The organism is Rhodovarius lipocyclicus (assembly GCF_009900765.1).
Classification (GTDB): domain Bacteria; phylum Pseudomonadota; class Alphaproteobacteria; order Acetobacterales; family Acetobacteraceae; genus Rhodovarius; species Rhodovarius lipocyclicus.
In genome coordinates, this window is record NZ_JAAABL010000001.1 from 1 (window position 1) to 112,614 (window position 112,614).

102 protein-coding genes, 2 tRNA genes and 1 pseudogene (1 of these 105 only partly in view) are annotated in these 112,614 nt (G+C 69.9%); 50 read left to right on the forward strand and 55 right to left on the reverse strand.

The genetic code is table 11. From position 1 onward, the window contains the following. From glyA to GT007_RS00015, 3 genes and pseudogenes are all read right to left on the reverse strand, one after another. Positions 1-346, reverse strand: a pseudogene (glyA, locus tag GT007_RS00005) (serine hydroxymethyltransferase); the annotation flags it as partial. Beyond that, a complete protein-coding gene (gene rpiB, locus GT007_RS00010) occupies positions 343-789 on the reverse strand; it encodes a ribose 5-phosphate isomerase B (protein ID WP_160119516.1) in 447 nt (148 codons plus the stop codon). The gene rpiB and the pseudogene glyA, both read right to left, overlap by 4 nt. Positions 790-1,027: 238 nt before the next feature. Beyond that, entirely contained in the window at positions 1,028-1,684 is a 657-nt protein-coding gene (locus GT007_RS00015; protein ID WP_236571414.1) for a GntR family transcriptional regulator, read from the reverse strand. 68 nt (positions 1,685-1,752) lie between these two features. On the opposite strand from GT007_RS00015, the gene GT007_RS00020 reads away from it, so the two are divergent. Beyond that, positions 1,753-2,232 carry a GlcG/HbpS family heme-binding protein gene (locus GT007_RS00020; protein ID WP_160119517.1) on the forward strand — a complete coding sequence of 160 codons (480 nt, stop codon included), beginning with the start codon at positions 1,753-1,755 and terminating at the stop codon, positions 2,230-2,232. A 31-nt stretch (positions 2,233-2,263) separates the two neighbouring features. After that, positions 2,264-3,766: a hypothetical protein gene (locus GT007_RS00025; RefSeq protein ID WP_160119518.1), complete on the forward strand. Its 1,503-nt coding sequence runs from the start codon at positions 2,264-2,266 to the stop codon at positions 3,764-3,766. A gap of 103 nt (positions 3,767-3,869) precedes the next feature. Here GT007_RS00025 and rpmB read toward each other — a convergent pair whose 3' ends face one another. Beyond that, positions 3,870-4,172 carry a 50S ribosomal protein L28 gene (gene rpmB, locus GT007_RS00030; RefSeq protein ID WP_160119519.1) on the reverse strand — a complete coding sequence of 101 codons (303 nt, stop codon included), beginning with the start codon at positions 4,170-4,172 and terminating at the stop codon, positions 3,870-3,872. Between the two features lie 141 nt (positions 4,173-4,313). After that, positions 4,314-5,624, reverse strand: coding sequence for a hemolysin family protein (locus GT007_RS00035; protein WP_160119520.1), 1,311 nt, complete (start codon positions 5,622-5,624; stop codon positions 4,314-4,316). 154 nt (positions 5,625-5,778) lie between these two features. On the opposite strand from GT007_RS00035, the gene GT007_RS00040 reads away from it, so the two are divergent. Then, a complete protein-coding gene (locus tag GT007_RS00040; protein WP_160119521.1) occupies positions 5,779-6,057 on the forward strand; it encodes a hypothetical protein in 279 nt (92 codons plus the stop codon). Positions 6,058-6,152: 95 nt separating this feature from the next. Further along, a complete protein-coding gene (locus tag GT007_RS00045) occupies positions 6,153-6,599 on the forward strand; it encodes a hypothetical protein (protein WP_160119522.1) in 447 nt (148 codons plus the stop codon). 3 nt (positions 6,600-6,602) lie between these two features. On the opposite strand, the gene GT007_RS00050 is transcribed toward GT007_RS00045, so the two are convergent. Then, the gene (locus tag GT007_RS00050; RefSeq protein WP_160119523.1) at positions 6,603-9,773 is read right to left on the reverse strand and encodes an efflux RND transporter permease subunit; all 3,171 of its coding nucleotides are present in this window, start codon (positions 9,771-9,773) and stop codon (positions 6,603-6,605) included. A 19-nt stretch (positions 9,774-9,792) separates the two neighbouring features. After that, entirely contained in the window at positions 9,793-10,959 is a 1,167-nt protein-coding gene (locus tag GT007_RS00055) for an efflux RND transporter periplasmic adaptor subunit (RefSeq protein ID WP_160119524.1), read from the reverse strand. A 132-nt stretch (positions 10,960-11,091) separates the two neighbouring features. On the opposite strand from GT007_RS00055, the gene GT007_RS00060 reads away from it, so the two are divergent. After that, complete coding sequence (locus GT007_RS00060) at positions 11,092-11,697, forward strand: TetR/AcrR family transcriptional regulator (RefSeq protein WP_160119525.1); 606 nt, start codon at positions 11,092-11,094, stop codon at positions 11,695-11,697. On the opposite strand, the gene GT007_RS00065 is transcribed toward GT007_RS00060, so the two are convergent. The 10 genes from GT007_RS00065 to GT007_RS00110 all read right to left on the reverse strand — a co-directional run bounded on the left by GT007_RS00065 (position 11,682) and on the right by GT007_RS00110 (position 21,409). Beyond that, a complete protein-coding gene (locus GT007_RS00065) occupies positions 11,682-12,458 on the reverse strand; it encodes an ABC transporter ATP-binding protein (protein ID WP_160119526.1) in 777 nt (258 codons plus the stop codon). The genes GT007_RS00060 and GT007_RS00065 overlap by 16 nt on opposite strands. A 3-nt stretch (positions 12,459-12,461) precedes the next feature. Next, the gene (locus tag GT007_RS00070; protein ID WP_160119527.1) at positions 12,462-13,295 is read right to left on the reverse strand and encodes an ABC transporter permease; all 834 of its coding nucleotides are present in this window, start codon (positions 13,293-13,295) and stop codon (positions 12,462-12,464) included. Positions 13,296-13,369: 74 nt separating this feature from the next. Continuing rightward, a complete protein-coding gene (locus GT007_RS00075) occupies positions 13,370-14,554 on the reverse strand; it encodes an LLM class flavin-dependent oxidoreductase (protein WP_160119528.1) in 1,185 nt (394 codons plus the stop codon). Between the two features lie 54 nt (positions 14,555-14,608). Further along, positions 14,609-15,598, reverse strand: coding sequence for a branched-chain amino acid ABC transporter permease (locus GT007_RS00080; protein ID WP_160119529.1), 990 nt, complete (start codon positions 15,596-15,598; stop codon positions 14,609-14,611). Between the two features lie 3 nt (positions 15,599-15,601). Further along, positions 15,602-16,486 carry a branched-chain amino acid ABC transporter permease gene (locus GT007_RS00085; protein ID WP_160119530.1) on the reverse strand — a complete coding sequence of 295 codons (885 nt, stop codon included), beginning with the start codon at positions 16,484-16,486 and terminating at the stop codon, positions 15,602-15,604. Between the two features lie 23 nt (positions 16,487-16,509). After that, complete coding sequence (locus GT007_RS00090) at positions 16,510-17,721, reverse strand: ABC transporter substrate-binding protein (protein WP_160119531.1); 1,212 nt, start codon at positions 17,719-17,721, stop codon at positions 16,510-16,512. 202 nt (positions 17,722-17,923) lie between these two features. Then, a complete protein-coding gene (locus GT007_RS00095; protein WP_160119532.1) occupies positions 17,924-19,165 on the reverse strand; it encodes an ABC transporter substrate-binding protein in 1,242 nt (413 codons plus the stop codon). Positions 19,166-19,196: 31 nt separating this feature from the next. Beyond that, positions 19,197-19,901: an ABC transporter ATP-binding protein gene (locus GT007_RS00100; protein ID WP_160119533.1), complete on the reverse strand. Its 705-nt coding sequence runs from the start codon at positions 19,899-19,901 to the stop codon at positions 19,197-19,199. Beyond that, on the reverse strand, positions 19,894-20,646 hold the full coding sequence (locus GT007_RS00105) for an ABC transporter ATP-binding protein (protein ID WP_160119534.1): 753 nt from the start codon (positions 20,644-20,646) through the stop codon (positions 19,894-19,896). Before GT007_RS00105 ends, GT007_RS00100 begins: the two co-directional genes overlap by 8 nt. A 187-nt stretch (positions 20,647-20,833) precedes the next feature. Next, positions 20,834-21,409, reverse strand: a complete 576-nt coding sequence (locus tag GT007_RS00110) for an amino acid synthesis family protein (RefSeq protein ID WP_160119535.1) — start codon at positions 21,407-21,409, stop codon at positions 20,834-20,836. A 129-nt stretch (positions 21,410-21,538) separates the two neighbouring features. Here GT007_RS00110 and GT007_RS00115 point away from each other — a divergent pair, with 129 nt between their 5' ends. The 3 genes from GT007_RS00115 (at position 21,539) to GT007_RS00125 (ending at position 24,542) form a co-directional block, all read left to right on the forward strand. Next, the gene (locus tag GT007_RS00115) at positions 21,539-23,026 is read left to right on the forward strand and encodes a 6-hydroxynicotinate reductase (RefSeq protein WP_160119536.1); all 1,488 of its coding nucleotides are present in this window, start codon (positions 21,539-21,541) and stop codon (positions 23,024-23,026) included. Further along, positions 23,005-23,871 carry a UPF0280 family protein gene (locus GT007_RS00120; RefSeq protein ID WP_160119537.1) on the forward strand — a complete coding sequence of 289 codons (867 nt, stop codon included), beginning with the start codon at positions 23,005-23,007 and terminating at the stop codon, positions 23,869-23,871. Before GT007_RS00115 ends, GT007_RS00120 begins: the two co-directional genes overlap by 22 nt. Positions 23,872-23,936: 65 nt before the next feature. Continuing rightward, positions 23,937-24,542: a hypothetical protein gene (locus GT007_RS00125; protein ID WP_160119538.1), complete on the forward strand. Its 606-nt coding sequence runs from the start codon at positions 23,937-23,939 to the stop codon at positions 24,540-24,542. A 3-nt stretch (positions 24,543-24,545) separates the two neighbouring features. Here GT007_RS00125 and GT007_RS00130 read toward each other — a convergent pair whose 3' ends face one another. The 3 genes from GT007_RS00130 to GT007_RS00140 all read right to left on the reverse strand — a co-directional run bounded on the left by GT007_RS00130 (position 24,546) and on the right by GT007_RS00140 (position 28,165). Continuing rightward, positions 24,546-26,186: a thiamine pyrophosphate-binding protein gene (locus GT007_RS00130; RefSeq protein ID WP_160119539.1), complete on the reverse strand. Its 1,641-nt coding sequence runs from the start codon at positions 26,184-26,186 to the stop codon at positions 24,546-24,548. Positions 26,187-26,252: 66 nt separating this feature from the next. Continuing rightward, positions 26,253-27,215, reverse strand: a complete 963-nt coding sequence (locus tag GT007_RS00135) for a Bug family tripartite tricarboxylate transporter substrate binding protein (RefSeq protein WP_160119540.1) — start codon at positions 27,213-27,215, stop codon at positions 26,253-26,255. Further along, positions 27,215-28,165: a Bug family tripartite tricarboxylate transporter substrate binding protein gene (locus tag GT007_RS00140; RefSeq protein ID WP_160119541.1), complete on the reverse strand. Its 951-nt coding sequence runs from the start codon at positions 28,163-28,165 to the stop codon at positions 27,215-27,217. The genes GT007_RS00135 and GT007_RS00140 overlap by 1 nt, the downstream gene beginning before the upstream one ends. 132 nt (positions 28,166-28,297) lie before the next feature. Here GT007_RS00140 and folK point away from each other — a divergent pair, with 132 nt between their 5' ends. The 5 genes from folK to GT007_RS00165 all read left to right on the forward strand — a co-directional run bounded on the left by folK (position 28,298) and on the right by GT007_RS00165 (position 34,054). Beyond that, on the forward strand, positions 28,298-28,792 hold the full coding sequence (folK, locus tag GT007_RS00145) for a 2-amino-4-hydroxy-6-hydroxymethyldihydropteridine diphosphokinase (RefSeq protein WP_160119542.1): 495 nt from the start codon (positions 28,298-28,300) through the stop codon (positions 28,790-28,792). Positions 28,793-28,868: 76 nt separating this feature from the next. Next, the gene (gene rpoZ, locus GT007_RS00150) at positions 28,869-29,258 is read left to right on the forward strand and encodes a DNA-directed RNA polymerase subunit omega (RefSeq protein WP_160119543.1); all 390 of its coding nucleotides are present in this window, start codon (positions 28,869-28,871) and stop codon (positions 29,256-29,258) included. 73 nt (positions 29,259-29,331) lie between these two features. Beyond that, positions 29,332-31,560 (forward strand): RelA/SpoT family protein, encoded by a 2,229-nt coding sequence (locus GT007_RS00155; protein ID WP_236571415.1) that lies wholly within the window; start codon positions 29,332-29,334, stop codon positions 31,558-31,560. Between the two features lie 46 nt (positions 31,561-31,606). Further along, on the forward strand, positions 31,607-32,560 hold the full coding sequence (locus tag GT007_RS00160) for a tripartite tricarboxylate transporter substrate binding protein (protein WP_160119545.1): 954 nt from the start codon (positions 31,607-31,609) through the stop codon (positions 32,558-32,560). A 54-nt stretch (positions 32,561-32,614) separates the two neighbouring features. Continuing rightward, positions 32,615-34,054: an NAD-dependent succinate-semialdehyde dehydrogenase gene (locus tag GT007_RS00165; protein WP_160119546.1), complete on the forward strand. Its 1,440-nt coding sequence runs from the start codon at positions 32,615-32,617 to the stop codon at positions 34,052-34,054. Positions 34,055-34,099: 45 nt separating this feature from the next. Here the strand turns inward: GT007_RS00165 and GT007_RS00170 are convergent, their stop codons facing one another. The 3 genes from GT007_RS00170 to GT007_RS00180 are packed head-to-tail and all read right to left on the reverse strand — an operon-like array spanning position 34,100 to position 37,492. Next, positions 34,100-35,182: an aminotransferase class V-fold PLP-dependent enzyme gene (locus GT007_RS00170; RefSeq protein ID WP_160119547.1), complete on the reverse strand. Its 1,083-nt coding sequence runs from the start codon at positions 35,180-35,182 to the stop codon at positions 34,100-34,102. Continuing rightward, positions 35,179-36,234 carry a malate/lactate/ureidoglycolate dehydrogenase gene (locus tag GT007_RS00175; protein ID WP_160119548.1) on the reverse strand — a complete coding sequence of 352 codons (1,056 nt, stop codon included), beginning with the start codon at positions 36,232-36,234 and terminating at the stop codon, positions 35,179-35,181. Before GT007_RS00175 ends, GT007_RS00170 begins: the two co-directional genes overlap by 4 nt. 4 nt (positions 36,235-36,238) lie before the next feature. Then, a complete protein-coding gene (locus tag GT007_RS00180; protein ID WP_160119549.1) occupies positions 36,239-37,492 on the reverse strand; it encodes a phytanoyl-CoA dioxygenase family protein in 1,254 nt (417 codons plus the stop codon). 198 nt (positions 37,493-37,690) lie between these two features. Here GT007_RS00180 and GT007_RS00185 point away from each other — a divergent pair, with 198 nt between their 5' ends. The 3 genes from GT007_RS00185 to GT007_RS00195 all read left to right on the forward strand — a co-directional run bounded on the left by GT007_RS00185 (position 37,691) and on the right by GT007_RS00195 (position 44,627). Beyond that, positions 37,691-41,104, forward strand: a complete 3,414-nt coding sequence (locus GT007_RS00185; RefSeq protein WP_160119550.1) for a transglutaminase family protein — start codon at positions 37,691-37,693, stop codon at positions 41,102-41,104. A 185-nt stretch (positions 41,105-41,289) separates the two neighbouring features. Continuing rightward, a complete protein-coding gene (locus tag GT007_RS00190) occupies positions 41,290-43,749 on the forward strand; it encodes a circularly permuted type 2 ATP-grasp protein (RefSeq protein ID WP_160119551.1) in 2,460 nt (819 codons plus the stop codon). Next, positions 43,746-44,627, forward strand: coding sequence for a transglutaminase family protein (locus GT007_RS00195; RefSeq protein ID WP_160119552.1), 882 nt, complete (start codon positions 43,746-43,748; stop codon positions 44,625-44,627). The genes GT007_RS00190 and GT007_RS00195 overlap by 4 nt, the downstream gene beginning before the upstream one ends. Here the strand turns inward: GT007_RS00195 and GT007_RS00200 are convergent. Then, positions 44,624-46,150: a DUF6311 domain-containing protein gene (locus GT007_RS00200; protein WP_160119553.1), complete on the reverse strand. Its 1,527-nt coding sequence runs from the start codon at positions 46,148-46,150 to the stop codon at positions 44,624-44,626. The two genes, GT007_RS00195 and GT007_RS00200, sit on opposite strands and share 4 nt — an antisense overlap. Before the next feature lie 186 nt (positions 46,151-46,336). Here GT007_RS00200 and GT007_RS00205 point away from each other — a divergent pair, with 186 nt between their 5' ends. The 6 genes from GT007_RS00205 (at position 46,337) to GT007_RS00230 (ending at position 52,465) form a co-directional block, all read left to right on the forward strand. Beyond that, positions 46,337-47,047 carry a sugar transferase gene (locus GT007_RS00205; RefSeq protein ID WP_160119554.1) on the forward strand — a complete coding sequence of 237 codons (711 nt, stop codon included), beginning with the start codon at positions 46,337-46,339 and terminating at the stop codon, positions 47,045-47,047. A gap of 73 nt (positions 47,048-47,120) precedes the next feature. After that, a complete protein-coding gene (locus GT007_RS00210; RefSeq protein WP_160119555.1) occupies positions 47,121-48,629 on the forward strand; it encodes a flippase in 1,509 nt (502 codons plus the stop codon). After that, a complete protein-coding gene (locus tag GT007_RS00215; protein WP_160119556.1) occupies positions 48,626-49,657 on the forward strand; it encodes a glycosyltransferase family 4 protein in 1,032 nt (343 codons plus the stop codon). The genes GT007_RS00210 and GT007_RS00215 overlap by 4 nt, the downstream gene beginning before the upstream one ends. After that, positions 49,654-50,748, forward strand: a complete 1,095-nt coding sequence (locus GT007_RS00220; RefSeq protein WP_160119557.1) for a glycosyltransferase — start codon at positions 49,654-49,656, stop codon at positions 50,746-50,748. Before GT007_RS00215 ends, GT007_RS00220 begins: the two co-directional genes overlap by 4 nt. Further along, complete coding sequence (locus GT007_RS00225) at positions 50,745-51,596, forward strand: glycosyltransferase family 2 protein (protein ID WP_160119558.1); 852 nt, start codon at positions 50,745-50,747, stop codon at positions 51,594-51,596. The genes GT007_RS00220 and GT007_RS00225 overlap by 4 nt, the downstream gene beginning before the upstream one ends. Further along, positions 51,593-52,465: a glycosyltransferase family 2 protein gene (locus GT007_RS00230; RefSeq protein WP_160119559.1), complete on the forward strand. Its 873-nt coding sequence runs from the start codon at positions 51,593-51,595 to the stop codon at positions 52,463-52,465. Before GT007_RS00225 ends, GT007_RS00230 begins: the two co-directional genes overlap by 4 nt. Before the next feature lie 46 nt (positions 52,466-52,511). Here GT007_RS00230 and GT007_RS00235 read toward each other — a convergent pair whose 3' ends face one another. Genes GT007_RS00235 through GT007_RS00255 form a run of 5 tightly spaced genes read right to left on the reverse strand, consistent with a single transcriptional unit; the run spans position 52,512 to position 58,684 of the window. Beyond that, positions 52,512-54,557: a prolyl oligopeptidase family serine peptidase gene (locus tag GT007_RS00235; RefSeq protein WP_160119560.1), complete on the reverse strand. Its 2,046-nt coding sequence runs from the start codon at positions 54,555-54,557 to the stop codon at positions 52,512-52,514. Positions 54,558-54,565: 8 nt separating this feature from the next. After that, positions 54,566-55,381, reverse strand: a complete 816-nt coding sequence (locus GT007_RS00240) for an ABC transporter permease (protein WP_160119561.1) — start codon at positions 55,379-55,381, stop codon at positions 54,566-54,568. Continuing rightward, positions 55,378-56,301, reverse strand: a complete 924-nt coding sequence (locus GT007_RS00245; protein WP_328798926.1) for an ABC transporter permease — start codon at positions 56,299-56,301, stop codon at positions 55,378-55,380. Before GT007_RS00245 ends, GT007_RS00240 begins: the two co-directional genes overlap by 4 nt. Then, positions 56,298-57,959, reverse strand: a complete 1,662-nt coding sequence (locus GT007_RS00250; RefSeq protein WP_160119562.1) for a peptide ABC transporter substrate-binding protein — start codon at positions 57,957-57,959, stop codon at positions 56,298-56,300. Before GT007_RS00250 ends, GT007_RS00245 begins: the two co-directional genes overlap by 4 nt. Beyond that, complete coding sequence (locus GT007_RS00255; protein WP_160119563.1) at positions 57,959-58,684, reverse strand: orotate phosphoribosyltransferase; 726 nt, start codon at positions 58,682-58,684, stop codon at positions 57,959-57,961. The genes GT007_RS00250 and GT007_RS00255 overlap by 1 nt, the downstream gene beginning before the upstream one ends. A 99-nt stretch (positions 58,685-58,783) precedes the next feature. Here GT007_RS00255 and GT007_RS00260 point away from each other — a divergent pair, with 99 nt between their 5' ends. From GT007_RS00260 to GT007_RS00270, 3 genes are all read left to right on the forward strand, one after another. Further along, entirely contained in the window at positions 58,784-59,677 is an 894-nt protein-coding gene (locus GT007_RS00260; RefSeq protein ID WP_236571416.1) for a mitochondrial fission ELM1 family protein, read from the forward strand. A 147-nt stretch (positions 59,678-59,824) separates the two neighbouring features. Continuing rightward, positions 59,825-60,634, forward strand: a complete 810-nt coding sequence (locus GT007_RS00265) for a protein-methionine-sulfoxide reductase heme-binding subunit MsrQ (protein WP_160119565.1) — start codon at positions 59,825-59,827, stop codon at positions 60,632-60,634. 32 nt (positions 60,635-60,666) lie between these two features. After that, the gene (locus GT007_RS00270; RefSeq protein WP_160119566.1) at positions 60,667-61,740 is read left to right on the forward strand and encodes a tartrate dehydrogenase; all 1,074 of its coding nucleotides are present in this window, start codon (positions 60,667-60,669) and stop codon (positions 61,738-61,740) included. 124 nt (positions 61,741-61,864) lie between these two features. Here the strand turns inward: GT007_RS00270 and GT007_RS00275 are convergent, their stop codons facing one another. Next, positions 61,865-62,233, reverse strand: a complete 369-nt coding sequence (locus GT007_RS00275; RefSeq protein ID WP_160119567.1) for a winged helix-turn-helix transcriptional regulator — start codon at positions 62,231-62,233, stop codon at positions 61,865-61,867. Between the two features lie 103 nt (positions 62,234-62,336). Here GT007_RS00275 and GT007_RS00280 point away from each other — a divergent pair, with 103 nt between their 5' ends. After that, positions 62,337-62,945 (forward strand): NAD(P)-dependent oxidoreductase, encoded by a 609-nt coding sequence (locus GT007_RS00280; protein ID WP_160119568.1) that lies wholly within the window; start codon positions 62,337-62,339, stop codon positions 62,943-62,945. Here GT007_RS00280 and GT007_RS00285 read toward each other — a convergent pair. Beyond that, positions 62,929-63,828: a hydrogen peroxide-inducible genes activator gene (locus GT007_RS00285; RefSeq protein ID WP_201451748.1), complete on the reverse strand. Its 900-nt coding sequence runs from the start codon at positions 63,826-63,828 to the stop codon at positions 62,929-62,931. The genes GT007_RS00280 and GT007_RS00285 overlap by 17 nt on opposite strands. A gap of 105 nt (positions 63,829-63,933) precedes the next feature. Between GT007_RS00285 and GT007_RS00290 the strand changes: the two genes are divergently transcribed. Further along, a complete protein-coding gene (locus GT007_RS00290) occupies positions 63,934-65,367 on the forward strand; it encodes a catalase (protein ID WP_160119569.1) in 1,434 nt (477 codons plus the stop codon). Here GT007_RS00290 and GT007_RS00295 read toward each other — a convergent pair whose 3' ends face one another. The 10 genes from GT007_RS00295 to GT007_RS00340 are packed head-to-tail and all read right to left on the reverse strand — an operon-like array spanning position 65,368 to position 77,208. Beyond that, entirely contained in the window at positions 65,368-66,954 is a 1,587-nt protein-coding gene (locus GT007_RS00295) for a Na+/H+ antiporter (RefSeq protein WP_160119570.1), read from the reverse strand. It lies immediately after the preceding gene. 48 nt (positions 66,955-67,002) lie between these two features. Next, entirely contained in the window at positions 67,003-67,965 is a 963-nt protein-coding gene (locus GT007_RS00300; protein WP_160119571.1) for a Bug family tripartite tricarboxylate transporter substrate binding protein, read from the reverse strand. Beyond that, positions 67,962-69,542, reverse strand: coding sequence for a hydantoinase B/oxoprolinase family protein (locus GT007_RS00305; RefSeq protein WP_160119572.1), 1,581 nt, complete (start codon positions 69,540-69,542; stop codon positions 67,962-67,964). Before GT007_RS00305 ends, GT007_RS00300 begins: the two co-directional genes overlap by 4 nt. After that, positions 69,539-71,554: a hydantoinase/oxoprolinase family protein gene (locus GT007_RS00310; protein ID WP_160119573.1), complete on the reverse strand. Its 2,016-nt coding sequence runs from the start codon at positions 71,552-71,554 to the stop codon at positions 69,539-69,541. The genes GT007_RS00305 and GT007_RS00310 overlap by 4 nt, the downstream gene beginning before the upstream one ends. 52 nt (positions 71,555-71,606) lie before the next feature. Then, complete coding sequence (locus GT007_RS00315; protein WP_160119574.1) at positions 71,607-72,515, reverse strand: AraC family ligand binding domain-containing protein; 909 nt, start codon at positions 72,513-72,515, stop codon at positions 71,607-71,609. Between the two features lies 1 nt (position 72,516). Continuing rightward, on the reverse strand, positions 72,517-73,725 hold the full coding sequence (locus GT007_RS00320; RefSeq protein WP_160119575.1) for a M20 family metallo-hydrolase: 1,209 nt from the start codon (positions 73,723-73,725) through the stop codon (positions 72,517-72,519). Continuing rightward, positions 73,722-74,603 (reverse strand): alpha/beta fold hydrolase, encoded by an 882-nt coding sequence (locus GT007_RS00325; RefSeq protein WP_201451749.1) that lies wholly within the window; start codon positions 74,601-74,603, stop codon positions 73,722-73,724. The genes GT007_RS00320 and GT007_RS00325 overlap by 4 nt, the downstream gene beginning before the upstream one ends. A gap of 11 nt (positions 74,604-74,614) precedes the next feature. Next, positions 74,615-75,742, reverse strand: a complete 1,128-nt coding sequence (locus GT007_RS00330) for a pyridoxal phosphate-dependent aminotransferase (protein WP_160119577.1) — start codon at positions 75,740-75,742, stop codon at positions 74,615-74,617. Then, positions 75,742-76,521 carry an SDR family oxidoreductase gene (locus GT007_RS00335; protein WP_160119578.1) on the reverse strand — a complete coding sequence of 260 codons (780 nt, stop codon included), beginning with the start codon at positions 76,519-76,521 and terminating at the stop codon, positions 75,742-75,744. Before GT007_RS00335 ends, GT007_RS00330 begins: the two co-directional genes overlap by 1 nt. Before the next feature lie 57 nt (positions 76,522-76,578). Beyond that, positions 76,579-77,208 carry a GntR family transcriptional regulator gene (locus tag GT007_RS00340; RefSeq protein WP_236571417.1) on the reverse strand — a complete coding sequence of 210 codons (630 nt, stop codon included), beginning with the start codon at positions 77,206-77,208 and terminating at the stop codon, positions 76,579-76,581. 188 nt (positions 77,209-77,396) lie between these two features. On the opposite strand from GT007_RS00340, the gene GT007_RS00345 reads away from it, so the two are divergent. From GT007_RS00345 to GT007_RS00380, 8 genes are read left to right on the forward strand one after another with little or no spacing between them, the layout of a single operon-like run. Continuing rightward, positions 77,397-78,206 carry an ABC transporter ATP-binding protein gene (locus GT007_RS00345; RefSeq protein ID WP_236571418.1) on the forward strand — a complete coding sequence of 270 codons (810 nt, stop codon included), beginning with the start codon at positions 77,397-77,399 and terminating at the stop codon, positions 78,204-78,206. Beyond that, entirely contained in the window at positions 78,203-78,949 is a 747-nt protein-coding gene (locus GT007_RS00350) for a class II aldolase/adducin family protein (RefSeq protein ID WP_160119580.1), read from the forward strand. Before GT007_RS00345 ends, GT007_RS00350 begins: the two co-directional genes overlap by 4 nt. Before the next feature lie 13 nt (positions 78,950-78,962). Beyond that, positions 78,963-79,970, forward strand: a complete 1,008-nt coding sequence (locus GT007_RS00355; protein WP_201451750.1) for an ABC transporter substrate-binding protein — start codon at positions 78,963-78,965, stop codon at positions 79,968-79,970. Next, complete coding sequence (locus GT007_RS00360; protein ID WP_160119582.1) at positions 79,967-80,728, forward strand: ABC transporter permease; 762 nt, start codon at positions 79,967-79,969, stop codon at positions 80,726-80,728. Before GT007_RS00355 ends, GT007_RS00360 begins: the two co-directional genes overlap by 4 nt. Further along, positions 80,725-81,462, forward strand: coding sequence for an ABC transporter permease (locus GT007_RS00365; RefSeq protein WP_160119583.1), 738 nt, complete (start codon positions 80,725-80,727; stop codon positions 81,460-81,462). The genes GT007_RS00360 and GT007_RS00365 overlap by 4 nt, the downstream gene beginning before the upstream one ends. Then, positions 81,459-82,757 carry an LLM class flavin-dependent oxidoreductase gene (locus tag GT007_RS00370; RefSeq protein WP_160119584.1) on the forward strand — a complete coding sequence of 433 codons (1,299 nt, stop codon included), beginning with the start codon at positions 81,459-81,461 and terminating at the stop codon, positions 82,755-82,757. The genes GT007_RS00365 and GT007_RS00370 overlap by 4 nt, the downstream gene beginning before the upstream one ends. Positions 82,758-82,803: 46 nt before the next feature. Next, on the forward strand, positions 82,804-83,712 hold the full coding sequence (locus GT007_RS00375) for a polysaccharide deacetylase family protein (protein WP_201451751.1): 909 nt from the start codon (positions 82,804-82,806) through the stop codon (positions 83,710-83,712). A gap of 31 nt (positions 83,713-83,743) precedes the next feature. Then, entirely contained in the window at positions 83,744-85,033 is a 1,290-nt protein-coding gene (locus GT007_RS00380) for a hydantoinase/carbamoylase family amidase (protein ID WP_160119585.1), read from the forward strand. Between the two features lie 12 nt (positions 85,034-85,045). On the opposite strand, the gene GT007_RS00385 is transcribed toward GT007_RS00380, so the two are convergent. Both GT007_RS00385 and GT007_RS00390 read right to left on the reverse strand, forming a co-directional pair. Then, positions 85,046-86,650, reverse strand: a complete 1,605-nt coding sequence (locus GT007_RS00385; protein ID WP_236571419.1) for a M28 family peptidase — start codon at positions 86,648-86,650, stop codon at positions 85,046-85,048. Next, positions 86,647-87,669, reverse strand: coding sequence for a ketopantoate reductase family protein (locus GT007_RS00390; RefSeq protein WP_160119586.1), 1,023 nt, complete (start codon positions 87,667-87,669; stop codon positions 86,647-86,649). The genes GT007_RS00385 and GT007_RS00390 overlap by 4 nt, the downstream gene beginning before the upstream one ends. A gap of 97 nt (positions 87,670-87,766) precedes the next feature. Here GT007_RS00390 and GT007_RS00395 point away from each other — a divergent pair, with 97 nt between their 5' ends. The 4 genes from GT007_RS00395 to GT007_RS00410 are packed head-to-tail and all read left to right on the forward strand — an operon-like array spanning position 87,767 to position 90,826. Continuing rightward, positions 87,767-88,483 (forward strand): GntR family transcriptional regulator, encoded by a 717-nt coding sequence (locus tag GT007_RS00395; protein ID WP_160119587.1) that lies wholly within the window; start codon positions 87,767-87,769, stop codon positions 88,481-88,483. An 11-nt stretch (positions 88,484-88,494) separates the two neighbouring features. Beyond that, positions 88,495-89,250, forward strand: a complete 756-nt coding sequence (locus tag GT007_RS00400; RefSeq protein ID WP_160119588.1) for an SDR family NAD(P)-dependent oxidoreductase — start codon at positions 88,495-88,497, stop codon at positions 89,248-89,250. Next, positions 89,250-90,227 carry a Bug family tripartite tricarboxylate transporter substrate binding protein gene (locus GT007_RS00405; protein WP_160119589.1) on the forward strand — a complete coding sequence of 326 codons (978 nt, stop codon included), beginning with the start codon at positions 89,250-89,252 and terminating at the stop codon, positions 90,225-90,227. The genes GT007_RS00400 and GT007_RS00405 overlap by 1 nt, the downstream gene beginning before the upstream one ends. A 59-nt stretch (positions 90,228-90,286) precedes the next feature. Then, positions 90,287-90,826, forward strand: coding sequence for a hypothetical protein (locus tag GT007_RS00410; RefSeq protein ID WP_160119590.1), 540 nt, complete (start codon positions 90,287-90,289; stop codon positions 90,824-90,826). A gap of 3 nt (positions 90,827-90,829) precedes the next feature. Here the strand turns inward: GT007_RS00410 and GT007_RS00415 are convergent, their stop codons facing one another. Beyond that, a complete protein-coding gene (locus tag GT007_RS00415) occupies positions 90,830-91,072 on the reverse strand; it encodes a hypothetical protein (RefSeq protein ID WP_160119591.1) in 243 nt (80 codons plus the stop codon). A gap of 142 nt (positions 91,073-91,214) precedes the next feature. Here GT007_RS00415 and GT007_RS00420 point away from each other — a divergent pair, with 142 nt between their 5' ends. Further along, complete coding sequence (locus GT007_RS00420; protein ID WP_160119592.1) at positions 91,215-92,156, forward strand: hypothetical protein; 942 nt, start codon at positions 91,215-91,217, stop codon at positions 92,154-92,156. Here GT007_RS00420 and GT007_RS00425 read toward each other — a convergent pair. Further along, positions 92,147-93,604 carry a SulP family inorganic anion transporter gene (locus tag GT007_RS00425; protein WP_160119593.1) on the reverse strand — a complete coding sequence of 486 codons (1,458 nt, stop codon included), beginning with the start codon at positions 93,602-93,604 and terminating at the stop codon, positions 92,147-92,149. The genes GT007_RS00420 and GT007_RS00425 overlap by 10 nt on opposite strands. Before the next feature lie 182 nt (positions 93,605-93,786). Beyond that, on the reverse strand, positions 93,787-94,881 hold the full coding sequence (locus tag GT007_RS00430) for an NADH:flavin oxidoreductase/NADH oxidase (protein WP_160119594.1): 1,095 nt from the start codon (positions 94,879-94,881) through the stop codon (positions 93,787-93,789). A gap of 83 nt (positions 94,882-94,964) precedes the next feature. Between GT007_RS00430 and GT007_RS00435 the strand changes: the two genes are divergently transcribed. Together GT007_RS00435 and GT007_RS00440 are read left to right on the forward strand one after the other, a co-directional pair. Beyond that, complete coding sequence (locus GT007_RS00435) at positions 94,965-95,297, forward strand: ArsR/SmtB family transcription factor (RefSeq protein ID WP_160119595.1); 333 nt, start codon at positions 94,965-94,967, stop codon at positions 95,295-95,297. After that, positions 95,290-95,679, forward strand: coding sequence for a group II truncated hemoglobin (locus GT007_RS00440; protein ID WP_160119596.1), 390 nt, complete (start codon positions 95,290-95,292; stop codon positions 95,677-95,679). The genes GT007_RS00435 and GT007_RS00440 overlap by 8 nt, the downstream gene beginning before the upstream one ends. A 3-nt stretch (positions 95,680-95,682) precedes the next feature. Here the strand turns inward: GT007_RS00440 and tyrS are convergent, their stop codons facing one another. Then, positions 95,683-96,888 carry a tyrosine--tRNA ligase gene (gene tyrS / locus GT007_RS00445; RefSeq protein WP_160119597.1) on the reverse strand — a complete coding sequence of 402 codons (1,206 nt, stop codon included), beginning with the start codon at positions 96,886-96,888 and terminating at the stop codon, positions 95,683-95,685. After that, entirely contained in the window at positions 96,885-97,808 is a 924-nt protein-coding gene (locus GT007_RS00450; protein WP_160119598.1) for a dihydrodipicolinate synthase family protein, read from the reverse strand. Before GT007_RS00450 ends, tyrS begins: the two co-directional genes overlap by 4 nt. Before the next feature lie 85 nt (positions 97,809-97,893). On the opposite strand from GT007_RS00450, the gene GT007_RS00455 reads away from it, so the two are divergent. Genes GT007_RS00455 through GT007_RS00465 form a run of 3 tightly spaced genes read left to right on the forward strand, consistent with a single transcriptional unit; the run spans position 97,894 to position 100,515 of the window. Then, on the forward strand, positions 97,894-98,844 hold the full coding sequence (locus GT007_RS00455) for a glycosyltransferase family 2 protein (RefSeq protein WP_160119599.1): 951 nt from the start codon (positions 97,894-97,896) through the stop codon (positions 98,842-98,844). Continuing rightward, on the forward strand, positions 98,841-99,416 hold the full coding sequence (locus GT007_RS00460) for a uracil-DNA glycosylase family protein (RefSeq protein ID WP_160119600.1): 576 nt from the start codon (positions 98,841-98,843) through the stop codon (positions 99,414-99,416). The genes GT007_RS00455 and GT007_RS00460 overlap by 4 nt, the downstream gene beginning before the upstream one ends. A 55-nt stretch (positions 99,417-99,471) precedes the next feature. After that, entirely contained in the window at positions 99,472-100,515 is a 1,044-nt protein-coding gene (locus GT007_RS00465) for a C-terminal binding protein (protein ID WP_160119601.1), read from the forward strand. 4 nt (positions 100,516-100,519) lie between these two features. Here the strand turns inward: GT007_RS00465 and GT007_RS00470 are convergent, their stop codons facing one another. The 3 genes from GT007_RS00470 to parC all read right to left on the reverse strand — a co-directional run bounded on the left by GT007_RS00470 (position 100,520) and on the right by parC (position 103,591). Further along, complete coding sequence (locus GT007_RS00470) at positions 100,520-101,095, reverse strand: manganese efflux pump MntP (RefSeq protein ID WP_160119602.1); 576 nt, start codon at positions 101,093-101,095, stop codon at positions 100,520-100,522. A 168-nt stretch (positions 101,096-101,263) separates the two neighbouring features. Beyond that, a tRNA-Thr gene (locus GT007_RS00475) sits at positions 101,264-101,338 on the reverse strand. Positions 101,339-101,386: 48 nt separating this feature from the next. After that, positions 101,387-103,591, reverse strand: a complete 2,205-nt coding sequence (parC, locus tag GT007_RS00480) for a DNA topoisomerase IV subunit A (protein ID WP_160119603.1) — start codon at positions 103,589-103,591, stop codon at positions 101,387-101,389. A gap of 174 nt (positions 103,592-103,765) precedes the next feature. Between parC and GT007_RS00485 the strand changes: the two genes are divergently transcribed. Further along, on the forward strand, positions 103,766-104,227 hold the full coding sequence (locus GT007_RS00485; protein ID WP_160119604.1) for a hypothetical protein: 462 nt from the start codon (positions 103,766-103,768) through the stop codon (positions 104,225-104,227). 54 nt (positions 104,228-104,281) lie between these two features. Here GT007_RS00485 and tig read toward each other — a convergent pair whose 3' ends face one another. From tig to uvrA, 3 genes are all read right to left on the reverse strand, one after another. Continuing rightward, complete coding sequence (gene tig / locus GT007_RS00490) at positions 104,282-105,595, reverse strand: trigger factor (protein WP_160120037.1); 1,314 nt, start codon at positions 105,593-105,595, stop codon at positions 104,282-104,284. Between the two features lie 51 nt (positions 105,596-105,646). Continuing rightward, a tRNA-Leu gene (locus GT007_RS00495) sits at positions 105,647-105,731 on the reverse strand. Between the two features lie 140 nt (positions 105,732-105,871). Further along, positions 105,872-108,778, reverse strand: coding sequence for an excinuclease ABC subunit UvrA (uvrA, locus tag GT007_RS00500; RefSeq protein ID WP_160119605.1), 2,907 nt, complete (start codon positions 108,776-108,778; stop codon positions 105,872-105,874). Positions 108,779-108,932: 154 nt separating this feature from the next. Here uvrA and GT007_RS00505 point away from each other — a divergent pair, with 154 nt between their 5' ends. After that, entirely contained in the window at positions 108,933-109,481 is a 549-nt protein-coding gene (locus GT007_RS00505; protein WP_160119606.1) for a single-stranded DNA-binding protein, read from the forward strand. A 50-nt stretch (positions 109,482-109,531) separates the two neighbouring features. Further along, positions 109,532-110,659, forward strand: a complete 1,128-nt coding sequence (locus GT007_RS00510; protein ID WP_201451752.1) for an alpha/beta hydrolase — start codon at positions 109,532-109,534, stop codon at positions 110,657-110,659. Between the two features lie 6 nt (positions 110,660-110,665). Here the strand turns inward: GT007_RS00510 and GT007_RS00515 are convergent, their stop codons facing one another. Next, the gene (locus GT007_RS00515; RefSeq protein ID WP_201451753.1) at positions 110,666-111,172 is read right to left on the reverse strand and encodes a type IV secretion protein Rhs; all 507 of its coding nucleotides are present in this window, start codon (positions 111,170-111,172) and stop codon (positions 110,666-110,668) included. 118 nt (positions 111,173-111,290) lie between these two features. Between GT007_RS00515 and GT007_RS00520 the strand changes: the two genes are divergently transcribed. After that, a complete protein-coding gene (locus GT007_RS00520) occupies positions 111,291-112,199 on the forward strand; it encodes a Bug family tripartite tricarboxylate transporter substrate binding protein (protein ID WP_160119608.1) in 909 nt (302 codons plus the stop codon). A gap of 62 nt (positions 112,200-112,261) precedes the next feature. Beyond that, on the forward strand, positions 112,262-112,614 hold the 5' portion of the coding sequence (locus GT007_RS00525) for an NADPH-dependent oxidoreductase (protein ID WP_160119609.1). The gene runs 481 nt beyond the window's last position; the window shows 353 of its 834 coding nt (coding positions 1-353); it begins with the start codon at positions 112,262-112,264; the stop codon falls past the right edge of the window.

The following is a 112,614-nucleotide window of genomic DNA, read 5'->3' on the forward strand; positions in this document are numbered from 1 at the left end:
AGACGGCCATGTTGGCGCTGGCGCCGGAATGGGCCTGGACGTTGGCGAACTGGGCGCCGAACAGCTCCTTCGCGCGCTCGATGGCCAGGGCCTCGGCCACGTCCACATATTCGCAGCCGCCATAGTAACGGCGGCCGGGATAGCCCTCGGCGTACTTGTTGGTCAGCACCGAGCCCTGGGCCTCCAGCACGGCGCGGGAGACGATGTTCTCGGACGCGATCAGCTCGATGCCGTCCTGCTGGCGCAGCAGCTCATGGCCGATCGCGGCGGCGATGGCGGGGTCGGATTCGGCCAGGCCCGCCTGGAAGAAACGCGCGGGGACGAAGCGTTGGGTGGATTCGTTCATGCCACGGGCCTTTCGATCTTCGCGAGGCGCCGGTCATGCCGGCCGCCTTCATAAGGAGTGCTGAGGAAAACGTTCAATGCGTCCAGCGCCACTTCCACCCCGATGGTCCTGCCACCGAAGCAGGCGATGTTGGCGTTGTTGTGGGCACGGGTCAGGCGCGCTTCCGTGGTGTTGTGCAGCACGGTGGCGCGGATGCCGGGATTGCGGTTGGCCGCGATCTGCATGCCGATGCCGGTGCCGCAGACCAGCACGCCGAAATCGGCCTCTCCGGCCGTGACGGCCGCCGAAACCGGCGCCGCGAAATCAGGGTAGTCCACGCTGGCGGTACCGTCGGTACCGAAATCCCTCACTGTATGGCCCGCGGCCTTCAGCGCCGCGACCAGATGGGATTTCAGATCGACGCCGCCATGATCGGCGCCGATGGCGATGCTCAGGACTTTCATGGGCGGCGCATAGCACGGTTGTTCACCCCGCAAAACCGCACATCGCCCAAGGCTTGGGCAAGGCAGGGCGGCGCTGGCTGCATCGGCGGGTCATTTCGGTTGCAGGGGCCGGATGGCCTCGCATACTGTCTACAATATGGACCAGCAAAGGTCCGGGGCAGCGGCCGGGGCCGCCAAGGGAAGGCTGAGTATGCAGGTGGGGGGCGTGACGGGCGTTTTGCGCCCGCAATCCGCTGATTCAGCGCGACAGCGCGTTCGCGCCGGCGCGGCGCACATGCGCCTCCGCCAGCTCGGCCGCGCGGGCTTCCTCGCCCGCCAGCACGGCCTCCAGAATGGCCGCGTGCTCGCGCCAGGTGGCGCGGCTGGCCTCCTCGCCCTCGGCGGTGAAGACGCTGGCGGTGCGCTTGCGCAGCCCGTCCATCATCTCCCGCAGGGTGCGGTTGCCGCCGGCCTCGGCCAGCGTGTCATGGAATCGGGCATTCAGTTCCAGCAGCCGCTCCGGGCTCGCATGGCCGGCCGAGCCCTCACGCAGGATGGCCTCGGCGCGCTTCAGCACCTCCGGGCGCCGGTACCGGGCCGCGAGGCGGGCGTTGTAGCCCTCCAGCAGGGCCCGCACCTCGACGAATTCCCGCGCCTCATCGGGGCTGATGCCAGCCACCATGGCGCCGCGCCGGGCATTCACCTCCACGAGTCCCTCGGAGGCCAGCGCGCGGATCGCCTCGCGCACCGGGCTGCGCGACACGCCGTAGCGCTTCGCCAGCTCCTCCTCCACGAGCCTTTCGCCCGGGCGCAGCGCGCCCGAGGTGATTTCCTGCTGCAGCGCCTGCCGCACCATCTCGCCCAAGGGCAGATGCGCGGCGCCGAGAGGCATGGGGTTGCGGCTGTCTTGCGTCACGCGTGGCTTCCTAGACCCAAGTGCGACCACGCGCCAGCGCGTCCCTGTCATACCAATGGACTGAAAACATGAAGACTGCCCTGAAGCTCGAACTCGCCGAGGCGCGGGTGATGATCGACGCCGCCCTGAAGAAGGCCGCCGAGCTGAACGTGCCCGAGACCTGCTGCGTGACCGATGAGGGCGGCTTCCCCCTGATCCTGGAGCGCATGGACGGCGCGCGCGTGACCGGTCCGCAGATCGCCTGGAACAAGGCCTTCACCGCCGCCGGCCACAAACGTTCGACCCACCTGTTCAACGCGCCCCCCAACGGCCCCGCCCTGCCGGGCAATGAGGCCTTCGGCATTCAATGGAGCTTCGAGGGCAAGTTCGCCGTCTTCGTTGGCGGCTATCCCATCGTGGTGGATGGCGAGGTGGTGGGCGGCGTCGGCCTGTCCGGCGGCAATGGCGAGCAGGATACGGCCTGCGGCGTCGCCGCCTTGCAGGCCCTGGCCGATCTGCTGGCGCCCACCGGCCGCACGGTGCTCGTCGCCGCCGACATCAAGAAATAGCCCTGAATTTCCAACGGAAAGACCAAGCAGCATGAGCCAGGCCGTTTCCATCGGCGCCGCCCACTGGATGTACCTGTTGGGCGTCGCGGCCATCATCGTCACCATGATCTTCCGCGCCAATGTGGTCGTGCCTTCCATCCTCGCCACCTTCCTGGTGGGCTTGGCCTGGACCGGCAGCGGCATCGGCGCGGTGGGCAGCGTGTTCAACGCCAGCTTCGTGGCCGCGAAGGAGCTGTTCAACATCTTCCTGGTCATCGCCCTGATGACCGCCCTGCTGAACTCCCTGAAAGTGCTGGAGGCCGATATCCTGATGGTGCGGCCCTTCCGCGCCGTGATGAAGGGCGGGCGCAGCGGCTTCCTGGTGCTGGCGCTGGTCACCTATCTGATCTCGCTGTTCTTCTGGCCGACGCCCGCCATTCCGCTGGTCTCGGCGGTGCTCCTGCCGGCCGCGATCGCGGCGGGGCTGCCGCCGCTGGCCTCGGCGGCGGTCATCGCCATCGCGGGCCAGGGCATGGCGCTGTCCTCGGATTACGTGATCGGCGTCGCACCCGGCATCAGCGCCCGCGCGGCGGGGGCAGCGGTGCAGGCCGCGACCGTGGCCGACCGCGCTATGGTGCTGTCGCTCATCACCGGCCTCATCGCGCTGGGGCTGACCTTCTGGAAGGTCCGCGGCACCATCCTGCCGCCTTCCTCCCTGCATCTGGTCCGCTGGCAGGCCCGCACATCCAATGAGGCGGAGCTGCATGAGATCGAGGAGCAGGGCAGCTTCGACAAGGCGGAGCTGGCGCGCGGCACCCTGCATGAGGAGCCGGAGCACGCCAAGGTCGGCAGCGCGGGCCGGCTGTTCGCGGTGCTGACGCCCATCGTGTTCGGCATCGTGGTGGCGCTGATGGTGCTGCCGCGCCTTGGCCTGCCGCTGCCCACCCTGCGCGGCGGGGATGCGGCGGCGCTGATCGGCGGTGCCGCCGCCCTGCTGATGCTGGGGGCAACGCTGGCGAAATGCGGTCCGCGCCAGATGCTGGAGACCTCGGCCGACCATGTGACGGACGGCTTCGTCTTCGCCTTCCGCGCCATGGGCAGCGTGCTGCCGATCGCGGGCTTCTTCTTCCTGGGCGCGGGCGAGACGGCGGCGGCGGTGTTCGGCGGCAGCGCCGCCAGCACCCCTTCCCTGCTGTTCGACCTGGTGCGCGCCGCCGAGGCCTGGATTCCGCACAACCATATCCTGGTGGGCTTCGGTGTGCTGATCGTTGGCATGGTGACGGGCATCGACGGTTCCGGCTTCTCGGGCCTGCCGCTGACGGGTGCGCTGTCTGGCGCGCTGGGCCCCCAGGTGGGGCTGGACCCCGCCAGCCTGGCCGCCATCGGGCAGATGGGCGCGGTCTGGACCGGCGGCGGCACGCTGATCGCCTGGTCCTCGCTGATCGCGGTCGCGGGCTTCGCCCGGGTGCCGGTGCTGAAGTTGGTGCAGCTGATGATGGTGCCGGTGCTGGTGGGGTTGGCCGTGTCCACCACGTTGGGCGTGCTGCTCTGGTAGCCGTGGGGCGGGAGGGGCATCGCCCCCTCCCCTTCGCCACAAACGCAAAAAGCGCCGCGCGGGATGCCCGCGCGGCGCTGATGCTTTTGGAAAGCCCGGGCTGTTAGGCCGCGACGGCTTCCTTCTTCGCCTTGGCGCGCAGGATGCGGCGCTTCAGGGACTGCGCTTCCTCCGGCAGGCGGCGGTTCGGCGTGCCCAGCAGGAAGGAGTCCAGGCCACCATTGTGCTCAATGGTGCGGATGCCGTTCGTCGTCAGACGGATCTGGATCGAGGTGCCCAGAACGTCCGAGAAGAAGGAGCTTTCCTGCAGGTTCGGCAGGTAGCGGCGGCGGGACTTGTTGTTCGCGTGGCTGACGTTGTTACCCGTCAGAACGCCCTTGCCGGTGATGCTGCAGCGGCGAGCCATGATCTTAACCCCAAAACGACAGCGCCCAGCCGAACGGCTCCGCGCAAGTGAAATGCAAGAGCCGCGCTTTTGGCCCACCCCAGGGGCAAGGTCAAGTCACGGAATGTGCCTCAGCCCCCCGCGAATCCGCGATTCCGCCCCTTAAATATTGGCCGCGGGCGGCATGGCGGGATCTTCCTTCATCGCCAGCACCTTATCGACGCGCCGCGCGTCCATATCCAGCACCTCGAATCGCCAGCCGCCCCAGACGATCCGGTCGCCTTCGCGCGGAACCCGGCCCAGCAGCGCCAGCATCAGCCCGCCCACCGTATGATAGACGCCGGCATGCGGCAGCTCCGGCAGGTCCAGCCGGGCGCGCAGCTCGTCGCTGGCCATCATGCCATCCAGCAGCAGGGAGCCATCGCTGCGGGTGGCCACCCCGGGCTTGGGGCTCTCGGGGGCCGGGCCCAGCTCACCCACGATGGCCTCCAGCACGTCAGAGGCCGTGACCACGCCCTCGAAGCTGCCATATTCGTCCAGCACCAGCGCCAACCCGATCACATCGGCGCGCAGGCGCTCCATGGCATCCAGCGCGGTCAGGCTGTCGGGCAGGACCATGGGCTGGCGCAGCAGCGGGCCCAGCGCCAGGGGCGCGCCCTCCAGCATCTGGTCCAGCAGATCCTTCACCATCACCACGCCCTGCACCTGGTCCACCGCGCCATCGGCCACCACGAAGCGCGTCACGCCGTGCGCGCGCAGGGCGGCGGCGATATCGGCGGGGGCGGCGTTGCGGTCGATCCAGGCGACCTCCGTGCGCGGCGTCATCAACGCGCGCACCGGCTTGTCGGCGAGGCGCAGCACGCGCTCGATCATGTGCCGCTCCTCGACCACCAGGGCGCCGGCCTCGGCGCCCTCGGCGACCATGGCCTTCACCTCTTCTTCCGTGACGCCCTGGTCCACCGACTTGTCCAGCCGCAGCAGCTTCAGCATGGCCCGGGTCAGAGAGGACAGCACCCAGACCAGCGGCGTGCTGGCGCGCGACAGCCAGGCCATGGGGCGGGCGATCAGCACCGCGATGCGCTCCGGCTCCCGCAGGGCCAGGCGCTTGGGCACCAGCTCGCCCAGCACGATGTTCAGGATGGTGATGACCAGCACCACCAGGGCGAAGGCCACTTCCTCGGCGAAGGGGCGCAGGAAGGCGAAGCCGCTCAGGGCCCGACCCAGGGGTTCGGCCAGGGCCGCGCCCGAGAACATGCCCGAGATGATGCCCACCATGGTGATGCCCACCTGCACGGTGGGCAGGAAGCGCTCCGGGTCCTCCTGCAAGGCCAGGGCCGCGGCCGCACCCGGGCTGCCGCGCTTCTCGATGGCCTGCAACCTGATGCGGCGTGAGGAGACGATGGCCAATTCGCTCATCGCGAAAACACCGTTCAGCGCGACCAGGAAAAGGACGATGCCGATCTCGAAGCTCATGCCCATAGGGCTGTTGTAGGGGTGTGCGGGGGCGAATGGCACCCCCTTTGGCCACGCCGCCAAGCCGTTAAGGATTTTTTGACTTGTATCACTTTTTGAGACGATCTAAGAATCGGCCACGCCATTAAGAATCAGGTAAGCAAAGGAGCCCGCCATGCCCGACCAGACGCCCCCGGCCCCCATCCCCTTCCCCCGCCGCCCGGAAGACCGCCTGCGCGTGGCGCTGCGGGAATTGGAAGTGGCGCTGGAGGAACAGGCCCTCGCCTTCCAGGAATTCCGCGCCAACATGGCGGTGCTGGGCACGGCGGTGCATGGTTTGCAGAACAGCCTGCAAAGCTACAGCGGCTCGCTCGACAATCTGGCGCTGGATGTTCAGGACGCGCATGAGACGGCGATCGAGGTGATGCGCAATTGCGACCGGACCCAGCATTGAATCTGTCGCATTTCGCATAAACGACACAGAAATCTTTGCTTCCACTACGCGCAAGGGACATTCCGTTGCGCGACCGCCTCAGCTAGGGTTGTGACATGCATCGCATCCTGCCCCTGCTGTTGATCCTGCCGGCCCTCGCGGGCTGCTCCCGTGTCTCCTCCATCCTGCCCGGCGGTTCCTCCGGGCAGCGTGGCTATGATCTGCAGGAGCTGACGGTCAGCTCCCCGATCTTCGGGGAGATCATCCGCGCGGCGGCGGTCTGCCAGATGCCCGTCTCCCTGACCGCGCAGGACCGCGCGGCGCGGATCGAGGCCGCGGCCCTGCTCGCCTTCGCCCGCCAGGGCGGGGACGCGGCGCGGAACCAGTACCTGGCCTCCGTGCAGCCGCCCAATTTCGACCCTGCGCGCCGTGGGCAGGACCGCTCCCAGTATTGCGGCCAGAAGCGGCTGGATATCGAGCGCGCCGACACCTTCCTGAACGGTGCCGAAGGCCAGTCCCTGGCCGAGCGGGCGGACAATGCCCGCCGGGCGCTCGGCCAGTGAGGCTCAGTCGGCCTCCACGGCCCGCACCGGCGCCGGCTTCCTCGCCCCCAGCCGCGCCAGCCAGCGCGCCGTGACGTAGAAGACCGGCGTGAACAGCAGGCCGAACACCGTCACCCCCAGCATGCCCCAGAACACGGCGGTACCCAGGCTCTGGCGCATTTCGGCGCCGGCGCCGGTGGCCACCGTCAGCGGCAGCACGCCCAGGATAAAGGCCAGGCTGGTCATCAGGATCGGCCGCAGACGGGTGCGGGCGGCGGCGATGGCGGCTTCCGTGCGGCTCATCCCCTCGGCCTCGGCGGCGCGGGCGAACTCCACGATCAGAATGGCGTTCTTGGCCGCCAGCCCCACCAGCACCACCAGCCCGACCTGGACCAGGATGTTGTTGTCCAACCCCGCGTAGCGCACGCCCCACAGCGCGGCCAGCACGGACATCGGCGCGATCAGCACCACCGCCAGCGGCAGCAGCCAGCTTTCATACATCGCCGCCAGCAGCAGGAAGACGAAGACGACCGCGAGACCGAAGGCGATGGGCGCGGTGTTGCCCTGCGTCGTCTCCTGCAAGGCCAGTTCCGTCCACTCATAGCCCCAGCCATCGGTCAGCACCTCGCTCAGCACCGCCTGCATCGCCGCGATGGCCTGGCCGGTGGAAACGCCCGGCAGCGCCGCCCCCTGCACCTCGGCGGCGGGGAACAGGTTGTAGCGCGGCACGCGATAGGGGCCCGCGGATTCGCGGAAGGTCGCCAGCGTGCCGATCGGCACCATGCCCCCCTCGTCGGAGCGCGTGCGCAGCCGCGCGATATCGTCCAGCGTGGCGCGGTGGCTCATGTCGGCCTGCGCCGTCACGCGCCAGGTGCGGCCCAGCAGGTTGAAATCGTTCACGAAGGCCGAGCCCAGATAGACGCTCAACGCCTCATGCACGCGGGAGACGGGGACGCCCAGCATCTCCGCCCGGCTGCGGTCGATATCGGCGCGGATCTGGGGCGTCGCGGTGTTGAACAGGCTGAAGGCGAAGGCGATGCCCGGCGTGCCGTTGGCCCGGCCCAGCACCTGCCCCACCATCTGCTCCAGCGCCTGGGAGGTCTGCCCCGCGCGGGCCTGGATCATCAGCTTGAAGCCGCCGCCCGTGCCGATGCCCGGCACCGGCGGGGGCGGAATGACCAGCACATTGGCGTCGCGCTCGGTCGACAGGCGCGCCTGAAGGTCGCCCAGGATGGCGAACATGCTGCGGCCGGTGGCGATGCGCTCCTCGAAGGGCTGCAACCCCGCGAAGATCACGCCCGTGTTGGGCGCGTTGGTGAAGGTGGCGCCGTCGAAGCCCGCGAAGGCGATGGCATCGCGCACGCCCGGGGTGTTGCGGATGGTCTCCGAGGCGCGGCGGATCACGGCGTCGGTACGCGACAGGCTCGCACCCGGCGGCAGCTGGAAGGCCACGATCAGATAGCCACGGTCCAGCGGCGGGATCAGCCCGGTGGGGGTGGCGGTCACCACCTGGCCGGTGGCCGCCAGCAGCCCGGCATAGAGCACCAGCATCAGCACGCCCAGCCGCAGCAGCCGCCGCGTCAGCGCGCCGTAACCCAGCGACAGCTTGTCGAACAGCCAGTTGAAGCCGTGGAAGAAGACGCCGATGGGCCGGAACAGGATGAAGCCCTTGCCGTGATGCGGCGCATGCGGGCGCAGCAGCAGCGCGGCCAAGGCCGGGGACAGCGTGAGCGACACCAGCGCCGACAGCAGCGTGGCGACCGCGATGGTGACCGCGAACTGCCGGTAGAAGGCGCCCGACAGCCCCGCGATCATCGCCGTCGGCACGAACACCGCGACCAGCACCAGGGCGATGGCGATCAGCGCGAAGCCCACCTCGTCCATCGTGCGGCGCGCGGCCTCCTTGGGCGACAGGCCGGCGGCCATGTGGCGTTCCACGTTCTCCACCACCACGATGGCGTCATCCACCACGATGCCGATGGCCAGGATCAGGCCAAACATGGTCAGCGTGTTCAAGGTGAAGCCCAGCGCCAGCAGCAGCGCGAAGGTGCCGATGATGGAGACCGGGATCGCCAGCAGCGGAATGATCGCGGCCCGCCAGCTTTGCAGGAACAGGATCACGACCAGCACCACCAGCACCACGGCCTCGATGAAGGTGTGGCCCACCGCATCCATGGACTGGGCGATGAAGCGCGTGGGGTCGTAGATGATCTCGTAGCTGATGCCGGGCGGGAAATGCCGCGCGGCTTCCTCCATGGTGGCGCGCACGCCGGCCGCCGTATCCAGCGCGTTGGAGCCGGGGCGCTGAAACAGCACGATGGCCGTCGCGGTCGCGTTGTTCAGCAGCGCGTTCACCGAGTAGTCGGCCGCGCCGATCTCCGTGCGCGCCACGTCGCGCAGGCGCACCGGTGCGCCATCCGTGCCGGTGGCGATGATCTGCTCGTCGAACTGCTCGGGCGTGGTCAGGCGGCCCAGGGCGCGGACCGACAGCTCGAAGGCCCCGGCCTCCGGCAGGCGGGGCGCCTGGCCCACGGCGCCGGCGGCCACCTGCACATTGGCGCGGCGCAGGGCGTCCACCACCTCGCCGGCCGTCAGGCCGCGGGCGGCCACACGGTCGGGATCCAGCCAGACGCGCATGGCATAGTCGCGCCCGCCGAACACCTGCACATCGCCGATGCCCTCCAGCCGGGCGATGCGGTCCTTGATGTTCAGCGTGGCGTAGTTGGAGACATATTCCTCCGCCCGCGAGCCATCGGGCGACAGCATGTGCACCACCATCAGCAGGTCGGGGCTGGCCTTGCGCACGGTGATGCCCAGGCGCCGGACTTCCTCCGGCAGGCGGGGCTCGGCCACCGCCACGCGGTTCTGCACCAGCACCTGGGCCTGGTCCACGTTCACGCCCTGGCGGAACACCACGCTGATGGTGACCCGCCCGTCGCCGGTGGATTGGGAGGAGAGGTAGAGCATGCCATCCACCCCGTTCACCTCCTGCTCGATGGGCCCGGCGACCGTCTCGGCCACCGTATCGGCCGAGGCACCGGGGTAGTTCGCCGTGATCTGCACCGTGGGGGGCGCGATGTCGGGGTATTCGGCGATGGGCAGGCGGAAGGCCGCGATCGCGCCGATCAGCGTGATCGCGATGGAAATGACGGCCGCGAAAACGGGCCTGTCGATGAAGAAGCGTGCGAGCTTCATGGCCCGTTCTCCGGTTGGATCAGCGAGACGCGATGGGGGATGGGCCGATGCGGCCCGGTTCGGCCGTCACGCGCCCACCCGGGCGGGCGCGGTGCAGGCCGGAGATGATGACGCGCTCATCGGCCGCGAGGCCGGACTGCACCACGCGCAGCCCATCCACCAGCGGCCCCAGCCGCACGGGGCGGGCGGCGACGGTGCCGTCGGCCTGCACCGTCAGCACCACGCGCCCGGCCTGGTCGGCCAGCACCGCGGCATCGGGCACCAGCAAAGCGGGCGCGCCGCCCGAGGTGACGCGCAGCCGGGCGAAGGCCCCCGGCGTCAGGAACAGGTCGGGGTTCGGGAACACCGCCCGGGCACGGATGGTGCCGGAGCGCGCGTCGAAGGCGCTGTCGGTGAAATCCACCACGCCCTGGCGACCAAACTCCGCCTCATCCAGCAGGCGCAGGTTGGCGGCCAGCTGGCCGTCCCTGCCCTGCCCCCGGCGGGCCAGACGCAGTTGCTCCGCCTCGCTCATGTCGAAGGAGAGATAGACGGGGTCGAGCGCCAGCAGGGTGGTCAGCAGCGTGTCGCCCTCCCGCACCAGATTGCCGGCATCCACCCGGCGGTCCGAGACGCGGCCCGCGCGGGGGGCGCGGATCTCGGTCCATTCCAGGGAGAGTTCGGCCTGATGCAGGGCCGCGCGGGCGGCGGCGAGGCCGGCCTCGGCCTCGTGCCGCGCGCTGCGGCGGGTGTCGAGTTCGGCTTCCGGCGCGTAGCGCTCCCGCACCAGCGGCACGGAACGCGCCAGCTGCTGGCCCGCGAGGGTGAGGCGCGCCTCGGCACGGCCAAGCTCGGCCCGCGCCTGCTCCACCGCGATGCGGAAGGGGCGCGGGTCGATGGTGAACAGCAGGTCGCCGGGGCGCACCAGCGCGCCGTCGGTGAAATGCACCTGCGCCACCTGCCCCGACACGCGCGGGCGGATCTCCACCCGGGCGGAGGGCAGGATGCGGGCGGTGTGCTCCGTGCTTTCCGGCACGTCGCGCGCCAGGGGCGTGGCAACGGTCACGGGCGGCGGGGTGGCGGGGCTCTGGGCCCTGGCGGGGCCAGCCAGCAGGGCGGCGGCCAGGACGGGCGCCGAAATCCCGCCCAGGCGGGACAGCCATTCGGGCCAGAAACCTTCTAAAGGCTTGCGATTCGCGGTCGGCATCTCTATCTCCCGGACAGGATGTGACCGGTCGGTCACAGGCCGTCACTTAGAGTGACCGGTCAGTAACATCAAGAGGGTTTTTTGCGGGCGCGAAGCGTTTTATCGTCCCCTGCATGTGAGAAGGAGCCAGCCATGTCCGCCTCGGTCGAACCGGAAGCCAAGGAAAGCCGGGAGAAACGCCCCCGCGCCGCCCAACGCATCCAGGAGGCGGCGAAGGAGCTGTTTTATCGCCACGGCATCCGCGCCACGGGCATCGAGGAAGTCTGCCGCGTGGCGGACGCCACCAAGATGAGCCTGTACCGCGCCTTTCCCAGCAAGGACGCCCTGGTGGCCGCCATCCTGGAGGAAGACGGCCAGGAGATGGAATGCCTCATGGATGGCGTGTGCCAGTGCAGCGCCACCCCGCGGGAGAAGCTGAACCGGCTGGTGGAGGTGATGTGCGAGATGATCGCCCAGCCCGGCCAGCGCGGCTGCCCGCTGCTGCTGGCGCAATCCGAATTTCCCGACTCCGACCACCCCACCCACCGCATCGTGGCCGAGGTGAAGGCCCGCAAGCGCGCGAAGATGGTGCAGATGGCCCAGGACGCGGACGCGAAGGACCCCGCCGCCTTCGCCGACGCGATGGGCATCATGATGGAAGGTTCGTGGTTCACCCTGCCCTTCATGGGCGTGGAGCGCACCACCAAGGCTTTCCGCCTGGCGACCTCAGCCCTGTTCCGGGATCAGTTGCCGGCCTGAAGCTCCTCCAGCTCCTGCCGCATCTCGGGCGGCAAGTCGGCCAGGACACGTTCGGTCGGGCCATCATCCACGATGCGCCCGGCCTCCAGCCGGATCACCCGGTTGCACAGCCGCCGCACCACCCGCATGGAATGGGTGGCGATGACCAGGATCTTGGCGCTCGCCACCATCTCCTGCAGCCGGGCCTCGGCCTGGGCCATGAAGCTGGCGTCGGCGGTGAAGAACCACTCATCCATCAGCAATATGTCGGGGCGGGAGGCCGTGGCCATGGCGAAGGCCAGCCGCAGCTGCATGCCCGAGGAATAGTTCCGCACCGGCAGTTCCAGGAACTCGCCCAGCCCCGAGAAGCTGCCCACCGCCTGCGCCAGTTGCTCGGCCTGGGCCTCGTTCAGCCCGCTGTACCAGGCGCGCAGGCGGATGTTCTCGCGGCCCGTGGCCCAGCTATCCATGCCGGCGCCGGGGTCGATCAGGCTGCCGACCGTGCCCTGCACGGAGATCCGCCCGCCCACGGGGTCGTAAATTCCGGCCAGCGTCCGCAGCAGGGTGGATTTGCCCGCGCCGTTGCGCCCGATCAGCGCCACGCGCTCACCGCTGCCGATGCGGAAGGTCAGGTCCCGCAGGGCGGAGACGACGACCCGGCTTTCGGAATCCTCACGGATACGGCGCAGCGCCTGGGCCATCAGCCGCTTCTTCAGGCTGCGCGCGCCCAGATGGTACAGGGGGAATTCGATGGTCAAGGCGTCGGCGATGATCTCGGCCATGCGTTACACCCAGAACGCGATGCGCCCGCGCCAGCGGACGAAGATGGTGAAGGCGAGCCCGGCCAGGATCGCCGTATAGGTCAGCGCCGCCGCCCAGATCAGCAGGCTGGGCGCCTGGCCCAGCAGCGGGCCGCGCACCGTCTCGATCATCGCGTGCACGGGGTTCAGCGCCAGAAAGCCCACACGGTCGCCCAGCAGCTCCGGCTTCCAGATGATGGGCGTGACGAAGAACAGCAATTGCATGCCGGATTGCATGATCGGGCCCATGTCCCTGAACCGGGCGGCCACCATGCCCAGCAGCATGCACACCGAAACCCCGTTTACCAGGAACAGGAACAGCCCCGGCACCGCGCCGGCCAACCCCCAGCCGGGCCAGCGCCCGCACAGCAGGAACACCAGCGGCACCAGCGGCAGCACATGCGCCGCCGCCAGCGCGTGCCGCAGCACGCAGCGCAGCACATGCACGCTGTAGGGCTGGGGCATCTGGCGGATGACGTCCTCGCGGTCCGTCAGGCACTGGGTGCCATCGTTCACCAGGCCCGAGATCAGGTTCCACAGCGTCAGGCTGGTGGCGAGGAAAGGCAGGTAATCCGCCACATCCAGCCGGAACAGCCGGGCATAGAGGAAGCCCAGCGCCCCCAGCATGATGGCGGTGGACAGGGTGATCCAGAACGGCCCCAGCACGCTGCCCCGGTAGCGGTTGCGCAGATCGAGCTGCGCCAGCGCCAGCGGCAGCCGCCAGCGGGAGAACCCGAGCGACAGGTCCTCCAGCGCGCGGGCTAGGTGGCGGGGATGGGCGGCATCCCGGACCGCGGGCGCCTGATGGGATGTGAGCATGCAAGCATGGCTTTAGCGATCAATGCTGCATTGCGCCACATCATCCAATTTAACGAAATGTGATGAAAATCGCGTCAGGCCTCTCGGATTTTCAGGCGCGGACTCTCGGGCACGGCCTGGCCGGCGTCGGTGAACGCCTTGTGCAGCGCCGCCATGTTGGGCGCGAAGATGCCCGCCCGGTTTTCCACGCACCAGTCCCGGCTGCGCTGCGGCATGGTCAGGCTGCCCTGGAAGCGCGGCATCACCCAGCGGGCGAACAGCTCGAAGCTGCGCCAGGTGGCTTCGCGGTCCGCCCATTCATGGGCGCGGAACAGCACCGCCCCCGCGCCGCCCTCGGTGAAGGAGAGCAGGCGCTCGATCCCCTGGGCCACGGTGTCGGGTGAGCCCACCAGCGTGGTACCGGCGCGCAGCCCGTCGCCCAGCGGGTCCTCGCTGCGCGTCGGCGGGCGGGCCAGCACCTCGCCGAAATAGCCCTCCGTCTCCATCCGCTCGCCGCGCTTCACGTCCCCGATGGCGCGCTCGTCGCTCTCGGCGCAGTGCATGTTCACCACCAGCCGCCAGTCGGAACGGTCCATGGTCTTGCCGTTCCTGGCGGCTTCCGCCTCGGCCAGGGTCCATTGCTCGGCCAGCTTCTGCGGCCCGCCCGGCAGGCCGGCGCCCAGCGAGAGCATGCCCACCCCATGCTTGGCCGCCGCCAGCACGCCCGAGGGGGTGGTGGAGGTGGCGACCGCGATGGGGAAATGCGGAAAGGAATAGGGGGCCAGGTGCAGCCGCGCATCGCGCAGGGTGAACCATTCGGTTTCCATCGTGACCGGCGCCTCGCAGGCCAGCAGGGCCATGATGGCGGTCAGCGATTCATCCATGCGCTTGCGCTGCGCCTCGGCCGGGATGCCCATCATATAGGCGTCGGAGGCCAGCGCCCCCGGTCCGCACCCCAGCATGGTCCGCCCGCGGGACATGTGGTCCAACTGCACGAAGCGCTGGGCCACCAGCAGCGGGTGGTGATAGGGCAGGCTCGTCACGCCCGTGCCGATGCGGATGTGGCGCGTGCGCTCGATCGCCGCCGCGATGATCAGCTCCGGCGAGGCGATGGTCTCCCACCCCGCCGAATGATGCTCGCCCACCCAGGCCTCGTCATAGCCCAGGCGGTCGAGATGCTCGATCAGCTCGATGTCGCGGTGGATGGCGAGTGTCGGGTTGTCCCCCACCCGGTGGAACGGTGCGAGGAAAATCCCGAAACGCAGCCCGGCATGCGGCATGTCCAACCCTCCCTTTGTGAAGGGAGCGTGGAATGCCGCAGCCCCAGGGTCAAGTTAGAGTCGGACCTTGAGAATGCGCCCGATCTCACCCACCACGCCGCGCCGGAAGGCCAGCACGCACAGCACGAAGATCACGCCCTGGATCACGGTGACCCAGGCCCCGAACTCGGCCAGGTAGTTCTGCATGCTGACGATGATGGCCGCACCCGCCACCGGCCCGAACAGCGTGCCCAGCCCGCCGACGAGGGACATCAGCACCACCTCACCCGACATGGTCCAGAACACGTCCGTCAGGGTGGCGATGCCGAAGACCAGGGATTTCGTGGCCCCCGCCACGCCCGAGAGCGCGGCCGAGATCACGAAGGCCATCAGCTTGTAGTCATCCGTGCGGTAGCCGAGCGAGGTCGCGCGCGGCTCGTTCTCGCGGATCGCGGTCATCACCTGCCCGAAGGGGGAGTTGATGACGCGGTGGATGAACAGGAAGCCGATCACGAACACCGCGGCCACCAGCCAGTACATGGTCATGTCCGAGCGCAGGTCGATCACGCCGAACAGGTTGCCGCGCGGAATGGCCTGGATGCCGTCCTCGCCGCCCGTGAAGGGTGCCTGGACGCAGAAGAAGTAGACCATCTGCGCCATGGCCAGGGTGATCATGGCGAAGTAGATGCCCTGCCGGCGGATCGCCAGGCTGCCGATGACCCAACCCAGCACCATGCCGGCCAAGCCGCCCACGATGATGCAGGCCTCTGGCGTCAGCCCCCAGCTTTTGGCGGCATAGCCCGCCAGATAGCCGCCCATGCCGAAATAGGCCGCATGGCCGAAGCTGAGCAGGCCGACATAGCCGATCAGCAGGTTGAAGGCGCAGGCGAACAGCGCGAAGCACAGCACCTTCATCAGGAAGATGGGATAGAGCACGGAGGGGGCGATCACGATCCCCACCAGCATCAGGCCCAGGGCGATCAGCTGCGGGCGCGTGAAGCCCCACATCTGCTCGTTCTCGGAGGCGATGCCCTCGAAGGCGCCGCCGGAAGCGGGTGCGGCCATGGCTCAGCTCCTCCCGAACAGGCCGGCGGGGCGCGCCAGCAACACGATCGCCATCACGACGAAGATCACGGTGGAGGAAGCTTCGGGGTACCACACCTTGGTCAGCCCTTCGACAATGCCCAGGCCGAAGCCGGTGACGACCGAGCCCAGGATGGAGCCCATGCCGCCGATCACGACCACGGCGAAGACGATGATGATGAGGTTGGAGCCCATCTGCGGGTTCACGGAGTAGATCGGCGCCGCCAGCACGCCCGCGAAGGCGGCCAGCGCCACGCCCGCGCCGTAGGTCAGCGTCATCATGCGCGGCACGTTCACGCCGAAGGCCTGGACCAGCGCCGGGTTCTCGGTCGCGGCGCGCAGATAGCTGCCGATCTTGGTCTTCTCGATGACCAGCCAGGTGGCCAGGCACATCACCACCGCCACCACGACCACCCAGCCGCGATAGACGGGCATGAACATGAAGCCCAGGTCCCAGGCGCCGGTCAGCTCGGGCGGGATGCGGTAGGGCAGGCCCGAACTGCCGAACTCATTGCGCGCCAGCCCCTCGATGATCAGGCCCAGGCCGAAGGTGAGCAGCAGGCCATAGAGGTGATCGAGCTTGTACAATCGCGCGATCATGGTGCGTTCGAGCAATATGCCGAACGCCCCCACGATGACGGGCGCCAGCAACAGCGCCCACCAATAGCCGATCCCCAGCCATTCCAGCAGCATCCAGGCGACGAAGGCGCCCAGCATGAACTGGGCGCCATGGCTGAAGTTGATGACATTGAGCATGCCGAAGATGACCGCCAGCCCCAGCGACAGCAGTGCGTAGAAAGCCCCATTGATGAGGCCGAGCAGCAGCTGCCCGAACAGCAGCGGTGCCGGTATTCCGAATATCTCGTCCATGCCCTTCCCTCAGTCCGTTGTATTTATGAGCGCACCAGCGCGCAGCCGCCCTCGGCCTGGGGGCGGAACGCCTCCTCGGCGGGGGTGGTGGCGGCCAGCTTGTAGTAGTCCCACGGCCCGGTGGACTCGCGGGGTGTCTTCACCTCCCACAGATAGGTGGGATGGATCTTGCGGCCGTCGGCGCGGATGCGGCCCACGCCGAAGGCATCGTCGTCGGTCGGCATCGCCTTCATGCGGGCCACGGCCTCGGTGCCGCTGGCCTTGGCGGCCGCCAGGCCCATATCGGCCACGGCCTTCAGGTAATGCGTGGTGACGGCATAGCACCCGGCCTGGATCTGCATCGGCGGCCAGCCATTGGGCATGCGCGGCCGCACGCGGGTGGTGAAGGCGCGCGTGCGGTCATTGGCGTTCCAGTAGAACGGCTCGGTCAGCACCAGCCCCTGGGCGGTCTCCAGCCCCAGCGCATGCACCTCCGCCATCGACAGCAGCAGCCCCGCGATCTTCATCCGGCTGGTCAGGCCGAATTCGCGCGCCTGCTTGATGGTATTCAGCGTGTCCGTGCCGGCATTGGCCAGGCCCAGCACCTTCGCGCGGGATGCCTGGGCCTGCACCATGAAGGAGGAGAAATCGGTGGTCGCCGGGAACGGATACCGCACGGCCCCCGCCACGCGCCCGCCCGCGGCCTCGACAAAGGCCGCCGTGTCGCGCTGCAGCGCATGGCCGAAGGCATAGTCGGCGGTGATGAAGAACCAGCTGTCGCCACCCGCGCGCGTCAGCGCCCCGCCGGTGGATTTCGCCAGCATGTAGGTGTCGTAGGTCCAGTGGACCGTGTTGGGCGAACAGGCCGGCCCCGTCAGGTCGCTGGTCGCGGCGCCGGAGTTCAGGAAGACCTTGTTCTTCTCCCGCGCGATCTGGTTGATCGCCAGCGCGACGGAGGAGGTGGGCACATCCACGATCGCGTCCACGCCCTGGTCGAACCATTGCCGCGCGATGTTGGAGCCCACATCGGGGCGGTTCTGGTGGTCGGCGCGCAGCACCTCCACCGTCAGGCCGCGGCCCTGGAATTCCGCCACCGCCTGCTCCGTGCAGGCGACGCTGCCGGGCCCCGTGGGGTCGCGGTAGGTGCCGGACATGTCGGTCATCACGCCGATGCGCAGCGTATTGGCCTGCGCGCGCGCCGGCATGGCCGCCAGCGCGGCGGCCCCTGTCAGCAGTGTTCTGCGTTCCGTCAGCATTGTGTTTCCTCCGTTTCCCAGATGCGGGGGTTGTTCCCCCTTATGAGCCGGGTGGCGCGGCCTTCTGTGGGCCGTCATCCACCGGAACCTGGTCCATGTCCTGCCTGCGGCCTTTGTCGGCTTGCGAGCGAAGGCCGCAGATCAGCAGGCCATGTGCGATGCAGCGCGGCGCGGGGCCCTGTTCCCCGCGCCGCGCCGCGTATCAGCTGCGCACCAGCGAGCAGCCCCCCTCCGCCAGCGGGCGGAAGCTTTCCTCGGCCGAGGTGGTGGCGAGCAGCTTGTAGTAATCCCACGGCGCGCGGCTTTCGGCCGGGCTCTTCACCTCGAACAGATAGGTCGGGTGAATCTTGCGGCCGTCCACGCGGATGCTGCCGGCACCGAAGCAGTCATCCTCGGTGGGGGTGGCCTTCATGCGGTTCACGGCTTCCACGCCGCTGGCCTTGGCGGCGGCCACACCCATCTCGGCCACGGCCTTCAGGTAATGCAGCGCGCCGGCGTAGCAGCCCGCATGCACCATGGTGGGCTTCACATTGCCCGGCAGGTTGCCGATGCGCTGGGTGAAGGCGCGGGTGCGGTCGTTCAGATCCCAGTAGAAGCTTTCCGTCAGCACCAGCCCCTGCGCCGTCTGCAGGCCCAGGCTGTGCACGTCGGTGATGAACACCAGCAGCCCCGCCAGCTTCACGCCGCGCCGGGTGATGCCGAATTCCGCCGCCTGCTTGATGCTGTTGATGGTGTCCGCACCCGCATTCGCCAGCCCGATCACCTGCGCGCGCGAAGCCTGCGCCTGCACGAGATAGGAGGAGAAGTCGGTCGTGCCCGGGAAGGGCGTGCGCACGCTGCCCAGGATGCTGCCGCCCGCATTGCGGATGAAGGTGCTGGTGTCGCGTTCCAGCGCGTGGCCGAAGGCGTAGTCGGCGGTGATGAAGAACCAGCGCTGCCCGCCCGCGCGCACCATGGCGCCGCCGGTGGATTTGGCCAGCATCCAGGTGTCGTAGGTCCAGTGGATGGTGTTGGGCGAGCAGGCGGAGCCCGTCAGGTCGGACGCCGCGGCGCCCGAGTTGATGAACACCTTGTTCTTCTCGCGCACGATGGTGTTCACGGCCAGCGCCACCGAGGAGGTGGGCACATCCATGATCACGTCCACGCCGTCGCGGTCGATCCACTGGCGCACCACAGTGCTGCCGACATCGGGGCGGTTCTGGTGGTCGGCCTGCACCACCTCGACCGTGATGCCGCGCGCCTCGATGCCGCTGTCCTTGATGGCCTGGCGCACCGCCTGGGTGGAGCCCGCGCCCGACAGGTCGCGATAGGTGCCGGACTGGTCGTTCAGCACGCCGATCTTGATGGTGTTGGCCGCCTGGGCGCGGGCGGAACGGTAAGGCAGCGCCCCCCAGACGGGCGTGCTGGCGGCGGCGCCCAAAAGGGCGCGACGGTTGAAGTTCATTTCTTGTGTTCCTCCTGTATGTGGGCGGCGTTCAGACGCCAAGATATTGGTGCAGCCTGTCCATCGCCCCCGCGAGTTCATGATTGGGTACGTTATCCACGACCGTTCCGTGGTCCATCACATAATGCCGGTCGGCCACCGTCTGCGCGAAGCGGAAATTCTGTTCCACCAGCAGCACGGTGAAGCCGCGCTGCTTCAGCGCCCGGATGGTCGCGCCGATCTGCTGCACGATCACCGGCGCCAGCCCTTCGCTGGGCTCATCCAGCAGCAGCAGCTTCGCACCCGTGCGCAGGATGCGCCCGATCGCCAGCATCTGCTGCTCGCCGCCCGACAGCTTGGTGCCCTGGCTGCGCGCGCGTTCCAGCAGATTGGGGAACATCTGATGGATTTCCGGCACGTTCAGCCCGCCCAGCAGCACCTCGGGCGGCAGCACCAGATTCTCACCCACGTTCAGCGAGGCGAAGATGCCCCGCTCCTCCGGGCAATAGGCGATGCCGGCGCGCGCGATCACGTCCGGGCGCGCCGCGATCAGTTCCTTGCCCTGGAACTTCACGCTGCCGGCGCGCTTGCCGGTCAGGCCCATGATGGCGCGCAGCGTGCTGGTCTTGCCCGCGCCGTTGCGGCCCAGCAGCGTCACCACCTCGCCCGCGTTGATGTCGATGTTCACGCCATGCAGCACATGGCTTTCCCCGTACCAGGCCTCGAGGCCCCGCACCTGCAGCAATGGTTCAGACATGCACACTCTCCGGGGCGCCGACGCTTTGCGGGTCCTCGCCCAGATAGGCCGCGATCACTTCGGGGTTGCGGGAGACCTCGGCATAGTCGCCCTCCGCCAACACCTGGCCGCGCGCCAGCACGGTGATGCGGTCGCACAGCCCCTCGACCACCTTCAGATTGTGTTCCACCAGCAGCACGGTGCGGCCGACGGAGACACGCTTCACCAGGGCGACGATGCGGTCCACGTCCTCGGCCGTCATGCCGGCCGTGGGTTCGTCCAGCAGCATCATCTGCGGTTCCATCGCCAGCGTCGTGGCCATCTCCAGCGCACGCTTGCGGCCATAGGGAAGCTGGCCGGCGGAAAGCTGCGCGTATTCCGTCAGCCCCACATCCTCCAGCAATTCCATGGCCCGCGAATCGTACTGCTTCAGCAGAGAGGCGGGGCGCCAGAAATCGAAGCTGTTCCCCCGCTGGCGCTGCAGCGCCACGCGCACATTCTCCATCACCGACAGGTGCGGAAACACCGCCGAGATCTGGAAGCTGCGCACGAGGCCGAGGCGCGCGACCTCGGCGGGCTTCATCGCGGTGATGTCGCGCCCGTCATAGGTGATGCGCCCCCGCGTGACCGGCAGGAACTTCGTCAGCAGATTGAAGCAGGTTGTCTTGCCCGCGCCGTTCGGTCCGATCAGGGCGTGGATCGAACCACGCCTGACCTTGAGGTTCACGCCGGAGACCGCGGCGAAGCCGCGGAACTCCTTGGTCATACCCTCAGTCTCCAGGATGAAGTCGTTCACCCGGTTGCCTCTCCTACGTTTCCTGCGTCGTCATTCGGGTGAGTTCCCCACCCGTTAACCTTGTTATGGCGATGCAACATCCGCATGGCAAGCATCGAAAACACGCTGAGGTGAAAGCATTGCCAGAACGCCAAGCCCCCAGACGCGCAGAGGAATTTCAGCGAAGCCCGTCATGGCCCTCGATCTCCTCGGCGCTCAGCCCGCCGATGCGCGGACAGGGCCGCCCGCCCTTGGACAAGGCCAGCGCCAGCAGGATTTCCCCAGCCATCGGCGCGTCCGTCACGCGCAGTTCGATGGCGTCGAAATGACTGCGGACGAAGGCCGCGTCCTTGTGCCCCAGCGGGATGTCGATGGTGGCCCCCATCCCCGCCCGTTTCTTGGCAGAGGGGATCAGCGCGGCACCCCCGCCCAGCGCGGCGCGCACGGGCGTGCCCATCTTGGGGTGCAGCAGGGCGGCGGCGTGTTCCAGCTCACCTCCCTCCCCCACGATGGCGGCCTTGCCGTAGGAATCGGCCTCGCCCCCCATCGCGGCCAGGGCGCGTTCGACCAGTTCAGCGCCCAGCGCCTCCCCGGCGTCGATCAGGGGTGTCAGGTCCTGTTCGAAATGCCCGGCGAAGGGGTTTTTCAGCACGCAGGCCGCGATGGCGCGGCGGCGCGGCTGCGGCAGGGGGCGCCCGCCTTCCTCCAGCACGTCCTCGGTCAGCAGGATGAATTTACGGATCTGCATCGGCATGGGTCACACCTTCGCGGGGGCACGGCAGGGCTTGGGCAATGCCCGCCTGACGGCCCGGTTTCCTTCCCAAGCTGGAACTGGTGCGCCCCGCGCCGCAATGCCAGTGTTCAGGGTGGCAAGGAGCAGGCGATGAGCGACAGAACCGCCATTTTCGGGGCCCGCGAGGGCAATGAAGGCATTGTGCGCTGCGATGCCTGCCCGGTGCTGTGCCGCATCCGCCCCGGCCGCGCCGGCGCCTGCCAGCGTTATGCCAATGAGGACGGCCGCCTGGTCCGCACCGAGCCGCTGGTGCTGCTGGAGCGCACAGTGGCCGAGAACGGCCGCGTGGTACCGTTCCTCGAAGCCTCCCGCGACTGGTCCGGCGGCATCGCGCCGGCCGAGGAATACTTCGTCTCCGCCATCGGCGCCGGCACCACCTATCCGGACTACAAGCCCGCCCCCTTCATCGTGCAGACCGAATTCCAGGGCGTGGACACCGTGACCGTCGTGACGGAGGGCATTTTCAGCTACGCGGGCGTGAAGGTGAAGATCGACACCGACCGCCACCTGGGCCCCGAATGCGCGGCCGTGCGGTATGAGGGCGAGCAGATCGGCCATGTCACCACCGCCGAATATGGCAGCCAGATGCTGTCGCTGGGCGGCGTGCACCACCTGACCGGCGGCTCGAAGCGTGAGGGTCAGGTGACCTGCCAGGCGGTCCTCGCCCTGTCGAACAAGCAGGCCATCGAGGTCTCGATCGACGGCGGCGCCACGCTGGTGATCCAGGCCGGCAAGCCGCCCATCGTGAATGGGGAACCGGAGGCCCGCATGCGCGTGGGCTGCGGGGCCGCCACCATCGGCATCTTCGCCCAGCAATGGTTCGGCCATGTGGATGAGGTGGTGGTGATCGACGACCACATCACCGGCGTGCTGACCGAGCACCAAGCGGGCAAGTGCCTGGACATGCGGGCGGCGGGCGTGCGCGTGCGCGGCCGGCGCTCCACCCCGGGGCGGTATTTCCAGGTGGCCGGGCCCGGCGCCGGCTGGGGCGGCACCAGCATCACGGACCCGCTGGACGTGATCGAGAGCATCGACCCCAAAACCGCCTGGCCCGGCATGCGCATGCTGATGGTCAGCACCACGGGCGAGGATTCGGCCTGGTTCGTGCTGGATGACGCGCTGCGCCCCGTCCCCGCCCCCATGCCGGCCGCGGTGCGTGCCGTGGTGGAACGAATCGGCGAGAATTGCGAACCGGCCATGACCTCCGTGCTGTTCATGGCGGGAGCCGGCGGGTCGCTGCGCGCGGGGGTGACGGAGAACCCCATCCTGCTGACGCGCAAGGTGCAGTCGGGCGAGATCCGCATCACCATGGGGGGCGCGCCCTGCATTCTGTGGCCGGGGGGCGGCATCACGATCATGGCGGATGTGCTATCCATGCCGGACGGGGCGTTCGGTTACGTCCCCACCCCTGCCCTGGTGGCACCGCTGGAGTTCACCATGCCCGCGAGCCTGTATGCCGCGATCGGCGGCCACACCGCCCAGGCGGTGCCCCTGGCCGAGATCCTGAAGGACTACGGGGACGCCGCCCGCCGCGAATCGTTGCGCGGAGACCTGCCATGGCCTGGCGCCCCGGCCTGAGCGCGAAGGACCTGCCGGACGGGCGATTCTGCCTGGAGGAAGGGCCGATCAGCCTGGTGATCGGCATCGAGGGCAAGCCCGTGGCGGTGCGCGCCGCGCAGCAGGCCGCCATGATCCGCATGGAAGGCCTGCTGGCCGCCCTGTGCGAGGAACTACCCCTGCTGCGTGCCCCCCTGGACAACGCCATGCCCGCCCTGCGCCACCCCGTGGCCCGGCGCATGGTCGAGGCCTGCTGGCCCCACCGCGCCGATTTCATCACCCCCATGGCCGCCGTGGCCGGCGCGGTGGCCGAGCACATCCTGAACGCCATCACCGAGGTGCAGGGCATCCAGGCCGCGCATGTGAACAATGGCGGCGACATCGCGGTGTTCCTGGCGCGCGGCGCCAACCTGCGCGTGGGGCTGTGCGCCGACCTGGCCGATGGCCGGCCGGATGGGCTGGCGGTGCTGGCGGCGGGCGACGGCATCGGCGGCATCGCCACCAGCGGCTGGCCGGGGCGCAGCTTCTCTCGGGGGGTGGCCGACGCCGTGACCGTGCTGGCCGCCCGCGCGGCGGATGCCGACGCGGCCGCCACCATCATCGCCAACGCCACCGACGCCGACCACCCGGCCGTGCAGCGCCAGCCAGCCCGCGCGCTGGACCCGGACAGCGACCTGGGTGACATCCTCGTGACCACGGGCGTGCGCGCGCTGCCGCCGCCGCTGGTGCTGCTGGCGCTGGAACGCGGTGCGCGCGTGGCCGAAAGGCTGGTCTCACGCGGGTTGATCCGGGCCGCGCTGCTGCGGGTGCAGGGGCAATCCCTGCAGGTGGGCGAATGCAGGGTGCAGGCCCTGCCTAAGGGATAGCGGCCAGGGCGCTTGCCCCGCACCCTGCCCCCCTGCGATGATGCCAAGCCATTGAGGGAACAGGCATGTCGGACACGGAACAGAATGGCAAGCTTGGGCGGCGCCTGATGGTGCTGCGCCTGGCGGCGGCGGGTGGCGCGGCCGGCGCGCTGCCGGCGCAGGCCCAGGGGCCGAAATCCGGCTGGCGCGCGCCGCCGGGCGCGGCGCCCGAGGGCGTGACCGACAACGACCCCGATGACCCCGTGGGGCGCGGCCGCGGCACCGGCAACCGCCCCGGCGGCGCGACGGACAACGACCCCAACGACCCGCCCGGCCAGGGCCGTGGGCGCGGCGGTGGCGGTGGCGCGCCGAACGGGCCCACCGACAACGACCCCAACGATCCGCCCGGCCAGGGGCGCGGGCGTGGTGGTGGCGTCCCCAACGGCCCCTCGGACAGCGATCCCAACGACCCGCCGGGCCGTGGGCGCGGCGGCAGCCGTCCGCGCACCCCCACGGGCCCCAGCGACAGCGACCCCAACGACCCGCCCGGCCAGGGCCGGGGCGGCAACCGGCCGGCACCGACCGGTGCCTCCGACAGCGACCCGAACGACCCGCCGGGCCAGGGCCGGGGCCGGGGCGCGCCCCCGCCGGTGGCGGCGCCGCCCGCACCCCGGGGCGGCGGCACCAAGTAGCGGCTACCCCGCCTTGCGCACCTGGTTATAGGGCGCGTAGGGCGGGTGCTCGCCGATCACGCTCATATCGATCTCGACCAGCACGGGGCCCTTGGTGGCAAAGGCCTTTTCCAGCGTCGGGCCGAATGCCTCGATGCTGGCCACGCGCATCCCCGGCAGCCCGGCCAGTGCCGCCAGCGCCATCAGGTCCGGCCCCTTCAGGTCGTGATAGAAGCGGCGGCCGGCCGCGTAATCCTGGATGTGCCGGATCACGCCATAGCCCTTGTCGTTCATCACCATGATGACCAGCTCGGCCTGCTCCTGCACCGCCGTCCACAGCTCCGGCAGGTTCACGGCGAAGCCGCCATCGCCCACCATGGCGATGGCCTTGCGGCCATTGCCCGCCAGCGCCGCACCGATGCCCAGCGGCAGCCCGGGCCCGATCGCCGCCCCCACCGGATGCACCGCGTCACGCGGCCCCAGCACCGGAAAGATGCGGTTGCCCCAGGCGGAGTTGCTGATCGTGACATCGCGCACCCACAGCGCATCCTTGGGCATCACCGCGCGCAGGGTGGCGGGGAAGCTCTCATACGGGCCGAGGGTGGCAGCGAATTCGGCCACCGCCCTGGCCTTCAGCGCGGCCAGGTCGCGCTGGAATTCGGGCGGCTTGGCTTCCAGCGCATCGGCGATGGCATGCATCGTCAGGGCCGCGTCGCCCTGCACGAACACATCGGCCGGATAGGTGCGGCCATTCGCCGCCGGGTCGATGTCCACATGGATCAGGGGCTTGGGCAGCTTCAGGGCGAAGTCCAGCGTCTCATGCCCGCGCAGGCGGCTGCCCACCACCAGCAGCGCGTCGCAACTGCCATAGAATTCGGCCACCGGCGGCGCACCCGCGCCATGCAGCCCGCCCAGCGTGCGCGGATCATCCTCCGCGATCACGCCGCGCCCGTTCCAGGAGGTGACGGCACCGAAGCCGAGGTCCAGCAGGCGCAGCGCGGCCTCCCGCGCGCCCTTGGCGCCATTGCCCAGCCACAGCATGGGGCGCTTGGCCTGCTGCAGCGCGGCGATGGCGGCGGCCAGGCCATGGGGCTCCGGCGGCGGCGCGGGCGGGATGTTGAGGGCGATGTTCGCCCAGTCCGGCCGCGCGACCTCCATGCGCTGGATGTCGATCGGGATTTCCACGCTGACGGGCCCGCGCGGGGGCGTCAGGGCGGCGGTGGCGGCGGCCATCAGGGTGGCCAGGGCCTCCTGTGGGGCGCGCACGCGGAAGGCGCGCTTGCACACCGCGCCCAGCATGTCCGTCTGGCCCGGCACGTCATGCACCGTGCCCATGTCGCGGTCGATGAAGCGCGTGGCGGTCTGGCCGGTGATGTGCAGCACCGGGCTGCCGGCGAAGCGCGCCTCGACCAGCCCGGGCACCGCATTGGCCGCCCCGGGCCCCGTGGAGGTGAACACCACCCCCAGATGCCCCGCCACCCGGGCATAGGCATCGGCCATATGGGCCCCGCCCATCTCGCCGCGCGCCATCACGTAACGCACGGCGTTGCGCTGGCTGAGCGCGTCCAGCATCGGAATATTGTGCACGGAGACAATGCCGAAGGCGGTGTTCACACCCACCGCCGGCAGGAACTCGGCCACGAGTTCACCCACCGTATAGGCCATGGCGTTTCTTCCCTATTTGTTATGGGAAGAACTGTGCACCCGCTTGCGCAGCTGGGGAAGCGCTCCTCAATCCGTCAGCCGGATATTGGCACGCCGGATCACTTCCCCCCATAGCGCGCTTTCATGTTCGACCAGATTGCCGAATTCCTGGGGTGTGCTGCCCACGGGTTCCGCACCGTCGCGCGCCATGCGCTCGCGGATATCCGGCCGGCGCGCGGCCTCCTGCACCGCGGCGGACAGGCGCTCCACCGCCCCCGCCGGCATACCCCGCAGCCCGAACAGCCCGAACCACAGATAGGCCGTCAGCTGCGGCCAGCCCTGCTCGGCGAAGGTCGGGATGTCGGGCGCCGCCTCCAGCCGCCGTTCGGAACTGACGGCCAGGATACGCAGCTGCCCGGCACGGTGGTTGTTGATGGCCGGCAGCACGCCGTCGAAGCACATCTTCACATTGCCCGCGACCGCATCGGACAGCATGGGCCCCGAGCCGCGATACGGCACATCCTGCAGGTCGAGCCCCATGATGGCCTCCGCCTGCTCCGCGAAGACGTGGGTCATGCCGCCGCGCCCCACGGTGCCATAGGCGTGCTGGCCCGGCTCGGCCTTCACCTTGGCCACCCATTCGGCCAGGGTCCGGGCTGGGAAGCTCGGATGCACATGCAGCACCAGCGGCAGCCGGGTTCCATTGGAAATCGGCACGAAGGCCGCCGGGTCATAGCTCAGCCGCGAATAGAGATGCGGGTTGGTGGTGATCACCGCCTGCCCGGCCCAGAGCAGGGTGTGGCCATCGGGTGCCGCCTCGGCCACCGCGTTGGCGGCGATGGCCCCTGCCCCGCCGCCACGGTTTTCCACCAGCACGGGCTGGCCCAGGGTCTCGGCCATGCGGGCACCAATGGCGCGCGCGCCGTTGTCGGCCGCCCCACCCGCCGCGAAGGGCACGACCAGGCGGATGGGGCGGGTCGGCGACCAGCCTTGCGCCAGCGCCGGGGCCGCCAGCAGCAGCGGCGCCGCCAGGAAGCCGCGCCGGAACATCACTGGCGCTCCAGCCCCACAGCGGCGGCGAGTTCGGCATAGCGCGTGATCTCGCTGCCCAGGAAGGTCTTGGCGTGGTCCACCGTGCCCGGTGTGGGGGTGTAGCCCAGGCGGGCCAGGCGGGCGCCCACCTCGGGGTCGGCCAGCACGCGGTTCAGCGCGGCATTGGCGCGCGCCTGCATGCCAGCGGGTGCCGGGTTGTTGGTGGCCAGCCCGAACCACACGGTCAGCGAGAAGCCAGGCACTGAGGCACCCACCGGCGGGATCTCGGGCGCCAGCGCGAAGGGCTGGGCCGTGGTGACGCCCAGCGCCCGCACGCGGCCCTCCCGCACCTGGGCCATGCCGTTGGCGAAGTCGGTGAAGGTGCTGTCGATCCGGCCCGCCATCACGTCGGTCAGCGCCTCGGGGCCCCCGCGATAGGGCACCGAGGTCATGGTGACGCCCGCCGTGCGGTTCATCTGCGCGCTGGCGATCAGCGAGGAGTAGTTGCCGTAGCTGAAGGTCAGCTGGCCGGGGCGTGCCTTGGCGCGCTCGATCAGATCAGCCACCGAGGTGGCGCCGTTCATCGGCGACACCAGCAGGTACGGCGCCTCCGCGACCTGGCCGATATGGGTGAAGTCGTTCAGCGGGTCATAGCCCAGGCTGCGCACCATATAGGGGTTCAGCGCGCCGTTGGTGACCGACAGCACCACCCAGGTATGGCCGTCGGCGGGGGCCGTCTTGGCCGCTATGGTGCCCACCACGCCGTTGCCGCCCGGCCGATTCTCGATGACCACCGGCTGGCCCAGCACATGGCTCAGCGGCTCGGCCAGGTTGCGGAACAGCGTGTCCGTCACCGAGCCCGCCGGGAAGGCGATGACCATGCGGATGGGCCGGTCGGGCCAGTTCTGCGCCAGAGCGGGGGCGGCCAACAGCGAGCACGGCAGGGCCAAGGCCCCACGGCGGGTCATTCTCATCCAATTTCCTCCGTGGCGCGATGGGCTCGCGCCTGTCTTTGTGATCGCATCGTTGTGCGGCGCGGCGCCCGAGGCAAGGGCCAATGTGGTTTGCGCGGCGCGGGCGGGCGCGCTACGGCGGGCCGCATGATCCTGATCGGCATAGGCGCCAACCTGCCCGGCCCCGATGGCGGCGCGCCGCTGGCCAGTTGCCGCGCGGCGGCGGCGGCGCTGGACGCCATTCCCGGCATGCGGCTGGCGGCCCTCTCCCGCTGGTGGGAAAGCGCGCCCATCCCGCCCATGCCCGGCGCGCCCTGGTTCGTGAACGGCGTGGCCCGGCTGGAGGGCACGTTGGACCCCGACGCCCTGCTGGCCGCCCTGCATGGCATCGAGGACCGGTTCCACCGCGCCCGCCCCTATCCCAACGCGCCCCGCACGCTGGACCTGGACCTGCTGGCCTATGATGACATCGTGCGCCCCGGCCCGGGGCTGATCCTGCCGCACCCCCGCATGCAGGACCGCCGCTTCGTGCTGGAACCGCTGCTGGAGGTGGCCCCCGACTGGCGCCACCCCCTGCTGGGCCCGGCCGGCGCGCTGCTGAAAGCGCTGCCGCCACAGGAACTTCACCCGCTTCCGGCCTGATCGGCTTGCCTTTCGGGGCGCGCGTGGCTATCTGGAGGTTTGAGCATCGGCGCCGCATTGGCGCACAGGAGTACCCATGGCCCGCGTTACCGTTGAGGACTGCATTCTTCAGGTTCCGAACCGCTTCGAGCTGGTTCTCTACGCCGCGCAGCGCGCCCGCAACATCAGCCGCGGTGAGAGCCTGACCCTGGACCGCGACAATGACAAGAACCCCGTCGTCGCCCTGCGCGAAATCGCGGAGCAGACGGTCGAGCTGCCGAACCTGGAAGCCGACCTGATCAAGTCCCTGTCCCGCGCGCCGGAGCCCGAGCCCGTCGAGGACGAGGTGATGGACCTGATCGCGACCGACGAGAACATCTTCGGCGTGATGGACGTGAACGAGGAACTTCCGGGCGGCGACAGCCCCGAGGAAGGCGTGGACATCGAGGCCGCGATCGGCGCCGAACTCTTCGGCGACGACCAGTAAGGCGCCCGGGGTGCCGGGCGCGGACCCGCATCCCACCGCCGACCGGGCACCGAGAGCCCCGGAAGGCACCAGCTTGGCCGCGGGGGCAACCACGCCCCCGCCGGTCATTCCCGGCCTGATCGAAGCCCTCGCCTTCGCCAACCGCGCCGCCGACGCGGACCCCCGCCTGGACCGCGACGTGATCGTGGAGGCCGCGCGCTTCGCGGCCGAGGCCCATGCCCAGCAGGCCCGCAAGAATGGCGAGCCCTATATCATCCACCCGGTCGCGGTGGCGGGCATCCTGTCCAACTACAAGCTCGACACCGCCACCATCGCCACGGCCCTGCTGCACGATGTGGTGGAGGACACCGAGCACAAGCTGCCCGAGATCCAGCGCCGTTTCGGCGCCGAGGTCGCGAAGCTGGTGGATGGCGTCACCAAGCTCTCCCGCATCGAGGTGCAGAGCGAGCGCACCAAGCAGGCCGAAAACCTGCGCAAGCTACTGGTGGCCGTCAGCGAGGACATCCGCGTCCTGCTGGTCAAACTGGCGGACCGGCTGCACAACATGCAGACGCTGCATCACGTGCCCAACCCGGAAAAACGGGCCCGCACCGCGCGTGAGACGCTGGACATCTACGCCCCGCTGGCCGAACGCATCGGCCTGGAGCGCTTCAAGACCGAGCTCGAAAACCTCTCCTTCCGCGAACTGAACCCGGAGGCCTGGCAGGGCATCCAGTCCCGCCTGACCTTCCTGCGCGGCCAATCGGCGGACCTGATCGGCGAGATCGAGAAGGACATCGCCGAAGTGCTGGAAAAGCACGGGCTGCATGCGCTGGAGGTGCAGGGGCGGCAGAAATCCCCCTACTCCATCTGGCGCAAGATGAAGGCCAAGGACGTGACCTTCGAGGCGCTGTCCGATGTCATGGCCTTCCGCCTGCTGGTCGAGGAAAAATCCCAGTGCTACGCGGCCCTCGGCGCGCTGCACGATGCCTATCGGGTCATCCCCGGGCGCTTCAAGGACTACATCTCCACCCCCAAGGCCAACGGCTACCAGTCCCTGCACACGGGCGTGACGGTGCCGGCCAAGCGCCACGCCAAGATCGAGGTGCAGATCCGCACCCGCGCGATGCATGAGGTCGCGGAATACGGCGTGGCCGCGCATTGGGTGTACAAGCAGGGCGCCATGGAGGGCGGCGGCCCGCGCCGCTACCCCTGGATGAAGGCGCTGGTCGAGATCATCGAGAACGCGGCCGACCCGCAGGACGTTCTCGAAAACACCAAGCTGGAACTGCACACCGACAGCGTCTTCGTCTTCACGCCCAAGGGCGAGCTGTTCGAACTGCCGCGCGGCGCCACCCCCATCGACTTCGCCTATCGCGTGCACAGCCAGGTGGGCGACACCTGCGTCGGCGCCAAGGTGAACGGCAAGGTGATGCCGCTGCGCCAGCCGCTGTCCAACGGCGACCAGATCGAGATCATCACGACCCGCGGCGGCAAGCCGAACCCGGACTGGATGAACTTCGTCGTCACCGGCCGTGCCCGCGCGCGCATCCGCCGCTTCGCCCAGGCGGCCGAGCGCGAGAAGTTCGGTGAGGACGGGCGCTCGGCCATCGCCAAGGCCTTCCGCCAGGATGGGCTGGATTTCTCGGAAAAGCTGCTGGAACCGGCGCTGAAGCCGCTGAAGCAGGCCACCCTCGACGACCTGTATGTCGCGGTGGGGTCGGGTTCCATCGGCCCGCGCGAAGTGCTGTTCGCCGCCGTGCCGGAACTGCGCGGGCCCATCCGCTCGCCCGACTCCCTGATGCTGGCCCGCCCGCGCGGCCGCCTGGGCGCCGGCCCCCTGCTGACCGGGCGGGGCGAGCGCGAGGTGGAGGGCATCGACAGCACCGGCATCGCCGGGCTGCCGCCGGGCACGCCGATCAACTTCGCGGGCTGCTGCTGCCCGGTGCCGGGCGAGCCCATCGTGGGCGTCATCAACACCGGCCGCGCCATCACCATCCACCGGCGCGAATGCCACAGCCTGGATGCCTTCGCCGCCACGCCGGAGCGCTTCTTCGAGGTCAGCTGGGCGCCCGGCCAGGCCGAGCCCCGCACCGCCAAGCTGCATGTGACCGCCGCCAACGAACCCCCGGTGCTGGCGGGCATCACCACCACCCTGGCCAGCCAGAAGGGCACCATGAACGCCCTGCGCATCACCCGCCGGCCGGATGAGATCGACATCACCCTGGAAGCCGAGGTGCGCGACCTGCGGCACCTGTCGGATATCATGGCCTCCCTTCGGGCCTGCCAGGGCGTGATCCGGGTGGACCGCGTGAAGGGCTGACCGCTTCCTCCGTTGCGGCTATCGTGCCGCCAAACGGAGGAAGCCCATGACCACACGCCGCGCCCTGCTGGCCGCGCCGCTCGCCACGCCCGCCCTCGCCTCGGCCCAAGGCCGCACCACCGAAGTCATCATCCCCTACCCGCCCGGCGGCGGCGTCGATATCGTGGCGCGCCTCGGCTTCGCGCATGCGGGCGCGCGGCTGCCCGGCATGCGCTTCGCCTTCGTGAATCGGCCCGGTGCCTCCGGCCAGATCGGCAATGAGGCGATCTTCAACGCCGCCGCCGATGGGCTGACGCTGGGCGCGCTCGGCAACCTGTCGATCTGGACCCAGCCGCTGGAACGCCCCTGCCGCTGGCGCGCCGAGGATTTCACCGCCATCGCCAATGTGGTCGAGGACCCCTCCGGCCTGTTCGTGCGCGCCGATTCCCCGCTGCGCAGCCTGGACGACCTGATCCGCGCCCTGCGCGGCCGGCCGGAGAGCGTCTCGGTCGGCAGCGCCGCCGGCGTGGGTTCCGACGACCACCTGGTGCTGCTGGCGCTGGAGGAAGCTGCCAACATCCGCGCCCTGCACGCGCCCTATAACGGCACGGCGCTGGTCCAGCGGGACCTGCTGACGGGTGCCCTTCAGGTCGCCAGCTTCAACATGGGCGAAGGCACGGCCTTACTGCGGGAGGGCCGGATCCGCGCCCTCGGCCAGGCCGCCGCCACCCGCTGGTCGGGCACCGCGGATGTGCCCACCTTCAAGGAGCAGGGCTTCGATGTGGTCATCGGCTCCTCCCGCGGGATCGTGGGCCCGCCGGGCATGCCGGCGGAGCTGGTGGAGCGCCTGCGCGACGCCTTCCGCCAGACCTTCGCCGACCCGCGCTTCGTGATGGAGGCCGAGCGCGCCTCCATGCCGCTGCGCCCGCTGGTGGGCGAGGATTTCCGCCAGCTGATGCTGGCCGAGGGTGCCTGGGTGCGTGCGCTCTATGCCCGCCGCCCCTGGTCGCGGGAGGCTTGATTGCCACCTCACCAGCACTGGTGCAGACTCGCTGTATAGAACGGGAGATAACCCATGGCCGACTACACCAACACCCTGCTGCATATCGCCGGCGAATGGCGCCCCGCCGCCGATGGCCGGACCATCGACGTGCTGAACCCCGCCAATGAGGAAGTGATCGGCACCGTCGCCCATGCCTCCAAGGCGGATCTGGACGCCGCCCTGGCCGCCGCCGAGCGCGGCTTCGCCACCTGGCGCAAGGTCGCGGCCTTCGAGCGCGGCAAGCTGATGCGCAAGGCCGCCGACCTGCTGCGCAGCCGCGCCGACACCATCGCCCGCTACATGACGCTGGAACAGGGCAAGCCCCTGCCGGAAGCCAAGATGGAGGTGATGGCCGGCGCCGACACCATCGACTGGTTCGCCGAGGAAACCCGCCGCGCCTATGGCCAGATCATCCCGGCCCGCGCGCCCAACGTGTACCAGCTGGCGATCAAGGAGCCGGTGGGCCCCGTCGCCGCCTTCACGCCCTGGAACTTCCCGATCAACCAGGTGATCCGCAAGCTGTCGGCGGCGCTGTCCACCGGCTGCTCCATCATCGTGAAGGCGCCGGAGGAGACCCCGGCCTCCCCCGCCGAGATGATCCGCTGCTTCCTCGACGCCGGCGTGCCGGGCGATGTGATCAGCCTCGTCTATGGCGTGCCGTCCGAGATCTCGGGCTACCTGATCCCGCACCCGACCATCCGCAAGATCACCTTCACGGGCTCCACCCCGGTGGGCAAGCTGCTGGCGGGCCTCGCGGGCCAGCACATGAAGCGCGCGACGATGGAACTCGGCGGGCATTCCCCGGTGATGGTGTTCGACGACGCGGATGTGGAGGGTGCCGCCAAGATCATGGCCATCTCCAAGTTCCGCAACGCGGGCCAGGTCTGCGTCAGCCCGACGCGCTTCCTGGTGCAGGAGAAGGTGTACGACCGCTTCGTCTCCACCTTCGTCGAGCAGACCCAGAAGCTGAAGGTGGGCGACGGCATGCTGGAGGGCACCACCATGGGCCCGATGGCCAATGACCGCCGCGTGCCGGTGATGGAATCCCTGGTGGCCGATGCCCGGCAGAAGGGCGCCGAGGTCGTGACCGGCGGCAACCGTATCGGCAACAAGGGCTATTTCTTCGAGCCGACGGTGATCGCGGGCGCCACCACGGAGCTGAAGGGCATGAACGAGGAGCCCTTCGGCCCCATCGCCTTCATGCGTCCTTTCAAGGACTTCGACGAAGTGGTGACGGAAGCCAACCGCCTGCCCTGGGGCCTGGCCAGCTATGCCTTCACCTCCTCCACCCGCACGGCGCAGGCGCTGGCGGCGAGCGTCGAGGTGGGCATGATGACCATCAACCACCTGGGCCTGGCCCTGCCGGAAGTGCCCTTCGGCGGCGTGCGCGACAGCGGCTACGGCACCGAGGGCGGCTCGGGCGCCATCGAGGCTTACCTGAACACGAAGTTCGTGACGCAGGCGGGGCTGTAAGGCCCCCTCTGGCGCCCCGCCTGGAAAGGTGGGGCGCCTTTTCTTTCAGACTTTGGCCAGGGCCTTTTGTAGCGCGTCCAGCGCCTGGGCCACATCCGCCGAGCCGTTATAGGCGTGCAGCGAAAACCGCAGCCGCCCGCGCCCGCCCCAGGCCATCACCCCATCCTCGGCCATCGCGGCCGCCACGGCGTCCGATTCCGGGTGCGCCATGCACACATTCGCCCCGTGATTCGCGGGGGTGGTGGGCGTGATGCCGGCGGCGATCATGCCCTGGCGCAGATCGGCCGACAGTTTGTGGACATGGGCCTCGACCTGGGCGGGATCGTAGCCGCGCGCGAAATCCAGCGCATTGCCCAGCACATACAGCGGCAGGAAGGCCGGGTTGCCCCGGCAGAAGCGCATGGCGTCGGGCTTCAGCCTGGGCGCGGACCAGTCGGTGGGTGTTGCCACGCTGAACCAGCCCTGGGTGCTGGGCGCCCAATCCGGCTGGCGCGCCCGATTCCAATGCGCCACCGCGATGCCCGTGGTGCCCAGCAGCCATTTGTAGCAGGCGCTGAAGGCGAAATCGGCGATGCCCACCCGGATGCGCTTCCAGCCCGCCGCCTGGGTGTGGTCCACCACCAGTGCCGCGCCCACCCGGTCGGCCAGCACCCGCAAGCCTTCCAGATCGGCGGCCTCGCCGGTCAGGTTGGAGATGTCGGAGGCCAGGATCACCCGCGTGTTGGCGTCCACCATCTGCGCGATGCCGCCCAGCCCCTCGGCCAGGCGCAGTTCGACGCCCGGCAGCCGGGCGAAGGGGCCGATCATGGAGGGGTATTCGATATCGGCGGCCACCACATTGCCGCCCGCGAGGTCCATGCTCTCGGCCAGCATGGACACGCCCTCGGCCACCGAGGAGACGAAGCCGATTTCCTCGACCTGCGCGCCCCAATCCTCGGCCAGCAGGCGGCGGACGCGCAGGATTTCGTCGCCCTGCGCGTCGCGGCCGGCATAGCCCGCCGATTTGTGCCGGGCATACAGCGCGAAGGCCTGGGCGTGGCTTTCCAGGAAGGGTGGCTCCCCGCCCGCGCACAGATGCGCCACCCCCGGCGGCACGCCGAAGGCCGCGGGCGGGTAGAGCGGCGTCACGCGGCCGGTTCCAGCGTGGCGGGCACCGGCACGCCCAGCCGGGTGGCGGTGGCCACCAAGTCGCCCCAGGTCACGTCGTCCAGCGGGATGCCATCGTCATGGCGGCGATGGGCGGTGCGGCGCTCGGGGTCGCCGGGCAGCAGCACATGGCCGAAGGCGCTTTCCTGCACATAGCGGCAGATGCCCTCCACCTCGGCGGCGAAGGCGGGCAGGCTGCCCATGCGGGCCGGGTCCAGCACGAAGCCGAACATGCCGTTCACGATGGCCTTGCGCGCCGGGTCGGCGGGCGGGTTGGTGCCGCCGCCGGTCAGCGCGCCGCCCAGGATCTCGCAGATCAGCGCCAGCCCATAGCCCTTATGCGCGCCGAAGGGGCCGAGCGCCCCGCGCGGCCCGGGGCCATAGATCACGGCGGGGTCGGTGCTGGGTTCGCCCAGATGGGTGATCAGCGCGCCCGGGGGCACCTGCTTGCCGGCGTTGAAGGCCACCTTCACCTTGCCCACGGCGATGGCGCTGGTGGCGAAATCCAGGATCAGCGGCGCCTCGCCCTTGGGGATGCCGATGCAGACCGGGTTGGTGCCCATCCGCCCATCCATGCCGCCGAAGGGCGAGACCACCGGCGGGCCGGAGACGGCGTTGACGAAGAACAGCGAGATCATGCCCGCCGCCGCCGCCTGTTCGGCATAGGCGCCGATACGGCCCAGATGGTGGGTGTTGCGGATGCCCAGCATGGCAATGCCCTGGGCCTTCGCCGTCTCGATGGCCCAGGCCGTGACCTGCCGCCCGGTGGACTGGCCAAAGCCCATATGCCCGTCGAACACGCCGATCGGGCCCTCGCCAAAGGCCCGGGTGACGGTGGCGTTGGGGGTGATCTGCCCTTCCTCGGTGTTGAGGATGTAGCGCGGCACCAGCTGCACGCCGTGGCTGTCATGCCCCTTCAGGTTGGCGGCCACCAGGTCGGCCGCGACCTGGGCGGCCTCGGTGGGGGCGCTGCCCACTTTTTCCAGCAGGGCGGCGACCAGCGCCGTCAGGTCGGTGTCGGCGATACGGGGCATAGCGTCAGCCTTCGAGCGGGAAACGGGAATGGGGAAAGCCCGGCAGGGCGGGCGGGTGGAACACGGCATCGTGCAGGCTGGCCGGCGGCAAATCGCCGGAGGCCAGGGCCGAGGCCGGCACGAAGCGGCTTTCGAGCATCGCGCGGGTGGCGGCCGGGTTGGTCGCGGCGCGGGTTTCCACCACCAGGCGGGGATGCACCAGCAGCACATCGCCCTTGGAGAGCAGCTGCGGCGCCGGCTGGCTACCGCGCGCCCGGGCCAGGGAGGCCACAGTCTCTCCGTAATTGGCCAGGTGCGGGCCCTCGCCCAGCAGCAGCACGTTGCGCAGCCCGCAATCCAGCGGCGCCATGGTGTGGGAGCGCGGCCAGATCACCACGGGCCCGGCATCGGGGGTCACATCCTCCAGCGCGGCGAAGGCGCGCACCACGGAACCGGCGCGCGGGCCGTGGTGGAACGGAAAGGCCTGGCGCGGCGCCTCGGGCCGGGCCACCAGCCGCAGCAGGGAGGTCTCCAGCCCCGGAGCCTCCTGATACAGCTGGCGCAGGAAGGCGGTGACCGGCTGGGCCAGCGCGATCCCGGCCACGGCGGCGGAGGCCGCGTGCAGATCGACGAAGCCCAGCTCCCGCGCCGGGGTGCGGGCCAGCCAGTCCGGCAGGGGCATGTCGGGGCCCGCGGGCGGGCGCACGGGCACCGGCAGGCGCTGTGTCCAGCAGGTGGTCAGATCCCGCAGGGCGGCGGCGGCCAGCGCGGGCGCGAAGGCCCAGCGCAGCACCAGGAAGCCTTCCTGGCGCCAATGCGTCAGCGCCGCGCCCATGCGTTCGTTGATCTCGCCCAGTTCCAGGGCGGCGTCGATCAGGGCCTCGGCATTGGGCGTATCCACCCAGGGGCTGCCCTCATCCAGCCCCGCGGCATCCAGGAAGGGCGCGGTACCGATGCGATAGGGCATGCCCGGAATATCCAGCCCCAGCTCCACATCCACCAACCGCACCACATGCTGGCGGCCGTCGCGCAGGCCATCGGGCAGGGTGAAGGTGAAGGCGCAGCAGCCATCGCCCAGCCCCGCATCCAGCAGGTCCTGGCGGAACTGCTCGGCGGGCTTTTCCTCCACCACGGTGCGGTCCACTTCAAGCCGCACGCGCCTGCGGCGCAGCGGATGCAGCGGGTCCAACGCCCAGCCCCCCAGGGAGCGATCGGAAAAGGCATCGAAACGGCCCCTGAACCGGGTCTGGCGGGTGGCGTTCTCGATGTCGAACAGCATGCGGGGGAAAACTCCAGCAGTGGAAATTGAGTGCCTCGGGGCCACCTGCCGAGGGAGAGGCAGCCCGCCCGCAAACTAGGCGCCCGGCTGCGCCAGGGTCAATTCATCGCAACGGCTTATGGCGTTGCCCTATCCCCGGGCGCTCTGGCTTCAGGTATAGCATTGCGAAGCAACAGCCCAGGGGCCAGGGAAGAACTCATGTCCATCCATGCCGCGCTGCGCCATCGTACCAGCTATACCTATGACCGGCCGGTTTCCCTGGGTCCTCAGGTGATCCGGCTGCGCCCAGCCCCTTATGCGCGCACCCCGATCCTGGCCTATTCGCTGAAAATCACCCCGGCGAAACATTTCATCAATTGGCAGCAGGACCCGCAGGGCAACTTCCAGGCCCGGGTGGTTTTTCCCGAAAAGGTGACCGAGTTCTCGGTGGAAGTGGATCTGGTGGCGGATATGGCCACGCTGAATCCTTTCGATTTCTTCCTGGAACCCGAGGCCGAGAACTTCCCCTTCGCCTACGACCCCGTGCTGGATGAGGAGCTGGCCCCCTTCCGCAAGGCCGCCCCCATGGGTCCGCTGCTGAAGGCCCTGCTGGCCGAGGTGCCGCGCGAGAAGAAGCGCACCGTGGATTTCCTGGTCCAGATCAACCAGATGGTCCAGAGCCGCATCAGCTACATCGTGCGCATGGAGCCCGGCGTCTGGACGCCGGAGCAGACGCTGACCGAATGCCGGGGCTCCTGCCGGGATTCGGCCTGGCTGCTGGTGCAGCTGATGCGCAACCTGGGCCTGGCCGCGCGTTTCGTGTCCGGCTACCTGATCCAGCTGGTGGCGGACCAGAAGCCCGTGACCGGCCCCGAGGGCCCGACCTCCGACTTCACCGACCTGCATGCCTGGGCCGAGGTCTATCTGCCCGGCGCCGGCTGGGTGGGGCTCGATGCCACCTCCGGCCTCATGGCCGGCGAAGGCCACATCCCTCTGGCCGCAACGCCCGAGCCGCAATCCGCCGCCCCCATCTCGGGCCTGGTGGAGAAGGCGGAGGTCGAGTTCGGCTTCGAGATGGAGGTGACGCGCCTGCGCGAAACCCCGCGCGTGACCAAGCCCTATACCCCCGCACAATGGGCCGCGATCGACGCGCTGGGCCAGAAGGTGGACGCGGCGCTGAAGGGCAGCGACGTGCGCCTGACCATGGGCGGCGAGCCGACCTTCGTGGCCGATACCGACCGCGACGCCGCCGAATGGAACACCGACGCCATGGGCCCGACCAAGCGCGCCTATGCCGGGCGGCTGCTGCGCCGCCTCGCGCCACTGTGGTCGCCGGGGGCGGCGCTGACCTATGCCCAGGGCAAGCAGTATCCGGGCGAGCAATTGCCGCGCTTCGCGCTGTACTGCCATTGGCGCGCGGATGGCGTGCCGGTGTGGAACGATGCCTCTCTGCTGGCCAGCGACGACGACACGGATGACGCGACGCCCGCCGACGCCGCCCGCTTCGCGGAAATCCTGGCCGAGCGGCTGCAGGTGGAGCCCGAGCTGGTCCGCCAGGCGCATGAGGACATCCACTACTATCTCTGGCGCGAAAGCCGCCTGCCGGCCAATGTGGTGGCCGAGGACAGCAAGCTGCGCGACCGGCTGGAACGCGAGCGGATGACGCGGCTGTTCCGCGGCGGGCTCGGCGCGCCCACCGGCTCCGTGCTGCCGCTGCGGCGGGTGATGGAGGGGGGCGTGCGGCGCTGGCAGTCCGGCCGCTGGTTCTTCCGCGACGACACCATGTTCCTGATCCCCGGCGACAGCCCGATGGGCCTGCGCCTGCCGCTGACCTCCCTGCCCTGGATCGACCCCTCCCTGATGGCGCTGGAGGCCGAGAGCGAGGCCGACCCCTTCGCGCCCAAGGGCGAGCTGCCCACCGAGGCGGAGCTGGGCGCCCTGCGCGGCAAGGGGCCCTTCCCCACCGCCAAGGAAATCTCGGCCCATGCCGAGGACGTCGCCGCCCGCCGCCAGCTGGCGCTGCGCAAGGCGATGGGGGAGGCTCTGGCCGAGGGCTACACCCAAGGCACCATCGAGGGCTTCCGCCCGGTGCCGCAGCCTATCCCCGACGCGGCGCTGGACCCCGGGCTGGTGCGCACCGCGCTGTGCGTGGAACCGCGCGGGGGCATCATCCACCTGTTCCTGCCGCCGCTCTATGCCGCCGAGGACTGGCTGGACCTGCTCGCCGCCATCGAGGGCACGGCCGCCGAGACCGGCCGCAAGGTGATCCTGGAAGGCTACCTGCCGCCTTCCGATGAGCGGCTGCCGCATTTCTCCGTGACGCCGGACCCGGGCGTGATCGAGGTGAACATCCACCCGGCGCTGAGCTGGGACGAGATGGTGACCCGCACCGGCCAGCTGTACGAGGAAGCGCGCCAGGTGGGACTGACCGCCGAGAAGTTCATGCTGGACGGCAAGCATGTGGGCACCGGCGGCGGCAACCATGTCGTCATGGGCGGCGAGAGCGTGGAGGAAAGCCCCTTCCTGCGCCGGCCGGACCTGCTGAAGTCGCTGCTCGGCTTCTGGCACAACCACCCGAGCTTCTCCTACCTGTTCTCCGGCCTGTTCATCGGCCCCACCAGCCAGCACCCGCGCATCGACGAGGCGCGGCAGGACAGCGTGCGGGAGCTGGAGATCGCCTTCGGCGAGGAGGCCAAGCACACCCCCACCCCGCCCTGGATGGTGGACCGCCTGTTCCGCAACATCCTGGTGGACATGACCGGCAACACCCACCGGACCGAGTTCTGCATCGACAAGCTCTACAGCCCCGACTCAACCTCGGGCCGGCGGGGGCTGGTGGAATTCCGCGGCTTCGAGATGCCGCCGCATGCGGAAATGAGCGCGGCGCAGATGCTGATCGCGCGCGCCGCGGTCGCGGCCTTCTGGACCCGCCCCTATGAGCGCCGGCTGATCCGCTGGGGCACGCGCCTGCATGACGGCTTCATGCTGCCCCATTACTGCGAGGCCGATTTCCGCGACGCGCTGGAGGATCTGGCCCAGTTCGGCTTCCGGCTCGATCCCTCCTGGTTCGCGCCGCATGTGGAATTCCGCTTCCCCAAGATCGGCGAGACCATGCTGCGCGACATGGGGCTGGAACTGCGCCACGCGCTGGAGCCCTGGCATGTGCTGGGCGAGGAAGCGACCGGCAGCGGCACCGCGCGCTATGTGGACAGCAGCGCGGAGCGCGTGCAGCTGCGCGTCACCAACTTCTCCGCCGAGCGCTACAAGCTGGCGGTGAACGGGGTGGAAGTGCCGCTGACACCGACCGAGCAGGTGGGCGAATTCATCGCGGGCGTGCGTTTCAAGGCCTGGGGGCCCTACTCCGCCCTGCACCCGACCATCAAGCCGCAGACGCCGCTGGTGGTGGATATGGTCGATACCTGGAACGGCCGCAGCATCGGCGGGCTGACGCACCATGTGGCGCATCCGGGCGGGCGCAACTACGACACCTTCCCGGTGAACGCCAACGAAGCGGAGGCCCGCCGCCGCGCCCGCTTCTTCGCCTTCGGCCACACCCCGGGGCCGATGCAGCCGCGCCCGGCCACCCGCAGCGCCGAACATCCGCTGACCCTGGACCTGCGCGCCTACAGTTGAGCGTGACACAGCGCGAAGGGCGGATAATGTAACGTCCTTCGCGCCGAATCGGGGGTGGATGGCGGAGCCCATGGGGTTTCCGCTAAAGGGAGCGGTATGTTCAGCTGCGCTGTAAAATTTCAGAAGGGCCATTCAGCGCGCCTTCCCCTTCTCCCGCGCCGGGCCTGCCGGCGGCCGGGGGTCTGATGCTGGACGAAATGGTGGATGGCGGGGGGCAGATCAGGCCCCATTGGCGCGGCCTCATCGGTGCGGTGGGCGGTTTAGGCAAGCCGCAGCTGGAGGAACGGGCCGCCCGCCTGGCCCGCGCGGCCGAGGAGGAGGGCATCGCCTCCATCCTGCCCGGCATCACCGGCACCGAGACCGGCTGGCGCTGCGACCCCATCCCCCTGCCCATCACGGCGGGCGAATTCGCGGCACTGGAAGCGGGGCTCGCCCAGCGCGCGCGCCTGCTGGAGGCGATGCTGGCCGACATCCATGGCCCGCAGCAATTGCTGAAGGAAGGGCTGCTGCCGCCAGCGCTGGTCTTCGCCAACCCGAATTTCCTGCGCCCCTGGCGCCACGCCACCAACCCGCCGCACCGGCCCATGCTGCACCTGTTCGGCGCGGACCTGATCCGCTGCCCGGACGGCATCTGGCGCGTGGCCAGCGATCGCACCGGCATGATCGGCGGGCTGGGCTACGCCCGCGAAAACCGCCGCCTGATGAACCAGGCGATGGCCGAGGCGCTGGTGGCCGTGAAGCCCCGCGCGCTGACCAATTTCTTCGAGCTGTGGCAGGAATCGCTGCAGCGCCTGGCCCCCGCCGGCCGGCCGGCCCCGGCGGTCGCGCTGCTCTCACCCGGGCACACCCAATCCCATTGGTTCGAGCACGTGGTGCTGAGCCGCGAGATCTCCGCCGCATTGGTCGAGGCCGGGGACCTGACGGTGCGCGGCGGGGCGCTGTATCTGAAGACGCTGTCGGGGTTGCAACCCGTCGATGTGCTGCTGAACCGCACCGAGGGTGCCTCGCTCGACCCGCTGGAATTCCCGGCGGCGCATGCGGCGGCGGGCGTGCCCGGGTTGCTGGATGCGGCGCGACATGGGGCGCTGACGGTGCTGAACGCCCCCGGCGCGGGGCTGGCCGAAAGCCCGGCGCTGATGGCCTTCCTGCCCGCCCTGTGCCGCCGCCTGCTGGGCGAGGAATTGCTGCTGGAAAGCCTGGAGACCCATTGGCTTGGCTCGCCCGGCGCGATGGACCGCGTGGCGGGCGCCGAGGGGCAATGGCTGCTGCGCCCGGCCACCGATGGCGCCGCCCAGTCCGTGCCGATGACGGGGCCAGAGGCCGTGGCGCGCGCGGCCAATCCCCGGGGCTTCGCGGCCACGGCATGGCCGGTGTCCAGCCAGGCGCCCAGCTATGGCGGCCATGGCCTGGCCCCCATGCAGGTGATGCTGCGCCTGTTCGCCATCAGCGACGGCCAGTGCTGGCACGCCCTGCCCGGCGGCTTCGCGCGCACGCTGGAACCCGGCCAGCCCGTCACCGGCCGCCTGCCCCAGAACGGCCTGGCCAAGGATGTCTGGGTGCTGACCGAGGACGAGGCGCCGATCCGCGGCCCCGGCCCGCAGGCCCTGCCGCCGCTGCCGATCCGCCGCAGCGCGGGGGCGCTGCCGTCGCGCGTCGCGGACAACCTGTTCTGGCTGGGCCGCTATGTGGAACGGCTGGACCGGGCCGCGCGGCTGATCCGGGCCACGGCCGCGCGGCTGCGGCGCGGCGCCGCCCTGCCGCACGAAAGCGCCGAGGTGATGGCCCTGGCGCGCTGCCTGCGCGATGCTAGGCTGATCGGCGAGGAAGCCATGCCCACCCTGGCCGGGGCCAGCAGCCTGGGCGGCGCGATCGGGCGCGCGGCCATGCCCGATGGCGCCGTGGGCCAGCTGCAGGCGCGCGTCGCGGGGCTGGCCGGCATGGTGCGGGACCGCCTGACGGCCGACATGCACACCAGCTTCACCCAGGCCCTGCGCGCCGCCCGCACGGCGGGCGAGGCAGCGCATAGCGGGCTCGACGCCGTATCCCGCGCCATGGTGGCCAATCTGCGCTTTACCAACGCCCTGGCCGGCGTGGCGGCCGAGAACATGGTGCGCGGCGGCGCCTGGCTGTTCCTCGACCTGGGCAGGCGGGTGGAGCGCGGGCAGAATGTGCTGTCGGAGATCGAGCTGATGCTGAAGGTGCCGCCCGCGCGGGTGGAGCCCGGGCTGCGGCTGATCCTGGAACTGTGCGACAGCGTCATCACCTATCGCTCGCGCTATCTGGCGGTGCTGCAGCCCGCGCCGGTGCTGGACCTGGTGCTGGCCGACCCCTCCAACCCGAGAGGGCTGGCGTTCCAGCTCGCGGCCATCCAGTCCGCGCTGACCGAGGTGGCGGTCGATGCCGAGGACAGCCTGGCCGAGGAAGCGGCCACCCTGCGCCGCCAGGTGGATGCGATGGTGCTGGATGTGCTGGGCAGCCGCGACCAAGCGGTGGCGGCCAGCGCCCTGCCCCCGCGCCTGGCCGCGATGGCCGAGGCCCTGCGCGCCCTGTCCGATGCCATGACCCGGCGCTATTTCGCGCTGCTGCCCCCGGCCCGCGCCCTGGGCCTGGATGAGGCGACCGAGCCCGCGGACGTGCTGCCATGATGTTCTGGGTGCGCCATGTCACGGCCTATACCTATTCGGACCCGGTGGATCTCTCGACGCATCTGCTGCACCTGAAGCCGCGCGCCCTGCCGGGGCAGCGGGTGATCCAGGCACGCATCCGTGCCCTGCCGGCCCCCGACCACGTGACCGAGACCCACGATCATTTCGGCAATGCCGCCACGCGGCTGTACATCGCCCGCCCGCACATGCATTTCGAGGTGCATGCCGAGGCGCTGGTCGAGGTGGACCTGCCCACCCCGCCCCCGCCCGAAACCACCCTGCCCTGGGAGGAAGTGGCGCGGCTGGCGGCCGAGGGCGCCGGCGAATGCGCCATGGCGGCCGAATTCTCCTTCGGCAGCGCGCAGGCGCCGGTGCTGGCGGCGGCCACGGAATTCGCGCGGGCCTCCTTCCCGCCCGGCCGGCCGATCCTGGCTGGGTTGCTGGACCTGAACAGCCGCATCATGCGGGAATTCACCTTCCAGGCGGGCGTCACCTCCATCTCCACCCCGGTGGAGGAGGTGCTGCGGATGCGGCGCGGCGTGTGCCAGGATTTCACGCATCTGATGCTGTCGGCGCTGCGCGGGCTGGGCCTGCCGGCGCGCTATGTCTCAGGCTACATCCGCACCCGGCCGTTGCCGGGGCAGCAGCGCAGGCGCGGCGCCGACCAGTCCCATGCCTGGGTGGGCGCCTGGATGGGGCCGGACCATGGCTGGGTGGATCTGGACCCGACCAACAGCCTGGTGGTGAAGGAAGAACACGTCGTGCTGGCCCATGGCCGGGATTTCCAGGATATCTCGCCGGTACGCGGCGTGATCCTGGGCGGCGGGCAGCACCGGCTGAGCGTGAGCGTTGATCTGGAGCCCGAAGGGGGCAATTAGCGCTCCCAGCGCCCCTCACGCCAGGTCAGCCGCAATTCGCCGGGGGCGGCGGGGCCCGTCACCGGCTCGCACACCGGGGGCACGCGCCAGCGGGCGGCGTACATGGTGTTCACCGGGCGCGGCGTTTCGCTGATCAGGGCCAGCAATTCCACGATCGCCTCGCGCGTTTCATCGTCCCGCGGGCCGGTGCAGGCCCAACTGGGGATGATGGTCACGCGGGTGGCGGCGGCGATGGCGGGGCGCAGGGCCTCGGCATCCAGCCGCCAGGCCGGGCGCTGGGCGGCCCAGGCGGCGAAGGCCGCGCGCTGCGGCGCCGCGTCGATGAACTGCACCACCGCCAGGGCGGCCAGCGCCCACACCCCGGCCTTTCCGGCGCGCGAGAGCAGCACCGCCGCCCCCAGCAGCAGCGCCGCGCCCACTGGCCAGAAGAAACGACCGGAGGCACGGAACTGTTCCAGCGCGGCGGGGGGCGTGCCCAGGTCCAACAGCACCGCATGGCCCGCGCCCACCCGGGTGGAAACCGCCAGCAGCACCAGCGCCGAGCACACCAGCACCAGCCCCGCATGGGCGCGCAACCCGCCCAGCACCGCCCGGCCATGCCTGAGCACAACCAGAAGGAGAGCCAAAATCAGGCCGGTACCGAGCCAATTATATCCCTCCCATCCGCCATGGCCGGTGGCGTCGATCTCGGTACCGACCAATCCGCCCAGAAAAAACGACCGGAACGGCCATATAGGTGACAAAAGATTCAGGGCGAAGGCGCCATACCAGCGCTGCCCGTCCCCCGTCGCGCCGAGATAGCCAAACCCCGCCATGATGCCGAGCACCAGCGCCAGCGCCGCCGCCAGCCCCAGCCCGGCGCCGAGAAACCCGCGCCCGCGCAGCAGCAGCGTGGCGGGCACGGCGGCCAGCAGCGCCAGCGTCATCACCGCCAAATACGGATGGATCAGCAATGTGGCGCCCTGCAGCAGGATGGCCGCGATCCACAGGCCCAGCTTGCGCGGGCGCTGCGCGTCCACCAGCCGCAGATACAGCCCCAGCCCGAGCCACAGCACCGCCTGCCCGCACAGCGCCGCATGGCCGAAGCGCATGATGAAGGCGGGCATGGAAACGGCGGCCACCGCCACGGAAAGCAGCGGCAGAAGGCGCCTTTCGCCCGCCCCCGCCATGGCCCAGGCGGCGGCCGGCGGCAACGCCGCCCAGGCCAGCGCATACCACAGCCCGATGCCATGGAAGCCCGGCGGCAACACGCCGCGCAACGCCTTCAAAGGCAGGGCCAGCAAGGGAATGCCGTCGGCGAAGGCCAGGTTCAGCCCGCCCATCAGCCCGATATCCAGCGGCGGCCAGCCCCAGCCGGAGGCGATGAAGAACCGCTGCGCCACCGCGTGCTGCGCGGCATCGCCCACCGGCCGCCAGGGCAGCCCAGCGCCGGGAAACAGGAATGTGGCAGGCAGCAACAATGCCGCCATACCGAGGCCGAAAAGCCCGGCGAGGATCAGGGCCATGACGAAGGAAGGTTTCACACCGCACAGGTCGCATCCTGTGGCCCGCACGGCAAGAGTCAGGCGCCCTGCCCATTATCCATGCCAAAAAATGTTGCTTGCCACAATTTCGCCCCAACCTGACCACGCGGTTGCCCGTTACTTCCCTCAAATGAAGCATGCCGGAGGGAGCTTCCCCCGGCAGTACAAGGAACCGGATCGGTAGCCATGCCTGGCCTCGACACCTTTTCTGCCTCCCTCGCCCCCGAAACGCTGACGCGCCAGTCCCCCGCCATGGCGCTGCCGGCCTTCCCGGGCCGCGCGCCCCTGGGCGCCGCCATGAAGCGGGCGATGGACGTGCTGGGCGCCGGCGTGCTGCTGGCGCTGCTGGCCCCGGTCTTCCTGGTGCTGGCGCTGCTGGTCCGCCGCGATGGCGCCCCCGCCTTCTACGCGCATCAGCGCGTGGGCCTGAGCGGGCGGATGTTCGGCTGTCTGAAGTTCCGCTCCATGGTGCGGGACAGCGACGCCCGGCTGAAGGCGCTGCTGGCCAGCGACCCCGCGGCGCGCGAGGAATGGGAAGCCACCCGCAAGCTGCGCAACGACCCGCGCGTGACCGCCGTCGGCAACTTCCTGCGCAAGACCTCGCTGGATGAGCTGCCGCAGCTGATCAACGTGCTGCGCGGTGAGATGAGCCTGGTCGGCCCCCGCCCTGTCACCGCGACGGAGCTGGCCACCTTCTACGGCCCGGCCGCCTCGCTCTATGCCTCGGTGCGCCCGGGCATCACCGGCCTGTGGCAGGTCAGCGGCCGCTCCGAGACCAGCTACGCCCAGCGCGTCGCCCTCGATGTGGACTACGCGGCCCACCCCTCCCTGTGGACCGACATCAAGATCCTGCTGCGCACCCCGGTTGTGGTTGTCGCCCGCAAGGGCGCGGTCTAAGCACCGCATTTACCCCGGCGGTTTCATCCGCCGGGGGCTAAGAATTCCCCTGAAAAACTTGTAGGAAGCCGTCATGACGACGGATGCCGCCACCCGCGCCGGAGCCGGAAGGCTCGTTTCCGGCGTGGTGTGGAACGCGCTGGGCCGGGGCCTGCCCCTGCTCATCGCCCTCCTGCTCACGCCTGTGCTGCTGCGCCTGATGGGCGTGGAACGCTGGGGGCTGTTCACCCTGGCGCTGGCCATGGTGGGGGTGATGGGCGTGCTGGACCTGGGCGTGGGCCCGGCGCTGACGCGCACCCTCTCCACCCGCATGCATGAGAATACGGCGGAACAGCAGGCGGCCCTGGTGCGCGCGGGGATGGCGGCGCTGGGCGGTGCCTCCGTGCTCGCCACCGCCGCGCTGTGGTTCGCGGTGCCCGCCATCGTCACCCATGCGCTGAATGTGCCCGAGGCGCTGCGGGCCGAGGCCTCCGCCGCCATCCGCGTGCTGGCGCTGGCCATTCCGCTGGTGGTGGTGAATGCGGCCCTGTGGGGGGTGCTGGCGGCCTATCAGCGCTTCGCCTCGGCCAATCTGGTCACCGTGCCGGTGAACCTGATGTATTACCTGGGCCCGGTGCTGACCCTGCTGGTGTGGGACGACCTGTCGGGCGTGATGTGGGCGCTGGTCGCCTGCCGGGCGGTCAACACCTTCTCCTATCTGTGGCTGGTGCGGCGGGACCTGCCGACGCTGTGGCACGGCCTGCCGCGGATGCGGCTGGCGGCGCCGCTGCTGAAGCTGGGCGGCTGGATCACCTTCGCCTCCGTCACCGGGCAGGCGCTGCTGTATGCCGACCGCTTCCTGATCGGCGCGCTGGTGACGCTGACGGCGGTGGCCTATTACGCCACGCCGCTCGACCTGGTGATGCGGCTGTGGATTTTGCCGGTCGCGGTCTCCCAGGCGCTGCTGCCCGCCATGTCCAGCGCCTATGCCACATTGCCCGAGACGACGGCCGCCCTGCTGCGGCGCGGCGGGCTGCTGATCCTGCTGCTGGTGTTTCCCGCCGCCGCCATCCTGGCGGGCGCAGGGCATGAGGTGTTGTGGCTGTGGCTGGGCCGCGAGATGGCCGATGGCGGCGGCGCCGTGCTGGCGGTGCTGGCCGTGGGCGGGCTGTTCTCCTGCTTCGCCTATGCGCCCAATGCCTTGCTGGAGGCGATGGGCCGCCCGGATGTGACCGCGCGCTTCGTGCTGGTGCAGGTGGCGGTGTTCCTGCCGCTGTCGGCCGGCGCGCTGTTGCTGGCGGGCATTCAGGGCGCGGCCCTGGCCTGGGCGCTGCGGGTGGTGGTGGATGCGCTGGGCAAGCTGTTCTTCGTGGCCTGGCTTTACCCGAAATCGGCCCGGGCCGTGCGCGCGCTAATCGCCCCGCTGGCCGTGGCGGGGATGACGCTGGCGTTGCTCACCTCGATCGGCGGCTGGCTGGAAAAGGCGATCGTGCTGGCGGTGGGCGGCGTGGCGCTGTTGGTGCTGTGCTGGCGCGCGCTGGAACCGGAGGAACGGATGGCCCTGCGCAACCCGCGCGGCTGGCGGGGGTTGATGCGCGCATGAGCACCCCCCTGTTCATCAATGGCCGCTTCACCACCCAGGCCATGACCGGGGTGCAACGCTTCGCGGCGGAGGTGACGGCCCTGCTGCCCGATGCCACGCCGCTGCTGCCCGCCGGCACCCCGCCCGGCCCGCTGGGCGGCAGGCCCGTGGGCCGGCGCACCGGCCAGGCTTGGGAGCAACTGGAACTCGGCCGCGCCGCGCGGTCGGGCCTGCTGCTGAACCTGGGCAACACCGCGCCGCTGTTCCGCCGCGGGCGGCAGGCGGTGGTGATCCATGACGCGGGCGTGTTCGACACGCCCGAGAGCTACTCCCTGCCCTTCCGCCTCTGGTACCGCACGCTGCATTGGGGGCTGGCGCGCAATGGCTCGCGGCTGATCACGGTCAGCCGCTTCTCCCGCACGCGCCTCGCCCTGGCGCTGGGCGTGCCGGAGGACCGCTTCGGCGTGGTGCCCGAGGGCGGCGAGCACATCCTGCGCCAGGAAGCGGACATCCAGGTGCTGGCCAAGCACGGGCTGGAACCCGGCCGCTATGCCCTGGCCGTGGGCACCCGCGCCGCGCACAAGAATCTGGCGGCACTCGAAGGCGCCGCCGCCCTGCTGGCGCGGCACGGCATGGCGCTGGCGCTGGCCGGCGCGCGCGATGCCAGCGTGTTCCGCGCCCAGGGTGCGGAGGCCGCCCGCCCCCTGGGCCGGGTTTCCGACGCAGAGCTGCGCGCGCTGTACGAAAACGCGCTCTGCCTGCTGTTCCCCAGCCGGTATGAGGGCTTCGGCATCCCGCCGCTGGAGGCGATGTGGTGCGGCTGCCCGGTGCTGGCGAGCCAGGCCGGCGCCGTGCCCGAAGTGTGCGGCGACGCCGCCTTGTGGTTCCCGCCCGACGCGCCGGAGGCCATCCCGGCGCAGCTCGAACGCCTGATCACCGAACCCGGCCTGCGTGAGGGGCTGGCCGCCGCCGGCCGCGCCCGCGCGCAAGGCTTCTCCTGGCCCGAGGCCGCGCGCCAGGTGCTGGCCCTGGCGGAGGACGCCCGATGAAAATCGCGATTGTTCACGAATGGCTCGACACTTACGCAGGCTCCGAGCGCGTGCTGGAGCAGATGCTGATCGCCTTCCCGGAGGCCGATCTGTTCGCCCTGTGCGACTTCCTGCCGGAGAATGAGCGCGGCTTCCTGAACGGGCGCGTGCCGAAGACCAGCTTCATCCAGCGCATGCCCTTCGCGCGGAAGCGGTTCCGCAACTACCTGCAACTCATGCCCATCGCGGTCGAGCAGTTCGACCTGGCTGGGTATGACGTGGTGCTGTCCTCCTCCCACGCCGTCGCCAAGGGGGTGATCACGGGGCCGGGGCAGAAGCATATCAGCTACGTGCATTCCCCCATGCGCTACGCCTGGGATCTGCAGGGCCAGTACCTGCGGGAAGCCGGGCTGACGCGCGGGCTGAAATCCATCTACACGCGCTGGCTGCTGCACAAGATGCGCCTGTGGGACCAGGCGAGCGCCGCCCGTCCCGACGTGCTGCTGGCCAATTCCAGCTACATCGCGGAACGCATCGGCAAGGCCTGGGGCCGGTCCGCCCAGGTGCTGCACCCGCCTGTCGATCTCGACGGTTTTCCGATGCAGCGGGAGAAGGCCGGGCATTTCCTCGTTGCCTCCCGCCAGGTGCCCTACAAGCGAGTGGAGCTGGTGGTCGAAGCCTTCAAGGGCATGCCGGACCTGACGCTGAAGGTGGTGGGCGATGGCCCCTCCGGCCCGCGGGTGCGGGCGGCCGCCGCCGGCGCGCAGAATGTGCAGGTGCTGGGCCGGGTCTCGCGCGGGGAGCTGGTGGGGCTGACCCAATCCGCCCGCGCCTTCGTCTTCGCCGCCGAGGAGGATTTCGGCATCGCGATGGTCGAGGCCCAGGCCGCCGGCACGCCGCTGATCGCCTATGGCAAGGGCGGCGCCGTGGACATCGTGCGCCCGGGCGAGACGGGGCTGCTGTTCCCCGAACAATCCGTCGCCAGCATCCAGGCCGCCGTTCGCGCCTTCCTGGCCGGGCCGCCGCTGTCGCCCGAGGCCTGCCGGGACAATGCCTCCCGCTTTTCCGAGCAAGGTTTCCGCAAGGCCTTGCAGGAGATGGTGGGGACATGACCCGCTTCTCCTTGATCGTCGCCACCATGGGGCGCGACGCCGATATCGCCGTGCTGCTCGATTCCGTGCTGGCCCAGGCTTGGCCGGATGTGGAGATCATCATCGTCGACCAGAACCGGGACGAGCGGGTGGCGCCGATCGTCACGGCCTATGAGAAGCGGCTGCCGATCACCCATCTGCGCACGCCGCGTCCGCACGCCAACGCGGCGCGCAATTTGGGCCTGTCGCGCGCGGGTGGCGATGTGGTGGCCTTCCCGGATGATGACTGCATCCTGCCGCCCGGCACGCTGGCCAAGGTGGACCGCGCCTTCGAGCATGAGGGGGTGGATGTGCTGACCGGGCCCGCCGCCTCGCCGGCCGGGGGGCTGGGCTCCGGGCGCTGGAACCCCGAAAGCGCGCCGATCACCCTGGCCAATGTCTGGACCAGCGTCATCGAGTTCAACCTGTGGCTGCGGCGCGAGGTGGCGCTGGAGCTGGGCGGCTTCGACGAGAAGCTCGGCCCCGGCAGCGTCTATGGCAGCGCGGAGGGCAATGACCTGGTCGCGCGCGCCATCCGCGCCGGGCACAGCACCTGGTACGAACGCCCGCTGGAGATCATCCACCCCGACAAGAGGCTGTCGGATGTGGCGACGGCGCGGGCCTATGCCTATGGCGCGGGGCTGGGCGTGGTGCTGGCGCGGCACCGCCCGGCCTTCGGCGTGTGGTTCGCCTTTTTCTGGCGGCCGCTGGCGGGGGTGGTGGTCTCCCTGCTGCGTGGGCGGCTGCATCACGCGGGGTATTACTGGCAGACCTTCCGGGGGCGGCTGATGGGCTTCCGCGCCCAGCCCGGGCTGGACGGCGCCCCATGAACATCACCATCGGCATCGCCACCCGCGGCCGCCCGGCCATCTTGGCCGAGGTGCTGGCCGAGCTGGACCGCCAGACCCGCCCGCCCCAGGCCATCATCATCTGCCCCGTGGGGCCGGAGGATGTGGCGGGCATCCAGGAGCGCTTCCCCGGCGTGCGGATCATCCAGTCCCCCGCCGGGCTGACGCGCCAGCGCAACGCCATCATGGATGCCGCGCCGGATGCCGATGTCATCCTGTTCCTGGACGACGACTTCCTGCCCGCGCCGGAGTGGCTGGAAGTGCTGGACGCCGTGATGCGGCGAGAGCCCGATTGCGTGGTTGCCACCGGCACCGTCATCGCCGATGGCGCCAAGGGGCCGGGGATATCGGTCGAGGATGGCCGACGCATCCTGGCCGCCGACCTGCCGCCCGCCGACCCGCTGGCCACGAGCCCGCATTTCAATGGCTATGGCTGCAACATGGCCATCCGCATGGCGCCGGTGCGCGCCCATGGCGAGCGCTTCGACGAGGCCCTGCCCGCCTATGGCTGGTATGAGGATCTGGATTTCACCCGCCGCCTGCTGCCCTACGGCACCATCCGGCGCCTGGCGGGCGCGCGGGGCGTGCACATGGGCGCCAAGGTGGGGCGCACGCCGGGGCGCAAGCTGGGCTACAGCCAGGTGGTGAATTCCATCTATCTGGCGCGCAAGGGCAGCTATCCGTGGTCGCACGCGCTGCGCAGCGCGGGGCGGCACCTGCTGATCAACGCCCTGAAATCCGCGCGCCCGGAGCCCGAGGTGGACCGCTGGGGCCGCTTCCAAGGCAATCTGCGCGGGCTGTGGCATGTGCTGACCGGCCAGGCGAGCCCCGGGCGGATCAGCGAGCTGTAGCGTCTGATCGCCTCGGGTTGATCAACCCGAGGCGTGAATCAGCCGCTCAGATATCCCACCCGATGGAGCGGCGCAGGAACGCCGCGCCAAGGGCCGCGAAACTCGCCACCTCGGCATTGTCCTTGCCATAGCCATGCCCGCCGGCGGCGGGTTCGTAGAAGAAGGCCGAGTAGCCCATCGCCTGCAGCTTGGCAGCCATCTTGCGGGCATGGCCCGGGTGCACCCGGTCATCCCGCCGCGCGGTGGCCAGCAGGATGGGCGGGTAGGGCCGCCCCGGCTCCGCCACCTGATAGGCGGAGATGTGTTGCAGGAACGCCCAATCCGCCGCCACATCCGGGTCGCCGTATTCCGCGATCCAGCTCGCCCCGGCCAGCAGCTTGGTATAGCGGCGCATGTCGATCAGCGGGATGGTGCAGAACAGCGCGCCGAAGCGCTCGGGATAGCGCGTCAGCATATTGGCGATCAGCAGCCCGCCATTGGACCCGCCCTCGGCGGCGATGCGGCCGGGCACGGTCACGCCGCGCTTCACCAGATCGGCCGCGACGGCCGCGAAATCGTCGTGCGAGAGCGCCTTTTTCTCCCGCCGCCCGGCCTCATGCCAGCGGGTGCCGAATTCGCCGCCGCCGCGGATATTGGCGATCACGGTGGTGCCGCCCTTCTCCAGCCACAGCTTGCCCATCATGCCCTGGTAGTTCGGCAGGCGGGAAATCCGGAACCCGCCATACCCCGAGAGATGCACGGGCGCATCCCCGCTCTCCCCGGCCGGGCCGGTCTGCACATAGGGGATGCGCTCGCCATCCACCGACACAGCCTCATGCCGCGTCACCACCAACCCACGGGCGTCATAGATGGGCGAGGATCGGCGCAGCAGCACGGGTGTGGCCAGCGCCACGTCGCTCAGCAGCAGGCTGGCGGGGGTGATCGGGTCCTCGACCTGCACCAGCAGGGAGCCATCGGATTCCTCGGCCTCGGTATCCAGCGGCCATAGGCTGGCCACGCCGTTTTCCGACAGGCCCGCCAGCGCCCTGCCCTGCCACTCGCCGGGGGTGAAGATGGTGAAGCGCGGGCGCAATTCCTCCAGCACCGAGACCACCAGCCGGCCGTCGCACCAGAAGAAGCCTTGCAGGGCGGTGCGCTCGGCGGGGGTGAAGATCACCCGGCATTCCGGCGCGCCCGCCAGCACGGAATCGAGGCTGGCGACCAGCAGCGTGTCGGGGGCGTGGGTCTGGCCCGCATGGGTCCAGGGGCTGCGCGGGCGCAGCGCCACCCAGCCGCGCTGCCAGCGGAAATCCATGTCGCTCGGCAGGGCGATGCGCTGGCGCGGGCCGGAGCGGTCGCCCACATGCACCGCCACATCGTAGAAGCCCTGCTGATCGACGAAGATCAGCCGGTCGCCCTCACGGTCCAGGCTGCCCCAGGCGCCCATATGGTCCTCGGGCACGGCGAAGATGACCGGGGCCGTGGCCGGGTCGGTGCCGCGCGCCCACACCCGCACGGTGCGGGCATAGCCAGAGCGCGTGGCCATCCCCTCACCGAAGGCCGAGGCGACCAGCAGCGTGTCGCGGTCCAGCCAATCCACCCCGCCCTTGGCCTGGGGCAGATGGAAGCCGCCCGGCACCATGGCGCGGGTGTCCAGGTCGAATTCCCGCAGCACCACGGCGTCGCCGCCCCCGCGCGACAGGCGCAGCATGGCCCGGTCATGGCGGCCCGGCAGGGTGGCGGCACCTTGCCAGACCCAATCCTCGGCCTCCGCGCGGGCCAGCGCGTCCACATCCAGCAGCACCTGCCATTCGGGGGTTTCGCTGCGATAGGAAGCCAGCGTCGTGCGGCGCCACACCCCCCTGGGGTTCGCCGCGTCGGTCCAGAAATTATACAGCCAGGCGCCGCGCCGGGTCACATGCGGCAGCTTGTCCGGGCGGTCCAGCGCGGTGCGCACGGCGTCGCGGTCGGCCTCGAACCGCGCATCGGCGAAGCGGGCCAGGGTCGCGGCGTTCTGCGCCTCCACCCAGGCGATGGCGCGGGGGGCGTCGATCTCCTCCAGCCACAGCCAGGGGTCGTTGTCGGGGTCGGCGAGAGTCGGGAGGGAATCCATGCCCCAGGCTATCGCCGCAGCCCGTCCGCCACCAGATTGCAGCCCAGAACCGTCAGCAGGATGGCCAGCCCCGGCCACAGCGCGACCAGCGGGGCCTGGAACACCGCCTCCTGCGCGCCGGCCAGCATGTTGCCCCAACTGGCCGCCGGGGGCGCGATGCCGAGGCCCAGGAAGGACAGCGCGCTTTCCGCCAATATCGCCCCGCCCACCGCCAGCGCGGTGGCGACCGCCACAGGGCCCAGCAGCGCCGGCAGCACATGGCGCAGCAGCAGGCGCCCCTCGGGCACGCCCAGCGCCCGGGCGGCGCGGATGAAATCCATCGCCAGCACGGACATCGCGGCCGCCCGCGCCAGCCGCGCCACCCCCACCCAGCCGAAGATGGCCAGGATCAAGGCCACGCGCAGCACGTCCGAGGCCGCCTCGCCGCGCGGCAGGCCCAGCATGGCCGGGTCCAGCGCCGAGAGGATGATCAGCAAAGGCAGCGCGGGCAGCGCCAGCAGCGCGTCGGCCAGCCGCATCAGCACCGCATCGGCCAGCCCCCCGCGCCAGGCGGCCAGCATGCCCGCCAGTGTGCCCAGCACGGCCCCCATCAGCGCGGCCCCGACACCCACCGCCAGGGAAACCCGCGCCCCATGCAGCAGCCTGAGCGCCACGTCGCGCCCCAGATCATCCGTGCCCAGCGGATGCGTGGCCGAGGGCGGGGCATAGCGCGCGAACAGATCGGGCGCCCAGGGATCGAGGCCGAGCCACGACCCCGCCGTATCCGCCAGCAGCGCGGAGACCAGCACCACCCCGAGCAGGAACAGGCCCAGCCACAGCCTCATGCCAGGCGCGGGTCCAGCGCCCGTTGGCCGAGGTCGGCGGCCAGATTGCCCAGCATGGTCACCCCCGCCACCAGCAGCAGCGCGACCAGGGCCAGGTTGTAGTCGTTGCCCATCACGGCATCGAAGATCAGCTTGCCCATGCCGGGGCGGGCGAACAGCGTCTCCGTGATCACGGCGCCCGAGACCAGCGACCCCGCATCCAGGCCCAGCAGCGTGATCAACGGCACGGCGGCATTCGGCAAGGCGTGGCGCAGCGCCACCCGGCCCTCGGAGGCACCGCGCGCCCGGGCGGTGCGGATCCAGGGGTCGGCCATCGCGCCCCGCATGGCCGACAGCGCATGCCGCGCATAGGCCGCCATATGCCCGAAGGCCAGGGTCGCCACCGGCAGCACCAGGAAGGGCCAGCGGGGCTCCCCGCCCTCCGCCGCGCCGCCCGCCGGCAGCCAGCCCAGGGTGACGGCGAACAGGATGATCAGCAGGATGCCCAGCCAGAAGCCCGGCATGGCCTGGGCCAGCGCCGCCAGCCCCTGCACCGCGGGGCCGAGGCGCGGCCGCAGCGCCGCCAGCACGCCCAGCCCCACCCCCGCCAGCACCGCAAGCCCCAAGGCCAGCCCCAGCAAGGCCAGGCTGGACAGCAGCGCGGGCCCGATCAGCGCCAGCACCGGCCGCGCGAACAGCCGCGAATAGCCGAAATCCCCCCGCAGCACCGCGCCCGCCCAGCTGAGGTAGCGGGCCCAAAGCGGGCGATCCAGGCCATGCAGGGCGCGCAGGCGCTCGGCGTCGGCGGCGGTCAGGCGCGGGTCGGCGGTCAGGGCCAGGTCGATCGGGTCGCCCGGCATCAGCCCCAGCAGCAGGTAGAAGACGAGCGAGAGCGCGGCCAGCGTCAGCAGCATCTGCAACAGCCGCGCGGGGATGCTCACCGGCTGCGCCACTCCTCGGCCCACAGGCTGGTGGGGTTCAGGTGGCCGGTGGGGCGCACGCCCTCCAGCCACAGGGGCCAGACATGGGCATCCTGGCGGAACCACAGCGGCAGGCTGGGCAGTTCCTCGGCATAGATCGCCTGCAACCGGGCCCAGAGCGGGCGGCGGGCCTCGGCATCCAGCGTGGTGGGCAGGGCTTCCAGCAGCCGGTCCATCTCCGCATTGCGGAAGCCGGGGTAGTTCTGGCCGGAGAAATTGCGCGCGGCACTCGGGATCTCATCCGAATGTAGGCTGCTGCGCGGCACGGCTTCGGGGGCCGAGATCCAGGCATACATCGCCAGCCCCTGATGGCGCCGGCGCGACAGGGTCTCGGCGAAGAACACGCGCGGGGGCTCGTTGCGGATGCGCGCCTCGATCCCCGCCTGCCGCCACATCGCGGCCACCACCTGCTGCACCTGCTCACGCGATCGGTTGCCGGCGGTGGTCATCAGGTCCAGCACCAGGCGCGCGCCCTGTTCGTTGCGGCGGATGCCATCGGGGCCGGGGCGCCAGCCCGCTTCCTCCAGCAGGGCGGCGGCGCGGGCCGGGTCATAGGGGTATTGGCGGATGGCGGGGTCGGCCATGCGGTCCAGCGGGTTCACCGGGCCATGGGCCACGGTCTGCCGCCCGTCGAACAGCTGCGCCACGATGCGCGCGCGGTCTGTCGCCAGCAGCAGCGCCTGGCGCACCCGGCGGTCGGCCAGCACGGGGTTGTCCAGGTTGGTGTCCATGTGCTCGTAGATCAGGCCCGGGCGGTATTCCACATGGAAGCGGCCGCGCGCGCGGCGTTCCAGGGCGGCGGCCTGTTCCACCGGCAGGCCCAGCTCCCCCGCGATCATGTCGATCTGGCCCGAGAGCAATTGCGCCTCCAGCGCCGTGGTGTTCTCCACGGTGCGGATGCGGATCTCGCGGAATTGCGGCGCGAGGCCGGACCAGGCGGGGTTGCGCGCCAGGGTGATGCCCGCCCCCGGCTGCACCCCCGACACCCGGTACGGGCCGGACCACAGGCCGGGGTTGGTGGGGGCGGTATCGTACAGGGTGCGGGTGCGATAGGCGCGCGGGTCCGCCTGCCACACCGCGCGTTCCAGATGCGCGGGCAGCGGCTGGAAATCGCCCATCGAGGCGAAATCGAAGGTCACGCGGTCCAGCCGCATCTCGATGGTGCGCGGGTCGATCACCCGCAGCTCATAGGCGGAGCGGTAGAATTCGGCGGGGCCGAAGCCGGTCGCGTCCTCGCGCCCCGCCTGCCAGGCGAACAGCAGGTCCTCGGCGGTGATGGGCGTGCCGTCGCCCCATTTGAGGCCTTCGCGCAGGCGATAGGTCAGGCGCAGGCCGGGGCGGCCGTCGGGGGTGGCCTCGCGCACCGCCAGCCCGTTCTCGATGCTGGGCAGGGTCTCGCATTGCAGGCAGACCAGCGCCCAGTTCGGATCATAGGCCGTCAGCGGCCGGCGGGTGAAGCCCAGCACATAGGACTTCGCCGCCATGTTCTCGATATTGGGGTGCAGGGTGGAGGGGTATTGCGTGATGCCGATGGTCAGCGTCTCACGCGGTTGGGCCGTGGCGGGGCCGGCCAGCAAGGCCAGCACCGCCAGCAGACCCGCCCCGCCCCGCACGGCCATCAGCCCTTGGCCGCCTTATAGGCCCGGGCTTCCTCCAGGCTGGCCACGCCGCCGCGCGCGGCACTCCAGGCCACCGGGTTTTCCAGGAACTTGCGCACTTCCTTCAGGGCGCTTTCCTCGAAATACGGGCGCTCCTTGCACACCTCCAGCACATCCCACCAGGTGCACAGGGCATGCAGTTCCAGCCCCATTTCCTTCAGCGTCTCGAAGGAGCCCGGGAACACGCCGTAGTAGAACACCACGAAGGTGTGCTCGCAGATCGCACCCGCCTCACGCAGGGCATTGGCGAAGGCGATCTTGCTGCCGCCATCGGTGGTCAGGTCCTCGACCAGCAGGGTGCGCTTGCCCACCGGCACCTCGCCCTCGATCTGGGCGTTGCGGCCGAAGCCCTTGGGCTTTTTCCGCACATAGGTCATGGGGGCCATCATGCGGTCCGCCATCCAGGCCGCGAAGGGAATGCCCGCGGTCTCGCCACCGGCCACGGCCTCGATCGTCTCGAAGCCGACGCGGCGCTGGATCTTCTCCGCCCCCAGGTCGCAGATGCGGGTGCGGGCGCGCGGGAAGGAGATGATCTTGCGCACGTCGATATAGACGGGGCTCTTCCAGCCGGCGGTGAAGGTGTAGGGTTCCTCCGGCCGGAAATTGATGGCCTTGATCTCCAGCAGGATGCGGGCCGTGGTCAGCGCCGCGTCGCGGTCCCAGTCGGAAGCGTGGTGGATGGTCATGGGAATCTCCGTCTCGGGCCAACCATAATCGGGCGGCATCGGTAACGCGGGCGGGCGCTTCCGTCCATGAGGGGTATTATGCACGAAGCGAGGGTCTGGGTGTTACAGGACCCGCGGGCGGGCACGGCGGCGCAGGCCCTGGGCATCGCCGAGGCCCTGGGCGAGCCGTTCCGCGCCATTCCCCTCGGCTGGAGCCGCCTGGCCGCCCTGCCCCTGCCCTTCCCCAGCCTGTGGGGGCTGGATGCCGGAACGCGGGCGCGATTTTCGCCGCCCTGGCCCAGGCTGGTGATCTCCGCCGGGCGGCGGGCGGCGCCGGCGGCGCGCTGGCTGCGGGCGCGGGGCGCGCGCACGGTGCACTGCATGCGCCCGGGGCCCGGGGCCGGGGATTTCGACCTGCTGGTCATCCCCCACCACGACAACCCGGCCCCGGCCCCCAACACCCTGCCCATCCTGGGCGCCACCCACCGGATGACGGCCGCGAAGCTGACGGCCGCCCGGGCCGAATTCCCCCAATTCGCGGCCCTGCCCGGCCCGCGCGTGGCGCTGCTGCTGGGCGCGCTGGCGCCCGGGGCCGCCGCGCGCATCGGTGCGCAGGCCCGGGCGCTGGGCGGCTCGGTGCTCGCCACCACCTCTCGGCGCACCGGGGCGGAGGCAGCCGAGGCCCTGGCCGCCGCCCTGGCGGGGCATCCGCACAGCCTGTTCCGCTGGGGGGATGCGGGGCCGAACCCGTTCGTCGGGCTGCTGGGCCATGCGGATGCGGTGGTGGTCAGCGCCGACAGCATCTCCATGGCCAGCGAGGCGCTGGCCACCCCGGCCGCCTTATTTCTGGCCGACCCGGGCGGGCTCGGCCCGCGCCACCGCGCCTTCGCCGAGAGCCTGGTCGCGGCGGGCGAGGCGCGCTGGCTTTCGGCCGATGCCACCCTATTTCCCCGGGTGCCGCGTAACGAAACCACGCGCGTGGCCGAAGCCATCCGCGAGAGGGGATTTCTGTGAGACATTCGGCATGAAGCGCGGATTACGGGCAAGCGCCCGAACGGGCGCCGCCGGCAGTCCGGCGAAGCCCAGGAAACCGGAGGTTTCCGCCCGGCGTCTGAGGGTTGGGACGACGAACATCCTCGCTCACCGCAGGGGAGCGGGGATGTGACGCAACTCTGGCAGGACCGGGCGGGGCGGGTTTCCGCCCTGCGCATCGTGGCTTTGGCGGGCATGCTGGCGCCGCTGTTCTGGCTGATGGCCCAGCCCTGGCTGGCCTCTGACCCGTTGGATGAGGTGATCTCGATCTCCGGCACCGTCACGCTGCGGCTGCTGGTGATCACGCTGGCCGTCACGCCGTTCGGCCGGATCTCCGGCCGGGGGCGGGTGTTCGACGTGCGGCGCATGCTGGGGGTGGGGGCCGCGCTGTGGGGCGCCTTGCACCTGGCCTTCTATTGCGCCGACCAGGCCTGGGATGTGGCCACCATCCTGGATGAGATCTGGAAGCGCTTCTACCTGACGCTCGGCATCATCGCCCTGCTGGGGATGGGGCTGCTGGCCATCACCTCCACCGATGGCTGGGTGCGGCGGCTGAAGCGCAATTGGTACCGGCTGCATTGGCTGATGTACCCGATCGTGCCGCTCGGCCTGTGGCACGCGGCGCTGCAGGGCAAGGCCACCCCGGATGAGGCCGTGCTGCTGACCGGCGTCACCCTGTTCCTGTTCCTCTGGCGTCTGCTGCCCGATGCGCCGCGCCGCCGGCTGGTGTGGATGCTGCCCCTGGCGCTGCTGATGTGGCCGCTGGCCACGGGCATCGAATATCTGTGGTTCGCCAATGCCACCCGGCTGCCGGCGGCCCGCATCTTCGCCGCCAATTGGGACTGGGCGCTGGCCCCGCGCCCGGCGGCGCAGGTGGGCCTCGTGCTGCTGACGGGACTGATCGCGGCGGGCCTTGTGCGCCGGCCGGGCCGGGCGTAACCGGGTTCCGAGCCTTTTGGGAGGGACCATTCATGGCCGCACGCAAGCACCGCATCGCCGTCATCCCCGGGGATGGCATCGGCAAGGAAACCACCCCCGAAGGCATCCGCGTGCTGGAGGCCGCCGGCCGCCGCTTCGGCTTCGAGCTGGAACTGAAGGAATACGACTGGTCCTGCGACGTCTATGCCAAGACCGGCAAGATGATGCCCGAGGACGGCCTCGACCAGCTGAAGGAAAGCGACAGCATCTTCCTGGGCGCCGTGGGCTGGCCCGGCGTGCCCGACCATGTCTCGCTGTGGGGCCTGCTGATCCCGATCCGCCGCGGCTTCGACCAGTATGCCAATGTGCGCCCCTGCAAGCTGATGCCGGGCGCCAAGACCCCGCTGGCCAACCGCACCCCCGCCGAGATCGACTTCTACGTGGTGCGCGAGAACACGGAGGGCGAGTACAGCTCCGTCGGCGGCCGCATGTTCCCTGGCACGGAGCGCGAATTCGTCTCCCAGCAGTCGATCCTGACGCGCATCGGCACCGACCGCATCATGAAGTATGCCTTCGAGCTGGCGATGACCCGCCCGCGCCGGAAGGTGACCAGCGCCACCAAGTCCAACGGCATCACCTACACCATGCCGTATTGGGACGAGCGCTTCGAGGAAATGGCCAAGTCCTATCCCGAGGTGAAGACCGACGTCTTCCACATCGACATCCTGTGCGCGCATTTCGTGCAGCACCCGGACTGGTTCGACGTGGTGGTGGGCTCCAACCTGTTCGGGGACATCCTGTCGGACCTCGGCCCCGCCGTCGCGGGCTCCATCGGCATCGCGCCCAGCGCGAACATCAACCCGGAGAAGGTGTTCCCCTCGATGTTCGAGCCGGTGCATGGCTCGGCGCCGGACATCGCGGGCAAGTGGGTGTGCAACCCGATCGGCCAGATCTGGTCCGGCGCCATGATGCTGGAGCATCTGGGCGAGAAGGAAGCCGCGGACGCCATCGTGAAGACCATCGAGGTGATGCTGGCCGAGGGCGGCCCGCGCACCCGCGACCTGGGCGGCAATGCCGGCACGCTGGATGTGGGCAAGGCCCTGGCCGAGGCCGTGGCCAAGTTCTGATCTTGGGGGCGGCGGCTCAGGCCGCCGCCTTCTTTGTATTGTTGTGCCCTCAGACGCCGGGCGGCGGCATCCGCCGCCTTGGCTTCGCCGGACTTCCGGCGGGCCGCATTCGCGGCCTTGCGGCTCAGGCTGCCGCCTTCTCCGCGTCGTAGCGCAGCTGGTTCGCCGTCACCTCGGGCATGTGGCTTTCGGCCCAGACCCGCAGCGCATCCACCGTATCGGCCAGCGTGCGCCCCAGCGGCGTGATCGCGTATTCCACCGTGACCGGCACGGTGGCGAAGGCGCTGCGGCTGACCAGCCCGTCGCGTTCCAGGCTGCGCAGCGTCTGCGCCAGCATCTTCTGCGACAACCCCTCCACCTCTCGCCGCAGGCGGTTGAAGCGCATGGGCTCGCGCGCCAGCAGCCCCAGCAGCAGCACCGCCCATTTGTCGGCGATGCGGTCCAGCACCATCCGGGTCGGGCAATTGGCGCTGTAGGCGTCGGGCAGTTGCATGCGGTTTCCTCGCGGTAACCAGGTGAGGTTGCGGTGCGTTCTTTACACGCTGGGGAACGATACGCCACTTGGTATCCCATAGAAACCACCAAGGACGCATTCCATGCGCATCGCTCTCATCGGCGCCACCGGCAATGCCGGCTCCCGCATCCTCGCGGAACTGTCGCGCCGCGGCCATGCCGTCACCGCCATCTCCCGCAATCCGGCCAAGACCCCTGCCCTGCCCGGCGTCACGGCGCGCCAGGGCGATGTGTTCGACCAGGCGGGCCTCGCGGCCATCCTGGCCGGGCATGACGCGGTCATCAGCGCCGTGCATTTCCTGGCGAGCGACGCCAAAACGCTGATCGGGGCCGTGAAAACCTCCGGCGTGCCGCGCTATCTGGTGGTGGGCGGCGCCGGCAGCCTGGAGGTGGCGCCGGGCAAGCGCCTGGTCGATCAGCCGGACTTCCCGCCGCAATACCATGCCGAGGCCAGCGCCGGCGCGGCCTTCCTGGACCTGCTGCGGGCCGAGACGGAGCTGGACTGGACCTTCCTCTCCCCCTCCGCCCTGTTCACCCCCGGTGAGCGCACGGGCAAGTTCCGCCTGGGCACCGACCAGTTGCTGGTGAATGAGAAGGGCAGCGGCATCTCCTTCGAGGACTACGCCATCGCCTTGGCGGATGAGCTGGAAAAACCCGCCCACTCCCGCCAGCGCTTCACAGTGGGCTACTGAAGCCCGCCAGGCGGTCGCGGATCACGCCAGAGACCGCATCCACGGCTTCGCGGCGCGGAAAGGCGTTGCGCCACACCAGGCGCACCAGCCGGCCCGCGCCGCCCTCCAGCGGGCGCAGCACCAGCCCGGCATCCTGCGCCGCCCCGGCGGCCAGGCCGGGGATCAGTGTGGTGCCATAGCCGGCGGCCACCATGTTCAACAGCGTTGGCAGGCTGGCGGCGCGCAGCAGCGGTTCCTCCGGCCCGGTGGCGCGGCAGACCGACAGCGCCTGTTCGCGCAGGCAATGCCCATCGGCCAGCACCAGCACATCGGGGGCGAGTTCTGCCTCCGACACGCGCTCCCGCCCGGCCAGGGCGTGGTCGGGCGGCAGGGCGGCCAGGAAGGGTTCCTCGAACAGCGGCAGGCTGGACAGGTCGGTGCCGTCGGGCTCCGTGGCCAGCAGGGCGGCGTCCAGCTCATGCGCGCGCAGCCCGGCCAGCAGGGCGTTGGTCACATCCTCCCACGGTTCCAGCCGCAGGGCGGGCAGCGCCTGGCGGATCGGCCCGAACACCAGTGGCAGCAGATACGGCGCGAGGGTGGGGATCACCCCCAGCCGGAAGCGCCCGGCCAGCGGGTCCCGCGCGCAGCGGGCGCCTTCCTGCACGGCTTCCACCGCCGCCACGGCGGCCTGGAATCGCGGCAGCATCTCCCGCCCCTGCGGGGTCAGCGCCACGCCGCGCCCGCCGCGCTCGAACAGGGTCACGCCCAGCTCCTCCTCCAGCTTGCGCAGCTGGGTGGACAGGGTGGGCTGGCTGACGGCGCAGGCCTCGGCGGCGCGGCCGAAATGCAGGTGCTCGGCCACGGCCAGCACATATTGCAGTTCACGCAGGTTCATGCGGGCCATGATAGCGCAATCAGCCCCGGCTATCGGCCCGTTCAGGAACATGAATTTCCAAGACAGCCCCGCCCCCGGTAGGAATCCTGGCAGAACATTCCTCCAGGAGCCGCCATGCCCCCGCGTCTGACCACCTCCGCCGGTGCGCCCATCGCCGACAACCAGAACAGCCTGACCGCTGGCCCACGCGGCCCGGTGCTGCTGCAGGACTGGCAACTGATCGAGAAGCTGGCCCACCAGAACCGCGAACGCATCCCCGAGCGCGTGGTGCACGCCAAGGGCTGGGGCGCCTTCGGCACCCTGACCGTGACGCACGACATCACCCGCTACACCCGCGCCGCCCTGTTCGGCGCGGTGGGCAAGACAACCGAGATGCTGATGCGCTTCTCGACCGTCGCCGGTGAGCAGGGGGCGGCCGACGCCGAGCGCGACGTGCGCGGCTTCGCGATGAAATTCTACACCGAGGAAGGCAACTGGGACCTGGTGGGCAACAACACGCCCGTCTTCTTCATCCGCGACCCGCTGAAATTCCCGGATTTCATCCGCACCCAGAAGCGCCACCCGCAGACCAACCTGCGCAGCCCCACCGCCATGTGGGATTTCTGGTCGCTGAGCCCCGAGAGCCTGCACCAGGTGACCATCCTGATGAGCGACCGCGGCCTGCCCGTGGCGCCCATGTACATGAACGGCTACGGCAGCCACACCTATGGCATGTGGAACGCGGTCGGTGAGCGCGTGTGGGTGAAGTTCCACTTCAAGACCATGCAGGGCCACCGCCACTACACCAATGCCGAGGCCGCCGAGGTCATCGGCCGCTCCCGCGAGACCTATCAGGAGGAACTGTTCGGCACGATCTCGCGCGGGGAATTCCCGCGCTGGCGGCTGCAGATCCAGGTCATGACGCCGGAGCAGGCGGAACAGACCCCCTTCAACCCCTTCGACCTGACCAAGGTCTGGCCGCACGCCGACTTCCCGCTGATCGACGTGGGCGTGGTGGAGCTGAACCGCAACGCCCGCAACTACTTCGCGGAGATCGAGCAGGCGGCGTTCAGCCCCTCCAACTTCGTGCCGGGCATCGGCGCCAGCCCGGATAAGATGCTGCAGGCCCGCATCTTCGCCTATGCCGATGCCCACCGGTATCGCCTGGGCACGCATTACGAGGCCCTGCCGGTGAACGCGCCTAAGTGCCCGGTGCATCACTATCACAAGGACGGGTCGATGCGGTTCTTCCAGAACGACACCGGCAACCCCGATGCCTATTACGAACCCAACAGCATGGGCGGGCCAGTGCAAGACCCGGGCGTGGCCGAGCCGCCGCTGCCCCTCCAGGGCAACGCCGACCGCTGGAACCACCGCGAGGGCAATGACGATTTCAGCCAGCCTCGCGCACTGTTCCTGCTGATGGATGCCGGCCAGCGCCAGCGCCTGTTCAGCAACATCGCGGCGGCGATGGGCGGCGTGCCGCGGGCCATCATCGACCGGCAGATCGCGCTGTTCGACCAGGTGCACCCCGAATACGGCGCCGGGGTGCGCGCGGCCATGGCCTGATCAGTCGCCGCCCACATGGGTGCTGGCCATCTCCAGCAGGTCCAGATCATGTTCGAGGGCGTGCAGCACCTCATCATGGATCTGGCCCGTCCGGTGCAGGCGGAGCAGCTCCGCCCGCCCGGCGCGGATGGCGGCCAGCACCACGGAGAAATGCGCGTCCCGCTCGGCGGCCAGCCCCTCGGGCTCGCGGCTGAAACGCTCGGCCACGCGGGCGCGATAGGTGAACTGTTCCAGCAGGCGCGGGTGGCGCAGCTGGCCCTGGGCATCATGGGCCAGGCGCTTCACCACCTCCGCCTGCACGGCGGTCATGCGCGCGCGGGCCTGGGCGCGCGTCAGATAGCGGCTGTGGCGGTCCGTGGCGTCCAGCCCCAGCAGATGGATCAGCGGCCCCAGCGTGCTGCCCTGCAACAGCACCGTGACCAGGATGACGGCGAAGGCCGAGGCCAGGATCAGGTCGCGGCCGGCCATCTCCTCCGGCACCGACAGCGCCACGGCCAGCGTCACCACGCCACGCATCCCCGCCCAACTCAGGACGGTGGAGGCCGCGGCCGAAAAGCGCCGGTCGCCATGCTGCGTCACCCGGCAGCGGGCGCTGCGGAAGCCTTCCGCCGCGAAGACATAAATGAAGCGCGAGACGATCACCGCCAGCACCACCGCCAGCACCGGCGGGCCAAGCAGGGCCAAGGTTTCCCCGGCACCGCCCAGGCGATCCACCACACCGCGCAGCGACAGGCCGATCAGGATGAACACCATGGCTTCCAGCAGGAAGACCACCACCTCCCACGTCGCGGTGGCGCGCACGCGCACGCCGGCACTGAAGACCTCATGCTGGTACCAGCCGAAGACGAGGCCCGCCGCGACCGTGGCGATCACGCCCGACAGGTGCAGCGCCTCGGCCCCCGCATAGGCGGCCCAGGGCAACAGGAAGGTGGAGACGATCATCAGGTGCGGCTGCTTCAGGCGCGGCAGCAGCCGCACCAGGGCGAAGCCGAAGGCCGTGCCCAGCACCGCCCCGCCCAGCGCCAGCCAGGTGAAGGTCACCACCGCCTCGCCCAGGCTGAAGGTGCCGGTCAGCGCGGCGGCCACCGCGAAGCGGAACAGCACGAGGCCGGAGGCATCGTTGAGCAGGCTCTCGCCTTCCAGCATCACGGTCAGGCGGCGGGGCAGGCGCACGCGCTCCAGCACCGCCTTGGCGGCCACGGCATCGGGCGGCGAGACCACCGCCCCCAGCGCGAAGCAAGCGGCCCAGGGCAGGCCCGGCACCACCCAATGCACCACCACCCCCACCAGCAGGGTGGTGAAGATCACGGCACCCACCGCCAGGCTCAGAATCCCCGCGATGTTGCGCTTGAAGTCCGACAGCACGGTGAAATAGGCGCTGACCATCAGCAGCGGCGGCAGGAACAGCAGCAAGACCAGTTCATGGTCCAGTTCCAGCACCGGCGCGCCAGGCAGGAAGGCCAGGGCGATGCCGCCCAGGATCAGGGCGGCGGCGGGCGGCAGGCGCAGGCGTTGCGCCAGCCATTCCAGGCCCATGACGGCCACCAGCAGGAACAGGATGAATTCGAAGGTCGCAACAGGATGCATGCCCCCTGATGCGCGAGGCAGCCCGCCCCGCGCAAGAAGGCTTGTGCTTTAATCCGTCACTTCCACCCGAGCGTCGCGCACCACCTGCTGCCAACGGGCCATGTCGGCGCGCCAGACAGCGTCGAACTCGGCCGGGCCCGCGACCGCGACCTCGGCGCCCAGGTTCTTCAGTTTGCGCTGGCCATCGGGCGACAGCGCCGTCTCGCGGATCGCGGCCGACAGGCGCTCGGTCACGGCCGGGTCCATCCGCGCCGGGCCGAACACGCCCACCCAGCTGGTCACCACGAAATCGGGCATGCCGGCCTCGGCCATGGTGGGGACATCCGGCAGGGATTCGACCCGCGCCGGAGACGTCACGGCCAGCGCGCGCATGTTGCCCGACTGGATCTGCCCGATCACGGAGGGCAAATTGTCGAACATCACGTCCACCAGCCCGGCATTGATGTCGATCTGCACCTGCGCGCCCCCGCGATAGGGCACATGGGTCATGTTCAGCCCCGTGCGCAGGCGGAACAGCTCCCCGGTCAGATGGATCGAAGTGCCGGCGCCCTGGGAGCCGAAGGTGATGCCGCGCGGCTTGGCGCGGGACTGGGTGATGAACTCCTGCACCGTGCGGGCCGGGTTGTCGGCCTTCACCACCATCACATTGGCGAATTCCGCGATGCGCGCGACAGCCGTGAAATCGCGCGCCGTGTCGAAGGGCAAATTGCGCCGCACGGCGGGGGTGACGCCATGGGTGCCCGCGCCGCCGATCAGCAAGGTGGTGCCATCGGGGTTGGCGCGCGCCACCGCCTCGCTGCCGATCGAGCCGCCGGCGCCCGGCCGGTTTTCCACCACCACCGGGTTGCCCAGGCGCTGCTGGATGCCCTCGGCCAGGGCGCGGCCCACCAGGTCGAACGACCCGCCAGCCGTGTAGCCCACCACCAGGCGCACCGTGCGCGAGGCGTCCCAACCCTGCGCCAGCGCGGGCGAGGCCAAGGCGGTGGCGGCCAGGAATGCGCGTCTTCTCATGCGGGTGTCCCCCATCCCCCGGCCCCGCCGGTGGCCATCACCAGCCGGTCGCCGGTTTGTAGAACCGTGCTCAGTTTCGAGCGGATTTCCTCACGCCGACCATCGGCGCGCAGCACATGCGCCTCCGAGACCTGGCCATCGCCACCGCCCGCCGCGCCGCGCGCGGGGTGGAAGTGCCGCTCGCCGCGGAAGGTCAGCGTCAGCGGGCCGCGCAGCACCTCATATTCGCGGATGGTGCCGCAGCCGCCCGGGTGCAGCCCCACCCCGCCCGAGCCGCGCCGCACCGCCAGCCGGTGCACGCGCACGGGGGCATCCATCTCCATCGCCTCGGCGGGCTGGTTCATGGTGTTGCCGATATCGGTCGAGACACAGTTCACGCCCGGGCGTTCGGCGCTGCCGCCGCTGCCGCCCTGCATCGCCTCCGTCACCACGAAGGCGGCACCGTTCCCGTCCCGCCCCGACAGCGCCATCACCACGCTGACGCCGGAATTGGCGGCGGGGATGCGGTCCGGCAGGGCCTGGGCCAGGGCGCCGAGGATGGCATTGGTCAGCAGCTTCACCGTGGCCGTGCGGGCGTTCACGGCGGCCGGCGCGCGGGGGTTCAGCAGCGAGCCCTCGGGCAGAATGACGGTCAGCGGGCGGAAGCAGCCGCCATTGTTCGGAATGTCGGCCCCCGTCACGGCGCGGATGGCGAAATAGGCGCCCGCCATCACCCCCGCCGGCACGGCGTTCACCGGCCCCTTCACCTGCGGCGAGGTGCCGGTGAAATCGAGCGTGATGGTGTCGTCCTTCACGGTCACGGTCACGCGCAGCGGCACCGGCTGGTCCAGCACGACGCCGTCATTGTCCAGCGCGTCCTCATACACCCATTGGCCGTCGGGCATGGCGCGGATGGCGGCGCGTGTGGCGGCCTCGGCGCGGTCCACCAACTCCCGCATCATCGCGGTCAGGGGGGCGGCGCCATGGCGGGCCGCCAGCTCCTGCAGGCGCGTCACGGCGGCGCGGCAGGCGGCGATCTGCGCGTTCAGATCCCACTCGAAGGCATCGGGGGTGCGGATGTTGCAGGCGATGATGCGCAGGATCTGCTCATCCACCACCCCATCGCGGCCGAGGCGCAGGGGCGGCAGGCGCAGCCCCTCATGGAAGATCTCGGTGGCGTTGGTGGGCACAGAGCCGGGGGTCAGCCCGCCCATATCCTGGTGATGGAAGATGGTGCCGGCCAGCGCCACCACCTCACCATCCACGAAGACCGGCATCATCAGCGACACGTCCGGGATATGCGTGCCGCCATCATACGGGTCGTTCATCGCGTAGATGTCGCCGGGACGCATGGTCGCCAGCGGGTATTGCCGCAGCAGCCGCTGCACGGCGGGCAGCAGGCAGCCCAGCAGCAAGGGCAGAGAGACGGACTGCGCCATCACCGTGCCGTCCGGCAGGAAGATGCTGGCCGAGGCGTCGTTCGCCTCCCGCACGATGGGCGAGACAGCGCTGCGCAGCATGATGCCCTGCATTTCCTCCGCAATGCCTTCCAGGCGGCGGCGGATGATTTCCAGCGTTGCCGGGTCATGCTGGGTCATGCCGTTTTCTCCAGCAGCAGATGAGAGGGATGGACCGTCAGCACCCAGCCGGGCGGGATGATGGTGGTGCTGTCCGCCTGCTCGATGATGGCGGGGCCGGTCAGGCGCTGGCCGGGCGCCAGCCGCGCGCGGTGCAGCACCGGCACCTCCAGCGCCTGGCCCGCGATGGTGGCAGGGCGGGTGCCATCCGGGGTCGAGGCATGGCTGGGCCAGGCCATGGCGGCGGCAGGCGGGCGGGCGCGCTGCACCACCCGCAATTCCACCAGCCGCACCGGGGCATCGCGGGTGTGGCCATAGGTGGCGCGATGCGCCTCGATGAAGCCCCGGCGGATCGCCTCGCCCGGCGTGTCGCAGCCCAGGGGCACCGCCACTTCCAGCGTGTGGCCCTGGCCCATGAAGCTGGCGGCGGCGGAGATCTCGGTCTCGGTGGCGGCGGCACCCTCGGCGGCCATGGCGGCGGCGCAGCGGGCGCTCAGGCCCGCGATGGCGTCGCGCAAGCGGGCCTCCGGCAGGCGCTCCAGAGAGCGGAAGAAGCACTGGGTGGCATCGTGTTCCAGCGGCGCTTCCAGCAGGCCGGTCGCGGCCAGCACGCCGGGGGCGGCGGGTACCACGATGCGGTCCATGCCCAGATCCTCGGCGATGGCCGCCGCATGCAGCCCGCCGCCACCGCCCGCGGGCAGCAGGGGGAAGTCGCGCGGGTCGATGCCGCGCGCGACGGTCATCTGGCGCACCGCCTCCGCCATCGTGGCGTTGATGACGCGGTGGATGGCGGTCGCGGCCTGGATCACGGTCAGGCCCAGGGGCTCGGCGATGTCCTTGCGGATGGCGGCCTCGGCCAGGGTCGGGTCCAGGCGCAGCTCGCCATTGGCGAAGCGCGTGGGGTCCACCAGCCCCAGCACCACGGAGGCATCGAGCACCGTGGGCCGCGTGCCGCCGCGCCCATAGCAGGCCGGCCCCGGATCGGCGCCGGCCGAGCGCGGGCCCACCCGCAGCCCCCCCGCCGCGTCGATCCAGGCGATGGAGCCGCCGCCCGCGGCCACTGCCAGCACATCGGCCGTCGGCACCCGCACCGGGAACTGGCCGATGCGGCCATCATGGCGCAGGGCGGGCGTGCCGTTCTCGATCAGCGCCACATCGGCGCTGGTGCCGCCCACATCGATGGACACGCCGCGCTGGAACCCGGCATCCCGCAGCACACTGGCCGCCCCGATCGCCGCCGCCGAGGGGCCGGACAGCGTGAGGCGGATCGGCCGCCCCCGCGCCGCCGCCGCCCCCAGCAGCCCGCCGCGCGAGTGCATCACCTGCAAGGGCACCGCCACCCCCTGCCCGGTCAGGATGGTTTCGATGCGGCCCAGATAGTCGCTCATCACCGGCTTCAGCGCGGCGTCGAAGACGGTGGCGCAGCTGCGCTCGTATTCGCGAATGGCCGGGTCCACCTCGGACGACAGCGACACGGCCAGGCCCGGCGCCTCGCGCGCCACGATCTCCCGCGCGCGCTGTTCGTGGGCGGGGTTCAGGAAGGCGAACAGGAAGGAAATGGCGATGGCCTGCACGCCCTGGGCCAGCAGGGCGCGCACGGCGGCGGCCACCCCGGCCTCGTCCAGGGGCGCGATCTCCTCGCCCTCCGGCCCGATGCGGCCGGCGACACCCAGGCGGCGTTCGGCCGGCACCACATCCACCGGCGTCTGCGGCCCGAAGCTGAGGTCGTAGTTGGAGGCGCGGACCATCCGCCCGATCTCCAGCACATCCTCGAACCCTTCGGTGGTGATCAGGCCGACGCGCGCGGCCGTGCCCTCCAGGATGGCGTTGGTCGCCACCGTGGTGCCGTGCAGGAAACGGGCGACGGCGTCCCCTTCCCCATCCCCCAGCAAGCGGGCCAGGGCCACGCCCACCGCCTGGGCGGGGTCTTTGGGCGTGCTGGGGACTTTCAGCAGCCGGGTGCTGCCATCCGATGCGCGGCACACCGCATCCGTGAAGGTGCCGCCGATGTCGATGCCGATTTCGTATGTCACGGCGGTAAGGTTCCTGTCGGATTGTCAGACAGTCAACCCCGCTGGAACAGCGTTACTCCAGAAACTGGAAGCCCATGCTGCGCGCGTGATAGTGCAGCCCGCCATCCTGCACGATCAGAAAGCGGGCCTGCACGCCGCCCGCATTGTGGTGGGAATGCGCGTCGCCCGCCGGCGTCACCAGCGTGTTCCATTGCGCCCAGGGGTGCGCGGCCCCGGCGATCAGGGAATGGCAGTGCTCGCCCTGCACCACCAGCGTGATCGCCGCCGAATTGTGCCGGTGCGCGCGCTGGAAGGCCCCGGGCGGCAGGGTGTTCAGCGAGAGCGTCAGCGTGGGCGTGATGTTCCGCCACGCCTCCAGCCCTTCCGACGAAAAGATCAGCGCATGGCCCGAGGTCGTCTCATTGCTGCCCATGCCGGTGATGAGGGCGAGCTGGCGCTCGATCTCGACGGCGGGATAGTGCACGGGCGGCAGCAGAGAGGGGGTCGGGTTCAGTGCCTCGAAGGCCAGCATGGGTTCGTTGGTGACGATCCACAGCACGCTGCGCCCGGCCGCCGCCACGCGCGCGGCACCGGGCAGCAGGAACACGTCGCCCGCGCCGTAATGGAAGGTTTCGCCCGCCGCCGCCACCTCGCCCGCGCCCTGGATGACATAGGCGATGGCGCCGGTGGCGCGGAAAGCCAGGTCCAGCGCCTGCCCCGCCGCGATGGTGGCATAGCGCGCCAGCATCAGCGGGCTGGTCGCGGGGAAGTCGCAGCCGATGGCCGCGGACTGGTCGCAAGGCAGCAGGCCGGTGGGGGCCTCGGGCGCCAGGGCGGCGGCCGCTACGGTGCTGAACTCCCCGGCGGGCACCGGCGGCAGCTTGATGTTGAAGGCATTGCCCGAATTGAAGAAGCGCGCCCGCGCGGCGGCGGGGCTGGCGGGGGCCTCGGGCAGTTGCACGGGCAGGTCGGCCATATCCATCTCAGGCATCCTCTTCCAGCAAAACGCGCAGGGTTTCGGCCAGCACGGCGGCGCCCGCCTGCACATTGGCGGGCTCCGACCATTCCAGCGGCGAGTGGCTGATGCCCTCGCGGCAGGGGATGAAGATCATCGCCGAGGGGCAGCGCGGGGCCATGTGCCGCGCGTCATGCCCCGCCGCCGACAGGATGGCCATGGCCGGATAGCCGAGCTTTTCGGCGGCCTGGGCGATGCGCGCGCGCAGGGCGGGATCGAACTCGCTGCTCGGCGCGTCCACCAGCCGCGTCACCTTCACCGCGCAGGGGGCGGCGAGGCGTTCGGCGATCTGTTCCAGCAGCGCGCCATGGGCCTGCAGCGCGGTGTTGTCCGGGTGGCGCAGGTCGATGCGGAAGGTGACACGCCCCGGCACCACGGAGGGCGCGTTGGGCTCCACCTTCACCATGCCGATGGTGAATTTCACGATGGGGTCGGCCTCGCCCACCAGGCGCTGCATCTCCGCCGCGATACGGGCGAAGGCGACCACCGCGTCGCGGCGCTCGGCCATGTCCAGCGTGCCGGCATGGCCCTCGGCGCCGGTCAGCGCGATCTCCCAGGTGATCTTGCCCTGGATGCCGGTGACGATGCCGATGGGGGTCTGGGCGGCCTCCAGGAAGGGGCCCTGCTCGATATGCGGCTCGATATAGGCATGCACCGGAAAGCCGAAGGGGCGGCGCGGCAGATCGGCGAACTGCGCCAGATGCGCGTCGATGGCCTCCCCGGCCGAGATGCCCTTCGCGTCGCGGCAGGCGCGGATGGCCTCGATGGAGCGGTAGCCGGAGAACGCCTCGCTGCCCATCATGCCGGGCGCGAAGCGGCTGCCTTCCTCATTCATCCAGGCCACGACCGTGACGTCGCGCGGGGGTGTGGCGGGCAGGCCGGAAGCCGCCTCGAAGGCCGAGATCACGCCGAAGGCGCCGTCGAACTTCCCACCCGTGGGCTGGGTGTCGATATGGCTGCCGAGCATGATGGGCGGCAGCGCGCGGTCGCGCCCCGGCCGGGTCAGGAACAGGTTGGCCGCGTCATCCGTCGCGGCCTCCATCCCCGCTTCCCCGGCCCAGCGCAGCAGCAGGCGCCAGGCCTCGGCCTCGCCGGGCGTCAGGGCCTGGCGGTTCACGCCGCCATCGCCCGTGTCGCCGATGGCGGCCAGCGCCATCAGCCGGTCCCATGCGCTCATTTCGTGCGCATGATCTGGCCGGGCAGCGCGCGCGGGTCGCGCTTCGCCCAGGCGCCGGCTTCCACCTGGGCGATGAATTCCGCCAGCAGCCCATTGAACCAGGCCGGTTCCTCCAGGTTCAGCGTGTGGCCGGTCTTGGGGAACACCGACAGGCCGCAGGCCGGCAGCGTCTTCTTCAGGAAGATGCCGGGCTGCAGGCAGTGGTCGTCCTCATCGCCCACCACCACCAGGGTCGGCACTTCCATCTTCGCCAGCTCGGCTTCCAGATCGTACAGCGACGGCCGGCGCGCCTGCACGCCGCGCATGGTGTTGGCGGCGCCCAGGCTGGAATGGGTGGCCAGCCGGTCCGCGAATTCGCGCCAGCCGCGCGGGTCCTTGTTCTGGAACTGCACGCGGGAGGCACCCTCGGCATAGATCGGCGCGAAGTTCGCGGCCCCTTCCTTCTCGAACCGGTCGGCGACCTCCAGCGAGACGCCGCGGAAGTAATCCTCGTACTGCTTCTCGGCGCCGTAGCCAGCACCGGCCACGGTCAGGGAGAGCGCGCGGTCGGCAGCGCGCAGGCCGAAATGCACGGTGGCGAAACCGCCCATGGAAAGGCCCACGATATGCGCCTTGGGGATGTTCAGCCCATCCAGCACGGCCACCGCATCGGCCACGGCAATGAGCTGGGAATACTTCTCCACATCCGCCGGCACGTCGCTGGGCGGATAGCCGCGCGCGGCATAGGTGATGCAGCGGTGCCGCCGCGCGAAGTAGCGCATCTGCGGCTCCCAGCTTTCGTGGTTGCCGCCGAATTCGTGGATGAACAGGATGGGTGTGCCCTGCCCGGCTTCCTCGTAATGCAGCTGGATGCCGTCGGGCGTGGTGATCTTGGGCATGGGGGCTTCCTTCAGAACTGGGCGGGCACGTCGTTCAGGCTGCGCGCTTCCTCGACCAGAGCGGGCAGCAGGGCGCAGAGCTTTTCCGCCCATTCGCTGGGGACGGAGGTGCTGATCTTGATGAAGCGGTCCCCGAAGCGGGCCGTGTGATAGGTGCCCTGGCGGATCATGATGCCATGGCGGCGGGCGGCCTCGACCAGCGCCTCCGGCCGGACATCCGTGGTCTCGATCACCAGGAAATTGCCGTGGCTGGGCCAGACGGGGAAGGAGAAGCCGGGCAGCTTCAGGAAGGCATCGCGGACCATCGCCTTGTTGGCGTTGTCGATGCGGCGCACCTCTGCCATCCACTCGGCCTTCACCGAAAGCCCCGCCAGCGCCGCGCGCTGCGCGATGACGGAAGCGCCGAGCACGGAAGTGCCCTGCCCCGCGAATTCCTCCAGCAGCGCGGGCGGCACCACCAGCGCGCCGATGCGCAAGCCAGCGAGGCCCAGCCATTTGGAGAAGCTGACCGACACCACGGCATTGTCCGGGGCGGCCTTCAGCGCCGGGAAATGCCCGTCGGCGAAGTCGCGGTAGGTGCAGTCATGCACCAGCAGCGCGTTGAACTTTTCCGCGATGGCCGCGAAGGCGCGGATCTCGGCCTCGGTGTAGCGGATGCCGAGCGGGTTGTTCGGGTCCACCAGATAGATCACCGTGGTGCGTGCGTCGCAGGCCGCCTCCAGCGCCTCGGGCGTCAGGCGATAGCCGCAGGCGGCGTCGTAGATCGGGATCTCGATCACCTCCGCCCCCGCCTGGCGGGCGAACAGGCAGGGCCATTTCCAGGTGGGGTCGGTGGTGACGAAGGTGGTGCCGGGCTTGCAGCGCGCGCGGCAGACCAGCGCCAGCGCGTTCACGCCGCCCTCGGTGACGATGGCCTCGGCCCCCGTCAGGCCCAGGTCGGCCACGATGGCCGAGCGCAGCGCCTCGAAGCCCAGCGGGGGCGCGTAGGCGTTGAACTCGCCGGCCTCGATGGCCGCGATCATCGCCGCCTTCACCGCCGGGTGCGCCGGGATGTGATTGGTGTTCTGCCCCATCCAGACCAGATCCGGCGTGGAGGTCAGCTCGTCGAAATAGCGGTTGCGGATCAGCGCGCTGGACATCAGATCACGCTCCCGCGGGCCGCGATGCCGCCGTCGATCGTCACGATGGTGCCCGAGATATAGGCCGCGCGCGGCGAGGACAGGAACGCCGCCAGATCGGCGCATTCGCGCGCGGTGGCGGGGCGCTTGCCGGGATACTTGTCGTACAGTTCCTCCCACCGGCTTTCGTCGCCCAGCATGTCGATGGCCTTGCGGCGCATGATCTTTAGCATGCGGTCGGTGGCGACGGGGCCGGGGTTGATGCCCAGCACGCGGATGCCGTCATCCAGGCTGCGGCCGCCGATCGCCTTGGTGAAGGACATCAGCGCGGCATTGCCGGTGGAACCCGCGAAATAGCTGGCATCCCAGTTCTCGCCGGAATTGCCGATGATGTTCAGGATCACGCCGTCCTTACCCTTCATGCGCGGGTAGTAGAGGCGTGTGAGGGTGATGTAGCCGAACACCTTCAGGTCGAAGCCCTTCCGGATCGCCTCATCGGTCACGATCTCCAGCGAGCCCGCGGGGATGTCGCCCGCGTTGTTCACCAGGATGTCTATGTCCGGGGCGGCGGCGGCCAGCGCCTCCATGGCGGCGGTGCTGCCCAGATCGGCCTCATGCACCGTGACCTTCACGCCGAAATCGGCGCGCAGCCGGGTGGCGGCGGCTTCCATGGCGGCACCGTTGCGGGCGGCCAGATGGAGGTCGCAGCCCTCGGCGGCGAACACCTCGGCACAGGCCAGGCCGATGCCCTTGGAGGCACCGGTGATGAGGACGGTCTTGTTGGCGAGGTCGAGCTGCACGAGTCACTCCTGACGGGTTCGGTATGCACTGACCCTGCAATTTGTATACCAGTATCGTCAATCCAACCCGGCGATCAGATCCAGCAGGTTCTCCCCCAGCAGGGTCAGGTGGGCGCGCATGTGCTTGTGGGCGGCCTCCGGGTCACGCGCGATGATGGATTCCATGATCGCCTCATGCTCCGCGATGGTGTCCGCGATCCGGCTGGGCATGTCCGTCACACGGCGGCGATAGACGGCCACGCGGTTGCGCAGGCGGCGGGTTTCCTCGGCCAGGAACTCGTTGCTCGCGGCCTCGTAGATGGCCTCGTGGAACTCCTGGTTCACGTCGTAGAAGGGCTCGACGCCCGCACCCGCCGCGCGCACCAGGCGCTGGTGAATGCCGCGCAAAACCTCGATCTGCGGGGGTGTGATGCGCCGGGCCGCGAGGCGCGCGCACAGGCCCTCCAGCTCCCCCATCACCTGGAACATCTCGATCAGCGTCTGGGCGCGGATAGCGCGCACCATGGCGCCCTGCCGGCCGCGCAATTCCACCAGCCGGTCGGCGGCCAGCAGGCGGAACGCCTCCCGCACCGGGGTGCGCGAACAGCCATACAGGTCGGCGATTTCCTGCTCGTCCAGGCGGCTGCCCGGGGGGATGCGGCCGGCGGCGATCTCGGCTTCCAGCTTGCGGTGCAGGGTGTTGGCCAATGTCTCCTCCGAGACAGGGGCGCGCCGCTTTTCTGGCCGTTCTGCCTGAAGTGCTGCCTGCTTCTTACTCATATGTCGACAAAAGCCCATCCTTTGTGTGCACAAGCACCCGCTTCTGTATTCCAAGCAGGGCCGGATCACGCGATCAAGGGGAAATCAGAGACCAGCCCGAAAGGCCCCGACTCACCTTGGCCGATACCGCCCCCCCTCCTCTGCTGGAGATGAGCCGCATCTCCAAGACCTTCGGCCCCGTGCAGGCGCTGAACGGGCTGGAGTTGTCCGTCTCCCCCGGCGAGTTCGTGACGGTGGTGGGGCCCTCGGGCTGCGGCAAATCCACGCTGTTCAACATCGTGGCGGGGCTGGAGGAACCGGACCAGGGCGGCATCCTGCGCTTCAAGGGCCAGTCCTGCCACGCGGCGGAACTGCTGGGCCGGGTGTCCTTCATGCCGCAGCGCGACCTGCTGCTGCCCTGGCGCAATGTGGTGGACAACGCGATCCTGGCGAATGAGATCGAGGGCGCCAACCGCCGCGAAGCCCGCGCCAAGGCGCTGGCCATGCTGCCGGAATTCGGCCTGGCGGGCTTCGAGAAGCAGTACCCCCACCAGCTTTCGGGCGGCATGCGCCAGCGCGTGGCGCTGATGCGCACCTTCATGTTCGAGCGCGACCTGCTGCTGCTGGACGAGCCCTTCGGCGCGCTGGACGCGCTGACGCGCACCATGATGCAGCGCTGGCTGCTGGATGTGTGGCAGCGCCATCGCCGCACCATCCTGTTCATCACCCATGATGTCGATGAGGCGCTGTTCCTGGGCGACCGCGTGCTGGTGATGACCGCGCGCCCGGGGGCCGTGAAGCTGAACTGCCCCGTCCCCCTGCCCCGCCCGCGCCATGCGGATCTGGTGACCGCGCCGGAATTCGTGGCCCTGAAGCGCCAGGTGCTGGACGCCATCGAGGAAGAGGCCATGAAATCCTTCACCGCCAGCACGGGCGCGCATTCGTGACCCCCGCCGAGCAGGAAGCCCGCATCGCCCTTGCCGCCTGCTATCGCCTGGTGGCGCGTCTGGGCATGGATGACCTGATCTACAACCACATCTCCCTGCGCGTGCCGGGTGAGGAAGGCGCCTTCCTCCTCAACCCCTACGGCATGCTGTTCGAGGAGATCACCGCCTCCTCCCTGGTCAAGATCGACATCCATGGCCGCAAGCTGGACGACAACCCGAACCCGTTGAACGCCGCGGCCTTCGTCATCCATGGCGCGCTGCACATGTCGCGCCACGATGCCGCCTGCGTGCTGCACACCCATTCGGATGCCGCGACCGCCGTTTCCGCGCAGAAGGCCGGGCTGCTGCCGCTCAGCCAGTTCGCCATGCGCTTCTACAACCGCCAAGCCTTCCATGAGTACGAGGGCGTGGCCATCGACCTGGATGAGCAGACCCGCCTGATCCGCGATTTCGGCACCCACCCGGTGATGCTGCTGCGCAACCACGGCGTGCTGACCGTGGGCCGCACCCCGGGCGAGGCCTTCATGCTGCTGTATTATTTCGAGCGCGCGGCCCGCATCCAGTTGCAGATCCAGGCGGCGGCGGCCTCCGGCGCCGAGATCGTCACCCCGCCGCATGAGGTGTGCGAGCACGCCGCCCGCCAGTTCTGGGAACTGAAGGGCGACATCCTGATCCCCGGTGAGCGCGAATGGCCGGCCTTCCTGCGCCAGCTCGACCGTGAAGACCCGTCCTACCGTTCCTGAAGGAGAGATGACGATGCAAAGGCGTGCGCTGCTCGGCACCATCGGTGCCACTGGTCTTTTCCCCGCCATCCGTCCCGCCGGGGCGCAAGGGTTGCAGCGCGCCACGCTGCGCCTGAAATGGCTGGCGCAGACGCAATTCGCGGGTTTCTACCTGGCGCTGCAGCGCGGCTATTACCGTGAGGCCGGCATCGATCTGACTATCAACCCGGGCGGCCCCAACCTGCTGACCGAGAACCTGGTCGCCACCGGCGCCGACACCTTCGGCCTGTCGGGCGGCACGGACAGCGTGTTCGCGGCGCGCGAGCGCAACCTGCCCATCCAGTGCGTGGGCATCGCTCATCAGCAGACGCCCTTCGTTTTCGTGGTGCGCAAGGACAGCCCGATCCGCACCCTGCAGGATTTCCGGGGCAAGACCATCACCACCTGGTTCACCGGCGCCAACTACGTGCTGCTGGGCATGCTGGCCCAGGCCGGGCTGCGTCAGGGCGACTTCACCATACAACCGCAGCAGGTCAGCGTGACGCCCTTCGTCGATGGCCAGATCGATGTGGTCACCGCCACCCGCTACAATGAGTTCTACACGCTGATGACCCGCATGGGCCGCGACAATCTGCGCGTGTTCGTGCCCGACGAATTCGGCATCACCTTCCCGCGCGACACGCTGATCGTTTCCGAGCAGACGGCCCGCGACAAGCCGGACATGGTGAAGGGCTTCCTGCGCGCCTCCATCCGTGGCTGGCGTGAGGCGCTGGCCGACCGCAAGGCCGGCGTGGACGCGGTGATGGCGGTCGCCCCCACCCTGAACCGCGAGCACCAGGAATTCATGCTGGAGGAAGCGGGCAAGCTGATGGTCGCCGGCGCCGCCGCGCAGAACGGCATGTTCTGGATCGACCAGGATGCCGTGAAGGCCGCGCATGACTTCCTGCTGCGCTATGAGGTCATCAAGTCGGCGGTGAACCTGCCGGCGGCCTACAACCGCAGCTTCCTCGAAGGGCTGTCGGCCGCGGATCGCGGTGTATGAGCATGCGCGGCCCGGCCCTGGCGATGCTTCGGCTGCTGGCCGGGCTGCTGATCGCGGGTGCGGTGTGGGAGGGCGCGGTGATCGCCCTCGGCATCCGCCCGCATATCCTGCCGCGCCTGGGCATGATCTGGGGCGCGGTGATGCAGGCCCCGCAGGCCTATTGGGACGGTTTCCTGCGCACGCTGATCGAAACGTTGATCGGCTTCGCCATGGGCGCCTGCGTGGGCGTGCTGAACGGGGTGGTGTTCTTCCGCCTGCCCACGCTGCGGGACATGCTGCTGCCCATCTTCGTCGTGTCGCAGACCATCCCGGTCATCGCCTTCGGCGCGCTGGTGGTGCTGTGGTTCGGCAACACGCTGATGGCCAAGGCGATCATCGCCTTTTACCTCACCTTCTTCCCCGTGACCGTGAACACGCTGCTGGGGCTGAATTCGGTGGACCCGCGCCAGGTGGCGCTGCTGCGCAGCTTCGGCGCCAATGGCGCGCAGATCCTGTTCCGGCTGCAACTGCCCATGGCCCTGCCGCAGACCTTCGTGGCGCTGCGCCTCGCGGCCTCGCTCAGCCTGGTGGGTGCCATCGTGGGTGAATGGTTCGGCGACACCACGGGCCTCGGCGTGCTGCTGCTGCAGGCGATGTACAACGAGAATGTAGTGGCGCTGTGGGCCGCCATCTTCTGCTGCGCCATCCTGGGCACCGGCTTCTACGCGCTGGTCGCCTGGGCCGAGCGGCGCCTCGTCTTCTGGGGGGCGGAGCAATGAACCGGTCCGCGCTGCGTGGCGTGATCGGCGCCATCCTGCTGCTGGCGGTGTGGGAGGGGCTGGCCCGCGGCTTCTCCCTGCCCGCCTACACGCTGCCGGCGGTGTCGGAGATCATGGCCGCCGTCTGGCGCCATCGGGCCATGCTGCTGCCGGCCGGCTGGCTGACGATGTGGGAGGCCCTGTCGGGCTATGCCGTGGGTTCCGTGCTCGGCATCGGCTTCGCGGTGCTGCTGGCCGTGCTCACGCCGCTGCGCGGGCCGCTGCTGCCGGTGCTGATGGCGATCAATTCCGTGCCGGTCGCCGCCTATTCGCCGCTGGTGCTGCTGTGGTTCGGCATCGGCGTGGCATCCAAGGTGGTGATGGTGGCGCTCGCGGTGGGCTTCACCGTGTTCCTCTCGGCGCTGGCGGGGTTCGACCGGGTGGACCGCCGCAGCGTGGACCTGATGCGCAGCTTCGGCGCGGGGCCGCTCGCCATCCTGTGGCGGCTGCGCCTGCCCGCCGCCCTGCCGCTGATCGCCACCGGCATGCGGGTTTCCACCGTGCGCAGCCTGATCGTGGCGATCGTGACGGAGATGCTGGGCGCCTATGGGGGCCTCGGCTGGATCATCTACCAGGCGGTGGTGCAGATCGACTTCGTGCAGGTGTGGTCGGCGATCGTCGTCGCCTCCTGCATCAGCCTGGCATTTTTCGGGGTGGTGGGCGCCATCGAACGTAGGGTGATTTTCTGGCGATGACGCGCAAGATGCATTTCGGCCTGTTCCTGCTGGGAACGGGCAGCCATGTCGCGGGCTGGCGCATGCCCGGGGCCTTCGACAGTTTCCAGGACATGGACGCGGTGCGCGAGATCGGGCGCATCGCCGAACAGGGCCTGTTCGACCTGATCTTCATGGGCGACAACCTCTATGCCGACCCCACGGCCCACCCCTCCTACACGGTGCGGCTGGAGCCGCTGACGATGCTGGCGGCACTCGCCTCCAGCACATCGCATATCGGCCTGGGCGGCACGGTCGCCACCACCTATTCCGACCCCTTCACCACCGCCCGCGCCTTCGCCTCGCTGGACCATATCAGCAAGGGGCGCGCGGTGTGGAACGCGGTCACTGGCTCCAGCCCCCAGGCCGGGCCGAATTTCGGCCGCCTCCACCCCAAGCATGCCGAGCGCTACGCCATCGCCGCCGAATATGTCGATGTGGTGCGGGGCTTGTGGGATTGCTGGGCGGATGACGCCATCACCGCCGACCGCGCCACCGGCCAGTACATCGACGCCGCCAAGGTGCGCCCGCTGAACCATGAGGGCGCGCATTTCTCGGTGAAGGGGCCGGTCAATATCGGGCGCTCGCCGCAGGGCCGGCCTCTGATCTCCCAGGCCGGCGGCTCCGAGCCCGGGCAGGAGTTGGCGGCGCGCACCGCCGATCTGGTTTTCGCCGTGGTGCAGGATTTCGAGGAGGCCCGCGCCCAATACGCGGCGCTCAAGGCCCGCCTGCCGAAATACGGCCGCCGCGCGGAGGAGGTGGTGGTGCTGCCCGGCGTGATGCCCGTGGTCGGCCGCACGGAGCGCGAGGCGCTGGACAAGCTGGCCCAGCTGCAATCCTTCGTGGACAGTTCCAACGCGCTGCAACTGCTCTCCGACCGGTTCGGCACGGATATGAGCCAGTACGATCTGGACGGCCCCATCCCCGACCTCGCCATCCCCGACACCTATCAGAGCTTCGCCGCCGCCCTGCTGAACAAGGCGCGGCGCGAGAACATGACGCTGCGCGACCTGTACAACCTGACCGCGGCCGCGCGCGGGCACTGGGTGCTGTGCGGCTCCGCCGAGCAGGTGGCCGATACCTTGCAGCAGTGGTTCGAGGGCGGCGCGGCGGATGGCTTCAACATCATGCCGTCCCACTTCCCCGACGGGTTGAAGGATTTCGTGGAGCTGGTGGTGCCCATCCTGCAATCACGCGGCCTGTTCCGCACTGCCTATGAAGGCGGCACGCTGCGCGATCTGCTGGGGCTTTCCCGACCCGTGCGCATTCCGGCCTGATCCGGCCGGCGCTAGCCTGCCCCGGCATTCAGAGGGAGGCTGGCGCATGGTCTGGCAGGTGAAACGCGACCTCATCGGCTACGGGGAAAACCCGCCCGACCCGCAATGGCCGGGCGGCGCCAAACTCGCCGTCAATTTCGTGATGAATTACGAGGAAGGCTCCGAGCCCTCCATCATGGATGGCGAGACCCAGAGCGAGGCCGGCCTGACCGAGGCGCATGGCCCGGGCCACGGCATCAAGGGCCGGGACCTAGCCGCCGAGAGCATGTTCGAATACGGCAGCCGCGTGGGCTTCTGGCGCCTGCACCGGATGTTCCAGGAACGCGGCCTGCCGCTGACCATCTTCGGCTGCGCCCTGGCGCTGGAGCGCAACCCGGAAGCCGCCGCCGCCATCCGCGCCGCGGGCTATGACGTGTGCTCGCATGGCTGGCGCTGGATCAAGCATTCCGAACTGACCGAGGCGGAGGAGCGCGAGCACATCCAGCGCGCCGTCGCCAGCCTGGAAAAGACCGTGGGCCATCGCCCGGACGGCTGGTACTGCCGCTACGGACCCTCGGTGAACACGCGCCGGCTGGTGGTGGAGGAAGGCGGCTTTCTCTACGACAGCGACTATTACGGCGAGGAACTGCCCTTCTGGACCGAGGTCGAGGGCAGAAAGCACCTGGTCGTGCCCTATTCCCTGACCAACAATGATGGGAAATACGCCGGCTGGATGGGCACCTCCGACCAGTGGTTCTCCTTCATCCGCGACGCCTTCGACCTGCTGTATGAGGAAGGGCTGAAGGGCCGGCCGAAAATGATGTCGATCGGGCTGCACATGCGCTTGATCGGCCATCCGGCCCGCGCCATGGGGCTGAAGCGGCTGCTGGACTATATCGGCGGCAAGCCCGGCGTGTGGGTCACGCGGCGGGTGGATATCGCCAGGCACTGGATGGCGGTGCATCCGGCGCCGTAGCGCGTGGCATGCCGCGTGCATGGCCCGGCGCATGGAAACCGTCCCCTCGCTCGCCTTCGCGCTCGATCTGCTCGGCCGGCTGGCCGCCGAAACCGAGGACACGCCCGGTGTCACCCGGGCCTCCTTCGGCGCGGGAGAAGCCACGGCCCACCGCCTGGCCGCCGAGGCCGCCCGCGCCATCGGCATGGAGGTGCGCTGGGATCTGGTGGGCACGCTGCACGCAACCCTGCCCGGGCGCGACCGCAGCCTGCCGGCGGTGGTCATCGGCTCGCATCTGGACAGCGTGCCGCATGGGGGCAATTTCGATGGCGCGGCGGGGGTGGTGCTGGGGCTGGCCATCGCCCACGCCCTGCGCCGCGCGGGCGTAACGCCGCAGCGCGACCTGCTGGTGCTGGGCATCCGCGCCGAGGAAATGTGCTGGTTCCATGCCCATTACCTGGGCAGCCGCGCGTTGTTTGGGCTGCTGCCGCGAGACGCCGCCGACACGCTGCGCCGTGCCGACACCGGCCAGACGCTGGCCCAGCACATGCAGGACCAGTTCCTGGACCCCACACCCATTCGTGAAGGCCAGGCCCTGCTGGACCCCGCCCGCGTCGCCTGCTTCCTGGAACCGCACATCGAACAGGGGCCGGTGCTGGTGGAGACCGGGTTGCCGCTGGCCGTCGTCACCGGCATTCGCGGCAGCCTGCGCTATCCGCGCGCCAGCGTGACCGGCGCCTATGCCCATGCGGGCGCCGTGCCGCGCGCCGGGCGGCGGGACGCGGCGCTGGCGGGTGTCGCGCTGATCTCGGCGCTCGATGCCCATTGGGCGGCGCTGGAGGCAGCGGGCGCCGATCTGGTCTGCACCGCCGGCATCCTGGCGACGGACCCCGTGCACCACGCCCCCACCAAGGTGCCGGGCGCGCTGCGCTTCAGCCTGGACATCCGCAGCCAGGACGCGGCCCTGCTGGCCGAGATCGACGGCTGGCTGCGCGTCACCGCCGCGCGCATCGGCGCGGAGCGCGGCGTGACCTTCGATTTCGGCCCGCCCACCCACACCAGCCCCGCGCTGATGGATGCGGGGCTGCGCGCCGCCCTGCGCGCCGCCGCCGCCGAGGCCGATGTGCCGGTGCGGGACATGGCCTCCGGCGCCGGGCATGATTGCGCGACCTTCGCGGGGCTCGGCATCCCGTCGGCCATGCTGTTCCTGCGCAACCGCAACGGCAGCCACAACCCGGAGGAAGCGCTGGACGCCCCCGACATCCACGCGGCGCTGAAGGTGCTGGTGCCCGCTGTCGCCGGGCTGCTGGGCGCGCGCCTGCCGGAAGCCGCCCATGGCTGAAGGGGGCGCGGCCTACCCGATCGCGCGCCCCGCCTCGCCTAGCGCGTGCAGCACGCGGTTGCGGGCGCGCTGGGCGGCCACCGCCAGCAGCTTCGCGGCATCGCTGCCGGCCTCGGCCGCCGCCAGCCGGCGCAACGGGTCCAGCACCGGCCAGGGGGATTGCGGCAGGGCCGGGTCATGGCTGAAGCGGTCGCCGGTGGTGTAGTCCAGCGGCACCAGCGCCCGGGACAGGCGCATCAGCGCCGCGTCATCCGGCGTGGCGGCTTCCACCCGGGCCAGCAGCGCATCCAGCGCGGCGAGCGCCGCCTCCGTGCCCGGCAGCGGCACCAGCTGCGCGCGCAACTGCGCCAGATGCGCCGCGTAATCCAGCGGCAGCACCGCATCCGTCAGCAGCCGCGCGATGGTGTGGACATAGACCCGCGTGTCGCGCACCAGATTGTCCGGGTCGATCTTGTCCAGCAGGTCATCCGGCGTGTGCCACCACCAGCCGAGCGAATGGCGCATCTTGGCCCCGCCCGCGGGCTGCTGGCTCATGGCCATGTACATGGCGGGCACGCCGATGCCCCAGAAGCTTTCGTCGCCCGCGCGACCGATGCGCTTGCCCTTGTGGGCCTGGCCGGTCTGGGCCGGCACCGCCTCAGCGGCCAGTGCCGCGAGTTCGCTGGCCGTGCCCGCCTCGCCCAGCACCGAGAAACCCTTGCCGCCGGTGCTGTCCACATTCACATGCACGGCGCAGCGCGCGTCCAGCTCGGCCCAGTGATGGTCGGCATACCAGGCGCTGCCGGAATAGCGCCCGTGGGAATGGCCGGACCAGAAGCACAGCCGCAGCCCGCGCTTCCATTCCCCGCGCCGGGCGGCCAGCAGGCGGGCCACCTCCAGCATCGTCACATTGGCCGCGCCATTGTCCATCACGCCGAAATACCAGGTGTCGTGATGGCCGCTGAACAGGATGAAGGGCGCGTCCGGCTCGCCGATCTCGGCTTCCAGGATCGGGGTGCGGCGCCAGCCGGTGTGCACCTCTGCGTGCAGCACCACATGGGGGGCGGCGCCGGCCTCCAGCTTCGCCTTCACCGCCTCCCCATCCGCCTGGGAGATGGTGACGACCACCGTGCTGGGCAGCATGGATTGCGTCTCGGGCGCCGGGCTGCCCCAGACTGGTGAGAGGCACATCTCGTGCAGATGCTCATGCGGGCTGATGTGCAGCTGGCCGAGCGCACCCGCGCGGCTGGCGCGCAGCGCCACGGCGGGGCTGGCGATGCCCTCGGCCAGCACGATCTTGCCGCGCGCGTCGATGGCGGCGAATTCGGCCTCGCTCCCCTCCCCCACATAGACCAGCGGCGCGGAGAGCCCGCCGGGCGGCGAGGACACCGCCATGGAATGGGTGATGGATTTCAGCGCCACGCCATCCACCACCGCGCTCGCGGCGCCGGGCAGCGAGATATAGGCGTCGTGCTCCAGCACGCGGGTGCGATAGCCGAAGCCATCCAGCTGGGCCTTCACATAGGCCAGGCTCTCCGCTTCCTCCGGCGTGCCGGACAGCTTCACCCAGCGGGCGAGCTCCGTCAGCCAGCCCATCATGCGGGCGCCGTCCACCTGGGCGCAAAGTTGGTCGATCAAGGCGCGAGCCTCCCCAGTTCATCGGCGAGCGCGCCGGATTGTTCCCGCTGGCCCTGCTCGATGGCGGTGATCAGTTCCACCAGCTTGTCGGCCATGGGGGTTGGAATGCCGTGGCGGCGGGCGGCGGCGCGCACCGGGGCCAATTGGGCGGCCACATCGGTCTGGCGCTTGCGCACCGCCAGATCTCGCCAGATGCCGCTGTGGGTCTTCGCGGAGCCGCGGTTGTAGCGCTCCATCACCGCCATGCAGGCATCGATGCCGGCGGTGTCGTTCGCGGCGAAGGGGGCGGGGTCGAAACCGTCGAAACCGATGGGGGTCACGCCCTCGGCGGCCGCGATCGACAGGATCTCGCGGATGATGCCCACGATCAGGCGGCGGCGGGCCGGGTCGCCCACGAAATCCGCGATGGAATCATGCGTCAGCGCCGAGGATTTCAGCATGGCGCCATAGCCGGCCTTCCCCCACAGGAAGCCGAACACATTGTCGCTCAGCACCGCGTCGGGCTCGAACAGCTTCAGTGTTTCATGCAGGGCGGCGATGCGCGGGGTGGTGGCGCCGTCCAGCTCCCCCACCACCACGGCGCCGCGCACGCCGTACAGGATGCGCCCGGGCGCCAGGTAATCCGCGCCGAAATTCACGAAGGAGCCGATGGTGCGCGCGCGGCCCACGATGTCCGCGATCACCAGCTCATTCAGCCCGTTCTGGCAGGAGACGACGGCGCCATCCTCGGCCAGGAAGGGGGCCAGCGCGCGGGTCGCGCCCTCCGTGTGATGGGCCTTCACGGCCAGGATGATCAGCTTGTGCCGCCCGCTGAAATCCTGCGGCAGGAAGGCCGGGCCGCCGGTGGTGAACCGCGCGATCGGGCCTTCGATGCTCAGCTGCCCGGCGTTGATGGCGGCCACATGCTCCGGCACCACATCCACGAAGGTGACGGGCACGCCGGCGCGGCGCAGGAAGGCGCCGATGGTGCCGCCGATGGCACCCGCGCCCCAAATCACGACAGGCTCTGCTTGGGGCATCGGGTCGCGTCCTTTACTATGCTGCGAACCAGCATGGGCCAACTCGGGTGCCTGTCAATCCGTTTGACAATTGTCTGGCAATGCAGGCAGGTTTCACATGATGGACATCCTTCCGACACCGCTCCGAGAGGGCCTGACCCTGCGCCAACAGGCGGAGGAAGCCTTGCGCACGGCCATCGCCACCGGGCGCTTCCTGCCCGGCCAGCGCCTGACGGACCGCGAGCTGACCGAACTGCTCGGCGTGGCCCGCAGCACGGTGCGCGAGGCGGTGCGCCAGCTCGAATCCGAAGGCCTGATCACCACCATCCCCTTCCGGGGCCCGACCGTCGCCAACCTGACCACGGAGGAAGCGCGCGACCTGTACGAATTGCGCGCCATCCTGGAAGGCGAGGCCGCGCGCCTGTGCGCCGAGCGCGGCCGCCCCGAGCATTTCGCCGCCATTCTGCAGGCGCTGGACGCGATGCGCGCCGCGGCCAGCGACGACGCGCTCAGCGGCGTCATGGTCTCCAGCGCCGATTTCTACCACGCCATCTTCGATGGCGCGGGCAACGCCGCGCTGAAGCACTCCATCGTGGCCATCCACAACCGGCTGGCGATCTTCCGCTTCAGCTCCACCAAATACCCGGGCCGCATCGCGCAATCCCTGAAAAGCCTGACCGCGCTGGCCGAGGCCATCACCAGCCACGACGGCGATGCCGCCCGCGCGGCCGGAATCCAGCACATCAACGGCGCGGCCGAGCTGGCCCTGTTCCTGATCGGGGAACGGGCCAAGGGCGCGCTGGCCGCACGCCGCCGGCGCGGCGGCAACGACTAGGGGAACACATCTTGGATCTCGATTTCACCGGCCGCATCGTGGCCATCACCGGGGCCGCGACCGGCTTCGGTCAGGCCACCGCCCGCGCCTTCGCCCGGCGCGGCGCCCAGGTCTTCGCCACCGACAAGGACGCGGCGGGCCTAGCCAAGACCGCGAACGTCCCCGGCATCACCACCCATGTGATGGACCTGACGGACCCTGACGCCGTGGCCGCCTGGGCGCGTGGCATCGAGGCCGCGGCGGGCCCCGCCCAGGTGCTGGTGAACAATGCCGGCGGCGTGCTGGGCCGTGCCTTCCACAAGATCGAGGAGGCGAGCCTGGAGGATTGGCACGCCATCCTGGCCGTGAACCTGGACGCCGCCTTCCTGACCACCCGCGCCTTCGCGCCGGGGATGAAGGCCGCCGGGGCCGGGCGCATCGTCAACATCAGCTCTGGCGCGGGGCTGCGGGCCTCACGCACCGGCATCCAGGCCTATACCAGCGCCAAGCACGCCATGATCGGCTTCACCCGCCAGATGGCGCAGGAGCTGGGGCCGCACGGCATCAATGTGAACGCGGTGGCGCCGGGGCTGTTCGCCGTTTCCCCCGGCACGCGCAAGCAATGGGACAGCTACGGCCCCGAGGGCCAGCAGCGCGTGATCGACGGCCTCGCGCTGCGCCGCATGGGTGAGGCCGAGGACATCGCCAAGGCGGTGCTGTTCTTCGCCTCGCCGCTCAGCGATTTCGTCACCGGGCAGGTGCTGCCGGTCAACGGAGGTTCCTTCTGATGCGTCTGACCCGCCGCTCGCTGCTGGCGTCCTCGCTGGCCACCCCCGCCCTGGCGCAGACCCCGGGCGGGGCCTTCCCCAACCGGCCGCTGCGCATGGTCGTGCCCTTCGCCACCGGCGGCGGCACGGACGTGACCATGCGCCTGCTGGCGCCCAAGATGGCGGAGATCCTGGGCCAGAACATCATCGTCGAGAACCGCCCCGGCGCCGGCAGCACGGTGGGCACGGATTTCGTCGCGAAATCGCCGCCCGATGGCTACACGCTGTGCCTGGCCACGCTGTCCTCCACGGGCATCGCGGCCACGCTGTATCCCAACCTGCCCTACGACCCGGTGCGGGACCTGACGGCGATTGCGCCCACCGTGTTCATCCCCACCAGCGTGGCCATCACGACGCGCGGCTGGAACGTGCGGGACCTGCCGGCCTTCGTCGCGGCGCTGAAGGCGCGGCCGAACGGGTATTCCTATGGGTCCTCGGGCATCGGCACCACGGGGCATATCGCCAGCGTGAACTTCCTGCGCCATGTCGGCGCCCAGGCCGAGCACATCCCCTATCGCGGCGCGGGGCAGAGCTTCACGGCGCTGCTGCAGGGGGAGACGCAGTTCACCCACGACATCCCCTCCCTGCTGAAGCCGCACCATGAGGGCGGCGGGTTGAAGGTGCTGTATGTGAACCAGGACACGCGCTCGACCCTGCTGCCGGAGGTGCCCACCGCCGCCGAGGTCGGGCTGCCCGACTACAAGGCCTATTCCTGGTACGGCATTTTCGGCCCCGCCGGCCTGCCGCCCGCCGTGACCGCCCGGCTGAATGAGGCGGTGGAGTTGACGCTGGCCGACCCCACCATCGCCAACCGGCTGAACGAGATGGGCACGCCGCCGATGCGCGGCTGGAGCCCGGAGCGCTTCGCCAACTATGTCCGGCAGGAGATCGTGGACTGGGCGCCGCTGGTCAGGGCCTCCGGCGCGCGGGTGGAATAGGCCGGACATGTGATGCGGGGCGCGCCCGTGCGGGCCTAAGCTGCGGAAGGAGGCCTGCGATGGCGAGATCCTTCTTCGGCAAGGTCAAGGCGATGCTGGGCGGCAAGCCGCCCGCCCCGCCCTTCCGCCCGCCGGTGCCGGCCTGGCGCCCCTCCTTCGCGCAGCCGCTGGAGCGCGTGATCGACCGCCTCGCCTACTACGCCAATGGCAGGAAGGATTTCTGCGTCTTCCGCCACGGCACCTGCGTGCTGCTGCCGGAGGGGCTGGACGACGCGGCCGCCCGCGCCTTCGCGCTGGAGGTGCTGGCGAGGATCTTCCACTACCACCCCGACATGTCGCCGAACCCGATGGACGACGGCAACATCACGGTCAGCTACAACCACCCGGCGGTGAATGTCGTGCTGGCCGATGTGGCGCGCGAGCACTGGCCCGAGATCGAGGCCCGCCACCTGGATGGGCTGGCCACGGCCGAGGTGCTGTTCACGCCGCTCGGCCGCAACACCTTCGACGATTTCGGCAAGCAGGCCCTGCTGGGCCGGGCCTATATGTTCATGGACGCCCAGGCGCCGGAGATCGTCCAGATCCGGCGGCACGGCTGAACCTCAGTCATTCGCGCTGCGCTCCAGCGTGACGGAGGCCGCGGCGGCGCCCAGGATGCTCAGGATGCGCTGCACCGGCAGGCCGGTCTCCAGCGCCTCATCCATCAGCTGGTCCAGCCGGGCGGTCAGCGCCAGCGCGTGGCCCGCGGGCATGCCGGCCACGATCAGCCCCGCCTCCCACTGCCGCAGGAAACGCATCTGCGCGTCGGCCTGGAATTCGCTGTCCTGCAGCCTCTCGTGAAACAAGCCCGAATCTCCCGGTCGTGGCGATCGGCGCAGCCTGCCAGGGGCTGCTTGCGCTTTCGTGAATCCTGGCGGCAATCACTGCTTAACCATGCCGGAACATGCTGCGCGGGTGACAGTGATAGCCCCTCAGCGATTCGATCCGGTGTTCTTCCCTGGCCTGGCCCCCGATGAGCCCTGGCCGCCGCCGCGCTTCGATTTCACCGCATCCTGGCTGAACGACCCGGACCTGGCCTTCGAGCGCGGGATCTCCGGCGAGATCATCTTCGTGCGCCGCTGCGACTCCCTGCGGCTGATCCTGGATATCGAAACCGCGCACACCGCGCTGGACATCAAGCCCCGCAGCCGGGATTTCCTGCTGCTGCGGCTGATGCCCTCCGCCCTGCGCTTCGTGCAGTCCATCACGCCCGGCGCGCCCATGCCCGCACCGCTGCTGGGCGGGCCGATGGTGCCGCCGGCCGAACACCACCTGTATGGCGCCACCACCACGCTGGTCGGCGCGCTGGAACGCAGCGGCGGCGAGGCCGGGGCCGCCCTCCTGGAAGCCCTGCGCCGCACCGACCCCGGCCCCGCGATGTTCGAGATGGCGGCCGCCCGCTGCGTGGCCGAAAGCGGCTTCGAACTGGAACGGGTGGGCGTGCTGGCCCGCAGCCTGCAACGCCTGGCCCAGGCCCATGCGGAGGTGCTGGCCGCCCACGCCATCCAGCCCGACTATGAGGGTATGGAGCGCATGGTGACCGCCGCCGCGCGCGTGCAGCTGCTGGCCGGCCGCTGGACGCGGGACCTGCTGGCCCATGCCCTGCAACAACTGGAAGCGGTGATCGCCACCCCGCGCCAGACCGCCGAATCCCTCATGCGCACCGCCGCCGAGGCCATGGAGAAGCAGTTCTACATCGGCCAATCGTCGGAGCTGGTGGAGCAGCAGGCCCGGCACCGCGACCGGCTGATGGACCTGGCGATGTTCTGGCAGCGCACGGCCGCCGCCTGGGCCAGCGTGCACCCCGAAACCGCCGACCGGCGGGACCTGGACGGGCTGGCCCGCAACGCGCTGCGGCGGCTGCAGATCGTGTCGCTGTATCAGCTCTGAGGCAGGCGGCGGAAACGGCCCAGCCGGTCCACCAGGGTCTCGCTGGCGGCGTTCAGGCCCGTGACCTCCACCTGCCGGCCCTGGCGGCGGAAGCGCAGCACCACGCGGTCCAGCGCCGCGACCGCCGTCAGGTCCCACACATGGGCGTCCGACACGTCGATCACCACGCGCTCCACCGGCTCCGACAGGTCGAAGGCCTCGGCGAAGGCGGGGGCGGTGGCGAAGAACAACTGGCCCGAGACGCGATAGCGCCGCGTCGTGCCCTCCAGCGCGCTGTCCACCGCGAACAGCCGAGCCACCTTCCGCGCGAAGGAAATGCCGGAGGCCAGGACCCCGGTCAGCACGCCGGTCACCAGATCGTGGCTGACCAGCGTGACCACCACGGTCGCCAGCATCACCAGCGAGGAGCTGCGCGGATGCGCCAGCAACTGCCGCACCGAGGGCCAGGAGAAGGTGGTGATCGCCACCATGATCATGACCGAGACCAGCGCCGGCATCGGGATCTGCTTCACCAGATCGGACAAGGCGAGGATCAGGAACAGCAGGAACACGCCGGCCCAGAAGGTGGACAGCCGCCGCCGCCCGCCCGAGCGCACATTGATCACCGACTGCCCGATCATGGCGCAGCCCGCCATGCCGCCCAGGAAGGGGGTGATGATGTTCGCCACCCCCTGCCCCACGCATTCGCGGGATTTGTTGGAGGTGGTCTCCGTCATCTCATCCAGCACCTGCGCCGTCATCAATGATTCCAGCAGGCCGACCACGGCCAGCGTGACCGAATAGGGCAGGATGATCCGCAGCGTCTCGAAGGTCAGCGGCACGTCGGGGATCAGGAAATGCGGCAGCTCGGTGGGCAGCGCGCCCCGGTCGGCCACGGTGCGCACATCCAGCCCCAGCGCGATGGAGATCGCCGTCAGCACCACGATCGCCACCAGCGGCGAGGGCACCGCCCGCGTCAGGCGCGGGAACAGATAGATGATGGCCAGCCCCGCCGCGACCATGACGTAGCTGATGGGCGTGACGCACGTCAGCTCCGGCAATTGCGCCATGAAGATCATGATGGCCAGCGCGTTCAGAAAGCCCGAGACCACGCTGCCCGAGACATAGCGCATCAGCACGCCCAGCTTCAGCACGCCGGCCGCCACCTGGAACACCCCGGCCAGCACCGAGGCCGCGAGCAAATATTGCAGCCCGTGGTCGCGCACCAGCGTGACCATCACCAGCGACATCGCCCCGGTCGCGGCCGAGATCATCGCGGGCCTGCCACCCACGAAGGAAATCACCACCGCGATGCAGAAGGAGGCATAGAGCCCCACGCGCGGGTCCACCCCCGCGATGATGGAGAAGGCGATCGCCTCCGGGATCAGGGCCAGGGCGACGACGGTGCCACCCAGGATATCGCCCCGGATATTGCCGAACCATTCGGCACGCAGACGGGAAAGGGACATGGCGATCCTTGTCTCGGCCCCACCCTGGATGCTGGAGCGGGCCGGGATGGATGAACAGGGGTGCGCACGCGAACGCGCCCCCGGGCGGGTGCCGGAGGCGCGTAAAAAAGGCCGGAAGACGGCTTCAGGGCGGCACGGCGGTCATGGGGCGACCCTAACCACCCATGCCGCGGCGCACAAGTTCAGGCGTAGCGCTGCAGCCAATGCGCATAGGGCGCGGGCAGCACCCAGCTCGGGCGCTCCACCCCCAGCGCCTTGGCGGCGGCATAGGGCCAGTGCGGGTTGGCCAGCAGCGGGCGGCCCAGCATGGCCAGGTCGATCTTGCCCTCGCGGATCAGCGTGTCGGCGTTCTCGGCCGTGCCGATGTTCCAGCTGGTGGCGACCGGCAGGCCGGTCTCGGCGCGCACGCGGGCGGCGTAAGGCGCGGTCAGCGTGCCGTTCTTCCACGGGATCTGCGCCGTGGGGGTCGAGAAACCGATGGAGACATCCACCAGATCCAGCCCCTTGGCCTTGGCCTGGGTCAGCAGGGCGATGGCCTCGGCCATGTCCTGGTCGTCATGGCCGTCGAACTCGATCACCCCCAGGCGCGCGATCAGCGGCCGGTCCTCGGGCCAAACGGCGCGCACGGCCTCGATGGTTTCCAGCAGGAAGCGGGCGCGGTTCTCGGCACTGCCGCCATACTGGTCGGTGCGGGTGTTGGAGCCGCGATAAAGGAATTCCTGCGCCAGATAGCCGTGGGCCAGATGCAGCATCAGCCAGTCGAAACCGGCATCCCGCGCGCGGATGGCCGCGGCCACGAAGCCCTGTTGCACGCGGGCGATGTCCTCCAGCGTCATCGCCTGGGGCACGCGCGGCAGATTGGCGCCGAAGGCAATGGCGGAGGGGGCCAACGTGGTCCAGCCGCGCGGATCTCCCTCGGGGATGTGGTCGTCGCCTTCCCAGGGGCGGTTGGCGCTGGCCTTGCGGCCGGCATGGCCGATCTGGATGCCCGCCGCGGCGCCGGCCGCCTGGATGTTGCGCACGATGGGCGCCAGGGCCTCGGCCTGGGCGTCGTTCCACAGGCCGAGGCAACCCGGGGTGATGCGGCCCTCGGGCGTCACCGCCGTGGCTTCGACCATGACCAGGCCCGCGCCGCCGCGCGCCAGGCCCGGCAGGTGCACGGCGTGCCAGTCGTTGGCCAGGCCGTCCTCGGCCGAATACATGCACATGGGCGAGGCCGCGATGCGGTTGCGCAGGGTGCTGCCCTTCAGGGTGAAGGGGTCGAACAGATGGGGCATGGGGGCTCCTTGGTGCGTTGCGGCATAAGTTCGATTGTAGTCGAACAATTGCAAGAGGGGCCCCGAGCGATTATGTGCCCTTCATGCGGCAGATGCGACACCCGCCGATCGAGGATGTGGCGCTGGAACAGGTGTTCCATGCGCTGAGCGACCCGTTCCGCCTGGGCGTCATCCGCCGCCTGGCCGATGGCGGGGAGCAAAGCTGCGCGGCGCTGGAAGGCGGCCGCGCGAAATCCAGCGTCTCCCACCATTTCCGCGTGCTGCGCGATTCCGGCCTGATCCTGACCCGGCCGGAGGGCACCACCCACATGAACAGCCTGCGCGCGGCGGAGGTGGAGGCGCGCTTTCCCGGCCTGCTGGGCGCGGTGCTGGCGGCGGCCGGCGCGCCGTGCGACACAGCGCCCCGCGATGAGTGAACAGACCCCCTACGAGCGCATCGGCGGCGAGCCCGTCATCCAGGCCCTGGTCCACCGTTTCTATGAGCTGATGGACACGCTGCCCGAGGCCCGCGCCTGCCGCGCCATCCACCCGCCCAGCCTGGAAACCGCCGAGCAGCGCCTGTTCTGGTACCTGACCGGCTGGCTGGGCGGCCCGCCCATGTTCGTGGAACGGCGCGGCCCGCCCATGCTGCGGCGCCGCCACCTGCACGCCCCCATCGCGGGGGCGGAGATCGAAGGCTGGCTGCTGTGCTTCCGCCAGGCCTGGGCGGAGCATGTGACGGACGCGGCCCTGACGGCGATGGTGCTGCCGCAGATCGAAGGGCTGGCCCAGCACATGCGCAACCGGGAGGACGGGTAGCCCCTACCCGGCCACGATCAGCGCGTGCTTCTTGCGCCCGAAGCTGAGCTTGGCGGGCGCCTTCACCATCTGCCCGGCGTCGGTCACCACCGCATCGTCCAGCCGCACGCCGCCGCCCGCGACATGGCGCCGCGCCTCGGCGTTGGAGGAAGCGAAGCCTGCCTGCACCAGCAGAGCCGTCACGCTCGCCTCACCAGCTAGCGGCACCTTCGGCAGGTCGCCACCCGCCTGCCCTTCCTCGAAGGTGCGGCGCGCGGTCTCGGCGGCGGCCTCGGCGGCTTCGCGGCCATGCAGCAGCGCGGTGGCCTCGGTGGCCAGCACCTTCTTCGCCTCGTTGATCTCAGCACCTTGCAGGGCGGTCAGGCGGGCGATCTCACCCAGATCCAGCTCGGTGAACAGCTTCAGGAAGCGGCCGACATCCGCATCCTCCGCGTTGCGCCAGAACTGCCAGTAGTCGAACACCGGCAGGCGATGGGCGGACAGCCAAACGGCGCCGCCCGCCGTCTTGCCCATCTTGGCGCCGGAGGCCGTGGTCAGCAGCGGCACGGTCAGGCCGAAGACTTCCTTGCTGTTCATGCGGCGCACCAGGTCCACGCCCATGACGATGTTGCCCCACTGGTCGGAGCCGCCCATCTGCATCCCCACGCCATGGCGCTTGTTCAGCTCCATGAAGTCGTAGCTCTGCAGCAGCATGTAGTTGAATTCGATGAAGGACAGCGGCTGGTCGCGGTCCAGGCGCAGCTTCACGCTGTCCATGGTCAGCATGCGGTTCACGCTGAAATGCCGGCCGACTTCCCGCAGGAAGGGGATGTAGCGCAGCTGGTCCAGCCACTCGGCGTTGTCCAGCATGATCGCGTCCTGCGGGCCCTCGCCGAAATGCAGGAAGGGCGCGAAGGTCTTGCGGATGCCCGCCTTGTTTTCCTCGATCTTCTCGTCGGTCAGCAGCTGGCGGGTTTCGTCGCGGCCGGAGGGATCGCCGATCTTGGTCGTGCCGCCACCCATCAGCGCCACCGGGCGGTGGCCGCATTTCTGAAACCAGCGCAGCAGCATGATGGTCAGCAGATGGCCGACATGCAGGCTGTCCGCCGTGCAGTCGAAACCGACATAGGCCGACAGCGGGCCTTCGGAGAGGCGCTTCCTCAGCGCCTCCTCGTCGGTGATCTGGTGGATGAAGCCGCGCTCACGCGCGATGTTCAGAAAGTCACTCATGCGAGTTCCGCCGCGATGGGGTCACGCCGCGCGATGCGGCTGAGCAGGTAATCGACTTCCGCGCGCGCCTTGTCCGACAGTTTCGGCGCCGGAGCGCGGGCGGTGGAATGGGCGATGATGCCGCGCCGGGCCAGCACATGCTTGCGCACGGCAAGGCCGAGCCCCGCCTGGTTGTCGGTGCGGATCAGCGGCAGATGCGCCTCGAACCGGTCCCAGGCGGTTTCGGTCGGGCCCTTCTCGCACAGCTCCACCAGAAGTTCCGGGAAGGCGTAGCCGGTCATGACGCCATCGGCGCCGCGGTTCAGCTCCTCCGGCAGGAACAGGCCGGAATTGCCGCCCAGGATGGGGATGGCGCGCATGGAGCCCGCGGCCATGGCGGCCTTCAGGGCGCTGATCTTGTCCAGGCCGGGCCAGTCCTCGGCCTTCAGCATCACGCAGCGCTCATCGGCGGCGATGCGCTGGATGGCGCCCGTGCCCATGAACACGCCGTTCGCCTGCGGGAAATCCTGCAACACCCAGGGGGCGGGGGACACCGCCTCCGAAGCCTGGGCGAAATAGTTCACCACCCCGTCATCGCCCTTCAGGAAGGGCGGCGGCGCGATCATCACGCCGGCGGCGCCCAGGGCCATCACCTCGGCCGTCAGGGCGCGCATGGCGGCGAAGCCGGGGGCGGAGACGCCCACGACCACGGGCACCGCACCCGCCACCACATCCAGCACCTGGCGGACGAACTGGATGGCCTCGGCCTGGTCCAGTTTCGGGGCCTCACCCATGATGCCGAGGATGGTCAGCCCGCGCGCGCCCATGCCCAGGTATCGCTCCGTCATGCGGGCGGTGCTGGGCAGGTCGAGCGCGCCATCGGGCAGGAAGGGCGTGGGGGCGATGATGAAGGCGCCCCGGGCGGATGTGTCGAGCAGCATGGTCCCGGGGGTGCCCCAGCCGCGCCCGAAGGTCAACAAGGCGGGGCCGCAGAACCGCCATGAATCCCGTGCTATATCGCCACCCATGAGCGAAACCGTCCGCCCCATGCTGTCCGTCGTCGTCCCCTGCTACAATGAAGAGGAGGTGCTGCCGGAATTCCACCGGCGCATCACCGCCGCCATGGAAGGCATCGGGGCGTCCTATGAGGTCGTCTATGTCAATGACGGCTCCCGCGACGGCACCATGGCGCTGATGCTGGCCATGCAGGCCGCCGACCGCCGGGTGGCGGTGGTCAATCTCAGCCGCAACTTCGGCAAGGAGATCGCGCTGACCGCGGGCCTCGACCACGCCGCCTGCACGGACGCCGTCATCGTGATCGACGCCGACCTGCAGGACCCGCCGGAGGTGATCCCGGAGCTGATCGCCGCCTGGCAGCAGGGCTATGACGTGGCCTATGCCCAGCGCAGCGTCCGCCACGGCGAGAGCTTCATCAAGCGCGCCACCGCCCATGCCTTCTACCGGGTGATGCAGCGGCTGGGCGGCAAGGTTCAGCTGCCGCGCGACACCGGCGATTTCCGCCTGATGTCCCGCCGCTCGCTGGATGCGCTGCTGCAATTGCGCGAACAGCACCGCTTCATGAAGGGGCTGTTCGCCTGGGTGGGCTATCCCTCCATCGCCGTGCCGTATGAGCGCGCGCCGCGCGCGGCGGGCACCACCAAGTGGAACTGGTGGAAGCTGTGGAACCTGAGCCTGGAGGGCATCACCAGCTTCACCGTGGGGCCGCTGAAGATCGCGACCTATCTGGGGCTGGTGGTCTCCCTCCTGGCCGCGATCTATCTGGCGCAGCTGCTGGTGCGCACGATCTTCTTCGGCAACCCGGTGGCGGGCTATCCCAGCCTGATGGCGGCGGTGCTGTTCCTGGGCGGCGTGCAGATGATGATGCTGGGCATCATCGGTGAATATCTGGGCCGGGTGTTCAACGAGACCAAGGGCCGGCCGCTGTATATCGTGGAACGCCACCTGCCGAGCGCATGAAGGAACTGCTCGCCCGCGTCCGGGCCTGCCGCCTGTGCGAGGCCGCCCTGCCCCTGGGCCCGCGCCCGGTGGTGCACGCGAGCGGGACGGCCCGGGTGCTGATCATCGGCCAGGCGCCGGGCACCAAGGTGCATGAGACGGGGATTCCCTGGAACGATGCCTCCGGCATCCGGCTGCGGGAATGGCTGGGGCTGGACCCGGCCGCGTTCTATGACGAAAGCCGCATCGCCATCATGCCCATGGGGTTCTGCTATCCCGGGCGGCTGCCGCAGGGGGGCGACGCGCCGCCGCGCCCGGAATGCGCGCCCACCTGGCACGCGGCGCTGCGGACCGAGATGCCCGAGATCCGGCTGACGCTGCTGGTGGGCTCCTACGCCCAGGCCCGCTATCTGGGGCGGGGCGCGATGACGGAGCACGTCCGCCGGCAGCCGGGGGCGCCCTCGGTCTGGGCCCTGCCCCATCCCTCCTGGCGGAACACGGCCTGGATGGCGCGCCACCCCTGGTTCGCGGCGGAGGTGCTGCCACCCCTGCGTGCCGCATTGCACGGCGTGTTGGACCAGACCCGCTTGTAGCCCCCCGGCCCGCATGCTTGGCTTGCCTCCATAATCATAAGAACCGGAGGAACCCATGGCCCAATTCCGCATCGTGACGCCCGCGGGCGCCAGCTTCACCACCGCCGGCGGCGGCTATGCGCTGGAGATGGAGGCCCTGGCCGGGTTGGATGCCGAGATCGTCGAGGCGCCGACCGACACGGCGGGCTTCATCGCCGCCGCCCGCGACGCCGACGCGATCTACGCCAAGGGCATCCCCATCACGGCCGAGATCATCGGCGCGTTGCGGAACTGCCGCTCCATCAGCCTGGGCAGCGTGGGGGTGGACAGCGTGGACGTGAAGGCCGCGACCGAGGCCGGCATCCCGGTGACCAACGTGCCCGACACCTTCATCGAGGAGGTGGCGGACCACGCCATGATGCTGCTGCTGTCCACCTTCCGCCGCTGCATCGACCAGGACCGCATGGTGCGCGAGGGCCGCTGGAAGGAAGGCCGCCCCGCCCTGTTGCAGATCCCGCGCCTGATGGGGCAGCGGCTGGGGCTGATCTCCTTCGGGCGGGTGGCGCGCGCGGTGGCGCGGCGCGCCAAGCCCTTCGGCCTGATCATCAGCGCCTATGACCCCTTCGTGGACGAGACCACGATGATCGAGGCCGGCGTGATCCCCGCGACGCTGGAGCAGGTGCTGGCCGAATCCGATTTCGTCTCCATGCACGCGCCCGCGCGGCCCGAATGCACGCACATGCTGCGGGAGGAGCATTTCCGGCTGATGAAGCCGAGCGCCATCTTCATCAACACCGGGCGCGGCCCCACGGTGAAGGAGGAAGCGCTGATCCAGGCCCTGCAGGAGGGCTGGATCGCCTATGCCGGGCTGGACGTGCTGGAAACCGAGCCACCGAGCCACAACAACCCCATCCTGCGGATGGAGAACGTGATCCTGTCGGCGCATACCGCCTCGGCCAGCGCGCGCTTCGATGAGGCGCGCAAGCGCCGCGTGGGGGCGGAGCTGGCGCTGGTGCTGCAAGGCCGCTGGCCGATGAGCTGCGTGAACCCGGCCGTGCTGCAGAATACCAAGCTGCGCCGCTGGCAGCCGGTGGGGATGGGGCGCGGCCCGAACAGCTAGCGCGTCAGGCGGCGAGAAGGCCCAGGTGCTCCACCAGGATGGAGCACCCGATGCCGATCAGGCCGAGGCCGCCCAGACCCTCGGCCCAGCGGCCCAGCCGGCCGCCCACATGCCGCCCGATCAGGATGCCCATGCTGGCCATCAGGAAGGTGGCCAGGCCGATCGTCAGCGCGATCACGCCGATGTTCACATCCAGCACCGCCAGCGACACGCCGACCGCCATGGCATCCAGGCTGGTGGCCACGGCGGTCGCCACCAGCACGGCCAGGCTGTGGCGGCGGGGGCGCGCCGCCTCCGTGCCGTCGGAGGCCCCGAGCGCCAGCACCACCATGCGCCCGCCGATGACGGAGAGCAGCGCGAAGGCGATCCAGTGGTCCACGGCGGTGATGTAGGCGCTGGCGGCGAAACCGGCGGCCCAGCCCAGAATCGGGGTGATCGCCTCCACCACGCCGAACACGGCGCCGGTGCGCAGCGCCTCGCTCAGGCGCGGGCGGTCCAGCGAGGCCCCCTTGGCCAGCGCGGCGGCGAAGGCGTCGGCCGACATGCTGAAGGACAGCATCGCGATGGTGGCGGGGGTCATCGGGGCAGTCCGGTGCGGTTGGCTGGCCCGGATAGCGAAGGGGGGCCGTCAGCGTCAACACATAAACAGGTATTCAGCTATTGGATGATCGCATGCCTCGCCCGAGCACGGCGTGCGGACACGCCCATCGCGATTTTTGGGATCCAGCATGACGGAAATGGGATTTCGTGGTGCCGGCTCGGGGAATTGAACCCCGGACCTACTGATTACGAATCAGTTGCTCTACCCCTGAGCTAAGCCGGCTCACGCGGCGGCCTTCTACAGCCCCCGCGCCTGGGCCGCAACCACCCCTCAGAACTTTCCGTTCTTCGGGAAGCCATGCGGCAGCACCTTGCCCGCGCCGGCGCGGTTGCCGCGCCAGGGGGTCAGGTCGGATTCGGTGCGGGTGCGCCCGCCCGGCTGCTGCCAGGTCAGCCCCTCGGCGGCCGGGAACACCTTGGCATCCGCCAGCCCGCCATCCTTGTAGCTTTGCAGCTGCACGCCACGGCCACGGCCCAGCACCGGCACCTGTTCCAGCGGGAAGATCAGCAGCTTCCGGTTGTCGCCCACCACGGCCACCATGTCCCCCGTGGCCGGGGCGCACAGCACGGCGCGCGCGGCGCCTTCCAGGTTCATCACCTGCTTGCCGGTGCGCTTTTCAGCCAGCAGCTCCTCGGCCTCGACCACGAAGCCCTTGCCGTCGCTGGCGGCCAGCAGATAGCGGCCCTCCGGCTTGAACAGGGCGATGGGCGCGTCCTCATTGCCCATCTCCACCACCAGCCGCAGCGGCTGGCCGTCGCCACGCCCGCGCGGGATGGTGTCCGCCTTCAGCGTGAAGGCCCGGCCGGAGGTGGTGAACACCACCACCCGGTCCGTCGTCTCCGCATGCAGGGCGAAAGCCAGGCTGTCGCCCTCCTTGAAGCGCAGCTCGGCATCGGGCGGCAGATGGCCCTTCTGCGCGCGCAGCCAGCCCTTCTCGGACAGGATGATGGTGATGGGCTCGCGCTCCAGGAAGGCGGTCTCATCGACCACCACCACGGGCGCGTCGCCCTCCACCCGGGTGCGGCGGGGTTCGTCGAACTTGGCCGCCGTCTCGCCGATCTCCTTGGCGAGCGCGGCCCAGCGCTTGGCCTCGCTGCCCAGCAGCGTCTCCAGGCCGCGCTTTTCGCGGCTCAGCTTGTCGTGCTCGCGGCGGATCTCCATTTCCTCGAGCTTGCGCAAGGACCGCAGGCGCATGTTGAGGATGGCCTCGGCCTGCACCTCCGTCAGGCTGAAGGTGGCCATCAGGGCCGCGCGGGGCTCGTCCTCCTCCCGCACGATGCGGATCACCTCATCGAGGTTGAGGTAGACGATCAGGTAGCCTTCCAGGATCTCCAGCCGGCGCGCGATGGCCGCCAGGCGGTGATTGCTGCGCCGGACCAGCACCTCATGCCGGTGGTCCAGCCAGCAGCGCAGCGCCTCCCGCAGGCTCATCACGCGCGGCGTGCGGGTGGCGTCCAGCACGTTCATGTTCAGCGAGAACCGGCTTTCCAGCTGGGTGGCGCGGAACAGCGTCTCCATCAGCACAGCGGGCTCGACGTTGCGATTCTTGGGCTCCAGCACCACGCGCACCACATCGGTGCTCTCGTCGCGCACATCGCCCAGCAGGGGCAGCTTCTTCTCGTCCAGCAGCAGGGCCATCTGCTCGATCAGCCGGGCCTTCTGCACCTGATAGGGGATCTCGGTGACCACCACGTGCCAGGTGCCGTTCTTGCCCTTCTCCACCTCCCAGCGGGCGCGGGTGCGGAAACTGCCGCGGCCGCTCTCATAAGCCTCGCGCAGGGCCTCCGGGCCTTCCATCAGCACGCCGCCGGTGGGGAAGTCCGGGCCTTTCACATGGGCCATCAGGTCGGCGTTCGGGTCCTCGATCAGCGCGATCGCGGCGCGGCACAGCTCGGCGGCATTGTGCGGCGGGATGTTGGTGGCCATGCCCACCGCGATGCCCGACGCCCCATTGGCCAGCAGGTTCGGGAAGGCCGAGGGCAGCACCAGCGGCTCCCGGTCCTCGCCGTCATAGGTGCTGCGGAAATCGACCGTGTCCTCGTCGATATTGGCCAGCATGGCGGCGGCGACGGCGGTCAGGCGGCTTTCGGTGTAGCGCATCGCGGCCGCGTTATCGCCGTCGATATTGCCGAAATTCCCCTGCCCCTCGACCAGCGGGTAACGCGAGGCGAAATCCTGCGCGAGGCGCACCAGCGCCTCATAGATCGAGGAGTCGCCGTGCGGGTGGTACTTGCCCATCACGTCGCCCACGACGCGCGCGCATTTCTTGAAGCCGCTGCCCGGGTCCAGCTTCAGCTGGTGCATGGCCCACAGCACGCGCCGGTGCACGGGTTTCATGCCATCGCGCACATCCGGCAGCGAACGCGCCGTGATGGTCGAGAGCGCATAGGCCAGGTAGCGCTCCGACAGCGCCTCGGCCAGCGAGGTATCGGCGGTGGCGCCACCGCCGGGCAGCGTCGTCAGGTCATCGGACATGGCATGATTCGTGAAATGTTCCTGTTCCTTGGGGGTACACCAGCCGGGCGCGGGAGGCCAGTGTGGTGTTATTGTTTGCGAATCATTCTTATTTGCACTAAACGGATGGCATCGCGGCCGGAGGCTTCCATGCGCCGGCCCGCCACCCCTCCCAGCCGGAACAGGCCAAGCCCGATGCAGCCATCGCAGATCGAACCCACCCTGACGGCCCTGGGCCCGGATGCCCTGTTCACCGTGGGCGTGCTGCGCGCCTGGGTGGCGCCCGTGATGCAGCCCGGCCAACCCCACCCGGATTGGCGCGAGATCTGCCGCATGATCCACCTGGACACGGAAGGGATGCGCGGCTTCGACCGCATGATGGGCCTGCTGACCGCCCATGCCCAGCGCCTGGTGGAGGTGCGCTGCTGCGACTGCCCCAGCATCGGCGTGGACGAGCGCGCCATGCTGCGGCTGGTGGGCGCCCTGCAGGCGGGCGACCGGCTGAGCGCGCTGGAGGTGCTGACCGGCTGGATGCCCACCCCCATCGCACAGATGGCGCTGGGCCACGCCCTGGTCTTCGCCCGGGCCGTGGCGGGGGCGGGGCTGCGCCTGCCGCCGCCGGTGGTGCGCCCGGCCCTGGGCGTGACGCTACACTGAAACGAAAAAGGGGGCCGAAAGGCCCCCTTCCCCATGTCCGGGCTGTCGCCTGGATTACTCGGCGGCGGCCAGTTCTTCCGGCGTCACGGCCTTCTCTTCGACCTTCGCCAGTTCCAGCATGAAGTCCACCACCTTCTCCTCGAAGATGGGGCTGCGCAGGTTGTTGATGGCGTCCGGGTTCTTGGTGAAGAACTCGATCACCTGGCGCTCCTGGCCCGGGTAGCGCTGGGCCTCGGCCATCATGGCGCGGTTCAGCTCTTCCGGGGTGACCTGGATGTTGTTGGTGCGGCCGATCTCGGCCAGCAGCAGGCCCAGGCGGATGCGGCGCTCGGCGATCTTGCGATAGTCGGCGCGCAGCGTGGCCTCGTCCTTGCCCTTGTCGTCGGCATCCAGGCGGTCGGCCTTCAGGTCGGCTTCCACGCGCGGCCAGATCTGGCCGAACTCGGCCTCCACCAGCCCCTCGGGCACCTCGAAGCTCGCCTGCTCGGCCAGCGCGTCCAGCAGGGCGCGCTTCACCTTGCTGCGGGCGATGCCGTCATACTCGTTCTGCAGAACGTTGTTGATGGTCTCGTTCAGCTTCTCGAGGCTCTCGAGGCCCAGCTTCTTCGCCAGCTCATCGTCCACCGCGGGCTTCGTGTAGACCTTCAGGGTCTTGGCGGTGATGGTGAATTCGGCGGTCTTACCGGCCAGATCCTTGGCCTGGTAATCCTCGGGGAACGGCACCGTGATCACGCGGGTCTCGCCCGGGACCATGCCCTCCATCTGCTCGGAGAAGCCGGGGATGAAGCCCGGGCCCGCGATTTCCACCGGCATGTCCGTACCGGCGCCGCCCTGGAAGGCCACGCCGTCGATCTTGCCCTCGAAGTCCACGATCAGCACTTCGCCCTTGGCGGCGGCGCGGGACTCGGTTTCCTCCAGCGAGGCATTGCGGCGGGTGATGTTCTCGATCGCCTTCGCCACCTCGGCCTCGCCCGGGGTCGCCTTCAGGCGCGTCAGGCTGATGGCGCCGAAGTCCGGCATGGTGATCTCGGGCAGCACTTCGAGGCTGATCTCGAAGGTCAGGTCCTCGCCGTCCTTGAATTCCTTCAGGTCGATCTTGGGCTGGGTGGCCGGGCGCAGGCTGCGCTCGGTCAGCAGCTTGTCGGTCGCTTCCTGGATGGAGGCGTCCAGCACCTCACCGGTCACGGCCTTGCCGTAACGGCTGGCGACGAGGGAAGCCGGCACCTTGCCAGGGCGGAAGCCCGGCACCTTGAGGTCGCGGCCCAGCTCGGCCAGCTTCTTGTCCTTCTGCGCCGCGAGGGCGGTGGCAGGCACCACCACGCTGTAGGACCGCTTGAGGCCCTCGTTCGACAGTTCCGTCACGTTCATCGCGCGCAAACCTTCAAAATCTTTGCCCATCAGGGCTGTGTGTCCGGCCTGTGGTGCGGGCGGAGGGACTTGAACCCCCATGGCTTGCGCCACCAGAACCTAAATCTGGCGTGTATACCAATTTCACCACGCCCGCCCTTGGTCGCCATTCCGGCACCCGCAAGCAGGCCACAGATGCCCCATCAAGGCCCGGGCGTGTAAACCATGGGGGGCGCCAAGCCAAGTGCGAGAGGGCCGGAAAAGCCCGCACTGGCGCAGTAGAGTAACAGAATACCGTTACCCGGTCTTCTTACGCTTCTTCGCCACGGGTTTGGCCAGCGGCGCGTGCCGCGCCAGGATCGGCGCCAGGAAATGCCCGGTGTGGCTGCCGACCGTCGCCGCCACATCCTCGGGCGTGCCCTCGGCCACGATCCGCCCGCCGCCGTCGCCACCCTCCGGCCCCAGGTCGAGAATCCAGTCGGCGGTCTTGATGACCTCCAGATTGTGCTCGATCACCAGCACCGTGTTGCCCTGCTCCACCAGCGCGTGCAGCACTTCCAGCAGCTTGCGCACGTCCTCGAAATGCAGGCCCGTCGTGGGCTCGTCCAGGATATACAGCGTGCGGCCGGTGGCGCGCCGCGACAGCTCCTTGGACAGCTTGATGCGCTGCGCCTCGCCGCCCGACAGGGTCGTCGCCTGCTGGCCGAGGCGGATATAGCCGAGCCCCACCTCCTCCAGCGTGCGCAGCTTCTCGTGGATGGAGGGCACGGCGGAGAAGAACTCGCGCCCCTCGCTCACGGTCATGTCCAGCACATCGGCGATGGACTTGCCGCGGAACTTCACCTCCAGCGTCTCGCGGTTGTAGCGCTTGCCCTTGCAGCTGTCGCAGGTGACGTAGACGTCGGGCAGGAAGTGCATCTCGATCTTGATGACACCGTCGCCCTGGCAGGCCTCGCAGCGGCCGCCCTTCACGTTGAAGCTGAAGCGGCCGGGCTTGTAGCCCCGGGTGCGGCTGTCCGGCAGCTCCGCGAACCAGTCGCGGATGGGGCCGAACAGGCCGGTATAGGTGGCCGGGTTGGAGCGCGGGGTGCGCCCGATCGGCGACTGGTCGATGTCGATGATCTTGTCGAGGTATTCCAGCCCTTCCAGCTTCTCATAGGGGCTGGGCACGGTGCCCGCCCCCATCAGGCGCCGGGCGACCGCGTTGTACAGGGTCTCGATCACCAGCGTGGACTTGCCGCCGCCCGACACGCCCGTGACGCAGGTGAAGGTGCCCAGCGGAATGCTGGCCGTGACGTTCTTCAGGTTGTTGCCGGTCGCCCCCACCAGCCGCAGCATGCGCTTGGGGTCGATCTGCCGCCGCTTGGCGGGCAGCGGCACGTCCCGCCGGCCGGAGAGATAGGCGCCGGTGATGCTGTCCGGATGGGCCGCCACTTCCTCAGGCGTGCCCTGGGCGATGATATAGCCGCCCCCCGCCCCGGCTGCCGGGCCGATATCCAGCAGATGGTCGGCGGCGCGGATCGCGTCCTCGTCGTGTTCCACCACCAGCACGGTGTTGCCGATGTCCCGCAGCCGCCGCAGCGTGCCCAGCAGGCGTTCATTGTCGCGCTGATGCAGGCCGATGCTGGGTTCGTCCAGCACATACAGCACGCCCGTCAGCCCGCTGCCGATCTGGCTGGCCAGGCGGATGCGCTGCGATTCGCCGCCCGACAGCGTGGCCGAGCCACGCCCCAGCGTCAGGTAATCGAGGCCCACATCCACCAGGAATTGCAGCCGCTCCTCGATCTCCTTCAGGATGCGGCGGGCGATTTCCATGCGCTGGGGCGTCAGCGTCTCCGCCACGCCCGCGAACCATTCCCGCGCGCGGCGGATCGGCAGAGCGCCGACCTCGCCGATATGGCTGCCGGCCACCTTCACCGCCAGCGCCTCCGGCTTCAGCCGGAAACCGGTGCAGACGGCGCAGGCCTTCTGTGCCTGATAGCGCGTCATATCCTCGCGCACCCAGGGGTTGTCGGTCTCGCGGAAGCGGCGCTGCAGGTTGGGAATCACGCCCTCGAACGGCTTCTGCACCTCATAGGCACGCAGGCCGTCCTTGTACTTCAGCGTGATCACTTCCTTGGCGGTGCCGTTCAGCAGCGCCTCCCGGAACTCCCCGGGCAGTTCGGACCAGGGCTTGTCCATGCGCTGGCGATAGTGCCGCGCCAGGCTCTCCAGCGTCTGCTGGTAGTAGGGGGAGTTGGCGTTCACCCAGGCGGCGATGGCGCCGTCCTGCAGGCTTTTCTTCTCGTCCGGCACCACGAGCGCCGGGTCGAAGAAAGTCTCGGTGCCGAGGCCGTCGCAGGACGGGCACGCCCCCTGCGGCGAGTTGAAGGAGAACAGCCGGGGCTCGATCTCCTCGATGGTGAAACCGCTGACCGGGCAGGCGAATTTCTGGCTGAACACGGTCCGCTCGCCGGTATCCGCGTTCTCGGCATAGGCGATGCCTTCCGCGAGGCCGAGCGCCGTCTCGAACGAATCCGCCAGGCGCTGGGCCATGCCGTCCCGCACGACCACGCGGTCCACCACCACCTCGATGTCGTGCTTCAGCTTCTTGTCGAGCTTGGGGGCCTCCGCGATCAGCGTCAGCGTGCCGTTCACCTTCACGCGCTCGAAGCCGCGGCGCTGGAACTCGGTCAGTTCCTTGCGGTACTCGCCCTTCTTGCCGCGCACCACGGGGGCCAGGATCAGCAGCCGCGTGCCCTCGGGCATCGCCGCCACCCGGTCCACCATCTGGGACACGCTCTGCGCCTCGATCGGCAGCCCGGTGGCGGGCGAATACGGCACGCCCACCCGCGCCCACAGCAGGCGCATGTAGTCGTAGATTTCCGTCACCGTGCCCACGGTGGAACGCGGATTGTGGCTGGTGGTCTTCTGCTCGATGGAAATCGCGGGCGAGAGCCCCTCGATGCTGTCCACATCGGGCTTCTGCATCAGCTGCAGGAACTGCCGCGCATAGGCCGAGAGCGATTCGACATAGCGCCGCTGCCCCTCGGCATAGATGGTGTCGAAGGCCAGCGAGGATTTCCCCGACCCCGACAGGCCGGTGATGACCGTCAGCGTGTCCTTGGGGATATCGACATCGAGATTCTTCAGATTGTGCTCGCGTGCGCCGCGAATGCGGATGTAACGGCTCTCCTGGCCCGCAGGTGCATGGTCACGCGGCATGGGGGGGTATTCCGATGTTCTCGATGCGTTCACATATGCCACCGGATGCGGCACCGCGCAATGGTCAGCCCGGCATGGCCGCCCCGGCGGCGGGGGCTGGCTCAATGCCGTCCGCATCAGTTAAGTTGCGCGCCACATTTTCAAGGTGGACAGCATGGCCGGCGTGAACAAGGTCATCATCCTGGGGCGGCTCGGCCGCGACCCGGAGGTGCGCAACTTCCAGAATGGCGGCAAGGTCGTGAACCTGCGCGTGGCCACCAGCGAGCGCTACAAGGACCGCGAAGGCAACCAGCAGGAACGCACGGAGTGGCATTCCATCGCCATCTTCAACGAGAAGCTGGGCGAGATCGCGGAACGCTATCTGCGCAAGGGCAGCGAGGTCTATGTCGAGGGCCAGCTGGAAACCCGCAAATGGCAGGATAAGGAAGGCCAGGAGCGCTACACGACCGAGATCGTGCTGCGGCAGTTCCGCGGCGAGCTGGCCCTGATCGGCGGGCGCAGCGGCGGCGGTGGCGGCGGCGGCATGGACGACGATGAGGGCGGCGCCCCGTCCTCGGGCGGCGGCTATGGCGGCGGCGGCGCGCGTTCCTCGGGCGGCGGCGGCGGTTACGGCAGCCGGCCCGCGGCTGGCGGCGGCGGTGGCTCGCGCGGCGGCTGGGAAGCGCCGAAGAAGTCCGACCTGGACGACGACATCCCGTTCTGACGCACCGACGGGGCGGCCAGGGCCGCCCCCCACCCCGCATGGGAGAAGCCGTGACCGCGACACTTCGCCGCTGGCTGCCGGTCGTGCTGCTGCTCTGCCTCATCGGGTGCGGCACGCGACCGGACATGCGGGCGCTGTCGCCCATCGGCGAGGCGGCCGCCCCGGGCACCGCCATCACGGTCCATGTCGCGACATCGCGCGCGCGCTCGGCGCCCGACCGCAACAGCTTCACCAATGAGCGGTCCCGCGCCACCAACTTCGCGGCCTACACGGTCTCCGTGCCGCCGGGGCACCGGGCCGGGCGCATCGAATGGCCCGGCAGGCAGCCCGACCCCGCCGCCAGCTTCGTCACCCTGCGCGACAGCGTGCTCGACGCCCCGGCCTTCGAGGCCGAGCTGGCCAGCCGCCGCTGCGCCCCGGACGCGGGCCAGACGATGGTCTTCGTCCACGGCTACAACACCAACTTCCCCGAGGCCCTGTTCCGCCTGGTGCAGATGGCCGCCGACACCGACCCGCGCGCCGTCCCCATCCTGTTCTCCTGGCCGTCGGACGCGCTGCCGCTCGCCTATGTCGCGGACCGCGACGCGGCGGCCTATTCGCGGGACAACCTGGCGGAGCTGCTGACGCGGCTGACGCAGATCTGCCCCGGCCGGCCCGTGATCCTGGTCGGGCACAGCATGGGCGGCTGGCTGAGCATGGAGACGCTGCGCCAATTGCGCCTAGCCGGGCGGGACCAGGTGCTGAACGCCCTGCAGGTGGTGCTGGCCTCCCCGGATATCGACCTCGATGTCTTCCGCGCCCAGGCGCGTGTGATTGGCCCGCTGACGCCGCCGATCACCGTTCTGGTCTCCAGCGACGACCGCGCGCTCTCGGTCTCCAGCCGGCTTGCCGGGGCGCGGCCCAGGCTCGGCAGCCTCAGCGTGGAGGACCCGGCGGTGCAGCAGGCGGCGCGGGAATCGCATCTGGCCATCATCGACATCAGCGCGATGGAGGCCTCGGACCGCTTCAACCACGACCGCTATGTCAGCTTCGCCAACACCTATGCCCGGCTGGCGGCGGAGGGCGCGATCGAGCCGGGCGGCGGGCTGCGGCGGGCCGGCGCCTTCGTGTTCAACGCCATCGGCGCCACCGTCTCCAGCCCGTTCCGGCTGGCGGGGCGTGTGCTGTCGCCGGACTGAGCCGCCCTACCGCCGCGTCGTGCCCAGCAGCCTGCCGGAGCCGTCATACTGCCGCAGGGTGTCGCCGCTGCGTTCGGTGCGCCCGGTGTAGCGGCCGGAGCTGTCGTAATGCCGCGCCGTGTCGCCGCTGGTTTCCGTGCGGCCCTGATAGCGGCCCGAACTGTCATACTGGCGCGCGGTGTCGCCGCTGCGCTCCGTCCGGCCGGTGTAGCGGCCGGAACTGTCGTATTGCCGCGCGGTGTCGCCCCGCAGCTCCGTGCGGCCCTGGTAGCGGCCCGAACCGTCATACCGGCGCGCCGCGTCGCCCTGGCTCTCGACCCGCCCCTGATAGCGGCCGGAGGCATCGTAATCCCGCCCGCCATAGCCGAAGGGTGCCTCCGGCTTCTGGGCCTGGGCCGGCAGGCAGACGAAGATCAGCCCGAAGGCCAGGAGCATCTTGCGCATGCTGGTCTTGTAGAAGACCTCCATGGCGAATTGATGGCCAGGCGCGGAACAGCATTGCACGACTGTCATGTTGCATGGCACAGAGGCTGGCTGCCTCCAGCCGAAAGCCCTGCATTTGCAACGGAAAATCCTTCCCGCCCCGCGCCGCGCCCTGCTGGCGGGGGCCGCCCTGCTTCCCCTTCCCGCCTTGGCACAAACCGCCTGGCCGCAGCGCGGCATCCGGCTGATCGTGCCGTTCTCCCCCGGCGGCTCGGTGGACATCATGGGACGCATCATGGCCGCCGCCCTGTCGGAGCGCCTGGGCCAGCCGGTGCAGGTGGAAAACCGCTCGGGCGCCAATGGCGCCGTGGGCGGGCAGCTGGTCGCGCAATCGGCCTCGGACGGCCACGCGCTGCTGTTCTCGGCCAGCCTGCAGACCCTGGCCAAGCTCGTCATGCGCAGCCCGGGCTATGACCCGCTGACGGAACTGGCGCCGATCGCGCGCGTGGGCGAAGGCCCGGTGGTGATGGCGATCCACAAGGACCGCCCCCAGCGCACCCTGGCCGAGGTGATCGAGGCCGCCCGCGCCAAGCCGGAGGACTGGTCCTTCGGTGTCGGCTCCCTGGGCGCCGCGGGGCACCTGGCCACGATCGACGTCATCCGCACCATCGGCAAGGACATCACCGTGGTGCCCTATCGCGGCACCACCCCGGCGCTGGCGGACCTGATGGGCGGGCGGATCGGCGCGCATATCGACCCGGCCCCCGCCATGCTGCCGCATGTGCGCGGCGGCAACCTGCGCGGCATCGTGATCACCGCCTCTGAGCGCAGCCCGCTCGCCCCCGATCTGCCCACCACGGCCGAGGCCGGATCCCCGGGGCTGAACATCCGCTCCTGGTGGGGCATCTGGGCGCCGGCGGGGCTGGCGGCCGAAGCGAAGCAGAAGGTGGAACAGGCCACCGCCGCCGCGCTGGCCGACCCCGCCATCCGCTCCCGCATCGCCGACAGCGGCGCGGTGCCGGGCTTCATGGGCAACGCCGATTTCGCCGCCTTCATCCGGCAGGACTATGCCAGGGCGGAGGAGTTGTTCCGCATCGGGCGTGTACAACCCGAATAACCCCCTTGCGCGACGCGACATCGGGGGCACCTTTGCGGCATCGCACTCAAAGGTGATCCCCGATGCCCAAGGACAACCCCTTCCCGGCCGCCGTGCTGCTGACCGAACGCTACCAGGGCCACGGCCCCACGGTACCGCCGCAGGTCAACAGCGTGGTCGAGCATCTGCTGAACCACCGCTCCGTCCGAGCCTATCTGCCCGACGCCCTGCCCGAGGGCGCGCTGGAAACCGCGCTGGTGGCCGCGCAATCCGCCGCATCCTCCTCCAACCTGCAGGTCTGGAGCGTGATCGCGGTCAAGGACAAGGAACGCAAGGCACGGCTGGCCGCCGTCACCGGCAACCAGAAGCACATCCTGGACGCGCCGCTGCTGCTGGTGTGGCTGGCCGACCTCTCGCGCCTCGGCCGCATCGCCGA

What these genes read in the sequence shown, in the direction of transcription:
- GT007_RS00410 (WP_160119590.1), top strand. Translation starts at nt 90,287, where the DNA reads ATGGCGAGATCCTTCTTCGGCAAGGTCAAGGCGATGCTGGGCGGCAAG.
- GT007_RS00505 (WP_160119606.1), top strand. Translation starts at nt 108,933, where the DNA reads ATGGCCGGCGTGAACAAGGTCATCATCCTGGGGCGGCTCGGCCGCGAC.
- GT007_RS00300 (WP_160119571.1), bottom strand. Translation starts at nt 67,965, where the DNA reads ATGAGAAGACGCGCATTCCTGGCCGCCACCGCCTTGGCCTCGCCCGCG.
- tyrS (WP_160119597.1), bottom strand. Translation starts at nt 96,888, where the DNA reads ATGAGTGACTTTCTGAACATCGCGCGTGAGCGCGGCTTCATCCACCAG.
- GT007_RS00290 (WP_160119569.1), top strand. Translation starts at nt 63,934, where the DNA reads ATGCCCCCGCGTCTGACCACCTCCGCCGGTGCGCCCATCGCCGACAAC.
- GT007_RS00280 (WP_160119568.1), top strand. Translation starts at nt 62,337, where the DNA reads ATGCGCATCGCTCTCATCGGCGCCACCGGCAATGCCGGCTCCCGCATC.
- uvrA (WP_160119605.1), bottom strand. Translation starts at nt 108,778, where the DNA reads ATGCCGCGTGACCATGCACCTGCGGGCCAGGAGAGCCGTTACATCCGC.
- GT007_RS00065 (WP_160119526.1), bottom strand. Translation starts at nt 12,458, where the DNA reads ATGGCCGAGATCATCGCCGACGCCTTGACCATCGAATTCCCCCTGTAC.
- GT007_RS00220 (WP_160119557.1), top strand. Translation starts at nt 49,654, where the DNA reads ATGAAAATCGCGATTGTTCACGAATGGCTCGACACTTACGCAGGCTCC.
- GT007_RS00355 (WP_201451750.1), top strand. Translation starts at nt 78,963, where the DNA reads ATGCAAAGGCGTGCGCTGCTCGGCACCATCGGTGCCACTGGTCTTTTC.
- GT007_RS00515 (WP_201451753.1), bottom strand. Translation starts at nt 111,172, where the DNA reads ATGACAGTCGTGCAATGCTGTTCCGCGCCTGGCCATCAATTCGCCATG.
- GT007_RS00195 (WP_160119552.1), top strand. Translation starts at nt 43,746, where the DNA reads ATGATGTTCTGGGTGCGCCATGTCACGGCCTATACCTATTCGGACCCG.
- GT007_RS00110 (WP_160119535.1), bottom strand. Translation starts at nt 21,409, where the DNA reads ATGCCGATGCAGATCCGTAAATTCATCCTGCTGACCGAGGACGTGCTG.
- GT007_RS00035 (WP_160119520.1), bottom strand. Translation starts at nt 5,624, where the DNA reads ATGAGCTTCGAGATCGGCATCGTCCTTTTCCTGGTCGCGCTGAACGGT.
- tig (WP_160120037.1), bottom strand. Translation starts at nt 105,595, where the DNA reads ATGAACGTGACGGAACTGTCGAACGAGGGCCTCAAGCGGTCCTACAGC.
- GT007_RS00250 (WP_160119562.1), bottom strand. Translation starts at nt 57,959, where the DNA reads ATGGCCGTGCGGGGCGGGGCGGGTCTGCTGGCGGTGCTGGCCTTGCTG.
- GT007_RS00160 (WP_160119545.1), top strand. Translation starts at nt 31,607, where the DNA reads ATGACCACACGCCGCGCCCTGCTGGCCGCGCCGCTCGCCACGCCCGCC.
- GT007_RS00255 (WP_160119563.1), bottom strand. Translation starts at nt 58,684, where the DNA reads ATGACCATCCACCACGCTTCCGACTGGGACCGCGACGCGGCGCTGACC.
- GT007_RS00085 (WP_160119530.1), bottom strand. Translation starts at nt 16,486, where the DNA reads ATGGACGAGATATTCGGAATACCGGCACCGCTGCTGTTCGGGCAGCTG.
- GT007_RS00330 (WP_160119577.1), bottom strand. Translation starts at nt 75,742, where the DNA reads ATGTCCAGCGCGCTGATCCGCAACCGCTATTTCGACGAGCTGACCTCC.
- GT007_RS00140 (WP_160119541.1), bottom strand. Translation starts at nt 28,165, where the DNA reads ATGACCCGCCGTGGGGCCTTGGCCCTGCCGTGCTCGCTGTTGGCCGCC.
- GT007_RS00395 (WP_160119587.1), top strand. Translation starts at nt 87,767, where the DNA reads ATGATGGACATCCTTCCGACACCGCTCCGAGAGGGCCTGACCCTGCGC.
- GT007_RS00430 (WP_160119594.1), bottom strand. Translation starts at nt 94,881, where the DNA reads ATGCCCCATCTGTTCGACCCCTTCACCCTGAAGGGCAGCACCCTGCGC.
- GT007_RS00215 (WP_160119556.1), top strand. Translation starts at nt 48,626, where the DNA reads ATGAGCACCCCCCTGTTCATCAATGGCCGCTTCACCACCCAGGCCATG.
- GT007_RS00025 (WP_160119518.1), top strand. Translation starts at nt 2,264, where the DNA reads ATGAGCCAGGCCGTTTCCATCGGCGCCGCCCACTGGATGTACCTGTTG.
- GT007_RS00075 (WP_160119528.1), bottom strand. Translation starts at nt 14,554, where the DNA reads ATGCCGCATGCCGGGCTGCGTTTCGGGATTTTCCTCGCACCGTTCCAC.
- GT007_RS00460 (WP_160119600.1), top strand. Translation starts at nt 98,841, where the DNA reads ATGAAGGAACTGCTCGCCCGCGTCCGGGCCTGCCGCCTGTGCGAGGCC.
- GT007_RS00045 (WP_160119522.1), top strand. Translation starts at nt 6,153, where the DNA reads ATGCATCGCATCCTGCCCCTGCTGTTGATCCTGCCGGCCCTCGCGGGC.
- GT007_RS00135 (WP_160119540.1), bottom strand. Translation starts at nt 27,215, where the DNA reads ATGTTCCGGCGCGGCTTCCTGGCGGCGCCGCTGCTGCTGGCGGCCCCG.
- GT007_RS00285 (WP_201451748.1), bottom strand. Translation starts at nt 63,828, where the DNA reads ATGGCCCGCATGAACCTGCGTGAACTGCAATATGTGCTGGCCGTGGCC.
- GT007_RS00435 (WP_160119595.1), top strand. Translation starts at nt 94,965, where the DNA reads ATGCGGCAGATGCGACACCCGCCGATCGAGGATGTGGCGCTGGAACAG.
- GT007_RS00485 (WP_160119604.1), top strand. Translation starts at nt 103,766, where the DNA reads ATGCAGCCATCGCAGATCGAACCCACCCTGACGGCCCTGGGCCCGGAT.
- GT007_RS00295 (WP_160119570.1), bottom strand. Translation starts at nt 66,954, where the DNA reads ATGCATCCTGTTGCGACCTTCGAATTCATCCTGTTCCTGCTGGTGGCC.
- GT007_RS00270 (WP_160119566.1), top strand. Translation starts at nt 60,667, where the DNA reads ATGGCCGCACGCAAGCACCGCATCGCCGTCATCCCCGGGGATGGCATC.
- GT007_RS00235 (WP_160119560.1), bottom strand. Translation starts at nt 54,557, where the DNA reads ATGGATTCCCTCCCGACTCTCGCCGACCCCGACAACGACCCCTGGCTG.
- GT007_RS00040 (WP_160119521.1), top strand. Translation starts at nt 5,779, where the DNA reads ATGCCCGACCAGACGCCCCCGGCCCCCATCCCCTTCCCCCGCCGCCCG.
- GT007_RS00080 (WP_160119529.1), bottom strand. Translation starts at nt 15,598, where the DNA reads ATGGCCGCACCCGCTTCCGGCGGCGCCTTCGAGGGCATCGCCTCCGAG.
- GT007_RS00455 (WP_160119599.1), top strand. Translation starts at nt 97,894, where the DNA reads ATGAGCGAAACCGTCCGCCCCATGCTGTCCGTCGTCGTCCCCTGCTAC.
- GT007_RS00365 (WP_160119583.1), top strand. Translation starts at nt 80,725, where the DNA reads ATGAACCGGTCCGCGCTGCGTGGCGTGATCGGCGCCATCCTGCTGCTG.
- GT007_RS00305 (WP_160119572.1), bottom strand. Translation starts at nt 69,542, where the DNA reads ATGACCCAGCATGACCCGGCAACGCTGGAAATCATCCGCCGCCGCCTG.
- GT007_RS00370 (WP_160119584.1), top strand. Translation starts at nt 81,459, where the DNA reads ATGACGCGCAAGATGCATTTCGGCCTGTTCCTGCTGGGAACGGGCAGC.
- GT007_RS00405 (WP_160119589.1), top strand. Translation starts at nt 89,250, where the DNA reads ATGCGTCTGACCCGCCGCTCGCTGCTGGCGTCCTCGCTGGCCACCCCC.
- parC (WP_160119603.1), bottom strand. Translation starts at nt 103,591, where the DNA reads ATGTCCGATGACCTGACGACGCTGCCCGGCGGTGGCGCCACCGCCGAT.
- GT007_RS00090 (WP_160119531.1), bottom strand. Translation starts at nt 17,721, where the DNA reads ATGCTGACGGAACGCAGAACACTGCTGACAGGGGCCGCCGCGCTGGCG.
- GT007_RS00185 (WP_160119550.1), top strand. Translation starts at nt 37,691, where the DNA reads ATGTCCATCCATGCCGCGCTGCGCCATCGTACCAGCTATACCTATGAC.
- GT007_RS00380 (WP_160119585.1), top strand. Translation starts at nt 83,744, where the DNA reads ATGGAAACCGTCCCCTCGCTCGCCTTCGCGCTCGATCTGCTCGGCCGG.
- GT007_RS00325 (WP_201451749.1), bottom strand. Translation starts at nt 74,603, where the DNA reads ATGCCCAAGATCACCACGCCCGACGGCATCCAGCTGCATTACGAGGAA.
- GT007_RS00225 (WP_160119558.1), top strand. Translation starts at nt 50,745, where the DNA reads ATGACCCGCTTCTCCTTGATCGTCGCCACCATGGGGCGCGACGCCGAT.
- GT007_RS00070 (WP_160119527.1), bottom strand. Translation starts at nt 13,295, where the DNA reads ATGCTCACATCCCATCAGGCGCCCGCGGTCCGGGATGCCGCCCATCCC.
- GT007_RS00095 (WP_160119532.1), bottom strand. Translation starts at nt 19,165, where the DNA reads ATGAACTTCAACCGTCGCGCCCTTTTGGGCGCCGCCGCCAGCACGCCC.
- GT007_RS00470 (WP_160119602.1), bottom strand. Translation starts at nt 101,095, where the DNA reads ATGACCCCCGCCACCATCGCGATGCTGTCCTTCAGCATGTCGGCCGAC.
- GT007_RS00100 (WP_160119533.1), bottom strand. Translation starts at nt 19,901, where the DNA reads ATGTCTGAACCATTGCTGCAGGTGCGGGGCCTCGAGGCCTGGTACGGG.
- GT007_RS00125 (WP_160119538.1), top strand. Translation starts at nt 23,937, where the DNA reads ATGTCGGACACGGAACAGAATGGCAAGCTTGGGCGGCGCCTGATGGTG.
- GT007_RS00020 (WP_160119517.1), top strand. Translation starts at nt 1,753, where the DNA reads ATGAAGACTGCCCTGAAGCTCGAACTCGCCGAGGCGCGGGTGATGATC.
- GT007_RS00275 (WP_160119567.1), bottom strand. Translation starts at nt 62,233, where the DNA reads ATGCAACTGCCCGACGCCTACAGCGCCAATTGCCCGACCCGGATGGTG.
- GT007_RS00190 (WP_160119551.1), top strand. Translation starts at nt 41,290, where the DNA reads ATGCTGGACGAAATGGTGGATGGCGGGGGGCAGATCAGGCCCCATTGG.
- rpiB (WP_160119516.1), bottom strand. Translation starts at nt 789, where the DNA reads ATGAAAGTCCTGAGCATCGCCATCGGCGCCGATCATGGCGGCGTCGAT.
- GT007_RS00055 (WP_160119524.1), bottom strand. Translation starts at nt 10,959, where the DNA reads ATGCCGACCGCGAATCGCAAGCCTTTAGAAGGTTTCTGGCCCGAATGG.
- GT007_RS00175 (WP_160119548.1), bottom strand. Translation starts at nt 36,234, where the DNA reads ATGCCCCGTATCGCCGACACCGACCTGACGGCGCTGGTCGCCGCCCTG.
- GT007_RS00050 (WP_160119523.1), bottom strand. Translation starts at nt 9,773, where the DNA reads ATGAAGCTCGCACGCTTCTTCATCGACAGGCCCGTTTTCGCGGCCGTC.
- GT007_RS00210 (WP_160119555.1), top strand. Translation starts at nt 47,121, where the DNA reads ATGACGACGGATGCCGCCACCCGCGCCGGAGCCGGAAGGCTCGTTTCC.
- GT007_RS00180 (WP_160119549.1), bottom strand. Translation starts at nt 37,492, where the DNA reads ATGCTGTTCGACATCGAGAACGCCACCCGCCAGACCCGGTTCAGGGGC.
- GT007_RS00390 (WP_160119586.1), bottom strand. Translation starts at nt 87,669, where the DNA reads ATGCCCCAAGCAGAGCCTGTCGTGATTTGGGGCGCGGGTGCCATCGGC.
- rpoZ (WP_160119543.1), top strand. Translation starts at nt 28,869, where the DNA reads ATGGCCCGCGTTACCGTTGAGGACTGCATTCTTCAGGTTCCGAACCGC.
- GT007_RS00060 (WP_160119525.1), top strand. Translation starts at nt 11,092, where the DNA reads ATGTCCGCCTCGGTCGAACCGGAAGCCAAGGAAAGCCGGGAGAAACGC.
- rpmB (WP_160119519.1), bottom strand. Translation starts at nt 4,172, where the DNA reads ATGGCTCGCCGCTGCAGCATCACCGGCAAGGGCGTTCTGACGGGTAAC.
- GT007_RS00130 (WP_160119539.1), bottom strand. Translation starts at nt 26,186, where the DNA reads ATGGCCTATACGGTGGGTGAACTCGTGGCCGAGTTCCTGCCGGCGGTG.
- GT007_RS00240 (WP_160119561.1), bottom strand. Translation starts at nt 55,381, where the DNA reads ATGAGGCTGTGGCTGGGCCTGTTCCTGCTCGGGGTGGTGCTGGTCTCC.
- GT007_RS00440 (WP_160119596.1), top strand. Translation starts at nt 95,290, where the DNA reads ATGAGTGAACAGACCCCCTACGAGCGCATCGGCGGCGAGCCCGTCATC.
- GT007_RS00425 (WP_160119593.1), bottom strand. Translation starts at nt 93,604, where the DNA reads ATGTCCCTTTCCCGTCTGCGTGCCGAATGGTTCGGCAATATCCGGGGC.
- folK (WP_160119542.1), top strand. Translation starts at nt 28,298, where the DNA reads ATGATCCTGATCGGCATAGGCGCCAACCTGCCCGGCCCCGATGGCGGC.
- GT007_RS00315 (WP_160119574.1), bottom strand. Translation starts at nt 72,515, where the DNA reads ATGGATATGGCCGACCTGCCCGTGCAACTGCCCGAGGCCCCCGCCAGC.
- GT007_RS00320 (WP_160119575.1), bottom strand. Translation starts at nt 73,725, where the DNA reads ATGAGCGCATGGGACCGGCTGATGGCGCTGGCCGCCATCGGCGACACG.
- GT007_RS00230 (WP_160119559.1), top strand. Translation starts at nt 51,593, where the DNA reads ATGAACATCACCATCGGCATCGCCACCCGCGGCCGCCCGGCCATCTTG.
- GT007_RS00360 (WP_160119582.1), top strand. Translation starts at nt 79,967, where the DNA reads ATGAGCATGCGCGGCCCGGCCCTGGCGATGCTTCGGCTGCTGGCCGGG.
- GT007_RS00165 (WP_160119546.1), top strand. Translation starts at nt 32,615, where the DNA reads ATGGCCGACTACACCAACACCCTGCTGCATATCGCCGGCGAATGGCGC.
- GT007_RS00450 (WP_160119598.1), bottom strand. Translation starts at nt 97,808, where the DNA reads ATGCTGCTCGACACATCCGCCCGGGGCGCCTTCATCATCGCCCCCACG.
- GT007_RS00120 (WP_160119537.1), top strand. Translation starts at nt 23,005, where the DNA reads ATGGCCTGGCGCCCCGGCCTGAGCGCGAAGGACCTGCCGGACGGGCGA.
- GT007_RS00205 (WP_160119554.1), top strand. Translation starts at nt 46,337, where the DNA reads ATGCCTGGCCTCGACACCTTTTCTGCCTCCCTCGCCCCCGAAACGCTG.
- GT007_RS00375 (WP_201451751.1), top strand. Translation starts at nt 82,804, where the DNA reads ATGGTCTGGCAGGTGAAACGCGACCTCATCGGCTACGGGGAAAACCCG.
- GT007_RS00115 (WP_160119536.1), top strand. Translation starts at nt 21,539, where the DNA reads ATGAGCGACAGAACCGCCATTTTCGGGGCCCGCGAGGGCAATGAAGGC.
- GT007_RS00105 (WP_160119534.1), bottom strand. Translation starts at nt 20,646, where the DNA reads ATGACCAAGGAGTTCCGCGGCTTCGCCGCGGTCTCCGGCGTGAACCTC.
- GT007_RS00465 (WP_160119601.1), top strand. Translation starts at nt 99,472, where the DNA reads ATGGCCCAATTCCGCATCGTGACGCCCGCGGGCGCCAGCTTCACCACC.